The organism is Streptomyces sp. DSM 116793, from assembly GCF_057320905.1.
Genome location: NZ_CM170494.1, coordinates 4,724,051 through 4,839,393, shown reverse-complemented (window position 1 = coordinate 4,839,393; position 115,343 = coordinate 4,724,051). Strand labels below are relative to the sequence as shown.

The window sequence follows — 115,343 nt, the reverse complement described above, 5'->3', positions numbered from 1 at the left end:
TGGGCGGGTCAGCGCGCGTGGGCGGGTCAGCGCGCCTCCGCGGGTCAGCGCGCCTCCGCGGGTCAGCGCGCCTCCGCGGGTCAGCGCGCCTCGGCGAGACAGCGCGCCTCGGCGGGGTTCCGCGCAGGAGCAGGGCGACGCGCAGGGACGGGGTGTCAGGGCGAGGGCGGGCAGCAGGGCTGGGGACGGGGCAGCAGAGTAGGGCGACGCCCCGCGCGGGCCGCGGGTGCGGCCCTGCTGGCGCGGTGTGTGGCCCGGAACACGCGACGCCCGGGAGCGGGCGACGCGTCGGGGCTACCTGACGACCGGTGGCCAGGTGAGGCGGCTCTCGGCCAGGGGCGGGGGCGGTTCGGCTCCGACCGCGGCGGCCAGTTCTGCCAGGACGCCGTCGGGGTCGAGCGACTCGCCCGCCGCACGCTCGGTCTCGAACCGGTCAGGGCCGAGCGCGGCCACCGCCTCCGCCTCGGCCTTCTCCGCAGCCGCACGCTCGGGCATCGGCCGGGCGTGGCCGTGACGCCAGGCGAGCGCGGCGGCGAACAGCCGGACGGCGCGCGGGTGGTCGCCCAGCTCCGACACGAGCAGGGCGCCGGCGTCGGTCAGGCCGGCGGTCACCATGTCGGCGCAGTGGCCCTTCAGCGCCTCGCGGAGGCCCTCGGCCAGCAGCGTCAGCCCGGCCACCGGGCCGTGCTCGGCGGCGACGACACGGGCGTCGATGTCGTTCAGCATGGCGAGGAACTGCGGTGGCGGGCTGCCCTGTGCGGCCTCGGCGCGGGCGGCTTCGCAGAGGGCGCGGGCCTCCGGCAGGTCGCCGCGGTCCAGGGCGATGACGGCGCGCAGGAGGCGTACGAAGGCGCGTGAGTCCTGTACGCCGTAGTGGTCGCTGGCCTCGGTCGCCTCGTCGACCAGTTCAGCCATCAGGGCACGGTCACCGGCGCAGTAGGCGATCTGGGCGAGCCGGGCCAGCAGGAACGCCGTCTCCGCATAGGCGCCCACCTCGTAGGCGAGGCGCAGCGCCTCCTCGTACTCCTGCTTGGCCGCCGCGAACTCACTGCGGGCCATGGCCAGCTCACCGGACGCGCTGCACACCTGGGCCCGCATCCAGCGGTCACCGACCCGCCTGCTGATCTCCCTCAGCTCCACCAGGTCCGCGTCGACGCCCGCCATGTCGCCCGGTCTGTCGATGCTCAGGTGGGCGCGGAACATCAGCATGGAGCCGATCTCCCAGTCGCCGCCGTGCACGCGGCAGTTCTCTATCGCGGCGTCCAGGGCGGCCGAGATCGAGGCCGGGCCGTCCAGGAAGAAGACCGTGAACGGCCAGATGACTCCGGGGAAGCTGGCCGCGGCGGGGACGGGGCGCTCGAACGCACGGCGCACGTGGGCCACGAAAGCGCGGGCGCGCTCGTCGTGCAGTGCTTCCGCCGGCCCCATGTCGGCCACCAGGAACAAATACATCAGCCGGAGCCTCATCCGCGGCCAGTACAGGGGGTGGTCCTCCTGTTCGGCGGGGTCGGAGGGGTCGGCTGCCGGAGCGTCCCGGAGGTCGAGGGCGGCGACGTGCCCGCGCTCGCCCGTGGGATGGATGGTGTGGCAGGTGGCGGCGGGCGCCAAGGTGTCCGGTGCGGACGGGCGGTCTGTCGCGGCGGGCGGTCCGGCGGGCGTGGTGCGGGCCTGCCCGGGGACGTAGGCCTCAGCGACGAGCGGGGCGACGGGCTGCCCGGGTGCGGGAGGGGCGAGACGGAGGATGCGCTGGATCCATTCGACGCCCTCCGTACGGTAGTTGCGCAGCCACCAGAACCAGCCGACGGCGAGGGCCACCGCGGCGGCCAGCTCCTCGTCGCCCGCGGCCAGGGCGCGGTGGAGGACCGCGCGGATGTTGTCGAGCTCGGTCTCCAGGCGGCGGATCCAGGGCAGTTGCTCGGCGGAGCGGAGGAGCGGCTCCGCCTCCTCGACCAGGGCGCGCACGTACGCACTGTGCCGGCGCTCGGCTGCGGCACGCTCACCGGGGCGCTCGGTGGCACGCTCGGACGCGTACTCGTGGATGGTCTCCAGGAGGCGGTAGCGCATGCCGCCTCCGGCGTCCGGCGGGTCCTCGACCGGGGTGGCGACGACCAGGGACTTGTCGACGAGTGCGCCGATGACGTCGGCGGCGGGGCCGGTGCAGACCGCCTCGGCGGCGGAGAGGTCCCAGCCGCCGGCGAAGACGGAGACCTCGCAGAGGACCCTGTGCTCCTGCTCGGTGAGCAGGTCCCAGGACCAGTCGACGACGGCGCGCAGGGTCTGCTGGCGGGGCAGGACCGTACGGCTGCCGTTGGTGAGCAGGCGGAAGCGGTCGTCCAGGCGGTCGGCTATCTGGCGGGGTGTGAGCAGCCGCAGCCGGGCGGCGGCCAGCTCGATGGCGAGCGGGAGGCCGTCGAGGCGGCGGCAGATCTCGTCGACGGCGGCGGGGTCCCGGGCGGGGTCGAAATCGGGGCGGACGGCGGCGGCGCGCTCGGTGAACAGGCGGTGGGCCGGGTCGGGCGGCAGCGGCTCCACGGGGCGCACGCACTCGCCGGGCACGCCCAGGGGCTCGCGGCTGGTGGCGAGGACGGTGAGACCGGGGCAGCGGGTCAGCAGGGTCTCCGCCAACTGGGCCGCGGCGTCGATGACATGCTCGCAGTTGTCAAGGATCAGGAGCAGGCTGCGGGCCGCGCAGTGCTCTACGAGCAGGGCGACGGGGTCGACCTGCGGGGTCGTCCTGTCGGCGGTCAGCAGCACCATCTCGCGGAGGCCGAGGGCGCTGACGACCGCACCGGGGACCGCCTCCGGACTGTCGAGCGGGGCCAGCTCGGCCAGCCATGCCCCTGGATGCCCGGCGGCGGCTTCCTCGGCGAGGCGGGTCTTTCCCGAGCCGCCCGGCCCCGTGAGGGTGACCAGGCGTGCTCTTCGTAGGTCGGAACGGATGGCGTCGAGTTCTGGTTCCCGTCCGACGAACGACGTCAAGCGGGGCCGGAGGTTCCCCTTCCGGTCGGCCGTTGCGCGGGGCGGTGGGGGCGGAGAGGTCCGTGTTACTGCTTCGTTCCCCTGCGGGGGCCGGTCGGACCGGTCGGACCGATCAGCCCGGTCGGAACGGTCAGCCCCGTCGGAACGGTCAGCCCCGTCGGAACGGTCGGAACGGTCGATCGGGTCGGCTCGCTCAAGCCGGTCTGGTCGCTCAAGCGACGCTGGTCGGCCGAGCGCGACGGTCCGGCTGAGCGGGGCGGGCCGGGCGGGCCGGGCGGGCCGCACGGGCGGGTCGTGGGCTGTCAGCAGCTCGGCGTGCAGGGCGCGGAGTTCCGGGCCGGGGTCGGCGCCCAGGCCGTCCGCGAGGGTGCGGCAGGTCCGGTCGTAGGCGGCGAGTGCGTCGGCGCCGCGGCCGGCGGCGCGAAGAGCGCGGATGAGCAGGGCCTGCAGCGGCTCGTCGTAGGGGTGGGCCGCGGTGAGCTCCGTCAGCTCCGGTATCAGCTCGAAGGCGCGGCCCAGCCGCAGATCGGCCTGTACGCGGGCGCGTGCCGCCTCCAGGCGCTGGGCCTCCGGGCGGGTGGCCGCAGCGCGGTCCGGCAGGTCGGCCAGGGCCGGGCCGTCCCAGAGGGCCAGCGCCTCGCGGAGGGTGCGCGCGGCGGTGGCGGCGTCGTCGCGGCCGAGCGCCGTGAGACCCTCGCGCACCAGCCGTTCGAAACGGAAGAGGTCGACATCGTCGGGGTCGGCCGCAAGGCGGTAGCCGCCCGCCTCGGAGGCGACGGCGGCCCTGCCCAGCGCGCGGCGCAGCCGGCCGACGAGGGCCTGCAGGGCGGCGGGCGCGTCAGAGGGAGTGCGGTCGGACCACACCTCGTCTATGAGCACGCTCGCCGTGACCGTGCGACCGGCGTGCAGGGCCAGGGCGGTCAGCAGCGCGCGCAGCCGCCGACCGCCCAGGGGTATCGGGACGCCCTGGTCGGTCTGCGCCCTGGTGGCGCCGAGAATCTGGTACCGCACGGATCCATTCTCACCGGGGCCGGGTGCCAGGGCGGCGGGTTTTTCCGGGGCCCGCGTGGCGGCGGGGCGCAGTATGCGCGTGGCGACGACACAAGAGCCCGCGGAGACGGCCGCGGCAACCATGTGGAGACGGCTGCGGCGCGTACGCGGAGACGGTCACAGCACGCGCGTGAAGACGGCTGCGGCGCGTACACGGAGACGGTCACAGCACGCGCGTGAAGACGGTCACAGCACGACGCCTGAAGGCACTGCCGCAGCGCCCCGCGTGAAGACGGCAGCGCGCACGTGGAGACCGCCACAGCGCGCACGAGGAGGCCGCCGCAGCGCCTCGTGCGCGGCTGCCGCAGCGCCTCGTGCGCGGCTGCCGGCGGTGGGGGGCCGCAGTACGCGCGTGGCGACGGCCCGGCGCTGGACGGGAGAGGCCTGAGGCGACGGGGACCGGCCGCCGCGCCGGCATGGCGGCGGCCGGGCGTAGGCCGTGCGGCAGCCGGGCGTAGGCCGTCCGGCGGCCGGGGATGCGCCCTCAGTGGAGGGTGCCGTCGGCGGATCACGCCCTCGGTGGGTGGTGACGCCACCGGAGGCCTGATGTCAACGGACGTCACCCCGGCGTCCCGCCCCGGGCCTCGCCCGCGCCCTCGTCCCGCGCACTCACCCCGCACACGCGCCCTCCGGGTACGGTCCCGCCGCAGCCGCTCACTGCGGGCGGGCCGCACCCAGGGCGTCTCTCCGGGGGACGACGGTGCCGGAGGGGACCGCGCGCTGCCGGGACGGGGTGCCCGTCCAGCAGGTGCCGCGGCGGGCCAGCAGGCGGCGCAGCCAGACCTCCAGGGAGACCAGGTCGGCGAGGCCGTCCAGGGGGAGGGGTTCGCCCTCCGAGGCGGCACGCAGGGCCTTGCGGACCACCCGGGCCTCGACCAGTCCGGCCTCGGCGAGGAGCGGGGTGTCGAAGAGGCTCACCAGGTCCCCTATGGCGGTACGCATGCCGATGCGGAGGGTGGCCGTGGCGCCGGCGGGCGAGGGCGCGCCCCAGCCCGGGGGCAGGTCCGCGACGCCGGAGCCCTCCAGGACCTTGCGCAGGATGGCGGCGCGGGCACCGGGCTGGACGCGCAGCGCGACGGGCAGGGCGCGGCAGGCGCGCACGACCTGGTTGTCCAGGAACGGGGTGTGCAGACGCTGGAAGCGGACCTCCGCGGCCTGTTCGAGGATCCGGAGGTCGGCGGCGTGCCGGGCGAGGGCGGCACGCGCGCGGAAGTCGCCGGGACGCAGCCCGGAACCGGGGCCGGGGCGGGCCATGGCGGCGCTCAGGCGAACCGATACTTCAGCCAGGGCCTCTCCTGTCAGCCACCGTGCGGCGGGCCCCGGTCTGCCCCAGGCGAGCGCCGCCAGCGAGGCGCCCACGGGCCCTGCCGGATCGCCCGGTTCGTCGAAGCGGCGGCGCAGCAGCCGGTCGGCGAGGGCGTCGATGCCGGCGCGGTACGGGGTGCGTGCGAGGCGGCGTGCCGCGCTGTACACGCGCGCGGGGACCATGACGGAGCCGTCCGCCTTGGCGAGCGCCGCCACGGGGCGCACCAGGTGCCGGCGCTTGCGGTCCATCAGCAGGTCGGCGAGGCGGGCGGGGTGGGCGTCCAGGACCTGGCGGGCGCCGTGCCCGGTGAAGTGGTCGGCGCTGCCCGCGGCGAGCCGGACGCGGTGGCGCGCGGCGACCACCAGGGAGGGGCCCGGCTCGTCGGTGAGCGGGGCGTCGAGGCTGGCGTACGGGAGGGCCTCCTCGCCGCCCGCTACGACGACGTGGTGGAGGCGGGGGTTGGCGGCGATGGCGCCCGCGCGTTCCACCTCGTCCTGCTGGCCGGCGACGGCGAGGTCGTTGAAGGTGACCGCGAGGAGCCGCTCTCCGGCGCCGGTGCCGTGTCCGAGGACGGTGCCGGGCATGCCGGGCAGGCCGGCCGCGAGCAGAGCGAGGGTGCCGGAGGCGGGGCCGCCGGAGAGGTCGGCGCCGATGCCGGGCACGGGCATACCGCGGGCCGCACGCCGCTCGGCGGGCCCCATGCCCGGTACGGGGCCCGGGTCGATGCCGGCGCCGGGGACGTGCCGCGGGGCCGCCAGACGGGCGCGTACGGCCTCCACGAGGGCGTCCCGGACGCCGTCCATGGCACTGGTGGCGTCGATGGGCGGGGCGGCGACGGCGAGGGAGGCCGTGGGCTCGTAGCCGGCGATCTCGCGGGCGCCCGTGCGCAGGATGAGGGCGTGGCCGGGCGGGATGCGCCGTACGCCGTCGTAGGGCGTGGAGTCCTGGAGGGCCTCGGGCACGTCGGGGGCGGCGAGCAGGGCGGCCAGGTGGCCGATGTCGAGGGGGGCCTCGATGAGGTCGGCCAGCGGGAGCGCGGCGGTGGCGTACGCGGTGCCGCCCGCCCAGGGGGTGTAGAAGACAGGCCGTGCGCCGGCGAGGTCGCCGAGGACGGCGACGCGTCTGCCGACCTGGACGACGGCGGTGTAGCTGCCCGCCCAGGCGGTGAGGTGCCGCAGGGCGCCGCCGCGGGCCGCGAAGAGGGCGACGCGGAGCTGCTCGTCGGTGGCCGCGCAGGTGCCCAGGACGGCGATGCGGGTCTCCGCGTCGGCCTTGACGACGCGCACCTCGTCGGGGCGCCAGTCGCCCACGGCCCACAGCGGATCGGGGTCGCCCCACAGGAGCTGGGAGCCCACCGGGTGGACGGTCTCGCCCTCGGTGTCGCTCCAGCCCCCCGCGGGGGCCGGGCGTACCCCCTTCGGCCGGGCGCTTCCTGCGGTGGCACTGCTCCACCCCACCAACCACCGCATTGCCGCCTCCACAGGCTGTGGACAACCACTACAAGCACTGCGACCAGTGCAACCGGGGCGCCGGGGGAACCACCGCACCGAACGATCGGGACCATGCTGCCACGAAGGAGGCGCACGGGAAGGCTTGCGGAACGGCTTCCGTGCTCCTGCATGCGCCCCTGGCATGCGACAAGTCATGCGTCCCAGGTACTTGCTCGTCGAGGCCCACACAACCACATCCCTGGGCGGATGCGCTGCCGTGCACCCCGGTGGGGCGCGGCCCGCCGGGCACTGGCACGTTCTGGAGGGGGCTTCGCACACGCCTGCCCGACTTCGCACATGCATACGGCACCGCGTGGCGTGCGGGAAGCCCTTGGTACCGAGCATCAAGACCTCCGGGCCGGTCCGAAGAGGGCGCGCAGGACCGCTGCCCGTGCGGTTGCGTGGGGGGCCGGCAGGAGCGCATCGGCCCGGCGGACGCGCCCGTTGCTCCGGTGCGCCCCCGGAGGCGCCCGCACAGGCTCGCCGCCCGTAGGACGGGAGCTTTTCCCTCGCCGGGGACAGGGCCCGCCCGGGCCGTAGTCGGCCTGGGCACCCGTCCAACGCGTGCGGGAGGCCACCCCAGCCGCATCCCGGCCGCATCCCGGCCGCATCCCGGCCGCATCCCGGCCGCATCCCGGCCGCATCCGAGCGGCATCCGAGCGGCATCCGAGCGGCACCGAGCCACAGCGGGGCGCAGGGGGCGAGCCCCCGCCCGGACCGTACCGGCCCCCAACAGACCACCGATCGGCCCCAACAGACCGCCTGTCGGGCCCCAGCAGACCGCCTGTCGGGCCGCAGCGGGGGCGTCCGCGGGCTGCCGCGGGCCCGTGCGCGCGACGCGCCGAGGGGCGCGCGGAGGGGCGCGTCGCGGTGAGCCACGCCGGCGGACACGAGATCGCGCAGGGGGAGCACATGCCCGCCCCACGGTCGCGCCCGGGTGCCGGGCGGAGGAGGATTCCGGGCCCGGAGGGGCCCGTTCCGTGGGGCGGGATTCAGCCATTTCGGCCGGGATGAAATCGCGCTGCGCACTCCATCCCAGCGGGCGGACCCAACTCACGGTCCGGGAGGCGGCGTTCGCCTCCCGGACCGGTCCGCCGCCCGCGGGGATGGAGGCGGCGGTGTCCCCCAGCCCACTGGACCCAGTACAGCGGGCCGACCCACGCGTGATCCATCGAAGCGCTCCCGCGGTGGCCGGAGAAGAGCGCACGGCCGGGCGCACGGCCACACGCGCGGAGCGCGCGCCGGCATGGTCGCACTTCGCGACGGGCAACAATCTCGCCATCCGGAACTATGCCTCTTAACGCTTGGGATGCACCGAACTACCCTGTGTGTGCCTGTGTTTTCGCGGTGGCATATACCCCGGGGCTCGGACACCCGCTCTTGCGGCCGGGGGGCCGGGGCGGCGGCCGTGCGGACACGGTACGAATGTCCGGCGGTGGTGCGACCGCCGCGGCAGCCTTCTGTGTCGAGGGGTGGCGCATGTCCAGGGAGCAACGCGGGCCGAACGAAAAGCTCGGCGCCGTCCTCGCCCTCGCGGGAATCAGCAATGCAGGACTCGCGCGGAGGGTCAATGACCTCGGAGCGCAACGCGGGTTGACGCTTCGCTACGACAAGACATCGGTCGCCAGGTGGGTGTCCAAGGGCATGGTGCCCCAGGGCGCCGCGCCGCACCTGATAGCGGCCGCCATCGGACAGAAGCTGGGCCGTCCCGTGCCGTTGCACGAGATCGGCCTGGCGGACGCGGACCCGGCGCCGGAGGTGGGCCTCGCCTTCCCCCGCGACGTCGGCGCCGCGGTCAAATCGGCGACAGAGCTGTACCGGCTCGACCTCGCGGGCCGGCGCGCCGGCAGCGGGGGCATCTGGCAGTCCCTCGCCGGCTCGTTCGCGGTCAGTGCGTATGCGACGCCCGCGTCGCGCTGGCTGATAACCCCGGCGGACAGTTCCGTGGAGCGCAACGCCGGCCCGTCCGGCGCCGGCGGCCCGCTGAGGGTCGGCCACAGCGACGTGCGCAAGCTGCGTGAGGCGGCCGAGGACGCGCGGCGCTGGGACTCCAAGTACGGCGGCGGCGACTGGCGCTCCTCCATGGTGCCCGAGTGCCTCAGGGTGGAGGCGGCGCCGCTGCTGCTGGCCTCGTACTCGGACGAGGTCGGCCGTGCGCTGTTCGGCGCCAGCGCCGAGCTGACCCGGCTGGCCGGCTGGATGGCCTTCGACACCGGACAGCAGGAGGCGGCGCAGCGGTACTACATCCAGGCACTGCGCCTGGCCCGTGCCGCCGCGGACGTCCCCCTGGGGGGCTACGTCCTGGCGTCCATGTCGCTCCAGGCCACCTACCGCGGCTTCGGCGACGAGGGCGTGGACCTCGCCCAGGCCGCCCTGGAGCGCAACCGCGGCCTGGCCACAGCCCGCACGATGAGCTTCTTCCGGCTCGTCGAGGCGCGTGCCCACGCGCGCGCGGGAGACGCCCAGGCGGCCGGGGCGGCGCTGCGGGCGGCCGAAGGGTGGCTGGAGCGGTCGCGGGACGGGGACAACGACCCGCCCTGGCTCGGTTTCTACTCGTACGACCGTTTCGCGGCCGATGCCGCGGAGTGCTACCGCGATCTGAAGGCCCCCCGCCAGGTGCGGCGCTTCAGCGAGCACGCGCTCTCCCGGCCCACCGAGGAGTTCGTGCGCTCGCACGGCCTGCGTCTGGTCGTCTCCGCGGTCGCCGAGCTGGAGTCCGGCAATCTGGACGCGGCCTGCGAGCAGGGCGTGCGGGCCGTGGAGGTCGCCGGGCGGACGTCGTCGGCGCGTACCACCGAGTACGTGAGGGATCTGCTGCACCGGCTGGAGCCGTATGGGGACGAGCCGCGGGTGGTGGAGCTGCGCGAGCGGGCACGGCCGCTGCTCATGGCACCGGCGTGAGCCGGTGCCGGTCGAGGTCCGGGGGCGCCTTGTCCGGTCCGTGCGGCGCGGTCGCGCGCGTGCAGTCGCTGCGCGTGCGGCGCGGTCGCGCGCGTGCCTGTCGGTGCGCGTGCGGCCCGTCACTGCGGGTGCGGCGGTCGGTGCGCCTGCGCCGGGGTCGCTGCGCGTGCGGCGCGGTCGCGCGCGTGCCTGTCGGTGCGCGTGCGGCGGTCGGTGCGCCTGCGCCGGGGTCGGTGCGCGTGCTGCGCGGTGCGCCCGCCGCGGGGGCCGTCCGGCGGTCCCCGGGCCCGTGCGCCCCGTGCGGGGCGGCTTCGACCGGCTCGGAGGGGTGGTTCCGGTCGTCTCCGGACCTTCCATGGTCAGTGGTTGCGCGCGCAGTTCCCCGCGCCCCTTTTCGGGTCGGCCGGTACGGCCCGGTGGCATGCGGTGCGTCCGTGCGGGGCGCGGCTCGGTGGTCACCGGCTCGGAGGGGTGGAGCAGGTCGTCTCCGGGACACCCGTCGTGGGTGGTTGCGCGCGCAGGTCCCCGCGCCCCTTTTCGGGGCGCGCCGGACCGGTGGCGTGCCGCCCTTCGGGGGCGCGGTGGGTCGGTACCGGCTCTGAGTGGTTGCTCACGGTTTCCGCGCGGTTCTCTCGGGGCGCTCAGTTCGGGTGTGCGGCGTGGCCGCGGTGGGTTTGAGCGCGTCGTCAGTGGTGCAGTGCACTATCGGACGTGGGAGGTGGGATGCGTGGCGGGGACGGACTGCGACGTGCTGGTGATCGGCGGCGGGATCGTCGGCCTGTCGACCGCGTACGCGCTCACGCGTGCCGCCCCCGGCACCCGGGTGACGGTCCTGGAGAAGGAGCAGGGCCCGGCCCGCCACCAGACGGGGCACAACAGCGGTGTGATCCACAGCGGCATCTACTACCGCCCCGGCTCGCTCAAGGCCCGGTACGCGGTGCGCGGCGCCGCGGAGATGCAGAAGTTCTGCGCCGAGTACGACATCCCGCACGCCCAGACGGGCAAGCTGATCGTCGCCACCGACCGCGGCGAGCTGCCCCGGCTGCACGCCCTCGTCCAGCGCGGCAGGGAGAACGGGATTCCGGTCCGCGAGCTGGGGCCCGCCCAGATCGCCGAGTACGAGCCGCATGTGCGCGGCATCGCCGCCATCCACGTCGGCACCACCGGCATCTGCGACTACGAGCAGGTCGCTCGGCACCTCGCGGAGGCCTCCGGGGCACGCATCCGCTACGGCGCGCGGGTGACGCACATCGACCGCCGCCCGGAGCGCGGTGTGGCGGTGCGCACGTCCGACGGTGCGGTGCTGCGTGGCCGGGTGCTGGTGAACTGCGCGGGGCTGCACTGCGACGTGGTGGCGCGCCTCGCGGGTGACGACCCCGGTATGCGGATCGTCCCGTTCCGCGGGGAGTACTACGAGCTGGCCCGGCCCGAGCTGGTGCGCGGTCTGGTGTATCCGGTGCCGGACCCGGCGTTCCCGTTCCTGGGGGTGCACCTCACCCGGGGCATCGACGGCGGCGTCCACGTCGGGCCCAACGCGGTGCCCGCGCTCGCCCGCGAGGGGTACGGGTGGGCGACGGTACGGGCCCGGGAGCTGGCCGCGACGCTCGCGTGGCCCGGTTCCTGGCGGATCGCCCGCCACCACTGGCGGTACGGAGCGGGGGAGCTGCGGCGCTCGGTGTCGGTGCGGGCGTTCACCGAGGCGGTGCGGCGGCTGTTGCCGGAGATCGCGGTGGAGGATCTTGTGCCCGCGGCGGCGGGGGTGCGGGCACAGGCGGTGCTGCGCGACGGGACGCTTGTGGATGACTTTCTGATACGGGAGGGGGTTCGGGCGGTTCATGTGCTGAACGCGCCTTCTCCCGCGGCTACGGCTTCCCTGCCTGTGGGGCGGGAGGTGGCTCGGCGAGCGCTGCGGGTTTTGTCCGGGGCGTGACCGCCCCGGGGCCCCGTTGCCAGGGTCGGGCCCGGGTGGGCCCCGGGTGACCGGCTGCTCGGGGGCTCGTCCGGCCCGTGGCCTCGTGCGGGCCGTGGCCTCGTGCGGGCCGTGGCCTCGTGCGGGCCGTGGCCTCGTGCGGGCCTCGTCGTGGCTTGTCGCGCAGTTCCCCGCGCCCCTTTCAGGTGCCCCTGCCGGCACGTGGACATGTGCGGGTCTCGTCGTGGCCTCTCGCGCAGTTCCCCGCGCCCCTTTCAGGTGCCCCTGCCGGCACGTGGACATGTGCGGGCCTCGTCGCGGCCTCTCGCGCAGTTCCCCGCGCCCCTTTCAGGTGCCCCTGCCGGCACGTGGACATGTGCGGGCCTCGTCGCGGCCTCTCGCGCAGTTCCCCGCGCCCCTTCGGGAGTGGTCCTCTCGGCAGGCAGAGGGGTAGGGGGCCTAGGATGGGTGGACTGTGGCACAAGATGAAGAGGGTGGGTCCGGGCGCGAGCGGCGGCGGAAGTTTCCGCCGGGGGTCGGGCCCGCGCCGGATCCCGCAGGGGCGCGGTTCGAACGGCGGATCCGGAGTTTCCAGCCGCGGCGGGGACGCGTCACGCAGGGGCAGGCGGAGGCGCTGCGGCGGATGTGGCCGCGGTTCGGGTTCGACGTCGACGGGGCCCGCGTGCTCGACCTGGACGCGCTCTTCGAGGGCCGCCCCGTCGTCATGGAGATCGGTTTCGGCATGGGCGACGCCACCGCGCGGATGGCGGCCGACGACCCCGGCACCGGCATCCTCGCCGTCGACGTGCACACCCCCGGCCAGGGAAACCTGCTCGCCCTCGCCGAGCGGGCGGGCCTGACCAACATCCGGGTCGCCAACGGCGACGCCGTCATCCTGCTGCGCACCATGATCCGGCCCGCGTCCCTCGACGGCATGCGCATCTACTTCCCCGATCCCTGGCCGAAGAAGCGGCACCACAAGCGCCGCCTGATCCAGCCCGCGTTCCTGGACCTCGCCGCAAGCCGCCTCAAACCGGGCGCGCTGCTGCACTGCGCCACCGACTGGGAGCCGTACGCGGAGCAGATGCTCCAGGTGCTGACGGCGCACCCGGGTTTCGAGAACACCAGCGAGGACGGTGGCTTCGCGCCGCGTCCCCCGATCCGGCCCCGCACCCGTTTCGAGGAGCAGGGCGTCGAGAAAGGGCATGTGGTGCGCGACCTGCTGTTCCGGCGCACCGAGGCGGAGGTGCCCGCGGACGGCGCCCGGAACGGCACCGAGTCACCCCGCGCCTGACGAGGCACCATCGCGGGCGGGCCGTCCGCCGTTTAGGGTCGTTACCGTGGACACCCGTCCGAACCCTTACGCCCCGGCGGACCCGCCCGCCGCACCGGGCGGCACCGTACCCGCGGCCCGGCACCCGCACTGGTGGCAGCGGCGCGCCGTCCGGGCCGGTGCGCTGAGCACGCTGCTCGCGCTGAGCGGCCTGGTCATCCTGGCCCTGGTGCGCGAACAGACCGGCACCCAGGGCTTCCTCGTCGGCCTCGGCCTCGCCGTGCTGCCGGTGCCGCTGCTCGTCGCGGCCTTCCGCTGGCTCGACAGGGTCGCCCCCGGCCCCTGGCGGAACATGGTCTTCTGCTTCGCCTGGGGGGCCTGCGCGGCGGCGCTGATCGCGATCGTCGCCAACAGCTTCGCGACCCACTGGATCGCGACCGCCACCGCCGACCCGTCCAGCGCCGACACGCTGGGCGCCACCGTGATCGCACCGGTCGTGGAGGAGTCCTCGAAGGCCGCCGCGGTCCTGCTGCTCTTCCTCTTCCGGCGCAAGGACCTGTCAGGCCTGGTGGACGGCGTGGTGATCGCCGGAGTCACCGCCACCGGCTTCGCGTTCACCGAGAACATCCTCTACCTGGGCACCGCGTTCGGCGACGACCAGCTCACCGGCGACAGCGGCTTCGGATCGCTGACGGTGGCCACGTTCTTCGTCCGGGTGGTCATGTCGCCCTTCGCACACCCGCTGTTCACGGTGCTGTCCGGGATCGGCTTCGGGCTCGCGGCGGGCTCCGCGGAACGGCACCGGGTGCGCCGGGTGCTGCTGCCGCTCGGCGGTCTGGTGCTCGCCATGGGGATGCACGCGATGTGGAACGCGTCGTCCGACTTCGGCGACTACGGTTTCCTGCTGGTCTACGTGGCGTTCATGGTGCCGGCGTTCGCGCTGCTCACCTGGCTGGTGATCTGGAGCAGGCAGCGCGAGCTGCACACCGTGCGCACCGAGCTGTCGGCGTATGTGGCGGCCGGCTGGCTGCCGCCGTACGAGCCGTTCGTGCTGGGCTCGATGCGGGCCCGCCGCACCGCTCGTGCGTACGCCGGCCACGCGCTGGGCGGCAAGGCGGCCGCGCGCACCGTCACCGACTACGAGGCGTACGCCACCAGCCTGGCCTTCCTCCGGTACCGGGGGCGGCGGGGGCGCGCGGGCGCGGACTTCACGGCGCGCGAGGAGGCGTTGCTTCGGGAGCTGTGGCGGCGCAGGGAAGTGGCCCGGCCCGCGCTGGCGTACGCCACCCGGGACCTGCCGCCGGCGCTCTGGTTCGCCCCGCAGTGGGGGCCGTACCCCTACGGGCCGCTGCCCAGCGCCCCCTATGCCTCCGGCCCCCGGCACCATGGGCCCTACGGTCACGGTGTCAGGCCCGACGGCCCGTACAGTCCTGGTCTCCGGCCCGACGGCCCGTGGGGCCCTGGCACCCGGCCCGACGGTCCGTCCGGCTATGGCTACGCCTACAACTACGGCCAGAGCTACGGCTATGGCTACGGCTACGGTCCCGCGCCCGGCGCCACCGGTCACCAGCCGCCCGCCGGCCCCGGGATGCCCCACGGCCCGGGGATCCCCAACGGCTCCGGACTCCCCCACGGGGTGCCGTACCCCCTCCCGGCCCTCCCGAACGGGGCGCCGCAGCACGGGTCGCGCCCGGGCACGGATTCCGGGAACTGAACCGCGTGCGCGGGGGCCGTCGCCCAAGGGCCCGACCCGAGGTCATGCGCCGATGGCGGCCCGCCGGCGGCACCGGGGGGCGCGGGTGGTTCCGCGCCCACCCCGCCCCCTTGCGGGCTGCACCAGCCGGCGGTGGGTGCCGGGGACGAATGGCGGGGACGAATGGCGGGGACGAGTGGCCGTGACGAGTGGCCGTGACGAGTGGCCGTGACGAGTGGCCGTGACGAGTGGCCGTGACGAGTGGCCGTGACGAGTGGCCGTGACGAGTGGCCGTGACGAGTGGCCGTGACGAGTGGCCGTGACGAGTGGCCGTGACGAGTGGCCGTGACGGATACCGGGAGATCAGGCCGAGGCGGTGGTGAGGAGGTCGATCTCCTCATCGGTGAGGGTGAGGTCGTCGACCGCGAGCAGGGCCGGGAGTTGTTCCAGCGTGCGGGCGGAGGCGATCGGGGAGACCACGGTGGGCCGGGTGAGCAGCCAGGCGAGCGCGACGGTGGCGGGCTCGGCATCGTGGCTCTTGGCGACGGTGTCCAGTGCCTGGAGCACCGCCAGGCCCCGCTGCGTCGACGCGTACTGGGCCGCGCGCCCGGCGCGTGCGCTCTCGACCGTGCTGCCAGGCCGGTACTTGCCGGTCAGGAAGCCCGAGGCGAGCGCGAAGTAGGGCGCAGCCGAGAGCCCCGCGGCCTCCGCGGTGTCCAGCAGGGCACCCTCGTAGGTGTCGCGGGAGACCAGGTTGTAGTGCGGCTGGATGGCCACGTACCGGGCGAGGTCCTCGCGTTCGGCGAAGTCCAGGGACGCCTTGAGGCGTTCCGCGGAGAGGTTCGACGCACCCAGCGCCCGCACCTTGCCGGCCCTCACCAGGTCGTCCAGGGCGGTGACTATCTCCTCGACGGGTACGGAGGTGTCGTCGTGGTGAGTGTAGTAGAGGTCGATGTGGTCGGTGCCGAGGCGGCGCAGCGACGCGTCGGCCCCCGCCTTGATGGTGGCCGCGGACAGGCCCTTGAAGTCGGGGTGCGAGCCGACCTTGGTGGCCACGACGATCTCGTCGCGGTTGCCGCGGGCGGCCAGCCACTTGCCGATGATCGTCTCCGACTCGCCGCCCTTGTTGCCGTCGACCCAGGCCGTGTAGACGTCCGCGGTGTCGACGAAGTTGCCGCCGGCCGCGGCATAGGCGTCGAGCACGGCGAAGGACTGGGCCTCGTCGGCGGTCCAGCCGAAGACGTTGCCACCGAGGGAGAGGGAGGAGACGGCGAGGTCGGACGTGCCGAGTGTGCGGAGTGACGTCATGGAACGTGTCAACGCCCCCTCCGGAGAACGTATTCCGGAGGGGGCGGGGTGTGAGCGGGCCGGATGGCCGTGGGCTCAGGGGGTGAGGCCGTCCTTCTGGAGCCAGGCGAACGGGTCGATGGCCGCGCCGCCGCCGGGGTGGACCTCCAGGTGGAGGTGGGGCCCGGTGACGTTCCCGGTGGCGCCGACCCGGCCGATGACCTGGCCGGTGGTGACCTTCTGGCCGACGCTGACGCTGATCGAGGACTGGTGGCAGTACCAGAGCTCGGTGCCGTCGTCGAGTTCGAGGACGGTGCGGTAGCCGTACGAGCCGGACCAGCCGGCCTCCTTGACGGTAGCCGAGTGGATGGCCTTGAGCGGGGTACCGGTGGGGGCGGCGAAGTCCAGTCCCGTGTGGTAGCCGGACGACCACATCGAACCGGCGTCGCCGAACCTGGAGGTGAGGGTGTACGAGGAGACGGGGAGCGTGTAGCTCTTGGCGAGCTTGGCCAGCCGCTCGGCCTCGGCCTTGCGCCGGGCGGCCTCCTCGGCCTTCTTCTTCTCCGCGGCCGCCTGCTTCTCGGCCGCCTCCTTCTGCCGGGCGGCCTCGTCGGCGGCCTTCTTGGCCGCGGCGTCCTCGGCCGCCTGCTCGACGGCGCTCTCCGCCTGGTCCTGCTGCTGCTCGGCCTGCTGCAGGATCCGCTCGCGCAGCGCCTCGCCCGCGTCGGTGGTGCCGCGCTTGGCGTCCTCGGCGGAGACGCCGGCGCCGCTGAGCGGGGCGGTGTCCGTGCCGGAGCCGGAGCCGCCGGGCAGCAGGTGGCCGACGCCGGGCAGCGACCTGGCCTCCTCGGGCAGCGAGTGGGCGACGGACGACAGGTCCGGCATGGCGATGTGCACCGGGGGCTTGCCGCCCTCCGCGGAGGCGATGCCGCCCGCGCCCACGGCGGCGATCACACCGACGCCGAGGACCGTGGAGCTGCGGGCGAGGCCGCCGCGCTGCTTCATCACCCGGTGTCTGCCGCGCACCGGACGCACGGAGTCGGCGGTCGGGTTCCACTCGGCGCCCGTGTCGTCGTCCGCGAAGAAGTCGTCGCCGGGCCGGGAGCCGCCGTACGGGCTCCGGGCGGCGTCGACGTCGAGCGGTGCCTCGCCGTCGGAGCGGGCCCCGAAGTAGGGGCGGGCCCCCGCGCCGGCGCCGATTCCCGCGCGGGCGTCGCCGAAGTCGTCGGCGTCGAGGTCGGGGAGGACGAACTCACGGGTGTCCGCGGCACCGCCGGGGGCCAGGCCGGCGGCGTAGTGGGCCGCCGCGGCCTCGTGGACGTGGTCGGCTGCCGCGATGTCGTGGACACCGAAGGTGCGGGTGCCGAAGTCGCCGGTGACCGCGTCATGGGCGGCGGGGCGCTCGGTGCCGGATCCGTCGGTGCCGAAGGCATGCGTCCCCCGGTGGTCCCGCGGGTCGCCGGGGGCCCGGGTGCCCCGCGGCGGGGTGGGCTGCCAGCCGCCCGGGAGGGGGAACTCACCGGTGGTGTGCGGCAGGGGGAACTCACCGGTGGTGTACGGCGGGGGGAACTCACCCGTCGTGTCGTGCGGGTGTGCTCGGCCGGTCGCGGCGGGTACGCCGGGCCGGGGCGCGGGCCGACCGGTGGCCCAGCCCGGCCCCGGGTGGTCGGCGGAGGCGGGCGCGGTGGGCGCGGGGCCGGGGCGAGAGTGTCCCGGACCGTCGTACGGGGAACCGCCGTGGGAGCCGTCGGCGGCGAAGGCGGGGAAAGACTGGGTGGTCTGGGGGTTGCCCGGGGCATAAGGGGCAGGCCGGTTGGACGCCACGGGGGCGCGCTCCTTTCCTTCCTTCTCGCCTACCGGGTTAGCTGACGGGTTCGGAGCAGGAAGGTCTCCTACGGGCGGCTCGCGCCGCGCGGATCACTCCGCACGGCCAAAGCGCGCCCGATTCACCCCACTTGGGTGGTTCCCCGGTTCCCTCACGGGATTCGGCGCGTGCGCGCGGAGCCGCCTTGTGGCGGCTGGGACGACCGCGCTGCGTTATCGAACGTTAATAGACGACCACACCCGATTCCAAGCTGTTCCCGCTGATCGTTCGTCACTTCGCGCCGGACTTAACGGGACACCGTGGGGCGGAATCGGGCGACTTCACCTCGACTTGTGGGGGCCTATTTTCCTGACGTTGTGTCAGTTGTTATGCGCAGGGGGGTCGCGTGGTCACCGATGGTGACGAGGGAGAGAGACGAGAGGGAGAGCCGGGGGCCCGCCCGGGGACGCGCGGACGCTGCCGTAAGAACGCCCGGCGGGCGGGCCCACGGGAGGGCCCCGCCGGAGCGTGGCAGGGGCACCCACCGGAGCGCGGCGATGGGCACCCGCACCCGCCATCACGCGGCAGGGACGTCCAGGGAAGCGCCGCCGGAGCGCGGCAGGGACGTCCCCGGGCACCCCGCCGGAGCGCGGCAGGGACCGTCCACCGGAGTCCCGCAGGGGCGCCCGCCGGGGCGCGCACGGGCGGCCGTGCGCCGCGATCTCAGGGCCGGCGGACGGCGAGGAGTGCGAGGTCGTCCGTCCCTGCGCCGCCGGTGTGCCGGCGCACCTCCTCCACGACCACACTCAGCAGCCGGCCCGGCGCCTTGAAGACCCGCCCCCGGAGGCTGGCCGCCGGGTCGAAGAAGACGCCGTGCGCATCGCGGGCCTCGCTGACCCCGTCGGTGTACAGCAGCAGGGCGGCCCCGCGGGGGAAGGCGAGCTTCTGGGCGTGCGGCGGCCAGGTGCCCAGGTCGGACATGCCGAGCGGCAGCGCGGAATCCTCGGTCACCACCTCCAGCACGCTCCCGTCCGCGTACACGACCAGCGGCGAGGGATGGCCGCGGTTCACGATCCGGAGGGCGCCGTGGCTGTGCGGGATCTCGGCGAAGGCGGCGGTGGCGAACTCCTCGAACGACTCGTCTCCCGGGCGCAGCGCCGCCTCTCTGCTCAGCGCGCGGTCGAGCCGCTGCGCCACCGCCTCCAGCGAGGCCTCGTGCTCGGCGGCCTCCCGGAAGGCACCGATCAGCACCGCTACGGCGGCCACCGCCCCCATCCCCTTGCCGCGCACGTCGCCGACGAGCACCCGTACGCCGTGCGGGGTGTCCTGTACGGCGTAGAAGTCGCCGCCGATGGACGCACCGGCCTCCGCCGCCTCGTAGCGCGCCGCCACCTCAAGGCCCGCGATGCGCTCGGCGGGCTCGGGCAGCACGGCGCGCTGGGCGGCCGAGGCGATCTCGTGGGCGGAGGTGAGCATGGTGTAGCCGCGCTGCACCACGCGATTGATCAGCACTGCGAGCAGGGACACGACAAAACAGGTGGAGAGCTGGGTGACGCCGTTGGGCTCGTCGATCGTCATGCGCTCGAGGTTCCGCACCAGGACGCCGATCAGCGCGATCGCGCTGACGGTCAGCACGGCCCAGAGCCGGTAGAACGGGGCGGCGATCAGCGGTGCCGCCACGAAGATCGGTACCGCGCTGTAGCGCACCGGCAGCAGCGCGTCGAAGAGCAGCCCGCCGACGAGGAGCAGCCAGGGCGCCAGCCGCACCAGGAGCCGGGTCAGCCGGATCCACCGCCCGCCGCCCGGCACGAGTTGCCCGGCCGGGCCGCCCGACGCATACGGGCGGGAGCCCTGGCGGACGGGGGCCAGGAGCACGGAGGACAGCGCGGACCACGCCGAGTCACCCCGGCCCGGGTGGTAGCGGCTGGCGCCGGCGCGCGGAGGAGGACGGCGGGCTGCGCGCATAGGGGGCGCGGGGTGCGCGGAGGACGCAGGGTGGTCGGGGTGCGCGGAGGACTCAGGGTGCGCGGGGCCACCGGGGAGCCCGGGAAGTCCGTCTCCCCCGCGGTGTCCGTCCGCGCCCGGCCCTGGCTGCGTCACCGCTCGTCTCCTGCCACTGCTGCGCCCGTCTCGGCAACAATGTCAAGCTTGACCGTTTTTGCCGCTTATAGCCAATCGATGGCGCCGACCAGGACGCCGGCGGGTGATCATGCGCGGGGCACCGACCGCGGGAAAGGAGGTCGGCCTCGGGGCGCGAGAACGCAGGGGCCGCGAGGGCGCGAGGCCGTTGGGGCCGCATGGGGGCTTGGGAGCGCAGGGGGTCGGGAGCGCAGGGAAGGTCGGGAGCGTAGGGAGGGTCGGGAGCGCGTGGGGCTCGGGAGGGTCAGGGAGCGCGGACCCGCAGGGTGCCGCCCGCGCAGGTTGCGGACGCACCGAGGGGCCGGGACCTCGATCGGTCCCGGCCCCTCGGCCTTCAGTAGCGGGGACAGGATTTGAACCTGCGACCTCTGGGTTATGAGCCCAGCGAGCTACCGAGCTGCTCCACCCCGCGTCGGTGAACACCAGTGTACGGCATGTCCGCGGCAGCCTCGCCACTCCCCCGTACGGTGCGCGCCACACCGCCGTATGGTGCGCGCCACACCGCCGTATGGTGCGCGCCACACCGCCGTACCGTACGCGCCACACCGCCGTACCGCGCACGTCACTCGCCCGGGTTGCGGGCGTTCGTCAGGGTCTCCCAGGCGACGAAGAGGCCGTCGGTGCCTGCCGGACGCATCCTGCGGGCCAGCTCGGCGGTGCGCGGCATCGGGAGGTGGAGCCGGTTCGCGAGGTGGTTCAGCGGGACCTCCACGTCCGGGCCGAGGGTCAGCTCGGGGTGGCCGCCGCACAGCCAGTGCGGTGCCCGTGCGCCGAGCTGGTAGCGGGCGTGGAACTCCAGCGCCGCCCGCAGCCGGTCCCTGACACCCGCGTAGAGGTCGACGCCCTGGTGCCACGCCGTCTCCGCGATGTGTCCGGTGGCGGCCAGCGCGTACCCGACGTGCATGAAGTTGCGGCAGCTCTCCTGCGCGAGCCCGGCACGGAACGTGTGCTGTCCGAACCAGTACGTGTCGATGCCGGCCGCGCCGCGGGCGCTGCTGCCGGGCACGGTCGCCGGCAGCGGGCCGTCGGAGCGGAGGTAGAAGTACGCGGGCACCCGGGCGCGGAAGCGGTCCAGGGCGGCCTTGAAGGCCCGGTGGTCGTCGAGGAAGACGGCGATGCCGGTGGCGGCGTCCGTCATCACCAGGTCCCAGTTGCCGTTGTAGTCCGGTATGCGGTGGGTGACCTCCGGGAGGTACACGGTGCGCAGCATCGCCGCGAAGCGGTGCGCGCGCCGGCGGGGCCAGCCCGTGCCGGTGTGCCGGACGATCTCCCCGGCGCGCGCCCAGGTCGATCCGGCCCAGGCGGCCTGGAGGCCGGCGTTGCCCAGGGTGTGCCGGTGGACGGTGGCCGACCACGCGTCCATGATCCGCTCGGCGGCGACGGCGTGCGCACGCAGGCCGGTGAGGTACCAGAGCAGGGCGTGCGTGTAGGCGGCGAGGGCGTCCTGGCGTTCCTCGACGCAGCCGCGGCCCGGCGCGTCGCCGGGCGGGCAGGCCACGGTCGGATACGGCCGCGCCCGGTACGCCAGCGAGCCGTACCGGCCGTCCCGCATGGCGAGGTACACGGAGAGCCAGGGCTCCTTGCCTGCGGCCACGCGGTCCCGGGCCGTGTCCAGCTGGGCCCTGCTGACCAGTACGCCCGGGTGCCGGAACTGCCGGCCGGGCGGCCTCGGCCGGGCGTCCGTGCGGGTGCCGGGCAGGACACCGCAGCCCGGCACCAGCGCCACGACGAGCGAGGCGAGCAGCGCCGCGACCACCTGCTGGACCAGCGGCACGCGCCGCACACGCGGGACGGGGTTCATGCGGCCGCCTCTCCGGTCGGGTTCGGTTGCGTCTGACGACTCCGTTGACGACGCCGTACGCCTCGGGCCACACCGCCGCGGCGTACGGCCTCGATCCGTACGACCCGTACGACTCCGTACCGCGCGGCCACACCCGCGCCGCACCACAGGGGGTGGAAGACGGCCGTACGGGGGGTGGAAGACGGCCGTACGGGGGTGGGGACGTGGGCCGGATGGTGGTGCGGGCGGGGCGAGCCCCGGGCGGTGACCTCCGGGGCCCGGACGCGGGGGTCCAGACGCGGGGGCCCGGACGCCGGGGCCCGCGCGGAGAGGTCTAGACCTCTTGCGCACCCCGTGTGAATCGCGCACCCGTACTCATGGCGCGCGCACGCTGCCCGTGCCCGCGGCCGGCGAGGTCCACTGGGGCACGGTCGTGCGGGCCCCGGGGTCCGCACGGGAGGGGGCCGCCTACTTCCCTGCCCACGCCGGCGGCTCTCACCGACTTCGGCCGGTGGGTCGGTCCATCCACTGGCCGAGGCCAGGTGCCCCGGCACCGGTCCATCCGAGGGCGCGGTCTCACCACCGCGCTCGCCGGTGCCGGGCACCTTGGCAGGGACCCGGCCCCGCACTCGCAGCGGCACCCGGAAGTGGACGGGCAGCCGTGAGCAAGCCCCGACCCGGCACCCGAATCCGGACAAGCCACGAGCTGGACGAGCCCCTCGGACCTGGACGAGCCCAGACCGGACGAGCCCCTGACCCGGACGAGCCCGGACTCGGACAGACCGGACCCGGACAGACCGGACCCGGACGGGCCCCGCACCCGGGCCAGCCCCCGGCCCGCTCAGATCAGGTGCTTCGAGGACAGCCAGGCCCTGGCGACGTCCATGGGGTCCTTGTGGTCGTTCTGGATCTCGGTGGCGAGCTTGAGGAGCGTCGCGGTGTCCAGCTGGGCCGAGACGGCGTTGAGGGCGGCCGCGCCGGCCTTGGGCAGGTCGGGCCGGTAGACCAGCGGGACGACGTTCTCGAAACCGAACAGGTTCTTCGGGTCCTGCAGGACCAGGAACTTGTTCTTCTGGATGGACGGATCGGTGGTGAAGACGTCCCCGACCTGGATGTTGTCGCCCTTGAGCGCCGCGACGGTGAGCGGGCCGCCCGCGTCCAGCGCCTTGAACGACTTGAAGTGCAGCCCGTACACCGACTTCAGGCCCTCCAGACCCTGGTGCCGGGTCTGGAACTCGGGCGAGCCGCCGATCACCAGGTGCGGCGCCGCGCCGGCGAGGTCGGCGATCGTCGAATCGGCCGTGAGGTGGTACTTCTTGGCGGTGGCGGCGTTGACCGTGACCGCGTCCTTGTCCTGTGCCTTGGACGGTTCGAGCAGCCCGAGCTTGGGGCTGAGCTTGTCCGTGACGGCCTTGTCGGTCTCCTCGACGGTCTTGGGCGTGGCCTTCTTGTCGAGGTAGGCGAGCAGCGCGCCGTTGTACTCGGGCAGCACCGTCAGGGTGCCGTTCTTGATCAGCCCGTAGGTGGTCTCGCGGCTGCCGATGTTGTTCTTGTACTCGACCTTGACGCCCTTTGCCTTGAGCGCCTCGCCGTACAGGTCGGCCAGCAGGGTGCTCTCCGCGAAGTTGTTCGAGCCGACGACGACCGTGCCGCTCTTGCCCGCGTCGCCCTTCAGCGGGTCGCCGCCCGAGCCGTCGGACGAGGAACAGCCGGTCAGGGCGGCCGTCAGGGCGCTGGTCAGAACGACCGCCGAGGCCGCGAGGGTGCGCTTTCTGCTGCTCATGGTTCCGGTCACGTTCCTTATCCAGGCAGAGGCTGAGGCCGGCCGACCGCACGGTTGTGCGGGAGGCACGTGCGGTCGATCCAACGAGAGCCCGAACGCAGAGTCAAGCGCGTTCGTATTCCGATCGGAGCGCGTCGGGCCGGGCCAGGGCCCCCGGCCACGGGTCCAGCCCGCCGGACGGAGGCGGAACGGAGGCGGACAGACGACGGCGTAGCGAGGCGGAACGGACGTGGAAGGGAGGTGGAAGAGAGGTGGGAGAGGAGGCAGGAGAAGAGGCGGGAGAAGAGGCAGGAGAAGAGGCAGGAGAAGAGCGGAACGGCGACCCGGGGGGAGCGGGCGGACATGTGATCGACTTCGCTCGGAATTGTGGCCGATTGTTGATTGATTGGTGGGCGAAGAGGTTTGGCGGGTCGCTAGTCTCGCCATCCGTACGGTCGTCTCCGGACCCTGTCCCGTCCGGGCCCCGTCCCAGCACGCAGTTCGACGCATCCCGCAAGGCATCCCGTGGCGCGCAGGTGCGCACGCGCGGGCAGAGTCCGTAGTTCGCAGGAGTGCTGCAAGGAGGCCCGGTGCCCGCGCACAGGAAGGACCCGCCGAGGACCGGCGCGCCAGCGGTACCGGGGGCCGCACCCGGGGTACCGGGGGCGCCCCCGTCGCGCGGCGCGCTCCTCGACCGCCTGCCTTTCCGGCGCAAGCTGGACGTCATGGTGTTCGTGCCGGTGCTCGTCATCGCGGCGATGCTGGCCTTCCTCGCGTACCAGCAGATCGCCCAGGCCCGGTCGGCCGGCGACACGGCCCGGCTGGTGCGCAGCAGCGAGCAGGTGGCGAAGCTGATAGACGACCTCCAGACGGAGCACCGCCAGGCGCTGCTGGTCGCGCTGCGCTACGAGGCGATGGGCCCGAACGTCACCCAGGCTCCCGACACCGCCCCCTACCTCACCGCCCAGCAGGCCGTGAACGCCCAGGTGGAGACCGTCCGCAAGGCCTTCGGCGGCCGGCTGCCCGAACCCGAGGCGCAGGCCCTGAAGGAGATCGAGGGCCTGGACAGCCTGCGCAGCACCGTCGAGCAGGGCCCCATCCCCGCCGACAACATCGACCCCGCCTACGGTGGCGCCGTCGCCGACCTCATCAACGGCCTCGGCATCAACGGCTCCGACCCCGACGACACCACCGGAACCGACGGCTCCGGCGCGTCCCCCGGCGACCCGGACACCGCCGACGGCGCCGACTCCGCGCTCGTCACGGACGTGCCCGCGCCGCTCGCCGGCACCTCGGCCACCCTGCTGGACGCGCTGCTGCGCGCGGACGCCGCGCACGCCACGTTCGAGACCAGCGTGTTCGCGGCGCGCACCGGCGACCCGAACGCCCTGATCGAGTTCACGGCCGCGGTCGGCGCCTACGACCAGTACACCTACCAGGCCGACCGGTTCCGCCGGCACGCCGGCACCGCCCAGCGCGAGGAGCTGGCCGCCATCGAGCGGACGGCGTACCAGAGCGTCATCTCCCAGCACTACGCCGCCCTCCAGGTCGACCCCAGCGGCCTGGTGGCGGAGAAGCCGGAGCAGGTGCACGCCGCGCTCGACGAGTCGCTGCGGGACGTCACCACCTATGAGCACCAGGCGCAGCACCGCCTGGCGATCACCCGGTCGCTGATCGGCCAGATCGCCGACCGGACCCAGCAGGCCTCGGGCGCCGCCTGGTGGCGGGCCGGGGCACTGCTGCTCGCGACGGTGCTGGCGTTCACGGCGTGGCTGATGTTCTCCGTCCTGGCCCGCCGCTCGGTGCTGCGCGCGGTCCGCACGCTGACCCGCGCGGCGCACCGGGTGGCCGAGGCGACCGGCGAGGAGCTGGCCCGGGTCGCCGACGACGACGCCACCGACACCGGCCCGCCGCGTCTCACCGCCGTTCCGGTGCCGGTGCGCGACGAGATCGGCGAGCTGGCCGAGGCGTTCAACCAGGTGCAGATCACCGCGACCGCGCTGCTGGAGCGGCAGGTGCTCAGCCGCCGCAACTTCGCGGAGATGTTCGGCAACATCGGGCGCAGGGTGAGCAACCTCACCGCGCGCCAGCTCGCCCTGATCGACGCGGTCGAGCACGGCGAGACCGACCCGGAGGTGCTGGAGCGGCTCTACCGCATCGACCACATCGCGGTACGGCTGCAGCGCAACGCCGACAGCCTGATGCTGCTCGCCGGGCTGCGCGAGACCGGCACGGAGTCCGGTCCGGTCCGGCTGAGCAATGTGGTGCGGGCCGCGCTCGGGCAGATCGAGGCCTACCAGCGGGTGGTGCCGCGCGCCGACGGCGACGTCACCATCTCACCCGATGTGGTCGGGGACCTGACGCTGATGCTGGCGGAGCTGCTGGAGAACGCCGTCACGTTCTCACCGGCCAGCAGCCGGGTCGAGGTGCTGCTGCGCGCGGCCGACGGCAGCCGGGCCGCGGGTGGTGGCGGGCCCCGGGCCGGGGCCGCTGCCGAGGACGACGACGTGGCGGAGCCATGGACAGGTGCCGCCCGGCGGCTTGTGACCGACGGGGCCGTGGTGGAGGTCGTCGACCACGGGCTGGGAATGAGCTCCGAGCGGCTGGCCGAGGAGAACGCCCGGCTGGTCCACCGCGAACGGCTCGACCTGGTACCGACCAAGGTGCTCGGGCTCTTCGTGGTCGGCAGCCTGTCCCGGCGCTGGGGCATCCAGGTCACGCTGTCGCGCACGCCCGGCGGGGGCGTCACCGCGACGGTCATCATCCCGCCGGTGCACCTGCTGCCGGCGCACGCCGTCGCACCGGTGCCGCCCCGCCCCACGCCCGCGCGGCAGACGGCGGGCCCGGCCCGCCGCCCCGCCCCGCCCGGACCGCGCCCCGGCACCGGTCCGGGGCTGCCCCGACGGGTGCCTGCGCCACGGTCGGCTCCGGGGCCGGACGGCGGTCCGGTGGGCGGTGGGCCGGGCGGTGCCGGCTCGGTGACGGAGCAGCAGGTCGGGCGTGGCCCGGCGGTGTCGGGAGCGCAGGCCGGACGTGGTCCGATGGTCACGGAGCCGCAGACCGGACATGGTCCAACGGTCACAGAGCCACAGACCGGACATGGCCCAACGGTCACAGAGCCACAGACCGGACATGGCCCAACGGTCACAGAGCCCCAGGCCGGACATGTTCCGGCGGGGCGCACCCCCGTGCCGGGGGCGCAGAGTGGACGCAGCCGTGTGGCCGGCACGGGGGCCGGGCGCACGCCCGTGCCGGGGGCGCAGTCGCCGCGGCCGCTGCGGCGCCGGGTGCGCGGGGCGACGCTGTCGGCCACCACGGCGTCGAGCGTGCTGCCGCCGCGGCCGAGCACCCAGGCGCCGCCGGGGTGGCGGCCGGTGGACGCCGAGGCCGCGCGGCTGGAACTCGAGGAGTTCGAGGCGGCCGTGGAACGGGCCCAGCGCGACAGCGCACGGCATCTGGGCGCACACTATCTCCGCGGTCGGCTGACGGGCCATCAGGAAGCGCAACCTCCACAGGGGTCACAGGCGTCTAGCCCGCCGAGCGCACCTCAGCAGGCGCCGCCCCCGTACCCCGGGGGCCGCCGCACGACCGGGACCGAGCAACCCTCATCCTCAGAAGGGGTGGGCCAATGACCACCTGGACCGACGGGTCCGCCTCCGGCGCGGCAGAGCCGGGCCAAGGCCCGCACATACCGCAGGTGCCCGCGCGCCCAGCCGACCCCGAGCTGCGCAGCGCCGCGGAGGACTTCAACTGGCTGCTGAGCCGGTTCGCCACCGAGACAGCGGGCGTCGTGGACGCCATCGGCGTCTCCTCGGACGGTCTGCTGATCGCCGTCTCCCGGCTGCGCGACCACGCCGACTCGGAGCGGCTCGCCGCCATCGTCTCCGGCCTGACCAGCCTCGCCATGGGCGCCTCCGGCAACTACGGCCTCGGCGGCCTCAACAAGGTCATCGTCGACCTGGAGGGCGGGCACCTGCTCGTCTCCGCGATCGGCGCGGGCGCGGTGCTCGGCGTGGTCACCTCGAAGGAGGCGAAGCTGGGCAACATCGCTTACGAAATGGCCCTGTTCGCCAACCGCGCGGGCGCCGCCCTCAGCCCACAGCTCATCATGGAGCTGAAGAACTCGGTGGGCGACGCCCCCGCCGGCTGAGCCGGACCCGGCGACCAGACGCACAGGCCCGGGCAGACCAACGGACGAGGGCGAGGGAGGTGGACATCATGCCGGCGGGTGACACACCGTCCGGGCGCACCGCGGACGACGCGTACCTCGGGGACCCCGCCGCGGGCCGGTACCTTGAACAGCAGTACCCGGCGCCGGACCCCGCCGGGCCGCAGTACCCCGAACCCGACTACGCGGAAGGCGACTACGCCGAGCCCGCGTACCCCGAACCGGAGTACCCCGCTCCGGCCGTCCGTCCGTTCCTGCTCACCGCGGGCCGGGTGGCGGGCGGCGACGGGCTGGTCCCGCCGCTCCCCGTGGAGACGCAGGTGGTGGCGACGAGCAGCGGGGTCGCCGCCCTCGACACCTTCGCGTTCGAGCACCGGGACATCGTCGCCGTCTGCCAGGAGCCGCAGTCGCTCGCCGAGATCGCCGCAAAGCTCCGTATGCACCTCAACGTCATCCGCGTACTCGCCGACGACCTGCGCGCCGACGGGCAGCTGACCTTGTACCTCCCGCAGGGCAACCCCGCCCGCGATGCCTCCGTCCTGAGAAGGGTTATCGATGGACTCCGCGCCGTTCCCGACTCCAGGGGCGCCCGCCATGAATTCTGACGCCCCGGAGCCCGGCATGGCCGCTCGGCCCGACGACGTGCCCGCGCGCCCGCCCCTGCCGGTCAAGATGGTGATCGCCGGCGGTTTCGGGGTGGGCAAGACGACCACGGTGGCGTCCATCTCCGAGATCGAGCCACTGACCACCGAGGCGTCGATCACCTCCGTCGCCGCGGGCGTGGACGACCTCTCCCACACCCCGCAGAAGACCACCACCACCGTGGCGCTGGACTTCGGCTGCGTCACCCTCGACCCGACGCTCAAGCTGTACCTGTTCGGCACGCCCGGCCAGGAGCGGTTCGGCTTCATGTGGGACGACCTGGTGGAGGGCGCGCTGGGCGGTCTGGTGATCGTGGACACCCGGCGGCTCGACGACTGCTACGCAGCCGTCGACTACTTCGAGCACCGCGACATCCCGTTCGCCGTGGCCGTGAACGCGTTCGACGGGCAGGTCGAGCACGACCTCACCGATGTGCGCTGGGCGCTGGACGTCCGCGACAACGTCCCGCTCACCGTCTTCGACGCCCGCGAACGGGGTTCTGTGCGGGACGCGCTCCTGGTCGTACTGGAACACGCGCTGGCACGGGCGACGAGCTGAGACCGGCCTGCGGCCGGGCCTCGGGTGGGGCTGCGGCCCCTGGGGCCGCAGCCTCGTAGGGGCGCGGGGAACTGCGCGACCGGCCACGCCGAAACCGTCAGATCGCCACCCCCGCAAAGGGGCTGTGCCTGTCGTGCCGGAGCCACCGGCCGGTGGGGGGTTGCGCACGCAGTCCCCGCGCCCAGACGGGTCTGCGCCTCCGCGGGGGCGCAGCTCAGCGCCTGCGCACCCCTGGTGACACCAGGGTGCGCCCCGCGGCCCAGAACAGGGCGAGGACCAGCAGGGCCAGGACCGCGACCAGTGCGGCACCGCCCACCACCTTCTCGTAGTCGCGCTGGTAGAGGCCGTCGACGATGTAACGGCCGACCCCGCCGAGGCTCACATACGCGGCGATGGTGGCGGTGGAGACGATCTGGATCGCCGCGGACCTGAGCCCGCTGAGTATCAGCGGCAGCGCCTCCGGCAGCTCCACCTGGAAGAGGATCTTCGCGGGGTGCATGCCCATGCCGCGGGCCGCGTCCACGGGCGAGGCGTCCACGCTGCGCACCGCTTCGTACGTGGTCACCAGGATGGGCGGCACGGCGAGCACCACCAGCGGGATCATCACCGGCAGCGTGCTCAGGCCGATCAGCACGAACATCAGCACCAGCAGGCCGAAGCTGGGCAGCGCCCGCGCCGCGGTCGCCACGAACGCCAGGGCGTTCCCGCCACGGCCGGTGTGCCCGGTGATCATGCCGATCGGCAGCCCGATGGCGGCGGCGATGCCCAGGGCCGCGGCCGAGTACTGGATGTGCTCGAACACCCGCTGCGGAATGCCGTCGTAGCCATGCCAGTGGGCGCTGTCGGAGAAGAAGGCCTGCATGAAGTGGAAGACGTTCACGGCACACGCTCCAGGGCCGGTGCGGCGCCCTTTCCGGCGCCCCGGGACGACGGGCTTCCGCCGGACGATCCGCCGCCACGGCGGGCGGCACGCGCCGCGGCCCGCGCGCCACGGGGCTGCCAGGGTGTGAGCAGCCGCCTGAGCAGGACCAGCAGCGCGTCGGCGAGGATCGCCAGCACGGCGGTGGTGACCACGGAGCTGACCGCGAGGATCGGCCGGTGGTAGAACATCGCGTCGGCGAGCAGATTGCCCAGCGCGCCCTGGTTGCCGATCAGGGCGCCGACGCTCACCAGGCTGATGCTGGAGACCGTCGCCACCCGCAGCCCCGCGATGATCGCCGGGACCGCGATCGGCAACTGCACCTGCAGATAACGGCGCACCGGACCGATGCCCATGGCGACCGCCGCGGCATTGGTCTCCTCGGGCACCGACCGCACGCCGTCCACGATCGCCGGCACCAGCACCACCAGGCTGTACAGGGCCAGCGGGATCATGACCGTGATCTGGCTCTGACCGGTGTAGTCGATCAGTACCACGAAGAAGGCCAGCGACGGCACCGCGTACAGCACCGTGGTGACCCACAGCACCGGCGGATAGAGCCATGTGAAGCGCACGCACAGCTGCCCGACCGGCAGGGCGATCAGCAGCCCGACGACCACCGGGATCAGCGCCTCCTCCAGGTGCCAGCCGACCAGGCCCAGGTAGCTGTGCTGGAGGTCGCTGGGCATGTCGAAGAAGCCGTTCACTGCGCGGCCTCCTGCGCGCCGGCGTCCGCCGCGGTGCCGGGCTCCCCACCGGGCTCGTCCGCCGCCCGGACGCCCGCGGAGCCCGCCGCCCCCGCCCCGTCGCTCCCGGCCGCACCCGCCGCGTACGTCGCTTCGTCCCGGGCCCGGATGGCGCGCTCGGCGTGGGCGGCGCGGATCGCGGTGGCGACCGACTCCTGGGAGGCGACGCCCACCACGCTGCCGGTGCGGTCCACGCCGACCGCCCAGCCGGTGGGCGACAGCACCGCGCAGTCCAGCGCGACCCGCAGCGAGTCCCGGCCGAACTCGAAGGTCTGCCCGTACGGCGTGAGCGTCTTCTCGCCCTCCGTCCACTCGGCCGGCTCCGCCCAGCCGAGCGGCTTGCCGTCCACATCGGTGACCAGCACATACGGCACGTCGGGGGTGACCCGCCTGGCCACCTGCTTGACGGTGGCGTCGACCGCGACGACCGGGCCCGGGTCCAGGTTCAGCCCGGCGGAGGAGAAGAATGACAGCCCGCGGATGCCCCGGTCGGCGCCGAGGAAGTCCGCCACGAACGGGTCGACGGGCCCCGACAGCAGCTCGTCCGGCGGTGCGAACTGCGCCAGCTTCCCGCCGCTGCGCAGCACGGCCACCTGGTCGCCGATCCGGATGGCCTCGTCGATGTCGTGTGTGACGAAGACGATGGCCTTGCCCAGCTCCTCCTGGATCCGCAGCAACTCCTCCTGCAGGCCGCGCCGCACCACCGGGTCGACCGCCGAGAACGGCTCGTCCATCAGCAGCACCGGCGGGTCCGCCGCCAGCGCCCTGGCCACCCCGACGCGCTGCTGCTGGCCGCCGGAGAGCTGGTACGGGTAGCGGCCCGCCATCGAGGCGTCGAGACCGACCCGTTCCATCAGCTCGGCCGCCCGCGTGCGGGCCCGCTGTTTGGACCAGCCCAGCAGCCGCGGCACGGTGCCGATGTTGTCGAGGACCGTGCGGTGCTGGAAGAGACCGGCGTTCTGGATGACATAGCCCATGGAGCGGCGCAGGGCGTTGACCGGTTGCTGCTGGATGTCCGCTCCGTCCAGGAGGATCCTCCCGGAGGTCGGCTCGATCATGCGGTTGATCATCCGCAGGGTGGTGGTCTTGCCGCACCCGGAGGGGCCCACCAGCACGGTGATCGAGCGGTCCGGAATCTCCAGCGACAGCCGGTCGACGGCCACTGTGCCGTCGGGATACCGCTTGCTGACATCTTCGATGACTATCAAGGCGCCAAACACCCCTCGGTCCTGGCATGACTGGTTCGAAAGTGGATTCGGATTCGTGGCTGGCTGTGGCTGCGTGGGCTCCTGGCGGGCTCCTCGGGCCCACCGGCTCGTGAGGCTCGTCCTGCCCGTGACCTGCTCCCCCGCCGCGAAGGCCTCCGGAACGGCAAGGGGTAACCGTGAGTGCGCAAGTGTAGGGCGCCTCCGGTCGGCGGGAAGCCCCAGGGGTGGGCGGACACGCCGTGGTCACGCCGGGAGCATGCCTCGCATACGCCGGGTGGCCGCCCTCCCCGGACCCGCCCTCCGCCGGACCCGCCTTGCGCCGGCGGGGCGCGGTGCGGGGGGCTTGCCGGGGCCGGTGCGGGTGGGGCGCCCGGCCTGCGGTGCGGACGGCGCGGCACGCCTCGGCGTGCAGACGGCCCACCGGAGCCCCGATACAGACCAACCAGCGGAGCCCCGATGCAGAGGGCTCCACGGAGCACCGGCGGAGGCGGCCCCACGGAGCACCGGCGGAGGCGGCCCCACGGAGCACCGGCGCGAGCGGCTCGGTCCCCAGGGACCGGGACGGCACCGCGTAGGCCTGCCGAAGCGCGCCTGTCGAAGCGCCCGCTTGGCCGGTCCTAGTCCTGCCTCAGCCCACCGGCCACGACGTCATGCCCGCGCGGGGGCCGCACTCGTCCGTGTTCCCCGTGCCCTTGCATATGAAGAGGGCTCCCGAGGTGGTGAAGCCGTATCGCATGCGGTAGTCGATCGTGACGCCGCCCGGGCCGCACTGGCTGGCGTACTTCTGCGGGGGCATGGGGAACGAGTCGTCGGTCCACTGGAACCACACGGAGTAGCACTCGTCCCCGGTGTTCTCGAAGTCGCCCTGGATCACGAGGTCGTCGTAGTAGACGCCGTCCACCTCGGTCTCCTCGACCCAGCGCGCACCCGATGCGGTGGCCGCTCCATACGCCGTCTCCCAGGAGACCGGATCCCCTATGCCCTGCACGACGGCGCCTCCGCGCACGACGGCGCCTCCCCGGACGGTCGGGGCCGCGGCCGAGCCGGAGGTGGCCGCCGGGCCGGAGGCGACCGCTGGGCCGGAGGCGACCGCCGAGCCGGAGGCGACCGCCGAGCCGGCAGCCTCCAGCGAACCCGCAGCGGCCAGCGAACCGGACGCGGCCATCGAACCGTCGGTCGCCGCCGAGGCGGACGGGACGAAGGCGAGGAGCGCCGTGGCGGCCGACAGGGCCGCGGCCAGGCCGGCGACAAGCGGACGGCGCACGCCTGGGCGTGACTGTGTATGCATGATTCCCCCGTGTTCCCCGTGTTTCCCGTAGTTCCCCGTAGTTCCCCTGTCCCCGTGCTCGTGACCGGGGTACGCGGCCTGCCGAACCGACCGCGTGTTCGCATCCTAGGCCGCCGCAAGCCCGCCCGTCCGAGCCTGTGGATAACTTCTCCACACCGTTCGCAACGCCGTTCGCAACGTCGGCCGCCGCGTCGTCCCGCCCTCCGCCGTTCCGACGGGTCCGGCCGGCCGCCGGCCACGCGGAAAGGCCCGCCACCTGCGATGACGGGACCTTGTTGGGCGGCCGGCCGACAGCCGTCGGTCGAACGGCGATGCGCGCCCGCGCTGGCGACCCTCACGCTCGGCGCGGGCGCGGGCACGGGCGCTTGTCCACAGCCTCAGCACACCACCGTCTTGTGGTACTTCCCCGGCCACGCGAACTCCGCCCGGAAGCTCGCCTCGTTCTGCAGCGTCACGCACCCGGTGTCCGCCTGGTAGTCGAAGACGACGTTCACGCGCATGGTCTTGCCGCAGTTGTTGACGACCAGCACGTAGTCCCCGCTGCTCGGGTAGTGGACGGAGCGTGCGATGCACGCGGGGGCGGTGCCGCCGGAGGCCGCGCTCGCGGCCGGCGCCATGGCCGTCGCGCCGCCACCGGCCAGGGCGGCCGTGGCCGCCACTGCGGCGAGTTGCCTGAACATGCTCATGATCAAATCCCCTCCATGACGGGTGGGCGGCTACCGACCGTGTGTGCCGCCCGGCTTGGGACTCACCATGCGTGACCGGCGGACGGGGCGTCGAGCAGCGGCGAGCGGTGGCGGAGAACATGCGATGTCCCGCCTTCTGACCTGCGGGAACGGCAGCGGAGATGAGGGCGCGCCGGGACGGCTGCTCCGGCCCCCGGGTATACCTCAACCCGTCCCGAGCGCCGGGGCGTTGGTTTCCACCCGCTCGCGAAGAGCTGGGCCGACCGCGGGGCATCGGTGCCGCCCGCGCGCCGGCTGAGCGGGAAGGGTCTCCCCCGCCCCCGCCCCCGTCCTCGCCCGCGTCAGGCGTTCCGTGGTTGGTGCCGGCACCGGAGCTGATCGGGAGTCCTGGCCGTCTTCGATTCGGTGGAGCGATGGTGGAGCCGATGCTCCCGATCGCCCCGAATATACCGATGCCCCAGGCCGGGGGCTGCCCTGACCTGGGGCGCAACGGTAGGCCGTGTGGGACTCGAACCCACAACCAATGGATTAAAAGTCCACTGCTCTGCCAATTGAGCTAACGGCCCGCAACCCGCAGCATAGCGGGCCCCCGGGCCGCGGGCTGTGCCCGTCCCTCAAGGGGAACCGGGCGGACACCCGGGAGGACGAGGGTTCTGATGACGGTGTTCGGATCGGAGGGCTGGACGCGGGCCGCGGAACACTGCGGGGAGGCGCGCGGGGGGCGCCTCGGCTTCCCCCGCCTCGGAGCACTACGTGGGACGCGCCGGGGACGCCCCGGCGTCCCCTCCCCGCCGTCCTGGCATCCGCAGGCACCCGGACGCCTCCGAGTTTCCGGTGCCACCCGCCTCCCGAAGAGGTCTCCCAGGGGCCGTCCTCCCGGGCAGGCCCCCTGGAGAACCGTCTTCCGACGCACCACTGGGAAGCAGCCCTCGGGCAACCCCACCTTTAGGAGGCCGTTTCCCGAATGAGCCAGAGTGATCCGTCCCCGAACGGCCACCCCCCTGGGAAGCGGCCTTCCGAACAACCACCCCTAGGAAGGGGCCTCCGAACCACCACCTTTAGGAAGCCACCCCCCGAGCGGCCTCCCGAGCGGCCTCCCGCGCCGCCTCCCGCGCCGCCTCCCGAGCGATCGTCCGCTCGTGCTCCGGGTTCAGGAACCAGTGCCGGGCCGACACCAGCCACCACGTCGATGCGAAACCGAGCACGACCAGGACGGCGACGGGGGCGTAGTTGAAGGTCTCCCAGGTCACCGGGGAGACCTGCGGCAGCATGAAGAGCACCGTGATCAGCACCACCCACACGACCGCGACCACCCCGACCGGCCGCGACCACCGGCCCAGGTGCCACGGCCCCCGTTCGAACGCGTCTCCCTTGAGCAGTCGCAGCAGCGTCGGGATGACGTAGGCGATGTAGAGCCCGATCACGGCGATCGACGTCACCGCCGCATACGCCGTCACATTGATCAGATACGGCAGGCCCAGCACCAGGGCCCCCAGGGACGCCAGCCAGACCGCGGCGACGGGCGTCCGGCTGCGCGGGCTGACGGTGTGCCACACCCGTGAGAGGGGCAGCGCCCCGTCACGCGAGAACGCGTAGATCATCCGGCTGTTGGCGGTGACGGACGCCATCCCGCAGAAGAGCTGCGCCCCGATCACCACGAGCAGCAGCAGCTTCCCCGCGGTCGCGCCCAGCGCGTCCAGCAGGATCTGCGCCGGCGGCGCCCCCGTCGGCGAGCCCAGCTCGGCGTCGTACGACTGGATCGCGAAGGTGAAGCCGAGCAGCAGGACGAAACCGGCCACCCACGAGGTCCAGATGGACCGCACGATCCCCTTGGGCCCGGCGGTCGACGCGTCATGGGTCTCCTCCGTCATATGCGCGGAGGCGTCGTAGCCGGTGAACGTGTACTGCGCCATCAGCAGCCCGATGAGGACGACGTACAGGCCGCTGCCCCAGCCGGTGTTGTTGACGAAGTGGGTGAATACGAACGACGCGGACTGGTGGCTGTCCGGCGCGAACGCCAGGGCCGCCACGATCACCGCGACCCCCAGTACGTGCCACCACACGCTGACGCTGTTCAGCAGGCCGACGATGCGCACGCCGAAGGTGTTCAGCAGGCCGTGCAGCACGAGGATCGCGGCGAACAGCAGGATCGTGCGGCCCGGGGTGACCGTGAAACCGAACTGGAGGTTCAGGTACGCGCCCAGGAACGACGCCGCGCCGAAGTCGATGCCGGCGGTCACCGCGACCTGCCCCAGCACGTTGAACCAGCCCGTGAACCACGCCCAGGCCGCCGCCGACCGGGCCGGCGCCAGCCGGTGCGCCCAGAAGTACAGGCCGGCGGAGGTCGGGTACGCCGAGCAGATCTCGGCCATCGCAAGCCCGACGAACAGCGTCATCAGGCCGACCGCGACCCAGCCCCAGGTGATCAGGGCGGGCCCGCCGGTGTTCATGCCGAAGAGGTAGAGGGTGAGGCAGCCGGAGAGGACGGAGATGATCGTGAACGAGACGGCGTAGTTCGAGAAGGCCGACATCCGGCGGGCCAGGACCTGGGTGTAGCCGAGCTGCGCCAGACGTTCCTCGTCGGAGAGCGGACGGTCGGACGACGGTCCGTCGGCGGGCGGGAGGTCGGGCGACGGGCTGTCGCGGGCCGGTCCCTCGGTGAGGGGGCCCTCGCTGAGCACGCCCTCGGTGGGCGGGCCCCCGGTGGGCTGGGCTGTGCCGGCCGTTGGTGAGGGGGCTTCGGGGGCGGGGGTGGGCGTGGGGGCGGGTGTGGCGGGGACGGGAGCCTGGGGGTCCTCTGTCATGCACCCAGCGATTCCCCCGCAGGGTGCGCGGCATGCGCCCCATGCGGCCGGTGTATTGCACGCCGGCGTATGCGGAGGCGGAGAACGGCAGGGCGAACGGTTTGGCCGAGCCGTGCCGGATTACAGCCGAACGGTGCGGACCACAGCCGAACCGTGCCGGAGCACCGGCCGAACCCTGCCGAAGCACCGGCCGAACCCTGCCGGAACCCGGCCGAGCCGTGCGGGAACGCAGCGGAGCCGCACCGGAGCGCACGAGAGGCCCAACCCGGTGCGGGTGGGCCTCTCGTCGCAGGTCAGCTGTGGTCAGGCAAGGTCAGGCGGCCGTGACGGGGCCGCGGGACCACCGCGCCTCGCCGTACCGCCCGCCGTGCCATGGGCCGTACCGTGGGCCGTACCGCCCGCCGTACCGTCGGCCGTGCCATCGTCCGTGCCGTCGGCCGTACCGCTGAGTTCCGCCCCAGCGGCCGGACTCAGCCGTTGCGCTTCCAGCGCGGTTTGTCCTCACGGCGGCGGTGGGTACCGGCGCCTCCGCCCGAAGCGGAGCCGGAGCCGCCGCCCCGGTGGTCGTCCCGCCGGGTGCCCGGCCGGTCGTGGCCGCCCGGACGGTGGCCGCCTGTGCGGTGGGGGCCGGCGGGCCGGTCGTCGCGGCGGTAGGGCCGGTCGCTGCCGCGGTGGCCGCCACGGTCGTCGTGGCGGAAGCCGGGGCGGTCGGTGCCGCGATCGGTGCCCCGGCCCCCGGTCCGGTCCCGATCCCGGTCCCAGTCACGGCCGGCGGCCGGACGGCTCCGGTCCCGGTCGCGATCACCGTAACGACCCCGGTCCCGGTCACGGTCGCCGTAACGGTCCTTGGGGCGGTCACGGTCACGGTCGCCGTAACGGTCCTGGTTCCGGTCGCGGTCGCCGTACCGGTTCCGGTCGGAGCCGGGGCGGTCACCGTCACGGCGGAACCCCGTACGGTCGCCGTCGCGGTCCCGGCGGAAGTCGGTCCGCTCACCGTCACGCCGGAAGCCCGGGCGGTCGCCGTCCCGGCGGAACCCCGCACGGTCGCCGTCCCGCCGCTCGTACCCGCGGCCGGAACGCTCACCGTTCCTGCCCCGGTCGAAACCACGGTCACGGTCACGGTCCCGATCACGATCGCGGTCCCAGTCCCGGCCACGGCCGAAACCACCGCGGTCACCGGACCGGTCACGGTCGTAGCCGCCGCGGTCATCGCGCCCGCTGGCGCCCCGGTCGAAGCCGCGGCCCGCACGGTCACGGTCGCCGTCACGCCGGAAGCCCGGACGGTCGCCGTCCCGGCGGAACCCCGCACGGTCGCCGTCCCGCCGCTCGTACCCGCGGCCGGAACGCTCACGGTCCCTGCCCCGGTCGAAACCACGGTCACGGTCACGGTCCCGATCACGGTCGCGGTCGAAGCCGCCACGGCCACCCGCACGGTCCCACCCCCGGTCGGGGCGCTCGGACGAGGTCCGGGCGGCCGCCACACGGTCGGTGCCGTCGCGCCGGTCGCCGCCGTCGGCGGGGGCTCCGGTGTCCTGGGGGCCGGCCTGCCGGGGTACGGAGACGACGGCCGGTGCGTCGGTCGCCGCCGCGGCCCGCGAGGCCGTCTCCGACGCCGCACCGTGGACCGAGTCGTCCACCGTTTCGGCAGGGGAGACAGCGGCCTCCGTCACACCGGCGGGCTCCGTCCCGGCGCGCTCCGCAGCAGCCACTCCAGCGGCGGGACCGGCGTCGCCCGGGGCCGGAGCCTCGGCCTGGGCGACGGGGGCAGCCGGGCCGGCGGAACCCGCCGCGCCCGCCTCCGCCTCCGCCGCCGCACCGTGCGCCGGCACCTGCGCATCCGAGTGCGCCGCACCGACATTCCCGGCACCGGAGGCCTCGCCACCGGCAGCCTCCCGGGCGGACCCGCGCGGATCCTCGCCCCGCTCCCGGGCCGCCCGCAGCGTGAGGAACTCGGCCTCCTCACGGAGCTCGCCGGCCCGGCGCCGGGCCCGTTCCAGCCGCTCGGTGAGGTCCTTGACCTCGCGCTCCGCCTGCTCGGCCGCGCGGCCCGCGGACTCGGCCTGCACCTCGGTCATCGACCGGGCGCCGGTGATCTCCGCGACCTCGGGGTCGAACACACCGCCACCGCCCACGATGTGGCGCGCGGCCTGCACACCCGCGTCCTCCATAAGGCGGAACGTCTGCCTCCGCTGGTGCGGCAGGGCGAGCGAGACAACCGTGCCGGACCGGCCCGCACGCGCGGTACGACCGGAACGGTGCAGGTAGTCCTTGTGGTCGCCGGCCGGGTCGACGTTCAGAACGAGGTCGATGCCGTCGACGTGGATACCGCGGGCCGCGACGTCCGTGGCGACGAGGACGTTGACGTAACCGTCCTTGAAGTCGGCCAGGGTGCGGGTGCGCGCGCCCTGCGTCATGCCGCCGTGCAGTGCGTCGGCGCGCACGCCGGCGTCGCGCAACTGCTCCGCGATGCGGTCGGCGCCCATCTGGGTGCGGACGAACACGATCGTGCGCCCCTTGCGCGCGGCGATCGCGGCGGTCACCGGCGCCTTGTCGCGCGGCTTCACGATCAGGATGTGGTGGCTCATGGTGGTGACCGCGCCGGCCGAGGGGTCCACCTCGTGGGTGACCGGGGCGTTGAGGTACCGCTTGATGAGCGTGTCGATGTCGTGGTCGAGGGTGGCCGAGAACAGCATGCGCTGGCCGCCCTCCGGGACCTGGTCGAGCAGTTCGGTGACCTCGGGCAGGAAGCCCAGGTCCGCCATCTGGTCGGCCTCGTCGAGGACGGCGACCTGGACGCTGCCGAGCGAGCAGGCGCCGCGGCCGATGATGTCCCGCAGCCGGCCGGGGGTGGCGACGAGGATGTCGACGCCGCGCTCCAGGGCGTGGATCTGGTTGGCCATCGAGGTGCCGCCGCAGACCACCTTCATCCGCAGCCCCAGCACATCGCCGTAGGGCTGGAGGGCGTCCGCGACCTGCATCGCCAGCTCGCGGGTGGGCGTGAGGACGATCCCGCGGGGGTGCTTCTTCTCGGTGTAGCCGCCGGCGAGGGTGGTGAGCAGCGGCAGGCCGAACGAGAGGGTCTTGCCGGAGCCGGTGCGGCCGCGGCCCAGGATGTCCCGGCCGGCCAGCGCGTCCGGGATGGTGGCGGCCTGGATGGGGAACGGGGTCGTCACACCGTTCTGCGCGAGCTTGCGGACGACGGCGTCGGGGAGGCCGAGGTCGGCGAAGGTGAGTCCGGGGGCCTCGTCGGGATCGTTGGGCCCGTTGGGCTCGATGGACTCGTTGGACTTGTCGGGCTCGTTGGACTTGCCGTCAGCCACGGAGGTCTCAGTGGTGGCGGGCGTCTCGGAGACCTCGGTCACCTCAGGGGTCTCGGGAGCCTCGGGGGCTGAGGGGACCTCGGGAGCTTCAGGGGTCTCACGTGCGTCTGTCGCCCCGGGCGCGCCGGTGTCGGCGGGGGTGGGCTCGGCGGGCGTACCGGCCGCGTCGGCCTCGGGTACGGCGACGTGGTCAGGACTGAATACGGACATGCGAAATGCAAACCTTCCGGAGTTCACGGCACGCGCCCTGGACTCCGTGAGGTCATAAACGACCGCCTCGATGCGGTCCTGCCACGGCAAGGGAGTACGCGCCACACGCGGCGCGCTTCAGTCCCCCGCTCTGTGGGGAGTGCGCCGGGCAAATGGGATCAAACGATCTACCACCATACGTGGGCCGAGACCCGGATGGCAAACCAGCGCGGGACGGGGCGGGCCGGTGACGCGACTACGGCTGGTCAGCGACGTTCCGCAGCCGGTTACCGGAACGGCGCGGGTGACCCGGGCAGCCGCCCGGGCGCCGGAGCGCACCGCTCACGCACCGGTCCGGGCAGCCGGTGCGCACCGGTCCGGGCAGCCCCAGGGCGCACCGCCCACGCACCGGCCCGTATGCCCGGCCCGCACCACCCACCCACCGGCGCGGGCCGCGCCGCGCACCGCCGGGGCTCCGGCCCGGCGCCGGAGCCCCGGCGCCGGCTAGGCACCGCGGTGGGTGGCCCTGCCCGACGACGGGTCCGCCCACGGCCGCGGTACATCGCTCGGGGAGTCCTCCTGCGCCGCGGGCACGCTCCCCTCGGCCTCCTTGCTCGCGCGCCCGGACGCCGGGGGCGCCGTGGGCGCGGGGGTCGGGTCCTGCGCCTGCCCGGACGGGCCCGTGCCGCCGTCCGCGGGAGGCTGCGTGCCGGTTCCGCCGGATCCCGAGCCGGAATCGCCGGGCTTCGACGGATGACCGGACGGCGTCCCGGCGCCGGACCCGCCCGACCCGGCCCCCGGCCGGCCACTCGGGCGGGACGCCGCGCCGGACCCCCGATGATGCCCCTTGCCCTTGCCCTTGTCCGCCTTGTGCTTTCCCCGCTTCTTCTTCTCCTTCGCGTGCCCCTGCCCCTTCTTCCGCCCCTCCCCGGCCTCGGCCTTGTCGTTGCCCTTGTCGCTGCCCTTGTCCGTGGCCTTCTCCTCGGCCTTCTCCTCGGCCTTCTCCTCGGATTTGCCCTTAGCCGTGTCCCCGGCCCCGGCACCGCCGGCCCCGTCGCCCCACTGCGAACCGCTCTGCGCCGCGGCGCCGCCGGCGGCCGCGGCGACGTCGGGGTGCACGGCCGACCGCGAGGGCGCGGACGAGTGCGCCGGGCTCCGTTCGCCGTCGGCGGCGAAGCTCATGCAGCCCGCGGATGCGGCGACGGCCACGACCGCGGCGGTCAGGCGGACGGGAACGCGCAGGGGTCTGGCGGACTCGCACAACGAACGGTCGGACACGTACGAAGGGCGCACGGAAGTCACCTCCGGGGCACGGGGCACGGGGCACGGATCCACCTGCCCAACTCCGGCTGGGTGCGCGAGGACACGCGTTGCCTGCGGCTTGCGGCCGCCGGGGCCGGGGGGACCGCTCATTTCCAGCCGTGCGGGGGCCGGGGCTTCTGCCGAGCCCCTTCCGGTCTCGTTCCAGGTCACCTGCCGGTGGGGGCTCCTCGCGCGGTTCCCCGCGCCCCTGGCCGGAACCCGCCGAGCCCCATCCCGTCTCATCCCCGGCTGCCGGCCGGGTGGGGCCTGGGTCGCGCAGTTCCCCGCGCCCCTTGGGCGGAACCCGCCGAGCCCCTTCCCGTCTCGTCCCCGACCACCCGCCGGTGGGGCCTGGTCGCGCGGTTCCCCGCGCCCCTCAGCCGGGCGTGGCGTCGGCAGTGGTGTGGCCGAGTGTGCGCGGCCCGGTCAGCCGTAGCCCAGGTTGTGGAGGCGGGTGTCGTCGATGCCGAAGTGGTGGGCGATTTCGTGTACCACGGTCACCTCGGTCTCCTCGACGACCTCCTCCCGGGTGGTGCACATGCGCAGCGTCGGTCCGCGGTAGATCGTGATGCGGTCGGGCAGCACACCGGCGTACCACTCGCCCCGCTCGGTCAGCGGCGTGCCCTCGTACAGGCCGAGCAGGTCGGGGGCGGACGGGTCGGGCTCGTCCTCCACGAACACCGCGACGTTGTCGAGCAGCCGCATCAGCTCGGGCGGAATGCGGTCCAGCGCCTCGGCGACCAGTTCCTCGAACTCCTCGCGCGTCATCTCCAGCACACCGCCATTGTCGGCCACCCGCACGCCCCTCGGCCGCGGCGGCCGTACCGCCGGCACCCCACCCGCACATCGGCGACCGCATATCCGCAACGGCACCTGGGCATACGGGATGAATGGCCGGCCCACCCACCCCGTACCCACGTCCGCCACCGCCCGCCACCGCACGCCACCGCACGCCCCCGTACGCACCGCTCCTCGCTCACACCGCCCCCAGCCGCCGTAGTGACCGTCACCGCCGACGCAGGGACACCGCCATGGCCGCCATGTCCGCAGCGATCGCCAAAGCAGCCGCCGCAGCCCACCGCCACGTACGCGGCGCGGCCCGCCCCTTCCGGGAAGCGGCCCGCCGCCTCCGCCGGCCGGCCCCGCACACCCCCCGTCCCGCAACCGGCCGGCCCGGCCATACCCACGGCACCACCCCGCACACCCGCCACCCCGACACGCCCCACGGGCACCACGCGCCCCACGAACACCGCGCACCCCACGCGCCCCACCCGCCCCGCACCCCTCGCCCGGCCCGCACGCCCCGGAAACCGCGTCCCGCGACGCCGGGCCGGTCGTCGCTCGGCACACCGCTGCCCGAGCTGGGCCTCCCCGACCCCGCCGTCGGCCCCCGGCATCCGGGCGTCCGGGCGCTGGCGCTCGTCTGCGTGGTGCTGCTGGGCGCCTGGCTCGGCCTGCTGACCGTCGGCGGGGTGCGGGCGCGGGTCGGCCCGATGGACACGCGGATGACGCTGCAACCGTCGCTGACCGGCGGTACGAAGATCAACGTGTCGCCGCTCGGCGCGCTGGAACTGGACTCGCACACCGCTCCCCTCCGCCTGGACGTGGACGTGGACCGGCTCGACCCGGTGCGCTCGGAGGCGCTGGTCAAGCACCCGGAACGGATCTCCGGCCTCCAGGACGAGGTCGTCCACGACGTGGTGCACGGCACGGCGGACCTGGCCGTGTGCTCCTGCGCCGCCGTGGTCGCCGGCGCGACGGCGCTCGGCCTCGTCGTCTACCGCCGCCCGCGCCGCGCCCTGGGGGCCGGCGGCCTCGCGCTCGCCCTGCTCGCCGCGTCCGGCGGCACCGCGTACGCCACCTGGAACCCGAATTCCGTCCTGGAGCCCAGGTTCTCCGGGCTGCTCAGCAGCGCGCCGTCAGTCGTCGGCAACGCGCGCAGCATCGTCAGCGAATTCGACGTCTACCAGCAGGAACTGGCGCGGCTGGTGACCAATGTGACCAAGCTCTACGAGGTGACGTCCACCCTGCCGGCCTACCGGCCCGACCCGAGCACGATCCGCGTCCTGCACATCTCCGACGTGCACCTCAACCCTGCCAGCTGGCACATCGTCGGCTCGCTCGTCGACCAGTACGACATAGACGTGATCGTCGACTCCGGCGACACCATGGACCACGGCACCGCCGCCGAGAACGGCTTCCTCGACCCGATCAAGGACCTCGGCGCGCCCTACGTCTGGGTGCGCGGCAACCACGACTCGGGCACCACGCAGACGTACCTGGAGCACATGAGGAACGTGCACGTGCTCGACGACGGCCGGGCGGTCTCGGTCGCGGGCCTGCGGTTCGCCGGAACCGGTGACCCCCAGTACACGCCGGACCGCTCGATCAGGCCCGCCGGCGACCCCGCAGAGGTGATCACCGGCGCCCGGCTCGCCTCCGCGATACGCGACCAGAAGGCGGCGGGCACACCCGTGGACGTCGCGATCGCCCACAACCCGGTGGCGGCCCAGCAGACGGACGGCACCGTTCCGCTGGCCCTCGCCGGCCATATCCACCACGAGGAGACGCAGATGCTGAAGCTGGGCACCCGGCTGCGCGTCGAGGGCTCGACCGGCGGCAGCGGGCTGCGCGCGGTGGAGGGGAAGTATCCGGACCCGATCGAGGCGTCCGTGCTCTACTTCGACCGGAAGACCAGGCACCTCCAGGCCTGGGACGAGATCCGGCTGGGCGGCCTCGGCCTGTCCACCGCGGAGGTCAGCCGCCACCTCCCCGCGGAGAACCAGCCCGGCGCCGGCCCCACCGCCCAGAGCCCCGCCCCGCCCCCGGGCACCCCCTCCGCCCGGTCCTCCCAGCCCTCCGGGTCCTCCCGGGGCCCGTCCACCGGCGCCCCCACCGCCACCACCCGCAGCCCCGCCCGGAGCCACTGGCCCGTCGCCGCCCGGCCCCCCGGTACCGTCGGCACCACGGAAGCCGCCCCCGCCCGCCGCCAGAGCCAGGACCGGGGGCGCATACCACCGCGTAATCCGTTTTGGCGATCCCAACCGCCATCCCATATGCTTCTCACGTCCCCGACGCGCTGAGAAGCGCCCAGGCGGGCCGATAGCCCTCATCGTCTAGCGGCCTAGGACGCCGCCCTTTCAAGGCGGTAGCACGGGTTCGAATCCCGTTGGGGGCACGCGCCACGATGTGCGAGACTTAGTCCCGCAATCCACGAAGCTTGGTCCTGTGGAGCAGTTTGGAGTGCTCGCCACCCTGTCAAGGTGGAGGCCGCGGGTTCAAATCCCGTCAGGACCGCTGCGGTTCCCCGTGAACCGCGTGGCTGGGTAGCTCAGTTGGTACGAGCGTCCGCCTGAAAAGCGGAAGGTCGCCGGTTCGACCCCGGCCCCAGCCACAGCTGCTGAACAGCAGAAACGCCCCCTCCGAGGACCATCGGAGGGGGCGTTTCAGTCCCACCCGCTGTCAGCGGAGACCGGATCTTCCCCCTGCCGAGCCCCGTTCGCGCGCCGGAGGCCGTGGTGGCGTACGCCAGGTGACGTAGGCCATGGTCTTGAAGCCGCCGTCGCTACGCTGCGTGATGGATTCTGCGCCGTTCGGGTTGTCTCTGCCCGCGTGGGGCCGGGGGGAGGAACTGGGCCAGCCACCGCGGCGGTGGCGCCGGGGCCCGCTCCACTGATCTCGGGCCGGGCGGCCCCGGCGTCCTACGTCGTGTCCCCCTCGACGTCCCGGATGTCCCCCTGGACGTCCCGGATCTCCCCCTGGACGTCCCGGATGTCTCCCCGGGCCTGGGCCTCCCCCTTGGTCAGTGAAGGCCGCGCGCCGCCGTCGATCCGGGTGTCCCCGTGCAGGCCCCGCATCTTGTCCAGCAGCTCCTCCAGCCGCGCGATCGGCTGCGTCTCGAGGTAGGCGGAGAGGTCGCCGCCTCCGATGAACTGCGGAACCGGCGCCTTGGTGACCTCCGTGAGCATTTCCAGCACCATCACGTTGTCCAGGCCCAGCACGTCGATGCGGGCCTTGAGCTCCAGGGCCATGCGCCTGCTCTCGGCCCGTACCCGCACCATGTCGATGGCGTCCTCGCGTTCCGCGTTGGCCAGCTCCAGGTCGAGCAGTTCGCTGCGCATCTGCTCATGGGCCGGCCTCTTCAGGACCTCGTTGAGTATCGGGTCCTCGGCCCTGAATTCGCCGAGGGTGGTGTTCCGGGCCTCCACGCCCCAGGCCTGCAACGCGTTGCGCACCTGCGCGGCCAGATCGGTCCGGGTCTCGGCGTACGCTTCCAGGAACTCCTTGACGGTGGCCGCGGCGGCGATCTCGTTGAAGTACGAGGCGACGATGGCGCCCAGCACCCGTTCCACGAATCGCTGGACGGGGAGCGGGTTCCAGTCGAGGCCGCCGATGCCCGTCAGCTGGCTGCCACCGTTCTTGCTGACCAGTATGGGAGCGGATGCCGGCGGAATCTGCAGGGTCTGGCTCATGTCCACGAACAGCCGGTGGCCCTGGACGGTGACCGCGATACGGCCCAGATGCGCGTCGTAGTTCCAGACCTCCGCCGGCGACTTGTCGTTCCATTCCAGGATGAGGAGACGTGTCGGGATCAGCACGACACGGACGAAGTACGGATTGAGGGCGCAGACCGTGCCCTCGCGCAGGGTTTCCTCCTGCACCCCCCGGTGCCCACCGTTCTGCAGGAACACCCACGGCAACCGGAATCCCTGATGGCCCGGCACCCGCGGCCCCAGTTGATCAGGCGACTCCGGCTCCGCACCGTCGAGTGTGATCACCACTCCGGTGAAGCCGATGGGAATCGAGATCTCCTGCAGATGCTGGGCGGTCAGCTCGCCCTTTCCCTCCCCGACATTATCGACGGTGACGACGTCGAACAGGGCCGGGTTGATGTTGTAATAGGCACCTCCCTGCAGAATGGCCAGCTGTCTGCCCTGCTCGCCGCCACCGGCGAGGAACTGGCCGCCGTTCTGGAAGTTCTCGCACTCCACGTGCGGACCGAAGAGGCGGCCGGGCGGCCGAATCGCACCCGCCTCCGCGTTCACCAGGCCGATCGTGCCCGGGGGGACGTACACGCGGTCGACCTGCTCGACCTCGAAGAGTTCCGTGTTGACGTAGTAGGACTGGCCATGGGCCAGCGTGTCGACCTGCCTGCCCTGCTCTCCCCCGTTCAGCAGGAAAGCCCGGCCGTCCTGGAAGTTGTCGCACGCCACCGGCAGGGCCAGGGAGCGGCTCGCCGGCCGCACCCTCCCTTCCTTGGCCGTGACCAGACCGATCTTGTCATCGGCCACCCGTGTCCGGGGCGCGAACGTCACCTGGTACAGAACGGGGGACAGCCAATGGGCGCCGGGCCGCAGCGTCTGCGCCTGGATTCCCCGGGTGTTGTACGGCGTGATGTGCTGGAATTCCGGATGGCTACGGCCGTGGATCCGGTGCACGATACCGACGTGCTCGGCAGGAACGGTGCGGTAACCGCGCCAGGCGGCGAGCGCGGCGACCGCCAGAACGATGACGAGGAAAATGACCAATGCATTCATCTGCGATATCTCCCTGCCGGCCCACGGAAGCAGGATCACGAGGAGCACGATCTCTACCGCCGGATTGTTTCTCCAGTGCTTTCCCTGCTCTTGGCGTTGCCGGTCCTTTCGTACCCCACGGCGAGCGACCGCGGCGATAGCGAATATGAGCACAGGCGCGAAGGCATACGGTGAACGGATGAGCACCGCGACAGTGATTCCGACCAGGAAAATGATCAGGTTCACCTGCTGATCCCCCCGTCCTGGGCACGCAGTTGGACGGCCAGGACCGTGGCGGTCCACTGGTCGTACCAGTCGAGGAAGAGCTCGTTCTGCGGATTGCGCAGAGTGGGATAGAACCCGCTGCGGGGGCCGGGCCCCGCCAGGTCGGTGAACTCGCGGTAACCCCGCGGCACGGCGGCATCCGCGGAACTCCGCCATCCGCAGGCCACCGACAGCGCGAGGAAATCCGCATGCCGGGCACGGCGCACCCGGGCCCGCGCCGCCTGTGCGCGCAGGCCCTGCCTGCCGTGCGAATGGTCCGCCCACACCGCGTCCACGCCGGCCAGCACCGGGAGGGGGATCCTGCGCGCGTGCCGCGCGCCCACCCAGCCCTCGTCGAGCCGGTCCGCCGCGTCCAGGATGACGGCGGTGGTCTGCAGGTCCGCGTGGGCGAACTCGCCCTCGGTCAGGTAGGTGTCGAGGGCTTCGAGGGAAGCGGCCGGCGGCACCCGTACCGCCCCCACCGTGGGGCGGGTGGGCGGGGCCGGGAACACCGGTGCCGGCTCAGCCGGCCGGCCGGCGCACCCGGCCGCGTCCAGCTCCCGCAGCAGGTCGAGTTCGGACGGGCGCAGCAGCCGGCCGTCGCGCGCGTCGACGTACCACGTGTGCGCCAGATGGTAATTGCGTTGCCCCTCCAGCAGAACGGGGAAGAAGGGACGCTGGTGCAGCATCCCCTCCAGAATCATCCGGGTGACGTCTTCGGAATCCTGGGAGTGCGGCGACATCAGCACGATGACGGCCGTGGCGAAGGTCAGTTGCTGCCGGATCGTCCAGAAGTGGGAATCCCCGGGCCTGAGGTCGGCGGCCGACCAGACGGGCAGTCCGGCCGTTCTCAACTGGTCGGCGAGCGCCAGGCCGTACGCCGCGTCGGCCGGGGCATGACAGATCACGAAAGCACGCTGGTCCGGCTCGGAGACGGGACGGGGCGGCGACGGCAGCGCCGCCGCGATGTTCTCCTCCCGCACCCGCACCCGCACCCGCCCACCGGAGCCACCCGGTGTCCCCCGTGCGGACTCCTGTGCGGTCTCCCGTGCGGTCTCGCCCAGGATGACCGTGAAAAGCTCCTCGACCTTGTCCTCGTACTCCCGCTCGGTCACGTTCCTGAAGTCGCGCCAGACCCGGTTGGCGGCAAAGGGCGGAAGGGCCGCCTCGCCGATCAGCACGGGAATGAACCGCAGATTCCGCGTCGCCCCGGCCGTGGCCAGGGCCGCGTATTCGTCGAGGGCCCGCGGTGATGTCGCCGAGGCCGGGCTGACGACCACAAGGGCGCACGCCGCGTCGCTGATCGCCGCGTCGGTGCGGTGCACGATCACATCTCCTGGGAGCACGTCCCATTCGTCGAAGAAGACCCTCAGGCCGCGCCGGGAGAGGCCGCTCGCCAGCCGTCTCACCCAGGTGCCGTCCTCGTGGGCGTAGGAGACGAAGACATCGATCAGGTGGCATCCCTCCTGGGCCGCACGGCTCGCACCAGCGTGGCGAGGCTCTGCTCGAATGGGGCGCTGCCCGGGTCCCGCAGATCCACCGGCCTGCGGATACGGGCGAAGGGCGGCAGGTCGACGTCCTCCACCAGCACCGGGATGAACCGCCGCCCGCCCGAGTGCACCCGGTCGAGCAGGGCCGCGTACTCGTCGCGGATCGCGGCGTCGTTCATGGTGGCGCCGCTGAAGACCAGGAGTCCGTTGGCCGAGGCGCGCAGGGCCTCTTCCTTCTCCAGGCTCTCCACGAGACCGGGGCCGATCCACCTGGCCAGAAAGACGCGCAGTCCTTCGGCGCGCAGCCGGGACGCCAGCGTCTCCGCCGATCCGCCGTCCGCTGCGGCGTAGGAGATGAACACGTCATAACTCCCGCCCGGGTCCACAGCAGGCGGGCCGGGTGCGGGGGCGGGACGCCGTCTGCGGGGCAGCCGGTCACGGACCTCGATGCCGGTCGAGACGAGCGCAGCGACCACACCGACGACGCCTGTCACCAACCCCCACTCATCGAGACCCATGCCGGGAGATTACCCGCGGGCCCGGATGTTCCAGAGGCCTTCGCGCCGTCACTCCCCAGTCCCAGAGCTTTACTTGAGGTTGGCACGAAAGCCGGGGTGGCAGGGCCGTCTTCCGTGCGGGGCGTGCCCCGTGGCCGGGCCTTCGACCACCTCCGGGCGCACTCCCGCGCACTCCCCGCGCTCAGCGGGGGCGCGCTCAGCGGGGGCGCGCTCAGGGGGGCGCGCTCAGCGGGGCTCAGCAGGGCGGACCCCCGCTGAGCCCCGCGTGCCGTGGCTACGCCATGACGTTGAGCGCGTAGTACAAGGCGTAGAGGATGGCCGGCAGGGCTCCCAGCAGGCCGGTGATGGCCGTGATCACGACGGCGAGGCGCCGTGTGGTCCTGAGGACGCTGGCGAGATAGCCCACTAATACGAAATAGGCCAGAGTGACGATCACTCCGGCCGTGAGCCACGTTGATTGGCTACTTGCGTGCATGGCAGCGCACTTCTCCTTGTGCCCTTGTGATATGCCCGGTCCGAAAAGCGCGGCATGCACCCACAAGGGAGATCCGCACAACAGCCCTTGGCGGGGGCCCGGATCACTCTCGGCACAGAGACCGCGCGGCATGACGGTAGCTCACAGCGGCGGCGCCTGGCTAGAGTTGAAAAGGGCACAGCGAAGCTGGGGCCCTCGAGGTGCCACCCCCGAGGTTCCCCAGCCACTCGTCAGGTCCGGACCGGGCAGGTCACGAGACGCTGCTCGTACCATCCTCGCAGGCGGGAATAATCAATCGATAAACGTGTGCTAAACGTGCGAGCGGCGCGGCTCGGGAGGAGACCAGGATGAGAGGCAGCGAGGCGGCGCACGGCGTCACGCCCCAGGCCCCGGATCCCTTGGCCCCGGCTTCCCCGACTCCGACTCCGGATCCGGATCCGGCTCAAGCTCCGTCGACTCCCGCGGCTCCGGACCCCGACCGGTCCCCGGCTCCCCGTCCGCCCGCTCGGCAGGGGCCCTCGGACGGCGCCGAGTTGCGGTTCTCCGTCCTCGGTCCCGTGCGAGTCTGGCGCAGCGGCGAAGCGTTGTCCACCGGCTCCCCGCAACAGCGGGCCCTGCTCGCCGCGTTGCTGCTGCGGGCGGGCCGCACGGCTGCCGCGGCCGAGTTGATCGACGCGCTGTGGGGCACCGAGCCGCCGTCCCGGGCGCTGGCCGCGGTGCGCACCTACGCCTCCCGGCTGCGGAAGATCCTGGGTCCGGGTGTGCTGGTCAGCGAGGCCGGTGGCTACGTCCTCCGGCTGCCGCGCCCCGAAAGCGCGCTGGACCTCTCCGCCGCCGAGCGGCTGACGACGGAGGCGGAGCGGAGCCGGAACGGCGGGCACCTCGCCCGGGCGCGCTCCCTGATCGACCAGGCGCTGGCGCTGTGGACCGGGGAGCCCCTCGCCAACGTCCCCGGCCCCTACGCCGAATCACAGCGGGCCCGCCTGGAGGAGTGGCGCCTCCAGCTCCGTGAGACCGGACTGAGCCTGGATCTGGACCTGGGCTCCCACGACGAGGCCATCGCCGAACTGAGCGCCCTGACGGCCGCGTATCCGCTGCGCGAGCGGCTGCGGGAGCTGCTGATGCTGGCGCTGTACCGCAGCGGGCGGCAGGCCGAGGCGCTGGCGGTGTACGCCGACACCCGGCGGCTGCTCGCCGAGGAGCTGGGCGTCGACCCGCGGGCCGGCCTGAAGGAGCTGCATCAGCGCATCCTGCGGGCCGATCCGGTCCTCGCGGAGTCGTCGGCGCAGACCACGAAGGCCGTGGGGGCGCCGGTGCGGCCCGCCCAGCTGCCCGCGACCGTACCGGACTTCACCGGCCGCGCCGCGTTCGTGGACGAGTTGTCCCGGATGCTGGCCACGGCCGAGGGCCATGGCGAGGGCCATGGCGAGGGCCGGGTCATGGCGGTCTCCGCGCTGACCGGCATGCCCGGCGTCGGCAAGACGACGCTCGCCGTGCACATCGCGCACGCCGCGCGCGGCGCCTTCCCGGACGGCCAGCTCTACGTCAACCTCGGGGGGAGCGGCAGTCGGCCCGCCGACCCCCGCGATGTGCTGGGCGACCTCCTGCACGCGCTCCGTGCGCCGGGCGGGACCGTGCCGGACGGGCTCGACGCCCGCGCCGCGCTGTACCGGTCGGTGCTGGACGGCCGCAGGGTGCTCGTCCTGCTCGACAACGCCCATGACGCCGCGCAGGTACGACCCCTGCTCCCCGGCACCGAGGGCTGCGCCGCCCTGGTCACCTCACGCGTACGCATGGTCGACCTCGCCGGCGCCCACCTCGTCGACCTCGACGTCATGTCCCCCGAAGAAGCCCTCCAACTCTTCACCAAAATCGTCGGCGCCGAACGCGTCGCCTCCGAACGCAAAGCCGCCCTCGATGTCGTCGCCGCCTGCGGCTTCCTCCCCCTCGCCATCCGCATCGCCGCCTCCCGCCTCGCCGCCCGCCGCACCTGGACCGTCACCATCCTCGCCACCAAACTCGCCGACGAACGCCGCCGACTCGACGAACTCCAAGCCGGCGACCTCGCCGTCAAAGCCACCTTCGAACTCGGCTACGGCCAACTCGAACCCGACCAAGCACGCGCCTTCCGCCTCCTCGGCCTCGCCGACGGACCCGACATCTCCCTCCCCGCCGCCGCAGCCACCCTCAACCTCCCCACCCCCCAAACCGAAGACATCCTCGAAACCCTCGTCGACACCTCCCTCCTGGAATCCGCCGCACCCGGCCGCTACCGCTTCCACGACCTCGTACGCCTCTACGCCCGCTCCTGCGCCGAACGCGACGAACCCCCGGCCGAGCGGAACGCGGCCCTCTCCCGGCTACTCGACTTCTACCTGTCCACAGCCGCCGACGTGTACAGGGCGGAGCATCCCGGCGACCGGCTGGTGGACCACATGGCGCGCACCGAGTACCCGGGGCTCACCTTCCCCAGCCGGGACGCGGCGCTGGACTGGCTCTTCACCGAGTCGGACTGCCTGCTGGCCTGCGCACAGCAGTGCGCGGCGGGACCCACGCTGCGCCGCGCCGCCGACCTGCTGACGGCGTCCGTCGACCTGGCGGAGTCCGGGGCGAACCCCGGCCAGTGGGAGACGGCCGCGGCCGCGGTCACCGAGGCGGCCCGCGCAGCGGGCGACGTACGGGCGGAGGCCCGGGCCCGCGCCTTCCTGGCGCGCGTCCACAGCGTCACAGGGCGCTTCCGGCACGCGGAGGAGGAGGCACGGCTCGCGCTGGAGGCCGGCACCGCCGCCGGGGACGCCCTCGTGCTGGCCCGGGTGCCGAACCAACGCGGCGTCATCGCCCTCTACGAGCACCGTCACGACGACGCACAGGCACACCTGGCGAGGGCCGCCGAGGCCTTCCGTGCGGACGCCGACCGGGCGGGCGAGGCCATGGCCCTGTCCAACCTCTCCCGCGTGCGCCTCGCGCTCGACGACACCGAGACCGCCGTCGAGCTCGGCCGGCAGAGCGTGCGCCTCCTGGCCGGCCTGGGTGCCGCTCTCCGGCTGGCCCACGCCACGTACGCCCTTGGGATCGCGCTCACCCAGGCCGGGCGGCCCGACGAGGCGCTGGACCAGCTCACCGACGCGCTCGCCACGTTCCGCGCGGACCGGCAGCGGCTGTGGGAGGGCATGGCCCACTGCCGGATCGCGGAGGCGCACCTCGCAGCGCACCGCCCGGCCCGCGCCGCGGAGCACGCGGAACAGGCCCTGGCCCTGCGCGGACTCGGCGGCGAGTGGCGCCGCGGCATGATGCTCACAGTGCTGGGCCGGGCCCTCATGGGCATCGGCCAGAACGAGCGGGCGGAGGTCTGCTGGCGCGAGGCCCTGACGATCTTCGAGAGCTACGGCAGGCATGACTCTCCGGAGGCCGCGGAGGCCCACTCCCTGCTGGTCGGGGCCACTGCCTCGTAGGCGCTTCCCGTCGACCGGGGCCACCGCTCGTGGGAGGGGACTCCTGGGGCCGCCCGCGTCCACCGGCGCCTCGGTGGGGCGTTCTGCCGTCGGCGGGCGGCGGCGGGCGGGGGCGGGGTCGGCGCCTGGTGCGGCGGACGGGTGGGAGCGTCGGCGGGGCGGGCGGCGGCCGCCGGGGAGGGCGGCGGCCGGCGGGGAGGACGCGTGCGGCACCGTCACCCGGGCGGATGCCTGGCCGGACGGCGCTCGGGCGGATGCCTGGCCGGACGGCGCTCGGGCCGATTGTCAGTGGCCGCCGTTAGGGTCACATGCCATGAGCGATCAGTTACGGAACGTGGTGATGTGCGGCGCGTCGGCTCGGTCCGCGCGCGGGACGCGACCGGGCCGGGATCCCGAGGGCGGCTGCGTGCCGACAGCGCCGGTAGAACCCTGTGCTGCGTTTGTGGCCGACCGTCGCGCAGTGCACCGTGGATACGTGGAATTCCGGCGGTGGTGGACCGGGGTACGGCAGTCCTGGCCGTCGGGCACGGTGCTGCTGGTGATCCCCATTGTGCTCATCGTGGTGATCACGATCGCGGACATCCTCACCCCCACCAACATCCACCTGGGACCCGCGCTGGTGATCGCACCGGCGATCACGCCCTCGTTCGCCGGGCCCCGCAGGACGGCGTTCATCGGGGTGCTGGCCACCATCGCCCAGGTGATCATCGCCCAGTGGCACGGCGGCCTGACGACCACCAACCACCTGGTGCAGATCCCCACCATCGCGGTGCTGTCCGTCCTCGTCTGGTCCTTCTCCGTGGTGCGTGAGCGGCGCACCAGACAGCTCGCCCAGGTACGGTCCGTCGCCGAAGCGGCGCAGCATGTGCTGCTGTGGCCGCTGCCCGAGCGGATCGGGCCGCTGAAGATCTCCTGTCTGTACCTCGCCGCGGAGGACGAGGCGCTGACCGGCGGCGACCTGTACGCCGCCGCCCGCACCGAGCACGGCACCCGCGTGCTGATCGGCGACGTGCGCGGCAAGGGGCTGCCCGCACTCGGCGAGGCGGCCCTCGTCCTGGGCGCCTTCCGGGAGGCCGCCCACCAGCACGCCACCCTGCCCCGGCTGGCGGGCGCCCTGGAGCGCAGCGTCACCCGCTACCTCGGCGACTTCGAGCCCATCGAGGAGGTCGGGGAGCGGTTCGCCACCGCGCTCCTGCTGGAGATCCCCGACGAGGAACCACTCAGCCGGGTCACCAGTTGCGGCCACCTGGCGCCGCTGCTGCTCAGCAAGGGGCACGCCGTCACCGAGCCCAGCCTCCGCCCCGCGCCGCCGCTGGGGGTCGGCCTGCCCGGAGAGGCGGACTACGACCTCGATGTGTTCCCGTTCGAGGCCGGCGACACGCTGCTGCTCTACACGGACGGGGTCGTCGAGGCGCGCGACGAGAGCGGCACGTTCTATCCGTTCGCCGAGCGCGCCGCGCAGTGGACCGACGACCCGCCCGAGACACTGCTGCACCACCTGCGGCGCGACCTGCTCCTGCACGCCGGGGGGCGGCTCTCCGACGACGCAGCCGTCGTGGCGATCCACCGCCCCCGCACGCCGCGCGCCCCGCCTCGGGGGCCGGGGCCGGACCGCCCCCGGTGACCCCGCGATCCAGCACACCCGGTGACCCCGCGGTCCGCCACGACCAGTGGCCCCGCGGGCAGCAGGCCCGGCAACCCGGCGGTCGGCAGGCCACGCCGATCCGCCCACGCGCCCGGCCCGCCGCAGCCGATCCCCTCACGGCCCGCCCACTGACGGCCCGCCCACGCACGACCCGTCGCCATGATCAGTCCCCCCGTGAGCCGGACCCGCAGGACACGTCACCGCCGGTGCCACCGGTACTCCTGCCGCGCCGGGCGGGCCGCCCCCGCCTCCGCGACGCAGATCACCGCCCCACTGGCTACAGTGCCACCCGACAACTGGGTACTCTCGAACGGACTACATAAGTTACCGCTTAGTAAGGGCGGCTTGGTAATCCGCTCGCGCAGGTTCGAGGAGCCTTCATGCAACTCGCCGCGATCATCGTGTCGTTGGTCCTCGCCGTGGTCGGCGTGGCCCTCTTCGCCAGGGCCGTCGCGCAGATCTACGGTTTCGTGCGGCTCGGCCAGCCCGTGCCCGCCGGGACCAGGACGGACCGGCCCGGAGCGCGCACCGCCACCGTGGCCAGAGAGTTCCTCGGGCACACCCGGATGAACCGGTGGGGCGTGGTCGGCGTCGCGCACTGGTTCGTCGCGGTCGGCTTCTTCACCCTCGTCCTGACGCTGGTGAACGCCTTCGGGCAGCTCTTCCAGGCCGACTGGGCGCTGCCCGTGATCGGCGACTGGGCGCCGTACGAGGTGTTCGTCGAGCTGATCGGCATCCTCACGACGCTCGGCATCCTCACGCTCATCGTGATCCGCCAGCTGTCGCTGCCGGGCCGCGCCGGCCGGAAGTCCCGGTTCGCGGGGTCCAACTTCGGCCAGGCCTACTTCGTCGAGGCCGTCATCCTGATCATCGGCCTCTGCATCCTCACCCTGCGCGGGCTCGAAGGCGGCCTGCACCACGTCACCGGCTACGAGGCGTCCTACCTGATCTCGTACCCGCTGGTCGCGGCCTTCCGGGGCCTGGACCTCGGCACCCTCCAGAACCTCGTCTACCTCGTCGCCCTCATCAAGATCGGGACGTCCTTCATCTGGATGATCACGGTGGCGCTGAAGACGGACATGGGCGTGGCCTGGCACCGCTTCCTGGCCTTCCCGAACATCTGGTTCAAGCGCGAGGCCGACGGCGGCACGGCCCTCGGCGCGCTCCAGCCCATGACGTCCGCGGGCGAGCCGATCGACTTCACCGACCCCGGCGAGGACGACGTCTTCGGCGTCAGCCAGGTCGAGCACTTCTCCTGGAAGGGCCTGCTGGACTTCTCCACCTGCACCGAGTGCGGCCGCTGCCAGTCGCAGTGCCCGGCCTGGAACACGGGCAAGCCGCTCTCGCCGAAGCTGCTGGTCATGTCGCTGCGCGACCACGCCCACGCCAAGGCGCCCTACCTGCTGGCGGGCGGCGGCAAGACCGTCGAGGGCGAGGAGAAGGCGAGCGAGGAGCAGCTCCGCGACGTGCCGGCCGCCGCGCTCGCCGAGGCCGAGCGGCCGCTGATCGGCACCCTGGAGGAGAACGGCGTCATCGACCCGGACGTCCTCTGGTCCTGCACCACCTGCGGCGCGTGCGTCGAGCAGTGCCCCGTCGACATCGAGCACGTCGACCACATCGTGGACATGCGCCGCTACCAGGTCATGATCGAGTCCAGCTTCCCCTCCGAGGCGGGCACGATGCTCAAGAACCTGGAGAAGAAGGGCAACCCCTGGGGCCTGGCGAAGAAGCAGCGCCTTGAGTGGACCAAGGAGCTCGAGCGGGAGACGGGCTTCGAGGTGCCGGTGGTCGGCAAGGACATCGAGGACCTCAGCGAGGTCGACTACCTCTACTGGGTCGGCTGCGCCGGGGCCCTGGAGGACCGGGCCAAGAAGACCACGAAGGCGTTCGCCGAGCTGCTGCACATCGCCGGCGTCAAGTTCGCGATCATGGGCGGCGACGAGAAGTGCACCGGCGACTCCGCGCGCCGCCTCGGCAACGAGCCGCTCTTCCAGGAACTCGGTATGGAGAACGTCGCGTCGCTGAACATGGCGTTCGGCGAGGACGACGAGGACGAGAGCACCAGGAAGCCCAGGTCGGCGAAGAAGATCGTCGCCACCTGCCCGCACTGCTTCAACACGCTCGCCAACGAGTATCCGCAGCTCGGCGGCGAGTACGAGGTGATCCACCACACCCAGCTGCTCCAGCACCTGGTCGACGAGGGCAAGCTGATCCCCGTCACGCCGGTGGAGGGCCTGATCACCTACCACGACCCGTGCTACCTCGGCCGCCACAACAAGGTCTACACACCCCCGCGCGAGATCATCGCCAAGGTGCCCGGCCTGCGGAACGAGGAGATGCACCGCCACAAGGAGCGCGGCTTCTGCTGCGGCGCCGGCGGGGCCCGGATGTGGATGGAGGAGCGGATCGGCAAGCGCATCAACAACGAGCGCGTGGACGAGGCGCTGTCCCTGAACCCGGACATCATCTCGACGGCCTGCCCGTTCTGCCTGGTGATGCTGACGGACTCGGTCAACGGCAAGAAGTCCGCGGCTGAGGCCGCGGCATCCGGTTCCGGTTCCGGTGCGGGCGCGGGCTCCGGCGGCACGGCGGGCGGTGGCACCGCGACGGCCGTCAAGGAGTCGCTGAAGGTCGTGGACGTCGCCCAGCTCCTCCTGGACTCCGTGCGGCGGACGCCCGAGGAGGACGGGGACGGCGCCGAAGCGGACCGGGACGGGAACGGGAACGGGCCGGACGGCGGCGCGGCGGACGGCGGCGAGGTGCCGCCGGCCGCGGCGGGGACGAAGCCGGAGGCGGTGGAGTAGCGGCACACCGGCCGCGCGCCGGGCAGGCCGGCGGCTCCGGGGCACACGGGCGGCTCCGGCCGCTCCCGGAACACCTGGCCGCTCCGGCAACCCCGGCCGCTCCGGCCGGCACCGGCTCCCTGGCTCCCTGGCCCCGGCACAACGGGGCGCCTGACCGCACCAGCCGCACCAGCCCTACCGGCCGCACCAACCGCACCAACTCAGCCCAGTGAAGCGATGCCCGGGGCGCCCTCCACCGAGGGCGCCCCGACGCATACACAGGCACCCCGCACCACCCGGGGCGCCCCTCCTTGCCTCACATCCCCCGCGCACGCCCCGTGACGCCGGCACACCACCCTGTACAACCCTTGTCCCACACCCGGTGTCGAACAGACACCGGCCGGGCCCGGGCCCTGCCCAAAGGGCCCGGGCACCACCGCCCGGCCAACCGACGGAGACCCTGGGAGCCACGTGCGTACCTACCGCTCGGCCGCGACAGCCGCGGCCTCGTTTCTACTGCTGACGGGTGCCGCCCTCGCCGCCGCCCCGGCCGCCTCCGCCGGCACCCCCGGCGGCACGCGAGCCAACGACCGCAACTGCGACTTCAACGGCGACGGCTACGAGGACGTCCTCGTCGGCGCGCCCGGCGCGGTCGTCGGCGGAGCGGCCGGCGCGGGGCTCGTCACCGTGCAGTACGGCTCGCCGAAGGGCATCGGCACCACGCACGCCGGGGCCGTCAGCAGGTCCACCCCCGACGTCCCGGGACCCGCCGTGCGCGGGGACGGCTTCGGCGCCTCCGTGGCCAGCGGGGACCTCGACTCCGACGGGTACGACGACGCCGTCGTCGGTATCCCGGGCGACGACCGCTCCGGGGTGGGCGACGCGGGCGGCGTGGTCGTCCTGTGGGGTTCGCCGGACGGCCTCACCGGCGCCGACAGCACCTGGCTCGCACCGCCGGCCGCCACGGAGCACGGTCACTTCGGCGCCTCGGTCGCCGCGGCCCGGCTCAGCGGCGCCACCCCCGGCGACGTCCTCGCCGTGCTGGACCGCACGGACGTCCGGTTCTTCCTGTTCGAGGCGGAGCCCGGCAGCAGTGGCGGCGGGGACGGGGCGCTCGTGCGGGAGCGCGGCCGGGAGCGCGGGGCCTTCCGGCAGCTGGAACCGGGCGGCGGGGGCGCGGACGGGACCGGGGGCACGGACGGGACCGGGGGCACAGACGGGACCGGGGGCACAGACGGGACCGGGGGCACAGACGGGACCGGGGGCACAGACGGAGCCGGGGGCACAGACGGGACCGGGGGCACAGACGGGACCGGAGGCACAGACGGAACCGGGCACGCCGGGGCGGCGGGGGCCCGTTCGGCGGGGGCCGCGGGTACCGGGGCGGGCGAGCCCCGCCGCGCCCTCGCGCCGCGCTCCCTCACCACCGGCGATTACGACAGCGACGGCTACTCCGACCTCGTCGTCTCGGGCGTCACGACCGGCGAGGACCCCGGCCGCGGCTGGTCCGCGTACCTGGCCGGCGGCCCGGAGGGACCGGTCTGGACGCACGACCTGCGCGGGGGCCCCACCGCGGCCTCCGGCGACATCGACGGCGACGGCTACGACGACCTGGTCACCGGCGAGCCGGCCGCCGCCGGCGGGACGGGCGGCCCGGGTGCGGCGAGGCGCGATGAGCCGGCCGACGGGGCGGCGACCGGCGGCGAGCCCGCGGACGGGCAGGCGACCGGCGGCGCGGTCACCGTGTACTACGGCGGCTCGCAGGGCCCCGGCACCGACGGCCGCGTCGAGTACTGGACCCAGGACTCGGACCACGTCCCGGGCGTCGCCGAGCCCGGCGACGCGTGGGGCGCGGACCTCTCCGTGGGCGACACCGACGGCGACGGCTACGCGGACGTGGCCATCGGCGCGCCCGGCGAGGACCTGACGCTGGGCACCGGCACCCCCACGGGCACCCGCACCGGCTCCGGCACCGCCGTGGACGCCGGTGCGGTGACCGTCCTGCCCGGCACCGCGGCGGGCCTCACAGGCACCGGGTCGCGCGCCTGGTCCGAGGAGACCCCGAACGTCCCGGGCAGGGCCGAGGACGGCGACCGCTGGGGCACACAGGTCCGGCTCGTCGACCCCGACGCCGACGGCCACTTCGACCTGGTGGCCGCCGCGCCGGGCGAGAACTCCGGCGACGGCGCCGTCCGGCTGCTCCCCGCCGGCTCCGGCGGGATCACGGCCACGGGCGCGTGGACGTACGGGGCGGGGTCGTTCGGGGTGGCGTACCGCGGGGCGGCCTACGGCGCGGCGATCGACGAGTAGAGGAGATCTTCGTCACACCAGACCGCACACCTGGACCGCACACCTGGACCGCACACCAGGTCCGCCGGGGCGTCCTGCACCGGGCCGTGCACCCGGCGGACCACCGCGCCGGCACCCTGGCACCCCGGCCGCCCCGCCCACCCGTCGGGGATCCCCCGCCCACCCGTCGGGGGTCCCCCGCCCACCCGTCGGGGGTCCCCCGCCCACCCGTCGGGGGTCCCCCGCCCACCCGTCGGGGGTCCCCCGCCCACCCGTCGGGGGTCCCCCGCCCACCCGTCGGGGGTCCCCCGCCCACCCGTCGGGGGTCCCCCGCCCACCCGTCGGGGGTCCCCCGCCCACCCGTCGGGGGTCCCCCGCCCACCCGTCGGGGATACCCCGCCCACCCGTCGGGGATACCCCGCCCACCCGTCGGGGATACCCCCGGCGACCCGTCGGGGGTCCCCCCGGCGACCCCCTAGGGGATGTCACAGCTCGGCCGCAATGAGAGGTCCGGAGCCCGGGCCCCGTACGGCAGTTCGCCGGAACGGGTACGTTCGTTGACGTGGCTGGATTCAGGATCGGACGCGGCCGGGCGGGCCGCGTCCCGCAAGCGCAACCGCAACAGCACCCGCGGCAGCAGCCGTACGGCCAGGCCCCCCAGGGCCAGGCGCCGTACGGCGCCCCCACCGCGCCTCCGTACACCCAGCAGCCGGGGCACTACGGGTACCCCCACACCCAGCAGCAGCCGGGCACCCCCACGGGCGCCCCGCAGTACGGCCGGTTCCAGCAGCAGTGGACGCAGGGCCAGGCGGCGACGGGTGGGGAGGAACCGGAGTACTTCGGCGACGGGGACGGTTACGGCCGGGGCCCGGGCCCCGGCTCGTACGCCGCGAACAACCCGGGGCACACACAGGCCTTCAGCATCGACGAAGAGCTGTACAACGACGGCGGGACCTACCGCGCCGGGCAGGCCGCCGCCCCGCCCGCCGGCCCCCGGCTGGCCTGGCAGGACCTGGTCACCGGCGTCGTCCTGCGCCCCAAGCAGACGTTCCTGCAGATGCGCGACTACGCGATGTGGGGCCCGGCCCTGATCGTGACGTTCCTGTACGGCCTGCTCGCGGTGTTCGGCTTCGACGGCGCACGCGAGGACGCGATCAACGCCACGATCTCGTCGGCCGTGCCCATCGTCCTCGTCACCGCGGTCATGATGCTGCTCAGCGCCTTCATCCTCGGCGTGGTCACCCACACGCTGGCCCGCCAGCTCGGCGGTGACGGGGCGTGGCAGCCGACGGTCGGCCTCTCCATGCTGATCATGTCGCTGACGGACGCGCCCCGGCTGCTCTTCGCCATCTTCCTGGGCGGCGACGCGTCGTTCGTCCAGGTCCTCGGCGGCGCGACGTGGATCGGCGCGGGGTGTCTGCTGACGCTGATGGTCTCCCGTTCGCACGACCTGCCGTGGCCGAAGGCGCTGGGGGCGTCGGCGATCCAGCTGGTCGCGCTGCTGTCGCTGCTGAAGCTGGGAACGTTCTGAGGGGTGGCACGTGCCGGGCGGCACGTGGCACCCCGCGGCCCTCAGCGGACCCGCGGCCCTCAGCGGCCCGTAGCCCTCGGGGCCCCATAGCCCTGGGACCCCGTAGCCCTGGGGCCCCGTAGCCCTGGGGCCCCGTAGCCGTCGGTGCCATGCGGCCCGCATTGCCGCCCCGGCCCCCACCCTGCGTATCCTCGGGGCGTGCTTCTCTCTGACAAGGACATCCGGGCCGAGATCAACGCGGGGCGGGTGCGGATCGACCCGTACGACGCGTCGATGATGCAGCCGTCGAGCATCGACGTCCGGCTCGACCGGTACTTCAGGGTGTTCGAGAACCACCGGTACCCGCACATCGACCCCTCCGTCGAGCAGAAGGACCTGACGCGGCTGGTGGAGCCGAAGGGGGAGGAGCCGTTCATCCTGCATCCCGGGGAGTTCGTGCTGGCCTCGACGTACGAGACGATCACGCTCCCCGACGACCTCGCCTCCCGCCTGGAGGGCAAGTCGAGCCTCGGCCGGCTGGGGCTCGTGACCCACTCCACGGCCGGTTTCATCGACCCGGGCTTCTCCGGCCACGTCACGCTGGAACTGTCGAATCTCGCCACGCTTCCGATCAAGCTCTGGCCGGGCATGAAGATCGGCCAGCTCTGTCTCTTCCGGCTCACCTCCCCCGCGGAGTTCCCGTACGGCTCCGACCGCTACGGCTCCCGCTACCAGGGCCAGCGCGGCCCCACCGCGTCCCGCTCGTTCCTGAACTTCCACCGGACGAACGTGTGAGGCCCTGGTGAACGGACGGACGTACGAGGCGGCTGTGAACGACGGAGACGAGTCCCGGGACGGCGGTGAGCTCAGGGACGGCGGTGAGCTCAGGGACGGCGGTGAGCTCAGAGACCGCGGTGAGCTCAGAGACCGCGGTGAGCCTCGGGAGGGTGGTGAGCCCGGGGGCGGCGGCGGGCCACGCGAGATCCTGACGTACGAGGAGTTCGGCACCGCCGTCCGGGAGCTGGCGCAGACCATCGCGGACGACGGCTTCGAGCCGGACCTCGTCCTCTCCATCGCCCGCGGAGGTGTCTTCGTCGCGGGCGGCCTGGCGTACGCGCTCGACTGCAAGAACATCCACCTGGTCAACGTGGAGTTCTACACCGGCGTCGGCACGACACTGGACATGCCGGTCATGCTCGCGCCCGTGCCGAACGTGATCGACTTCACGGACAAGAAGGTCCTGATCGCCGACGACGTCGCCGACACCGGCAAGACCCTGAAGCTCGTCCGCGACTTCTGTGTCGCCGCGGTGGCCGAGGTCCGCAGCGCCGTGATCTACGAGAAGCCGCAGTCGCTGGTGAAGTGCGAGTACGTGTGGCGCCGCACGGACCGCTGGATCGACTTCCCGTGGTCCGCCCTGCCACCGGTGGGCAGGTCGGGCGCGACGACGGCACCGTCGAGAGAAGCGCCCTGACCTGCGGGTCTGCGGGTCTGCGGGTCTGGGCGTCTGGGCGTCTGCGCAGGCAGAGGCACGGATCTCGGTCAGCCGGCGCCGCTCAGCCGGTGCCCTTCGCGTGCGGACCGCCGCCCGCCGTCAGCGGACCGCCGCCCACCGTCAGCGGGCTGCCGCCCACCGTCAGCGGGTTGCCGCCCACCGCCGCCCACCGTGAACGGGTAGCCGCCCTCCGCGGCCGGAGTTCCGCCCTCCGTCCGGGTGCAGTTGCCGCAGGGCCCGGGCGGAGGGCGTGCCCGGGTCGGCGGTGATGAAGACGACCTGCTGATCGTCGTCAGGGACGACGAGGACGTCGCAGTTCAGACGCAGCGGACCCGCCTGCGGGTGGACGAGGACCTTGGTGCGGTGGCCGGGCGCGTGCACCGGGTTGGCGTCCCAGATCTGCGTGAACTCGTCGCTGCCGGCGCGCAGTTCCGCCAGCAGGCGGGTGAGGGCCGGATCGTGGGGGTAGCGGTCGGCGGCGCGGCGCAGCCGGGAGACCGCGATATGGCCGAACTCCTCGGCACTGGAACTCTCCAGGGGACGCCCCAGGAACCGCCGGCGGGCCAGGTTCGGCTCCGTGCCGAGGTCGCTGCCGAGCAGGGCCTCGGCGAGCGGGTTGAAGGCGATGACGTCATAGGTGGCGTCGGTGACGATGGCCGCCGTGTCGGGGATCCGGCGCAGCAGGTCGGTGACGTGCGGGCGGACCCGGCGCACGGGGGCGGCGGGCGCCGTCGCGGGCGTACCGGCCAGCCGGAAGAGGTGCCCGCGCTCGGCCCGGGTCAGCCGGAGCGCCCCGGAGAGCGCGTCCAGGACCCGCGGCGACGGGCGCGGGCCGCGCGACTGTTCCAGACGCGCGTAGTAGTCGACGGACATGTGCGCCAGCTCGGCGACCTCCTCCCGGCGCAGGCCGGGGGTCCGGCGGAGCCCGTCGGCGGGCAGACCGAGGTCGGCGGGGTTCAGCCGCGCCCGCCTCTCGCGCAGGAAGCGCGCGAGTTCCTGTCTCGGCATGGGGCCTCCTTCCGGTGGTTCCGGTTGCCGCGCTGCGCACTGCCGCACTGCCGCACTGCCGCACTGCCGCACTGCAAGCCTGCCAGGGACCGGCGGTGCCGGGCGAGGCCGGACGGCGTGCCGGTTGGCCGGCGACTCGACGGCGTGCCGGGGCACGGCGACGTCGCGAGGAGCCCCTGCCAGGGCCTCCGCCGGAGGCGTTGCCGGGAACAGGCGAGGAGCGTTCGCCAGGGACGATCACCGAAACCGCCGCCGGGGACGCCACCGCAAGCCGCAGCCAGGGACATCTCCGGGAACCGTTGCCGGAGACGTCACCGAAACCGCCGCCGGAGACGCCACCGCAAGCCACTGCCAGGGACCGGTTATCCCTGGCAGAGCGGACACACGCAGGGGATCGTCGGAACCATGAACGATTCCACAGCACTGGTCACCGGCGCCAACAAGGGCATCGGCAAGGAGATCGCACGGCAGCTCGCCGCCGCCGGCCTGACCGTCTACGTCGGCTCCCGCGACGCGGAGCGCGGGGCGCGGGCGGCCGAGGAGATCGGCGGCGACACGCGGCCGCTCGTCCTGGACGTCACGGACGGCGACAGCGTCGCTGCGGCGGCGGGGCAGGTCGAGCGCCTGGACATCCTGGTCAACAACGCCGGCATCATGGTCGACGGCAGCCCGGCACCGGAAGCCGACGTCGACGGCTTCCGCCGCACCTACGAGACGAACGTCTTCGGCGTCCTGGCGGTCACCAACGCGTTCCTGCCGGCGTTGCGCCGCTCGGCCGCGCCCCGCATCGTGAACGTCTCCAGCGGCACGTCCTCGTTGACGTGGAGCTCGGACCCCGAGCACCAGTTCGCCGTCTCGGCCGGCTCGGGTGCCGCGTACCGCTCGTCCAAGGCGGCCCTCAACGCCCTGACGCTGTTCTACGCACAGACGCTCGCGGGAGAGGGCTTCAAGGTCAACGCCCTGGCCCCCGGCCTCCGCCGAACCGACCTCAACGAACGCGCCGCCACCAGCGAGGGCGACCCCGCCGAGGCCGCGGCGGGCGCGGTACGGCTCGCCCTGCTGCCGGACGACGGGCCCACGGGGCGGTTCATCTCGTGGGACGGCAGCGGGGTGCCGTGGTAGTCGGGCACCACAGCGTCGGGGATGCCCGGGCAGTGTTCCTCACCTCCGCCCGCGGCGATGAGCCCCACGGCGAACGGCCCGGCTCTCACACGCTGAGCCACCGGGCCGTCACCTTACGACACGGATCCGTACGCGGCGAAACGGCACGGAAGCCGTCCGCTCACTCCACGGGAACGGACCTCACGACCCCGAGTGCCCCCCGGTCACCAGCGACCCCCACCGTCCCGACCAGTCCGACCGGAACGGCGTTCCGAAGCCGCTGACACCGTGGGCACCGGATGAGCCGGCCCGGACCAAGCCGCTCGGCCTGCTGCATCGGGAACGACGCGGTGCTGAACACATGCCCCTCGGCACAACGGACGACGGTGGGCTCCACGGTGGGCTCCATCAAATCCTCAAGTCCCTTCCCCACGAACCGATATGGCACCAACAACCGCCACATTACGGGACGAAAGGGATCCCCATCCAGAGGGCACCACCCATCCAACCCAACCCTCTCACGCTCCCCACCCACCGCCCCTGCACAGCACAAAGGCCCTCGGCGCGAGCACCGAGGGCCGGGCATGAGGTAAAGTATGCGACGTTGGGAGGACCGATCGATTCGGCTCCGCCCCAGGCGGGTGTAGTTTAATGGTAGAACATCAGCTTCCCAAGCTGAGAGCGCGAGTTCGATTCTCGTCACCCGCTCCACCACGAACCCCCAGGCCAGAGGCCCGGGGGTTGTTTGTTGTCTGGACCGGTCTGCGGGTGGCGCACCACAACCGCACCATTAGCCCTCTGGTGACTCCTGCTTGTGGTGCTTGGCACGCTCGGCCTGGACCAGGTCGTCGAGCCCGGCGGCGACCTCGCGTTGCCGGTCCTCGTCGGAGTGCTGATAGATCAGCGCCGCCTTCTCCGAAGACTGCCCGGCGCGAACCATCGTGTCCTTGAGCGTCGCGCCCGAACGCGTCGACAGCGTGTGCCCCGTGTGGCGGAGGTCATAGAACCGGAAACCCTCCGGGAGACCCGCGGCCGCACGAGCCCGGCGCCACTTGCGTCCGAAGGAGGTGCGCCGGAACGCCGCACCCTTCTCGCCCACGAAGACGAGCCCGTCAGGTTCCTTCTCGGCGAACCAGTCGAGATGCCGCCTCACCTCCTTCAGGAGGAAGGCCGGGAGCACGACGACACGGGCGCCGGCATCGGACTTGGTCGGTCCCGGAGCCCGCTTGCCGTTGGTCCGCTCAGGCTCGGCGACCCGTACGCGAATCACGCGGTTGTCGAGGTCCACGTCACGGCGGCGGAGACCGGCCAGCTCCTCCGGCCGCATCGGCCCGTACGCGCCGAGGTAGACCATGAGCCGCCAGCGGATGCCGATCGCATCGGCGAGGGCGTCGACCTGGGCAACGGTGGCGATGCGCCGTTCCGTCGCCGACTCCTTGCCCGCGCCCTTGATCCGGCACGGATTTCGGCTGATCAGGTCGTCATCGACCGCCGTCTCAAGAACGCCCTTGAGGAGGCGGTACGCCTTGGCGACGGTGGTCTTGGCCTTGGTGGTCCGCAGGCGCTCGGCACGCCACTCACGGACACGGGGAGCAGTGATCTCGTCGAGGTCCAGCTCGCCGAAGGCCGGGAGGATATGGAGCCGGAGGAGGTGCCTGTACAGGTCCTTGGTCCGAACGGCCAGTTCCCGTTCCTCGACCCACTTCTCCGCGTAGACACGGTCCAGTTGGCGGCCGAAGGCAAAGGCGTGCGCGTGGCCGTCGATGACCGGGCCGGGTGCGGTCGCCTTGTGGGCGGCGGCTCGGATGGCGTCGGTGAGCAGGTCGGGTGTCGCCCAGGCCGGGGGTGGGGTGTGGCCGCCGTCGGGTCCGTCGAGGCGGATGACGGCGTGGAAGTGGACGGCGCCGCGTTTCTGCTATTCGGCGACTTTGGCGAAGGACAAACGTGCGTGGTGGCTCAGGGCGCGTTGGGTGAGGCCGGCGCGGCGGGCGATCTCGCGGCGCAGGTGGATGGTGAAGCGTCGCCAGAGCGCTCCGGCGTGGGCGTTCCACAGCACGGCCGCTTCGTAGTCGTACCGATCGGCATCGAGCGGCGTGCCCAAGGCGGGATCTTCCTCGTGGTGGTGGCGCCCGCAGCGGCAGGCACGGCCGCCGGACGGACGGTTGTGGACCGGGCCGAAGCTCGGTGCGGTGAAAGTGGCGAAGACACGCGGGTGCGCGGTGACGGTCTCCGGGATGCCCTTGCCGCCGCGGAGTCCGGCGGTGATCAGGTGGAAGGTGTCGCGGCGGTAGGTCTCAGCGCAGGCCGGGCAGCGGGTGGCGCGTCGGTTGCCGCAGCGGACCAGGAGGTCACCGGCGGGCATCTCGGCGGAGTCGAGGCGGCGCAGGGCCGGGCCGATCTCGCCCGTAACTGTGTTGACGTGGTGCTCGGTGCGGTGTCCGGCCAGGCGGATGGGATGAGTGCAGCCGCCGAGGGGGGCGAGCTGGCGGAGGATAGCGGGCAGGGCACCTGTTGCTGCGATGTTGGCGATTTCCGGCACGGGGGCCGGGGCGGTGCGGGTGATGATGGTGCTCTCCTTCATCGGCTCACGGGTCGGAAGGGGGGCGCTGCCGGGGCGGTGGATGCTTGGCGGTATCGAGGCCGCCCCGGCAGGCGGATTCAGTGCGTGTTTCGGATCCCCGATTCTGAGTAGCCTTGGGCTCTACGCTGGCACGGTGTCCAAGGGCACCGGGCGGGCTGGGGAGCGGACCTGTCGGGCTTGTGGTGAACGGCTGAGGGCTGATTCACGGCCTGACGCCTTGTTCTGCTCCGCGGCGTGTCGTGCCAGGCAGTGGCGTATGGACCGGCGGTTGCGCAAGCTCACAGCTGCCGTGCTGGGCGGTGCGGACGAGATCGAGTGCCCTGAGTGTGGGGCCCGATGGGTGGCTGGCGTCGACCGAAGGTCGAACGCTGTCTTCTGCTCGCGCCGGTGTGTGGTGAGGGCCTGGCGGCGCCGGAAGGAAACGTTCGGCGAACGGGCACAGTGACCGCATCGCGAACGCATTCTGAGCCCAACTTCATTCAGAAACCGGTCATTTGTGGTCATTCATTGTGATCATTGCATTATCGGTCTGACTCTCGGTGATGAGCGGGTCATGTCCACGTCACGGACTTCAGCTCCGTGCCCTGACCCGCATGGGTGGTGAAACACCATGCCGGAGGAGATCGACAAGGTCGGAAATGTCAGCCAGCAGCGCTACGAGCAGATCGTGGCTGAGCTGCGGCAAGTGGTCGAGCAGCACAGCCAGGGGCAGTTCACGATCGGTGACCGCGCCCTGGAAATCGAACCGATGCGTGGGTCGGATGACGGACGGGAGGCCTTGCCGGGCCGGGATCTGTTCACCGTCCGCCAGGCTTTGACCCGGCTAGCGGAGGACATTGGACTGCGTCGCAGCACCGTGGAGAACGCCCGCTGGACAGCGTCCCGCTGGCCGAAGGACCATCGTCAGGCGGGGGTCTCGTTCACGGTCCACCGGGTCCTGGGCAGCATTCCTGACGAGGAAGAGCGGTTCGCTGCGATCAAGCAGCCGCCCGAGGGCAGGGGCCGGTGGACGGTCGACGAGGCCAACCGGCGGGTCGGTCGTCAGGTCGAGCACCCCATATCTCCCCAGGAGAAGATCACCGCGATCCACACCCTGGCCCGTGATGAGGACGTTGCCGCTGTGGTGACCAGCGATCTGTTGCGGCGGCCGGCGGTCGCCGCCCAAGTCAGGCCGGAGGACAAGGTCCGGGTGGTCGAGGAGTTCACCCGGGACGACAACGTGGCCGTCACGGCGGTCACCGGTCTGCTGCGGCGTCCCGACGTCGCCTTCAAGGCGATGAGCGACGACACAGCCCGCCACCAGGTCAACCACGCTCAGGCAGAGCGGGGCCAGCAGGCCCGCGAGCACTTCGAGGGCAGCAGCCCCATCGCCCCGGCGGTCCGCCACATCGACCGGACGGTGGAGTTCCTGGACCTGGTCACCGCCTGCCACTCGTTCGTCGCTGCGGCCGGCCGGGCGGTCCCCGGCCTGCGGGGTCGCACCCTCGGCGAGGACGAGCGCACAATCGTGCACGAGAACGTAGCGAAGGTGCGGGGTGTGTTGACTGAACTAAGACCGGAGTTTCCGCAGGTCAGTGACCTATTGAGGAAGTTCGCGTTAGCTGATGCGTGAGTGATGCTGACGGGCTGATCCGTAACCCGGCCTCCTTGGTCGTGCCGCAGATCGGTCGGCTGCTGCAGACCGGAGAGGTCGCCGAGCCGTACCGGCTGCTCGATCCTGAAGGGTGCCTCGTCGTACCAGCGGCAGCCTTCTTTGCCGACCTGCAAGCGGCATCGAAGCCGGCGACGACGATCCGCTCGTACGGCATGGACCTGCTGCGGTGGTACCGGTTCCTCTGGGCCGTGGAGGTGCCGTGGAATCAGGCGGCCAGGACTGAGGCCCGGGACTTCTCCCGTTGGCTCCAGCTCGCCGACAAGCCGGTACGTGTGCACTGGCGACAGCAACGGAGGAATGTCGAAGCGCATGTCGTGCCCGCCCAGCGCAGATCCCGGAAGGCGGAGCCCGGGACACCGAACCCGGTGACCGGCAGGCCCGCACCGAGCCTGAAGTATGCGGCCACCACCCGGGCCCACTGCGAGACGGTGCTGAGGTCTTTCTACGCCTTCCATCTCGAAGAGGGCACCGGGCCGATCGTCAATCCTTTCCCGCTCGACCGGTCACGCCGCGCCGGCCGGGCCCACGCCCATCACAACCCGATGGACGCCTTCCGCCCCGAGCGGCAGGGCCGCTATCGGCCCAAGGTTCCCAAGCGCATCCCGCGGCGCATCCCGGACGAGTTGTTCAACGCCCTGTTCGCCGCGCTGAAGTACAACCGCGACCGGGCATTGCTCGCCTTTTGGGTCTCCACCGGCGCACGCGCCGAGGAACTCCTCACCAGCCGCGAGAAGGATGCCCTGCCCGGCCAGCAGTTGATCGGCGTGACCCGCAAGGGCACCCGCGCCTACCAGCAGATCCCCGCATCGACCGACGCCTTCGTCTGGCTGCGTCTCGCCCAGGAGGATGCCTGGCGCAAGGGGGCTCCCCGCGGTCGCGGCCACACCCTGTGGTGGACCCTGCGGCGTCCGTGGCGGCCGCTGAACTACCACGCCGCCCGGGCCATGCTGAACCGCGCCAACGACCTGCTCGGGTCGAACTGGACCCTGCACGACCTGCGGCACACCGCGGCCTACCGGATGGCCCGCGATCCGAAGATGTCGCTGACCGACGTCCAGTGGGTCCTCGGACACGCCCATCTGTCCACCACCGAGATCTACCTGGCCGCGAGCCAGGACGAGGTCATCGAGCAGGTCCTCGCCCACCACGCTCGCCGAGAACGTGAGCAGAAGCGCCCGCCATCACCGGCACCCGGCTACAACTCCGCCAGCCTCAACGTGCTCTTCGGGCAGGCGGGATGACGACCACGGCCACGACGTCGACCACGGCGACGTCGCAGGACAAGGTCGTCGCGTTTCACGGGGCGGCACACAAGGCACTTCAGGAGACCTTCCCGCCGCGGCTGACGCCGGACACTTGGACAGTCACCGCCGAGTCCCGCGACCAGGCGGTCGCCCGGCTCCGCGAACTCTCGGCCGGGTCATCGAAGCACACTCGCTACATCCGGGTTCGCGGCGCCGACTTACTCATGCAGTGGCTGGAGACCTTCCCCGGGGAGACCTGGCAGCAGCGGTGGCGCTGCAGCACGGCGGATGACCACCCGCGGAGCTGGAGCGACCTTCCCGCGTCCTGGCACGCGGAGCGCGGGGTCGGCACCTCGTCCTTCCTCTCCTCGGGCACCCTGCATCTGATCTGCGGGGACGTGATCCGTCCCAGCGTGTCCTGGCTGTTGCACCTGCACTCACCGAACTTCCGCAGCCGGATGGAGCTGACCCGGGACCCGGAGGGGTACGCGGACCTGGCCGCGGCCGCCGGCCCCACGTGGTCGTCTCAGCTGGGGCGGCTGGCCCGCCTTCAGATCGCGGTGCTGCTGGCCGCCAAGGGAGGATGCATCCGCGACATCACGGTCGGCGATTGCCTTGAGCTGCGGGCGACCGAGGCCCGTGTCTACCGGTTCGGAGGCACCGGCCGATCGTTGTTCTACCGCTGGCTCAAGGACCTCGGGCAGTTCCCGCCGGACGCCCCGCACACCCTTCGAGACGTGACCAGGCACTCGGGACAGGTCAGCGTCGCCGACCTCGTGGACCGCTACCAGCTTCAGTGCGCCCCCGTCCGTGACCTGCTAGTCGACTACCTCGCCGAGCGCCAACCCGCCCTGGACTTCTCGTCACTGGAGGACCTGTCCCGGATCCTGGCCCGGCACTTCTGGAAGAACCTCGAAGACCTCCGGCCTGGCATCGACTCGCTCCGTCTCTCCGCCGAGACCGCGGCGGCCTGGAAGGAGCGTGTCCGCACCAAAGTAGACCGCAAGCATCAGCCGGACGGCAGCTACACCACCAGCCTGCGGATGAACTACATCGACCTGCTGACCGCGGTCCGTGCCTTCTACCTGGACATCGCCCAGTGGGCCGTGGAAGAGCCGTCCCGCTGGGGGCCTTGGGCCGCCCCTTGCCCGATCAAGGCCAACGAGGTCTCCCACAGGAAGCGCGAATCACGACGGAAAGCGCGGATGGACCAGCGGACCCGCGAACGACTCCCCGTTCTGCCCGCCCTGGTGAGGACGGCCGCCGCCGAGCTGAAGAAGGCCCAGGCGAGGCTGGAAGCGGTCCGAGCGGCTGATCCGGGAGCCACGTTCGCTGTCCTGGGCGAGACGTTCACCAAGGCCCGGGGCAACCGCTGGAGCGACCCGGGTCAGATGACGATCGCCTTCGACACGGACGGCAAGCGGCGGCGCCTGGGCGACGCAGAGCTCCGGGCCTTCTGGGCCTGGGCGTCGGTGGAGTTCCTCCGCCTCACCGGCGTCCGCATCGAGGAGATGCTGGAGGTCAGTCACCACAGCATCGTCCAATACACGCTGCCGACCACCGGCGAGATTGTCCCCCTGCTGCAGATCGCCCCGTCGAAGACCGACGAGGAGCGGTTGCTGCTGGTCAGCCCAGAGCTGGCCGATGTCTTGAGCACCATCGTCTGCCGAGCCCGTGACGAATCCGGCAAGATCCCACTCGTCGCCTCTTACGATCACGGCGAACGGGTCTGGAACCCGCCGATGCCGCTGCTCTTCCAGTGGCGAACCGGTGAGCAGAACCGCGTGGTGTCGATGAGTACGATCCGCAAGGCGCTGGACGAGACCCTGGACGCAGCCGGGCTGACGGACAACACCGGGCAGCCCCTGCGCTATCAGCCCCACGACTTCCGCAGAATCTTCGTCACCGACGCGATCATGAGCGGCCTGCCCCCGCACATCGCCCAGATCATCGTCGGGCACAAGAACATCTCCACCACGATGGGCTACAAGGCGGTCTATCCCACCGAGGCCATCGAAGCCCACCACGCGTTCATCGCCCGCCGCCGGGCCCTGCGGCCCAGCGAGGAATACCGGGTCCCGACCTCGGAGGAGTGGGACTCCTTCCTTGGCCACTTCGAGCGCCGCAAGCTCTCGGTGGGTACCTGCGGCAGGGCGTTCGGCACAGACTGCATCCACGAACACGCCTGCATCCGCTGCCCCATGCTCAGGCCCGAGCCGACCCAGCATTCCCGCCTCACCGAGATCCGCGACAACCTCATCGCCCGGATTGCCGAAGCCGAACAGGAGGGGTGGCTCGGCGAAGTCGAGGGACTCCGCGTCAGCCTTGCCGGCGCAGAAGAGAAGCTCGGTCAACTGGTGGCGGAGGCGAGACGGAAGTCGACCGCCGTAGATCTCGGCATGCCCACCTTCGGGCAGATCGCCATACGGACGAGTGATGTCGCAGCCCCGGGAGAAGGCGGCTGAGCTGGCATTTTTAGTTCAGAGAAGCGACGCTCGACTGGATCGAGACCGCGGTCGACACGGGCAAGGTCGACATGGACGGCGAGCTGGCCCGCCTGCTGCGGGGCGAGTAGCCGTGCCCCGCGCCTCGCGGCGCCGGGGCCAGGCCGCACGGCGGCACGCCGACACCCTCCGGTTCGTACTGTTCGAGGCCAGACCCGCAGGGCTGCTGTTCCACCAACTGGTACGCGCCAGCGACCTATCTCCGAGCCAGGTGCGGGCGGGCCTGGCCTGCCTGCGCGACATCATCGCCGAGAACGGCTGGCCACCGCTGATATGGACCAGGGCCGACGGCTACCAGCTCGGCGCCGAACCGGCCGCACTTCAGGCATACGAGCGGTCCGTGCTCACCGAGAAACTCACCGAGTTCCGCCGTTTCCTCACCGGCACCGTCGCCCCGCACGCCGCCGCCCATCCAGGCGACAAGTGGGTCAAACACATCACCGCCCAGCTCAACTCCATCGAATCCACCCTCGACCTCGTCGTCTCTTCCTGACCACCACGACAGGGGCGCCCGGCCAGAGGCCGGGCGCCCCCACAACTGCCCGGAGGGAGCCGCCATGCGCCGCCGCCGCTATCCCTCCGACACCACCGATGCCGAATGGGCCCTGATCGAACCGCTTCTGCCGACCCCAGCCTGCGAGACCCACCGCGGCGGCCGGCCGGAGAAACACCCCCGGCGCGAGATCGTCGACGCCATCCGCTACGTCGTCGACACCGGCTGCAAATGGAGGGCCCTTCCTGCGGATTTCCCGCCATGGCGAACCGTCTGGGGATTCATGGCCCGCTGGGCCGCCGCCGGGATCATCGGACAGATCCGCGACCACCTGGCCGGCCGGATCCGCCGGGAGATGGGCAAAGGCCCCCGTGCCGTCGCCACGGTCATCGACTCCCAGAGCGTCAAGGCCGCGGAAACCGTCAGAAAAGACAGCCGTGGCTACGACGCGGGCAAAAAGATCAACGGCCGGAAGCGACACCTGGTCGTTGACACACGCGGGCTGCCCCTGCTGGTCATGGTCACCCCGGCCGACCTGCACGATTCCGCCGCGGCGAAGGAAGTTCTCTTCCGCCTCCGCCTGATGCACCCCGAGATCACCATCGTCTGGGCCGACCGCGCCTACGCCGGAAAACTCGTCGACTGGGCCAAACAGCACCTCAACCTCACGATCAAGCCGGTCAGCCGTCCCAAGGACGCCTCCGGCTTCATTGTGCTGCCCCGCCGCTGGGTCGTCGAGAGATCGCTGGCCTGGATGATGCACGCACGCCGCCACGCGAGGGACTACGAACGGCTCGTCCAGCACTCCGAGACGCTGATCACCTGGGCTGCCATCACCCTCATGACCAGACGTCTCGCCCGGAAGGGCGCCACCCCCAGCTGGCCGAGGAAACCGGCCCCGGCCGCCGACTGAACGTCACTCGCGCTCAGAAGCTGCATCAGGACCACTGATCTGTGACGTCCCGGGGCTGGTGGACGGCGATCTTGTCGGCCCAACCGTTCGTCGCCGATTACTCGGCCGATGGCGGGACAAACAAGCAGAACTCATTATCTTCCGGGTCAGCGAGTACAACCCAACGGAAACCGTGTTCAGCCTGTTCCCCGGAGAGCTGTCGGGCCCCGAGCCGTTCGAGTCGGTCGACCTCCGCGGCCAAATCGGCAGTGCCGAAATCAAGGTCGAGATGCATCCGGTTCTTGCCGCCCTTCCGCTCCGGAACCTTCTGCAAGAGCAGGGTCGGCGCCGAAGCGGGCCCAGTCATGCTGAGGTAGGGAGGTTCGTCGAAGGCACGCCGATACTCCAGCGGCGCGAGCGCAGCGAGCCAAAACTCCGATTGCGCTTCGGTGTCGACACAGTCCAGCGTCACGACAATCTGCATGACCAGACGGTAGGGGACCCGAGCCCGCCGACACGACCGACTTTCAGCAACGGCGCATGCAGGCACAGCCCCGATTCACGTGACACGCCCGCGGCGGACAGTACCTCACACCGCGCTCGGGATCAGGCTTCTCACGCGACCCCAGACTGTGACCGCACCGTCCGCAGGTTTCTCCAGCTCCACCCGCACTCGCTTCCTCATACCGGGCCCAGCGATCCCTTCACCAGGCCCGTTACGAACCATGAGATCAGAAACACGCACTGAGCTTGTCCTACCTTCCAAGCGTGGGTCTGAGCTGGTCCTTCGTAAGATCGGCGGGCCCAGGGGTTCTGGGTATGGCTGTGAGCTTGTCGCCGTTGGATGGCTCAAAGAACTTGGCCGCCCGGAGCCCCGCGACGACTCGACCGCTAATTGGGATACGCGACTCGATCGCTGTGTAGGACAACGTCGGCGAGGTCGTCTGCGGGACAGTCTGTGACGACGAGCTGGCGGAGGTGACCCGTGCCTCAGATCTGGGCCGGAGTGGACATCGGCAAGGAACACCATCACTGCGTGGTGGTCGACGAGCGAGGCGAGCGCCTCCTTTCACGCCGAGTGTTCAATGACGAACCGGCCCTGCTGGAGCTCATCGCAGACGTGCTCACGCTCTCTGAGGACGCCCTGTGGGCGGTGGACATCAACCACGGCGGCGCCGCCCTGCTCATCGGCCTCCTGCTCAGCCACCAGCAGCCGATGGTCTACATCACCGGCCTCGCCGTGCACCAGGCCTCGACGGCCTACCGCGGCCAGGGCAAGACGGACGAGAAGGACGCGTTCGTCATCGCCGACCAGGCACGCATGCGACAGGACCTTGGCCCCCTGCGGCCCGGCGACGAGATAGCCGTCGACCTGCGCACCCTGACCGCCCGCCGCCTGGACCTAGTCAACGACCGGACCCGTCAGACCAACCGGTTGAGGGCACAACTGCTGGAGTTCTTCCCCGCGTTGGAGCGCGTGTTGGCCTTGAGTAAGAAGGGTCCGGTCGTGCTGCTGACCGGCTACCAAGCGCCGGCAGCGATCCGCCGCAGCGGGGCCAGGCGGATCGGAACCTGGCTGAAGAACCGCAAGGTGAAGAACGCGGCGGCGCTCGCCGAGACGGCCGTCGAGGCGGCCAGGGCCCAGCACACCGCACTGCCGGGCGAGACCCTCGCGGCCGCCATGGTGGCCCGGATCGCCAAGGGCGTGCTGGCCCTGGACGAGGAGATCGCCGAACTCGACGCGCTCATCGAAGCCCGGTTCAACGAGCACCGACACGCGTTGGTGATCCGGAGCATGCCCGGCATGGGCACCCTCCTCGGCGCCGAGTTCATCGCCGCCACCGGTGGCGACCTGGAGGCGTTCGGCACGGCCGATCGCCTGGCGTCCTTCGCCGGCCTCTCACCAGTGCCGCGGGACTCCGGCCGCGTCAGCGGCAACATGCGCCGCCCGCGCCGCTACCACCGAGGTCTGCTCCGGGCCTTCTACCTCTCCGCCATGTCCAGCCTGAGAACCTGCTCCGCCTCCAAGGCTTACTACGGGCGCAAGCGGAACGAGGGGAAGGGGCACAAGCAGGCCCTGCTCGCTCTGGCCCGTCGACGAGCCAACGTCTTGTGGGCAATGCTTCGAGACGGAAAGTGCTACGAGGTTCTACCGACCGTAACGCCAGCGGCTTGACATCGTCATTGGGAAGTTCTTTTTCTTCCGGTCTCGAATGACGACTCGAACTACGTCGCTCACCTGGGCATTCGCCGGACGTGGGGGCGGCCTTCGCTTGATCCTGTGCTCCGTCACAGAGGTACGGGATCAACCGAAGGCCGTTGTCATGAGTGTGGTGTGCCGCGATGTCCGGCGCGAAGCGTTCGCGGAAGCGTCACGCTTCCGGGGCCAGTTCTACGAGTGTCTGACCGCCCGGCGTGACGAACTGTTCGAGCTGACCGACGCGCTGTTGTGCGCCGACGGGCCTGTGGTCTCGCCGGTGGACCTGACGCTGGTGCCCGAGCACCGTCGCGGTCACGGCGCGTTGTACGGAGCCCTCAATCGCGGCCGGATCGACGTCGGCAGGTTGCGGGCCCTGCTGGCCGACATGCCTCTGCCGCACTTCGAGGGCGGGCGCCTGGTGCTGGCGATCGATGTGTCGCCGTGGCTGCGGTCGGATGCGCCGTGCTCGGCGGACCGGCTGTTCTGCCATGTCTACGGGCGGGCGAAGTCCGCTTCGCAGTTCATCCCGGGCTGGCCGTACTCCTTCGTCGCGGTCCTGGAGCCCGGGGCCACGTCGTGGACCGGCATCTTGGACGTGGTCCGCCTCGGGCCCGAGGATGATGCGACCGCGGTCACCGCCGCCCAGCTGAGGGCCGTGGTCGGGCGGCTCGTCGCGGCCAGCCAGTGGCAGTCCGGGGACCCGGACATCACGATCGTCATGGACGCCGGCTATGACGTCACCCGCCTGGCCTGGGTCCTGCGGGATCTTCCCGTTGAACTGGTCGGGCGGGTCCGCTCAGACCGGGTGATGCGCTGTCCGGCACCCTCGCGTGAGGAATTCCATCGCGCTCATCCCCGCGGCGGCCACCCGCCCAAGCACGGGCCGGAGTTCCGCTTCGCCAAACCGGAGACCTGGCCCGAACCGGCGATCACCACGGCCACCGACACCGTGAACTACGGCAAGGCCGAAGCCCAGGCGTGGGACCGGGTCCACCCGCGGCTGACCCACCGCTCGGCCTGGCTGGACCATGACGGTGACCTTCCCATCGTCGAAGGCACCTTGGTCCGCCTCAAGGTCGAGCACCTCTCGAAAGACCGGGAGGCTCCACCGGTCTGGCTGTGGTCTTCGAAGACCGGAGCCGCCCCGGCGGACGTGGACCGCTGGTGGCAGGGCTTCTTGCGGCGTTTCGACCTGGAGCACACCTTCAGGTTCAGCAAGCAGACGCTCGGCTGGACCACTCCGAAGATCCGCACTCCCCAGGCGGCGGACCGCTGGACCTGGCTCCTGGTCGTCGCCCACACTCAGCTACGTCTCGCCCGACCGCTGGCCACCGATCTCCGTCGGCCCTGGGAGAAGCCGGCCAGGCCCGAACGCCTCACCCCGGCGCGGGTCCGCCGGGGGTTCAGGAACATCCGAGCCTACCTGCTCTGCCCGGCCCGTGTTCCCCAACCTCGTGGCCTCGGTCCCGGACGGCCGCCCGGGAGCAAGAACCGCAGTCCCGCACTGCGCTACGACGTGGGCAAGACCGTCAAACGCCCCGAGACCCTCAAGGCCATCGGCAGACCCGGAAGATCTTGGTAGATAAAGAACTTCCCAATGACGATGTCAAGCCGCTGGCGTTACGGTCGGTAGAACCTCGTAGCACTTTCCGTCTCGAAGCATTGCCCACAAGACGTTGGCTCGTCGACGGGCCAGAGCGAGCAGGGCCTGCTTGTGCCCCTTCCCCTCGTTCCGCTTGCGCCCGTAGTAAGCCTTGGAGGCGGAGCAGGTTCTCAGGCTGGACATGGCGGAGAGGTAGAAGGCCCGGAGCAGACCTCGGTGGTAGCGGCGCGGGCGGCGCATGTTGCCGCTGACGCGGCCGGAGTCCCGCGGCACTGGTGAGAGGCCGGCGAAGGACGCCAGGCGATCGGCCGTGCCGAACGCCTCCAGGTCGCCACCGGTGGCGGCGATGAACTCGGCGCCGAGGAGGGTGCCCATGCCGGGCATGCTCCGGATCACCAACGCGTGTCGGTGCTCGTTGAACCGGGCTTCGATGAGCGCGTCGAGTTCGGCGATCTCCTCGTCCAGGGCCAGCACGCCCTTGGCGATCCGGGCCACCATGGCGGCCGCGAGGGTCTCGCCCGGCAGTGCGGTGTGCTGGGCCCTGGCCGCCTCGACGGCCGTCTCGGCGAGCGCCGCCGCGTTCTTCACCTTGCGGTTCTTCAGCCAGGTTCCGATCCGCCTGGCCCCGCTGCGGCGGATCGCTGCCGGCGCTTGGTAGCCGGTCAGCAGCACGACCGGACCCTTCTTACTCAAGGCCAACACGCGCTCCAACGCGGGGAAGAACTCCAGCAGTTGTGCCCTCAACCGGTTGGTCTGACGGGTCCGGTCGTTGACTAGGTCCAGGCGGCGGGCGGTCAGGGTGCGCAGGTCGACGGCTATCTCGTCGCCGGGCCGCAGGGGGCCAAGGTCCTGTCGCATGCGTGCCTGGTCGGCGATGACGAACGCGTCCTTCTCGTCCGTCTTGCCCTGGCCGCGGTAGGCCGTCGAGGCCTGGTGCACGGCGAGGCCGGTGATGTAGACCATCGGCTGCTGGTGGCTGAGCAGGAGGCCGATGAGCAGGGCGGCGCCGCCGTGGTTGATGTCCACCGCCCACAGGGCGTCCTCAGAGAGCGTGAGCACGTCTGCGATGAGCTCCAGCAGGGCCGGTTCGTCATTGAACACTCGGCGTGAAAGGAGGCGCTCGCCTCGCTCGTCGACCACCACGCAGTGATGGTGTTCCTTGCCGATGTCCACTCCGGCCCAGATCTGAGGCACGGGTCACCTCCGCCAGCTCGTCGTCACAGACTGTCCCGCAGACGACCTCGCCGACGTTGTCCTACACAGCGATCGAGTCGCGTATCCCAATTAGCGGTCGAGTCGTCGCGGGGCTCCGGGCGGCCAAGTTCTTTGAGCCATCCAACGGCGACAAGCTCACAGCCATACCCAGAACCCCTGGGCCCGCCGATCTTACGAAGGACCAGCTCAGACCCACGCTTGGAAGGTAGGACAAGCTGAGGCGGAGGTCAGTGAGCTGGCTGATCAGGCGGCGCAGCTCGGGGGCGACCGCGTCGGCGGCGAGGGAGTCCAGGCCGAGCCGGGAGCGGGCTGCGAGCAGCCACTCGTACGCGCCTCGCTCGTCGTAGGCGGCCTCGACCAGCTCCTCGGCGAGGCGGGCGAGCGGAGCGGCGGAGGCGTCCAGGGAACGCAGTTCCCGGAGGACGAAATCGTCCTCCACATCGATCCGCTCAGCGCGGCGCAGCAGAGCGGGCCACAGAGCGTCGTCCACTTCTGCGCTGCCCTGTGGTCCGATCGTGGCGTCGGTCAGCGGCCTGGCGTCGAGCCGGCGCAGGCACAGCAGGCTTCCCAGCACCTCGACCAGCTGCCACGGCGTGAACCGCTCCCGCAGCGCCATGATGCCGAACAGAGCCAGCTCGGACCGGAGCTCAGTCGCGGTGGCGTTGCCCAAGCCAGATGCGATCAACCACTCGGCCACCTCGGCGCCGTCGAACAGCGGCCGTCCTGAGTTCTCGGACACGACGGCGGGGAAATCTGGGTGCCGGCGACGCCAGGTGGAGACCACGGGACGCTTCACGCGGGCGAAAGCGGCAATATCGGACAGGGACACCAGCAAGGCTTCGTGAGTGCCCAGGGTCACGTCCAGCGAACCAGCGGCCATCATGAGCACTCTCCCTTCCCTTTCCGCTTCTGTAAGTTCCGGTGCCCCAGTCGTCAGATCAGGCCCTTTGATACACCGGAACTCCTCGCGCCTCGCCCGATGCCACAGAACGATACGACGATTGCCGGTCTGTATGTGCCGAGTGCTTGATAAGCCAGGTTATCGATGATGCGTAGCTCACGGGCCCACCCATTGGAAGAGAATCATGCGTCAGAGCCCAGGAACGCCTGGCCACATGGCCAAATGACGAGGGCATGACCGCCTTCGTCCCTAGGGTGCCTCCAGGGGAACGTGTGACTGCCGGGACAGGGAGACGGAATGGGTGAGCTGGCCAAGGCGGTGGCGCAGCTTGAAGAGCAGGTCGAAGACGCCCGCGAGCTGCGAAAGGTCATCGAGCGTATCGACATGGAGATCGAGGCACGCACGGATGAGATCGAGACGATCGGCGGCGCCATCCTCGATCTCCACGGCGATCTCGACAACGAGATCGCTGAGTACGACTACATGGCCGTCGAGCAGTCCGCCGCATCCCTGCGAGGACTGGTGGACCCGGCGGAGGTCCTTCCTGCCATCGACGCAATCCTCCTGCTCACCGCACTGCGCGACGCTGAATCCGTTCCTGATCTGACTCTGCCGCTGTCGGCCTTCGAGAACAGTGACGCAGGTGAGCATCCCCGCCTCACGCAGGATGACCTGGACCGTGAGTTCAAGGCCGACCTGGCACGAGCGGATCAGCGCTGGGAGGAGATCTGGGGCGACCATGCCTGGGAAGACCCGGACGAACGAGACTCCCATCGGGCCGAGCATCGTGCCGAAGCCGAGCAGGAAGCGATCAAAGATCGTGCCCGCCGGGCGGCTGCCCATATCGAGGAGCTCGTCGACTACATCGGTGACACGCTGTGGCCCGACCTCGTAGAGGCAGTGGAAGCCGGCAACCGGGAGCGCGCTGTGCGAGCCCTGGCGGATGCGTGCGCTGCGGCACGGGAGACCGAACCCGCCAACAAACTGTACGAGGTCAACCTCTCGGCACAGTACGAGTCGTCGCCAATGTCTCTCGTGGCCACGGGCGAGCACCTGAGCGACTTTGAGACATGATTGATGTCGCCCAGAGCTGATTGATCAATCAGAGAGTGATCGGCCCAAAGATTCGCCTGGCTCCCCATCCACTGCCGAGCGGATTCCGGCCAGCCTCAGCACCGAGTACCTGGCCATGGCCTGTCGTCGGCGGAAGCGGCCAAAGCCGCTTCGCCAGCGGAGACCGAGCCGTGGCGGGCGTCCGTGGGACTTTCGGCCACACATCGGCAGCAGCCGGATGCGCCGCGTAACCTCGCAGGCATGGAGTCACCCGCACTCGGTGCAGCGCAGGACGCTGCAGGGCAGAACGCCGTCGCGCGGGAACCTGCAGTGCAGGACGCCCACAGCGAAGCACGCCGCCGGCTGGACGCGTACACCTATCTCAGCGCGCCCGAGCGGCTGGAGCACGTCGCGATCATGCGGGTCTTCTGCGGAACCCTGCTGGCGGACCTGGCCGTGCCGGACGTCCTGGCGAAGCTGCGCGAGGCCAACGGCCCTGCCGCCGGGCTCGACGCCGACACCCTCACGGTCCGGCTGGAACAGCTGGTGCGGTGGGGCAACCTGCTGCGCAGCAGCCACACCGTGAAGGCGTCCAGCATCAGCGAGTACCAGCGGTCCCGCGCTCGCTACCAGCTGACCAAGCTGGGCGAGCGCATCCAGCGGGACGCCGACGGCGTCCTGGCCGAGGCCGACGCCGCCCGCGAGGTGAGCAACGAGCTGCTCGCACTGGTCGAGCGGGGACTCAGGGAGCTGGCCGAGCTCGCGACCGCGCCCGGCAGCATCGAACCGCAGGACGGGCTGGAGCGGGTCAGCACGCTGTTCGTACAGTTCACCGAGTTCGCGGACTCCATCCGGGACTTCTACGCCTACCTCGGCCAAGTGCTGGCTCGGTACGACCTGGACAGCGCCGAGTACCAGGGCTTCAAGGAGCTGCTCCTCGACTACGTCGAGGCGATCAGGGAGGACGTGGCGTTCCGCGCACCCCGGATCTCGGCGGCGTTGGACACGCTGTGGCCGCACGTCCCGGGTCTGCTGACCCGGCTGGACGCCCACGCACAGGGCCTCACGGGGCTGTCACCGCAGGGCGACGGCCGGCTGGAGACGCGGGTCCAGCGCAGCCGTGGGCGCGAGCTCGCGGACTGGGAGGGTCTGCGCGGCTGGTTCAGCGACACCGACGGGCAGGGCAGCCAGGTCGATCAGCTGCGGGACGCCACCCTGCGTGCGTTGCAGTCGCTGCTTGCCAACGCCAAGCGGATGCTGCGGTCGGCAACCGGGGAGATGTCCCGGCGCAAGGACCTGCTGCGGCTGGCCCGGTGGTTCGAGGAAGCGGCGCCGCAGGACGCGCATGACATCGCCGTCGCCGCCTTCGGGCTCTACGGCGCCCGCCATCTGGGCATACCCCCGGCCACCGACGAGGTGGTGCCCGCCTACACGAGCTGGTGGAGCGGCCCGGTGGTCGAGGTGCCGGTGGCCCTGCGGGAAAGGGGCAGCCGCGCCCAGCGGGGCCGGACGTCCGCGGTGGAGGACCACTCCGCGCAGAAGCGGCGGCTGCGGGAGGCCGCCCGTGAGCGGGCCGCGGCCAGGGCAGCGGCAGCGGACGAACTGCGCAGCGCCTCGGGCCGGTTCGCCGAGGTGCGCCTCACCTCGGCAGCGCTGGGACTGCTCCTGGAGCTGCTGGCCACCGCACTCGGGAACGCGCAGCTCCGGCGTCGCGCCGGCACGGTCGGGGAGGGCGCGACGGAATTCGACCTCGACCAGGCGCACAGTGAGGACGCCGAGCTGGGCATCCGGCTCACCGTTCGACGCACCGCAGGCGCGCGCTGCGTCCTGCACTCGGCCGACGGCGACCTGCTGCTGGAGGATCTGGAGCTGGACGTCGGGCGTACCTCCTCCGACGCGGCCGACAGCGATGCGGAGGTGAGCGTCTCATGACCCTCCCTTCAACGCACGACGTGGCCCTAGCCGCCGAGCGCCGCAGCGCCGCCCGGCTGCTGCTCGCCCATCCGCTGGTCACCTCGGACGGACCGCACGCCGATCTTTTCCCGCTGATACGCAGGCATGCCGACTGGCTGAGCAAGCGGTTCCAGCAGGTGCTCGGCTACCGCCTCCTAGTCGACAGCTCCTACGCCCGGCTGTTCAAGGCGGGGCTGGGGACAGGCGCGGGCCACCGGCTGGAGCGCTCCACCGGCACCCCCTTCACTCCGCACACGTACGCTTGCCTCGCGCTGGCCCTGTCCGTACTGGTGACCGCCCCCGAACAACTGCTGCTGTCACAGCTGGTGGCCGACATCAGGGCCGCCGCGGCCGACGCGGAGATCGAGCTGGAGGAGACGGGCAGGGCGGCCGGGAAACGGACCTTGGTAGCAGCTCTGCGCCTGTTGGTCGAGTGGGGCGTCCTCATCGAGACCGAGGGCCATGTGGCCGCGCTCGCGCAGGATGCGGGCGGAGAGGCCCTGATCACGGTGGATCGCGAGCTGGCCCGCGTCGTCGCCGCCGGCCCGCTCGCCCAGGCCCGTGACGGAGCCGACCTGGTCCGGCGGGCAGCGGACCCGGGATTCGGCGGACCCCGCACCTACGTGCGCCGGATGCTCGTAGAGACACCCGTCGTCCACCTCGACGAGCTGACCGACGCCGAACGCGACTGGTTGCGCACCCGGCAGCGTCGGGAAGCGCAGGCCTTCTCCGAACTTCTGGGCCTCGAGATGGAGATCCGCGCCGAGGGCGTGGCGCTGGTGGACCCCGAGGACGAGCTGACGGATCTGCACCTGCCGGGCACCGGAACGGTCGCGCAGGCCGCGCTGCTGCTGGTGGAACGGCTCGTCGAGCGGCTTCGGCCTCAGGAGCCCGGACACCCGGCGACCGGAGGGACACTCGTCATCGGCGTGGCTGTCCCCGACGGCCTCGTGGACGAGCTGCTGGCCGAACTCGTCGCCGAGTACGGACAGCGCAGCAACTGGCAGCGTAGCTACCTGGAGGACATCCCCGCCCTGCGGGAAGCCGTGCTGGACCTGCTGAGCCGCATGCGGCTGATGGCCCGGACCGGCCGGCTGCGTGCTGAGGGAGATGGGCTGCCGGACGGGTACGCCGATGAGGCACCGGAGGGGCGCACCGTGACGGATGTCCGTGAGGCACGTCCCCGCGGCGACGGCTGGGTGCTGCTGGCCGCGGCAGCGCGCTACGCCACCCAGGTGACCATGCGCCCGGCCACCGCAGCCAGCAAGGGCGCCGATGTCCAGGAGGAGTTGCCGCTGTGACCACCGATGCGCGTGGCCTCATCCCGCTGCCGCGTTCCGGACCCGCGACGACCGCCGGCACCCGCTTCCGGCTGCACCGCGCGGGCATCCAGAACGTGTGGCAGTACGACGAGCAGGAGTTCGCCTTCGGCGACGGACGGCTGCTGCTGCGCGGCAAGAACGGCGCGGGCAAGTCCAAGGCACTGGAAATGCTGCTCCCGTATCTGCTGGATGGCGACTCACGGGCACTGGACGCGACGAGCACCGGCCGGACCACCCTCGCCTGGCTGATGCTGGACGGGTTCGAGCAGACCAACCGTCTCGGCTACCTGTGGGTGGAATTCCGGGGCACGACAGACGGCGGCGACCACCGCCACCTCACACTCGGCGCCGCCATCCGCGCCTCGAAGTCGACGCAGAAGGCGCTGCCGACGTTCTTCGTCACCCCGCTGCGCGTCGGTGAAGACCTGCGCCTGGTCGAAGGCGGAAAGCCCCTGGCGGTCGACCGGCTCAAGGAGATCGTCGGCTCCGACAACATCACCGACCGCGCGGTCCTCCACCGCTCGCGAGTAGCCCGGGAACTGTTCGGCATCACCGACGCGACCCGCTACCGCAACCTCACCCAGCTCCTCCACCGACTGCGGCGGCCCACGGTCGGGGACCGGATCGAGCACGGTGGACTCGCCTCCCTGCTGAGCGAGACCCTGCCGGGACTCGACGAGGACGTGGTCGAGAAGGTCGCGCGCAACCTCCACGATCTCGACGCCGTACGCGACGAACTCGGCCGCCTGGAACGCACCGATACCGCGTTGCGCACCTTCCTCACCAGTTACCGCGGCTACCTGTCCGGAGTCCTGCGCGCCAGCGCGCAGGCGGTGAGCCGGGAGCTGGAGGTCCTCGCGCAGCGACGCCGGGCGGCCGGAGACGCCGCACAGCGGACGAACGAGCTGAGGACGCAGGAGGAGGAGTCGGAAGCCCGGCTGGAAACCCTACGCGGAGAGGAAGAAGCCGCCCGGACCGATCTCGCCGCCCTGCACGACAGCCACGCCTACCGCAGTCTGCGCGAACTGTCGGAACGCCGCACCACGGTCGAGGCGCTCCACACCGCCGCCGTGGCCGCCTTCACCGCCCTCAGCAACGCACACGGCGCAGAGGAAGGCGCGGCCGAGCGGCTGGCCGACGGTGTCGACCACCTCGGGAGCCGGCTCGCCGAACTGGGCACCGAACACCGGGAGCTGCTGACGCAGGCAGAGAGGGCCGGGCTTCCCACCGGCCATCTCGGCGAGGCAGTCGCCCTGCCCCGTACGGTCCGCTCCCAGGCCGACGAGACGGAGCTGACCGCTCCGGACGGGGAGACGCACACCGTGCAGCACCGGTCGACCGTCCGTGTGGACACGGCCGCGGTGGAGGACGGACTGCGGGCCTGGCCGGGGCAGCTAGACGACGCCGCGACGGTCGTGAAGAACCGGACCAGGATGGTCCAGGAGGTCATGGGTCTCACCGCGCAGGCCGAGAAGGCCCGAAGCCGCGCAGCGCAGGCCGACACCGAGCGGGAACGGCTGGAGGGCGAGGCGGAGGAGGCCACCGGCCGTCTCGACGCCGACTGCGAGAAGGTCGCCGAGGAGAGCGGTGCCTATGTCCGCCGGGTCGCCGAGTGGGTCACCCGCACGCGGGCCGCCGCCGGTTCCGACTGCCCGCCGCTGGACGCCGTCCACGCAGTGGTCGCCTGCGAAAGCTCCGCCGACGCCCCGTTCGTGGACCGCACGCTCCCGCCCGACACCGACAGCCAGGCGTGGCAGGTCGCCCATTCCGCACTGGAGCCGTACGGCGAGGAGCTCACCGCGCGCCGCGACGCCCTCGCACTCGCCGTCGGCAAGCTCGACGAGGAACTCGACGGCCTGGCGAGTCAGAAGCGGGACTGGGAGCGACGTACCGATCCCGAGCCGCCAGTCCCCTGCCACCGCGTCGCCGAAAGGTCGCCGAGGACCGGAGCGCCGTTCTACCGGCTGGTGGACTTCACGGATGATCTGAGCCCCGCGCATCGGGCCGGTCTGGAAGCAGCACTGGAAGCCAGCGGAATCCTGGACGCGTGGGTCGGAGCGGACGGCGCCCTTGTCGATCCCGGCACCCGTGACACTCTGCTGCGTCCCAGCCCCGCGTTGCCGGACAGACCGACCCTCGCCTCGGCCCTGCGCCCCGCACCGCAACCGGAGTGCGGGGTCACGTCCCATCAGGTGGAACACCTGCTGACCGCCATCGCGCTCGCACCGGCCGAGGAAACGACCGCTCATGACGCGGTGTACTACGACGGAAGCTGGCGTCTGGGCGTCCTCAGCGGCCGGCACCACAAGAGTGACGCCGAGTACGTGGGAGCCGCCGTACGCGCCGAGACCCGACGGCGCATCCTGGCGGAGCTGGAACAGCGGCTCACGCAGACGGAGCAGCGGCTGGCCGACGCCCGTCACGAACTCACCGAGGCCGACGCCCGGCGTCGGGCCCTCAGGCTCGCGGAGCAGGACTTCCCCCGGGCACGAGGTCTCGCCGACGCCTGGAGCAGAGCCGAGTCGGACGAGAGGACACTGCGTGACCTGACCGCCAAGGCGACCCGCGCGGCACGGCTGGCCGAGGAGGCCCGCGCCCTCGCCGTAGCCGCCCGCGCCGAGGCGGACGCCACCGCCACCGCCCATGACCTTCCAAGCGACCCCGCCGAACTGGGACGCGTACGCACCGCGCTGGCTGCCCTTCTCACCGGCATCGGACATCTACGCAGGGCGGTCGGCAGCACGGGCGAGCGGCTCGGCACCCATCGCGCCGATGCCGAGCGATATGAACGCGCCCGTAGAGAACGCCTGGCCGCGGAGGAGAACTACCGGCTTCGCCTCACCGGGCTGCGTACCGCGCAACAGGACCTGCGCATCCGCGAGGAGGCCATCGGGGCGACCGAAGAAGAGATCCTCACCCGCGAGCAGGAAGCCAGACAGCGCATCGCGCACGCCGCTCAGGCCGTCCCGGCAGCACAACGTATCCGGAACGATCTGCACGACCGGCGCGTGCGCGCGGAAGAGGAGGAGAAGCGCCTGCGCGAGGACCTGGCCGCCCAGGAGACGGCGGTCATCGCGACCGGCGGCGCCCTTCGCGGCGCACTCGGCCGGCCGGAGGTGGTGCGCGGCGCCGGGCTGGACCGGTCCTCACTGCCCGAGGACGTGGTGGACGATCCCGGCTTGGATGTCCGCAGCCGTCTGCGCGCGCTACAGGCACTGGCCGACGCGGTACAGCAGGCCCTCGGCCGCCCGAAAGGTGAGGTGTCGGACAGCACCCTGCTCAATCGGCACACCGACCTTCGCGACCAGCTGGCCGGCGGTTACGACGCGCAACTGGAGGAACGCGACGGGATCAAGGTGTGCCGCCTGATCGACGACCACGGTTCCCACGACGTCGCGGCCGTGGGCGAGCGGATCGCTGCCCAGGCGGCAGAGGCCCGAGGACGGCTCACCGAGCGCGAACGTGAGGTGTTCCAGCGCTTCCTGACCGGCGAGCTCGGCGACCACCTCTCGGCCCAGGTCATCACCGCGGCGAACCTGGTCGCGGCTCTCAATGACACCCTGCGGACCGTACGCACCTCCCACGGTCTCGGCGTGGAGCTGCTGTGGAAGCTGGACGAGGACGTCGATGCGGACGTGCGGGCGGCCGTCGAGCTGCTGCGCAGTCCTTCGAGCCTGCGCACACGTGAGCAGACCGAGCAACTCCGCGAGGTGCTGCAACGCCGGATCGAGGAAGCCCGACGGGCCGATCCCTCAGCCGGTTACGCCGCCCACCTGCGGACCGCGCTGGACTACCGCGACTGGTTCCGCTTCCACACTTTCGTGGTCGAGGACGCCGCTCCGGGACGGAGGCGGAAACTGACCGGCCGCACCGGACTCAGCCAGGGCGAGCAGCGGGTGCTCTCCTACCTCGTTCTCTTCGCCGCGGCCGCCGCCCACTTCACCAGCCTCGCCGAGTCGGCACCCCACGCCCCGCGGCTGATCCTTCTGGACGACGCCTTCGCCAAGGTCGACGAACCTACCCACGGGCGGCTGGGACGGATCCTCGTCGATCTCGACCTCGACTTCGTCCTCACCAGCGAACGGCTCATGGGCAACTGGCCGGAGGTTCCGTCCCTGCACATCTACGAGTGCCTCCGCGATCCCCATGTGCGCGGGGTGGCCACCCTGCACTACACCTGGAACGGTCGGCACCGCCGTCTGGTGTCCGTATGAGCAAGCTGCCCGCGGCGACACAGGACTGGCTGGCCGGTCCCGGGCTCACCAGGCTGTGGGAAGCGGTACGCAAGCGCCTGGAAAGCAACGGCGTGCAAGCCACCGGTTCCCTCCGGCTGACCTCGGTGAGCACCCAGGAACGCAACGACCTGTCGCTTCTGCTGGGCAAACCCGTCACGGGCGCTGCCGTAACTGTGCGCCTCGACGCGCTCGACACGCGGCTGCGCGCCTCGGCGGCCGGACTCGGGCTCAGAGAGGTCTTGGAGGAACTCGGCCCTCCGGTCACCGACCGCCGGGCCGTCCGCGCGGGTATCGCGGCACGGCGCGAGCATGTCTGGTCGTCGCTCGCCTCGGCGCTGGACGCCTCTCCGCTCGCCGGGCAGAACTGGACCAACCAGTGGTGCGACCTGCTCCGCCGTACCGGCGTCCCGAGAGGAGTGACACCTGAAACGGCGGTACGAACTCTTCAGCAGGCTGTCCAGGTCCTCACCGTACTGCTCGGCCCGGAGCGGGGCGGCACCCGAGGCCGAGGAGAACTCGCCGCCCTGGCGACCGGGTCCGCGCACGGTTTGGATGACGGCACCTGGCTTGCGCGCCTCGTCCAACGCGGCATCGCTCTCGCCCACGGCACCGAGTTCCCCGGCGACGCGGCCCGCCGGCGCGCACTGTGGCGTCTGGTGGCCGTCACACCGGACGAGGTCTCCAGCACAGTGCTGACCTACGGGCTGCGGCCCGTCGGCGGGGGCTGGCGGGAGCAGGCCCTGCGAGAGCGGGCAGACCATCACGCCGAAGCTCACCTCACGCAGCGCGATCTGCACAATCTGCAGCTGCGACTATCTGCCGGAGCAATGGTCCACATTTGTGAGAATCCGCGCGTGGTGGAAGCTGCGGCGGACGCGGCCTGTGTCCGGCCCTTGGTATGCACGTCCGGCAGTGCGGCCACAGTGGTCCTCACGCTCCTCGACGCCCTCGCCGCCACCGGTTGCCGTTTCGCGTACCACGGGGACTTCGACTGGCCGGGCATCGCTCTGGCCAACCGGATCATCCGCCGTTACGAAGCTCAGCCATGGCGCATGGGCGCCGAGGATTACGAGCACCTGGCCGCTCGCAGCCAGACCGAGGGAATCCCTCAGCTGCCGCTCGACGGCCAGCCCGTCAGCGCGGCCTGGGACCCGGGCCTCGCCCCTGCGATGACCGCTCTCGGGGTCGCACTCCATGAGGAGATCACCCTCGACCTTCTGGTGGACGACCTCTCCGTTCGGACATAGGAAGGCTTCGGGACACGCGGCAGCTGCTCACGTCACGACACCTGTCCCTGGGGGCCACTTGGGAGCCGGCATACCTCGAGAATCATCCGGGCCACATAAGACCAACCGGGACCCCGTCCAATCCCGAGAAACCGACTGCCCAAGGGGCCTACCTGCCCATAGGCTCTGGGCGCCCGATCTGACATTGCTGGGCTCATGAGGGGGAGCTTATGGATCATCTCTTCGCTGTTGCGGGCCCGTCGGCAACACCGATCTCACCAACCGGTCTAGCCACAGAGGGGCTCCTCGAACGGCAACACCTACAGGAGTGGGTGATCGACAACCCTCAGGTCCTGGGCGATTCGGTGCTTGTGATCACCGCGGAGTTCGACCGGTGGGCCGACACGGACGGTGTGCCGGCACGAGACCGACTGGACGTCCTCGGGCTCGACGCCACCGGCCGCCTCGTGGTGGTCGAGCTGAAGCGGGGAACGGCCGACCGGGACGTACATCTCCAGGCGATCACCTACGCCGCCCTCGTGTCCCGGTTCGACCTCGACACCTTGGCACAAGCACACCGCGACTTCCTGACCGGTAGAGGCCAGGCAGTCGAACTCGACGCGTGCAGACAGCGCCTCCTCGACCATGTGGACGGGGACTGGAGTCCGGAACTGCTCCAGCGCCCCCGGCAGGTGATCATCGCTGCTGACTTCCCCAAGCAGGTGACGCACACCGTGGTGTGGCTGTCGGAGATGAACCTCGACATCGACCTCGTCCAGGTGGGTCTGTGGAAGGTGGAAGGCCACCTCGTCGTCGGCTTCACCAAGGTTTATCCGACACCCGAAGTGGAGGAGTTCACCCTCGCTCCTGCCCGGGTCGAGGCCAAGGCCGCCGCCAAGAAACTGGAAGAACGTTCCCGGGCCCGCAACGCCGCTCATGTTCTCGTCGCCGCTGGCCTGTTGCCGGACGGGACAAGACTGCGGTTGACGCCGAGGCACGGCGCTCCCCAATCCATCCGCGAGGCCATCGTTGCCTGGGCGGGTGAGGATGCCGAGCGCGCTACGGCTATCTGGAACAACAACACGGCCAAACCTCTTACCTGGGGTTCCGACGGCATGCCGTACACGCCGACCGGACTGGCCAACCACATCTTCAAGAGGGTGACCGGCCGGACACCTGACGGGATACAGGGGACGACCTGGTGGGACGTCGACACCAATGACGTCCCGAACACAGTCGATCCCGATGAATGGGCGGCGTTGGCAGGGTCCAGCCTCGCGGACCTGGCAAAGCAACTCAGTGGCGCCCGCAAGGACTGGACGAGCCTCCACACCCTGCTGGGGGCCATCCCGTCCGGGCGGTGGACCACCTACGGCGACGTGGCGTCCGTCATCGGCAGCCACGCCGTCCCCGTCGGCACCCACCTGGCCACCTGCGGCCAGTGCCCCAACGCCTGGCGGGTGCTCACTGCGTCCGGTCGCGTCAGCGCAGGCTTCCAGTGGACCGATCCGTCCCGCACGGACGCACCCGCGGATGTTTTGGTGGGCGAGGGTGTCCGATTCGACGGTGGAGCGGCCGTCGCGGAAGCCCGCCTGTCGGTTGAGGCGCTTCGGAGTCTGCTCGACAGCTGACCACGGTTCCTTCGAACACAGCTCGGGGAAGAACCGTGAACCGACTGGCTACGTCAGACGAAGGCTACTGATACGAGGGAATATGAACCAGTTCGAACTGCGCCGTATGGAACAGCAGCTCCGCGAAGCGTTGCAAGACACGTCCCTGAGTTGGGTGCTCGACGATGTCGACGCCGCAATCGCCGCAGGAGTGCCTGAGGAGAAGATACTCCGCCGACGCCAGCAGCGCCGCGGCGATGACTTCCCTGCCACGAGTCCGGCGGCGGCAGCAGCTCGATACGAGGTCGTGGACCGCGGCATGCTCGGTCTCGGAGAGTACGAGTCATCACGCAAGGGAGGGACGCTGGTCATCGCCACGCGAGCCATGACAGACGAAGAACGTGTACAGCTCCTCCTCGATGCGGTAAAGCGCGTGCTCGTCGACCTGCCTGAAATGGAACTGGAGGTGCTGAAGACGCTCCGGTCCGAGCCCGAGAGCGACGCCGGCAGTCGGAGCATGGTTGAGGGGGTCGTATTCGAACCGGACGAAAGCGCTCGATCGCGCCGCAGTCGAACTGAGTACCGGGGAGATCGGGTGCCGACTGACCAACGTACACGCGTCAGTCAGCTACTGGCCGAAGTGACGAGGGAGGTAGTCAGTTGAGCACGGTGGATCACCTGGTCAACGAGATCAAAAGCCTACTGGCTGCGGGGACGGTGTCGTACGACTCTGCTTCGAAGCCGTCCGACGTCTACGAGGACTTCATCTTCTCTCTGATCGTCGCGACCGCGAGTCGGCATGGCGCCACCGTCACCTACGAAGACGTCTACGGGGCGAAGGCCAGCAACCTCGTCTTCCGGACGGGGCCCGGTCACCTGTACGGCAACAGCCAGCCTTTCACCCACGCCGTGATCGAGTTCGATGGCGCTCCCGCCCTTGAAGTCCACCTCGGCGTCTACGTGACCGGCTCGTCGGGCGTCCGGCACGAGTGCGACGTGCTGGTGCTACCAGCCGAGGAAGCCGCTCTGAGCCGGGCGCAGGGCATCGCACCACGAGGCAGTCAAAGCGTCCTCATCGTCGAGTGCAAGTACTACGTCTCCAACCTCGACATCAGCCTCGCGCGGAACTTCGAGGGACTGCGCGCCGACATCCGCACCCAGAACGAACTCTTCGTCGCCAACATCAGATCGTCGAGCATCGTGCGGTACCTCGATGCCCGGAAAAGGGGCTTCGAGCCTGACGTAGTGCCCAACTCACCGCAGGCAGGCTATCTCCAGGCGGAGATCAGGAAGACCTTCAAAAGCTACCTGAGCAAACACGCTCCCTCGACGGTGATCTGAGCCCTCCGGACGAGCGTCACGCACCGCGGATCCGGCACGAGCCAACACGGCGGACAGGCAGCTTCAGCGGCCGTCGGCTGGGAGCCACCTGTGAGCCAACCAACTCCCCAAGCTCTCCCGGGACTGCTGCATGATCGGGTGACAGCGGGGGTCTATGCAGCCAGTGCTGCAGGTGGGGTCATGATGATCTCGTACTCGACGGGGGTCAAACGGGCCAGGCGTCTCTGGCGTCGGCGCCGGTGGTAGGTGCGCTCTATCCACGTCACGATCGCGGTCCGCAACTCCTGACGGGTGGCCCAGGTACGGCGGTCGAGGACGTTCTTCTGCAGCAGCGCGAAGAAGCTTTCCATCGCAGCGTTGTCGCCCGCTGCGCCGACCCGACCCATCGAGCCGGCCAGTCCGTGGCGGACGAGAGCGGCGACGAATTTCCGTGACCGAAACTGCGAGCCGCGGTCCGAATGCACCACGCACCCGGCCACCTGGCCGCGGCGGGCGACGGCGGACTCCAACGCGGCCACGGCGAGGCGGGACTGCATGCGGGCGTCGATGGAATAGCCCACGATGCGCCCCGAGAAGGCGTCCTTGACGGCGCACAGATAGAGCTTGCCCTCGCCGGTGGTGTGCTCGGTGATGTCCGTGAGCCACAACCGGTTCGGCCCGTCGGCGGTGAAGTCGCGCCGCACCAGGTCATCGTGGACCGGCGGCCCAGCCTTGGCGTTCTTGCCGCGGCCTTTGCGCTTGCCGAAGGCGCTCCACCAGCCGTTGTCCCGGCAGATCCGCCAGGCGGTCCGCTCGGCCATCGGCTCACCGGCAGTACGGGCCTCGTCGAGCAGGAACCGGTGACCGAACTCGGGATCGTCGCGGTGTGCGTCGAAGAGGGTATTGGCCCGATACGCCTCGGCCAGCTCGGCGTCGGTGACCGGGCAGGCCAGCCACCGGTAGTAGGGCTGGCGTGCCAGCCTCAGCACCCGGCACGTCACCGCCACCGGCACCCGGTGAGGGGCATCGGCGGCGGCCAGCTCGCGGACGAGCGGGTACATCATTTTGCCGGCAGGTTCGCCTGTGACAGATACGCCGCTGCCCGCCGGAGCACCTCGTTCTCCTGCTCCAGCAACCGGATCCGCTTACGGGCCTCGCGTAGCTCGGCCGCCTCGCCCGACGTCGTTGCGAGCCTGGCGCCCTCGTCGGTGTCGGCGCGGCGCAGCCACTTCGAGAGCGTGATCGGGTGGACGCCGAAGTCGGCGGCGATCTGTTCCAGCGTGACGCCGGGCTCGCGGTTGCGCGCGACCCGCACGACGTCCTCGCGGAACTCCTTCGGATACGGCTTGGGCACTGCAACATCCTTCCAGGCCGCCTCTCAGCAAGCCAGGTCAGGTGTCACCCAACCCTGCAGCAGTCCCCCCAGACATCCCGACCCCACCGCACCCCAATCCCCTGACCAGGCGCGATGATGGTGTCCGCTCTGATCACCCCGGAACTTGTGCCTATCTTCGAAACCCCTGAGATAGAGGCAGCAAGACGACGGCTGAGGGACGCTAACAACGGCTAACACAATGAGGTGAATCGATCTTGGTTGCCGTGTCCGGGACAGGAGTTGAGCGTTCGGCTCGGTGTGGGGACATCGCCGTGGATCGTGTCGGATGAGTTGTGGGACCGCCTGGAGCCGTTGCTGCCGCAGCGCGAGAGGCGCTTTCGGTATCCGGGTCGCAAGCCGTTGCCGGACCGCGAGGTGCCGTGCGGGATCCTGTACGTACTGCATACGGGGATCCAGTGGGAGTACCTGCCCAAGGAGCTGGGCTTCGGCTCGGGCATGACCTGCTGGCGGCGGCTGCGGGACTGGAACGAAGCCGGCGTCTGGCAGCGTCTGCACGAGGTCCTACTTGCCGAGCTGAACCCGGCCTCACGCCTGGACTGGTCCCGCTGCGTGGTCGACTCCTCCCACGTCAGAGCCCTAAAAGGGGGAGCCATACGGGCCCGTCGCCAGTCGACCGGGGCCAGGCCGGCTCGAAGCATCACCTGATCACCGACGGACACGGCACCCCACTCGCGGTCCTGCTGACCGGCGGCAACCACAACGATGTCACCCAGCTACTGCCCCTGCTCGATGCGATCCCTCCCATCCGCGGTCGCATCGGTCGGCCCCGTCGCAAACCCGACGCCCTGTTCGCCGACCGCGGCTACGACCACGACCTCTACCGCGACCAGGTCCGCGACCGCGGCATCGTTCCCGCGATCGCCCGCCGCGGAACCCGACACGGCACCGGACTGGGCACCTACCGCTGGGGGACCGAGCGCTCCTTCGCCTGGCTGCACGGCTTCCGACGCTTACGCATCCGGTGGGAACGACGAGCCGACATCCACGAAGCCTTCCTGAAACTCGCCTGCTGCCTGATCACCCAGCGACAACTCAGCTCATTATGTTAGCCATTGTTAGCGACGGTGAGGAAGTCCTTCTCGCCCAGCTCCACCGTCTGCGGCGCCTGCGGGTCCTGGGCCAAATGCTGCACCAGGCCCAGGCTGTAGGCAGCGGCGAGCTCAGCAAGGGAGATCTCCTCTCGCCCGGTCTGCCCGAACTCCAGCAGGGCCTGCCCCAGAGCGAACTTGTAGGTGCGCGAATTGGCCCCCATCAGCACTGCCAACCGCCACGACGCGCGCGCCGAGGAATCCTGGGCGTAGAACTCGCGCCCGCTCACACGCCCCCCTTGCACAGGACAACCGTCTGCCACCACACCCCGGCACGGCCGAACCGGTCCGCGCCCTCCTCTACCAGTCGCACCAATCGCAGCGCCGCTCGCTCCCCGTCCCGCACGACCTCCTCCGCGGTCACATCGAACATCACCCGGTCTGTCGGCGGGACTCCGCGCCGAAGCGAGACGACCAGCAGCCCCGCCGGGGCCAGCAGCGTGGCCAGCCGCTCCATCGCCTGCCCACGCTCGGCCAGCGCCAGGTGCATCCACACAGCCGACAGCAGCACCAGCTTAAAAGGCCCTTGTAGGTGGGCCAGCGCGGGCAGCGAGTCCTCGACCCAACGGACGTCCTCGCACGGGTTGAGGCTCTGCGCGACCTCCCGAAGCTCACGGACCGGCTCCGCCGCCACCACCTGATAACCGCGCCGTGCGAGTGCCACGGCGTCCCGCCCAGTGCCAGCACCTACGTCCAGCACCTTCGCCGGTGCCGGCGGAAGCAGATCCAATACCCCGTCATGCACTTCCTCGAAGGTGACGCTCCCGTACCTCGGCCCCAGCAATTCGGCGCGTTGCGCGTAGTAAGGCTGGACGCCCGCAGCGGGCTGGCCCACCGCCGACGACTCGCCGAGGTGAGGGAAGTTCTCGCCTGTACCAACCATGGCCTCAAGCTACGGGACCGCACCGACAACGGCCGACGCATGAAGACGAAGGGTGGGTACGGAGTCATTCGGCACCCCGGCAGACGTGCCAGAACCGTGCCAGGTCGTGCGGGAAGCCACGGGGGACACCGAGGAACGCAAACCGCGGACGTCAGGCGTCGACACCGTTACGCCGCAGGTCAGGGAGCTTGCCGCCCCCGCAGCATCCAAGCTGCCCAAGCTGAGAGCGCGAGTTCGGTTCTCGTCACCCGCTCCGTGATTGAGGCGCAGATCAAGGACCTGGGCCTCAATGTTGCGCGGCGAGCTCCCCGGACCGGAGCCGACCCTGCACGGGCCCGACGGCGGGAGGGCCCCGGGTGGCTGCGGCGGTATCGGCCGGCCAGGCCGAGGGGGCCGGTTCGGTGCGGGTCAGCCGGACCAGTGGCCCGAGGTGAAAGTCACCGCGAGCACCACCATCAGCGGAGCCACTACGCCTGCGTACGCCTCCTTCACCCACGTGCGCCGCAGGCTCCAGTGGGCCAGGCCGGTCCACAGCGGCCACCAGAGCAGGGTTGCGCGGGGGATGGACAGGTACCAGTACGACGTCCCCAGCGCCCAGAGGTTGAGCCCGATGTACACGGCTTCCGGCCAGCGGCGCCGGAGCACGAGGAAGGCGAGCAGGAGGACACCGACCGCCATCGCGGCCAGTTCCAGCTGGAACTCCCAGGCGTAGCCGGTGGTCTGGAGGTGGTCGAAGGCGTTCCGCCAGGTGTTCCGGAACGCTTCGGCGGGCGTGTGGAAGTCGCGATGCCAGCCGCGTTCCTGCACGTGCTTCCAGGCGAACCAGTCACCGGTGTTCCCGTACAGGTAGGCGGTGTAGGCCGCGGCGGGCACGGTGGGCAGGGCGCACCAGGACAGGGAGCGCCAACGGCCGCGCCAACGGCCGTGCCCTCGGCGCTCGTCCCGGGCCAGGACGCCTTCGACCGTGATCGCGGCGGCCAGGAACAGGCCGCTGACCCGGGTGGTGGTGGCCAAGGCGGCGAGTACCCCCGCGACTGGCCAGTTGCGGTTCTTCGCCGCGAGCCAGGACGGCAGCGCGAACGCGAGGAAGAGGGATTCCGTGTAGCCGGCCGCCAGGAACACCGCGGCGGGCGACAGCAGCAGGAAGCTCGTGGCCCGTCGGCCGGCCAGAGCGCTGTCCGGCCGGCCCAGTCCGGCGATCCTGGCCAGGGCCACGACGGCCACCGCACCGCTGACCAGGGAGATCAGCAGGCCCGCCGCGGCCCAGTCGGAGACAAGGGCGTGCACGGCGCGCAGCAGGAGGGGGAAACCGGGGAAGAAGGCCACCCGGTTGTCGGAGGCGGGGTCGGCTCCGGGGAAGGGGTCGAAGTAGCCGTACTGGGCTATGTGCTGGTAGTGCACCCAGTCCCAGTGCTCCCAGCGGGACAGCCACGGGGCAGGTGTTCTGGCGTCGGATCCGGCGGGGGCCAGCCAGGCGGTGCAGTAGGCGACGAGGCACAGCCCGAGGCGCGTGAACAGGTAGAGCCGGAGCACCCGGAGGTCCGTGGGGCTCAGTCGGTCGAGCAGTCGCCGCTGCCCGGGGTCGCCGGTGGGGTTCCGTACGGGATGTGGATGCCGTGCGAGAGCGTGGTGTGCCGGCCGCGAGACCGGCTGCTCGGCGGTGGGCAGGGTCGTGGTCATCGGGCTTCCATTCCTGGGTCCGTCGGTCACGGGACGCCGAGTTCGAAGAGGACGTAGCCCGCGTACGAGCCGGAGGCCAGGGCGGCGGTGCCCAGCAGCAGGGTCTGGTGGGTCGGGCCGAGGCGGCGCAGGGCGAGGGCGAGCGGGAGGAAGAGCGGAAAGAGGGGAAGCAGATAGCGGGAGACGTTGGCGAATATCTGCTGGCTGCCCAGGACGAGGACGAGGGTGCTCACGGTGTACACCGTCAGCACGGCCGGGGGACGCAGCCGGATCAGCAGCGGGAGCAGGGCGAGCGCGAGCAGGACGGCTCCGACGCCGATCAGGTCCGCGAAGGGCCAGGCGAAGAGGTAGTCGGAGTGGCCCACCGGGACGGAGGAGAGAACGTCGAGGGTGTGCCGGCCGAAGTCCCACTGGTGGGCCCAGGCACCGGACTGGAGCCTGAAGTAGCCGTCGAGGTGACCCGTTCGGTGGCCCACCCAGCCGAGATAGGCGAGGAGGCCGAGCGGGGCGACGGCCGTCGCGGCCACCGGACGCAGGATGCCGTCCCGGCGGCGGCGGAGCGCGAGCAGGGCCGCGGCGGCAACGGCGGCGATCAGCGACACGGCGGTGGGCCGGTTGAGCCCGGCCACGCAGGTGAGGAGGCCGGCGGTGAGCCACCGGCGGCTCAGGACGGCATGGCAGGCCCAGACGGCCAGGGCCACGTAGAGGGAGTCCGAGTAGGCCGCCCACTCCACGCCGGAACCGGGCCAGACGGCCCAGAGGCCGACCGCGGCCAGCCCGGCCCGTCTGTCCCCGAGGCGTTCGGTGAGGGCGTGGACGCCCAGGGCGGCGGCGAAGGAGGCGACGACGGAGACCAGCAGACCGGCGCCGTACAGGCCGAGGCCGGTGAACTCGGAGACCAGCCGCATCAGCGCCGGGTAGAGCGGGAAGAACGCCGCCGAGTTCCCTTCGAGCGTGATCGGGCCGGTGGCGCCGGGGACCGGGATCAGCCGAGGGTCATACCCGTGCGCGGCGATCTGCTGGTACCACCAGCCGTCCCAGCTGGCCAGGACGTCCCACGGGTGAGCGCCGCCGCCGAAGCGCGGGTCCTTCGCGCGGTAGTCACCGGCGGAGTGCAGCAGCCACATGAAGGCGGCGAAGCCGGTGAGCTTGAGCGTTCCGTAGACGGCCAGCACGGGGCCGTAGCGCTCGGCCGTGCGGCGCAGCCGGCGCCGGCGGCCGGGGTTCGTGGTGGCGGACTGCCGCGACAGCCTCGCGTTCCAGCTCGGGCCGTGGGTCGCGGTCGTACGGGCGGCGGTCCTGTTCATGGGCGGAACACCCACGCTCGGAAGAGCAGGAACCGCAGCAGCGTGGCGGCGAGGTTGGCGGCGAGGAGTACGGCGAGTTCGGTGGCGTGCCCGGCCGAGGGCACCGTGTGGTGCAGGGCGGCGAGCGATCCTCCGGTGAGCGCCAGGCCGATCAGGAGGACGACCAGGCCCCTGCCCTGGTGGCGCAGCACACCGCCGCGACCGCGGATGCCGAAGGCGAGCCGCCTGTTCACGGCGGTGCCGGCGACGGCGCAGACCAGCAGCGCGAGTGCGTTGGCGGCCTGGGACCCCGCCGCTGGGCGCAGCGCCGCGTAGAGGAGCACGTAGGCGAGGGTGCTGACGGCTCCTACGGCGGCGAAGCACACGAGTGGGGTGGCGAGCCCGCCTGCCGCGTCGGCGCCGCCGTCGCGGAGCGACCCGCGCGGCAGCAGCGTGCCCCGCGCCAGCGCCCCGCCGATCCTGGCGATGCCCCGCAGGTCGGCCAGTGCCGTTTCGAGGATGTCGACCCGGCTGTCGGGATCGTCCACCCAGTCGACCGGCACCTCGTGGATGCGCAGGCCGGCCCGCTCGGCGAGCACCAGCAGTTCGGTGTCGAAGAACCACTCGGAGTCCTGCACGAGCGGCAGCAGCCGCTCGGCCACCTCACGCCGCACCGCCTTGAATCCGCACTGCGCGTCGGAGAACCCCACGGCGAGGACGGAGCGCAGGAGGGCGTTGTAGCAACGCGAGATGATCTCTCGGTGGGCGCCGCGCACCACCCGGGAACCGGGGGCCAGGCGGGTGCCGATGGCGATGTCGGAGTGACCGGAGAGCACCGGGGCCACGAGCGGCAGCAGTGCGGTCAGTTCCGTGGACAGGTCCACGTCCATGTACGCGAGGACGGGGGCCGGAGAGAGCGACCAGGCGGTGCGCAGCGCCCGGCCGCGGCCCTTCTCGGCCAGCCGGAGCCACTGTGCTTCGGTCAGTTCGTCCGCCAGCCGGGCGGCGATCCGCGGGGTGCCGTCCGTGCTGGCGTTGTCGGCGATGGTGATACGGAACGGATAGGGGAAGGTCTCGCTCAGGTGTGCGTGCAGCCGCCGCACGCTCGGCTCCAGGTCCCTCTCCTCGTTGAACACGGGGACGACCACGTCCAGAACGGGCTCGGGATGGTGCGTCGGCACCGGTGCGCGGTGCGGCAGTCGGCTCAGGGCCGTCACCTCAAGCGGTCCTTGGTTTCTCACGTTTCGTCCTTGTTCGTGCCTGGCCCGCGCCGGAGCCCGTGTCGACCTGGCGCACGGCAGGCCGAAGACACTCGGGGGGAGGGGTGGTCGGGCGTTACGGAGGTGGTGCGTGCGGACGAGGCGGTCTACGGCTCGTTCCGCGGGGTCGCCGCGCCCGAAGGCGGGGGCGAGGACGAGGGTGGGGACGCGCCGTCCGTGCTCCGCGGCGGGCTCGCGCCGCCCGTGGGCGGACTCCCGGTCGTGACCGGCGGCGTGGTGACCGAGGGGGCAGTGGAGGCGCCGGGGGATGGTGGGGCGCTCGGGGACACGTCGGGTGTCGCGGGCGGGACCGAGGGCGACGGGCTCGTCGCGGGCTCGGGGCGGGGATGGGCGGGCTCGACCGGGGTCGCACGGCCGGGCAGCAGGAACAGCCCGACGCCGAGGCCGGCGACGGCCAGGACGGAGCCGACGGCCCGCTGCGCGGCCCGTCTGCGACGGCGGGCGCGCACTCCTGCCCAGAGACGTTCCCGGTGCCTCGGCTCGAACGGTGCGGGCGCCTCGGAATCGCGCATCATCCGCGCCAGCTGCCGCTCGAAGTGATCCATGGGGTTCTCCTTCACCGCACCGGCTCGTTCATATCGGCCAGCAGTTCCCTCAGCCGCGCCACTCCGCGTGCGGCATGGGACCGGGCCGTGCCCACCGGGCACCCGAGCGCCTCCGCCACCTGCCCCTCGGGCAGATCCTGGTAGTAGCGCAGCACCACGGCCACCCTCTGCTTCGGCGACAGCCGGGCCAGCGCGGCCTCCAGCCGGGACCGCTCCACCACGTCCGCGGACACATCGACGGCCATCGCCGCCTCGGGCAGTTGCTCGACGGGGCGTTCACCCCACCAGCGCCGCTTTCTGGAGCGCGCCGCCGCGCGCACCATCACCTTGCGGACGTACGGCTCCGGTGCGCCGTCCGCGATCCTGGGCCAGCTGAACCAGAGCTTGACCAGGGACTCCTGCAGCAGGTCCTCGGCCTGATGCCGATCGCCTCCGACGAGCAGACGGGCCAGGTGTACCAGCACCGACCAGCGGGCAGCCACGAATTCGTCGAACTCCCGGGCTCGGGCTCGGCCCTGCTCCATCCGCACTGTCCCTGTCTCGCCGGTCGCCTACACCCTGTAGAAGGCACTGGCACACGGCCCACGCTGCACCTGCGGCCAGTGATCTGGATCACATAGCGGCGGCAAGCGCGCCGCTCCTCCGTCCCGTCGGCGCGGTGAGCACGGTGGGGCCGGCGAGGACGACGACCGGTCCGGCGGCCGAGCGCGCGCCCGCCCGGCAGGGCGGAAGGGCGCGCCAGGCCACGGTGATGGCCCGGCGCTCATGCTTCTGTTCCGCGTGCGGCGGTCCGGGGCGGTCCTCGGCGGGTGGTCGGCCCGTCGCCGCCGGTGGCCCGCCCGTGTCCGGGAGTCTCGTCGGTGACTCGACGGCGGCGCGGCGGTTACGAGAAGGGCGAGGACCCCGGGTCACCAGGTGAGGGCGTCGGCCATGTTCTGCTGCCAGTACGTGACCGTCAGCTTGTCGTCGATGTGGACGCCCTTCGCGGGGAGCGAGGGGGTGGCGCTCTTGGCGCGGCCGCCGCCGCCCGCGAAGAAGACCTCCAGGGTCTTGGCCGTGTAGCCGTTCGAGCCGCTGCCGTCGGCGCCCGAGAGACGTACGCCCGCGTAGCCGGACTCCCCCGGGAAGAGTGTGACCACCGCCTGGGGTTTGGACTCCTCGGACGCCGGCGGGACCGACTGGGCGCCGGTGAAGCGGAGCATCGGGTAGCCGGTGAGGTCGCAGTTCTTCGAGCCGGTGTTGGTGACGGTGATGAGGAGGTGGTTCAAGGGGCGGGAGACCACAGTGGCGGTGGTCTTGGTGTTCGAGCCGGTGCACGGGGCGTTCGGGTGGGGCCGGTGCCGGTGCGGGAGTCCTTTGAGCCGGTGGGGCCCGCCTTGCCGGCCGAACCGGCCGAGCCGGTGCGGCTCCGGCGTCCGTGGCTTCGGAGGCCGTGCGTTCCAAGGCCGTCGCTCCGGAGGCCCTTGCTTCGGAGGCCGTAGGGGTGGCCGAGGGCGCCGACGGGGCCCGGAGCCGGGCAGCGGGACCGTTCCGGAACCGACGGTCGCGCCGCCGGCGGGGCGACGTGGCCGCAGGGTCGCCCTGGCGGGGGCAGGCGTGGCCGCGGTCGTCCTGTCGGGCGCGCTGGTCCTGAGTCCGGTACCCGGCGACGGCGGCGGTCACGACAAGCAGCGGGCCGTGGGAGCCGCCTCCGAGAGCCCGGACACGCCCGGACACCGGCACCGGTTCCGGCGCCTCCCCGAGTCGTCCCCGTACGCCGGCGTCCCCCTCCTCGTCCTCCTCGTCCTCCTCGTCCGCCTCGTCCGCCTCCCGCGGTCCCGGTGCGGAGGTTTCGGCCTCAGGGAGTGGGACCGGCGGCACGGTGGCCGGCTGTGCCACCGCGCCCACCGTGGTCACCAGTGCGTACTACTGGTACAGCCCGTGGGAGCAGCACTACCTGGTGGACCGGGAACCCGCCCAGGTGCCCCCGCCACCGAGCGAGGACGACGCGCGCGGGTGGGTCACCGCGCTCGGCGGGGTCGCCGCCGGTGAGCACTGGGTGCGGCTGACCGTGCAGGGGACCGGGAAGAACACCGTCATACTGGAGGGGCTGCACGTGCGCGTGGTGGAGAAGGACGCGCCACTCGCCTGGAACGACTACCTCATGGGCGTCGACGCCTGCGGCGGCGGCGTGCAGACGAGGCACTTCGGTGTGGACCTCGACGACGGGCGGCCCGAGGTCACGCCCGAGGCCGGGCAGCGGGACTTCCCGTACAAGGTGAGCGAGACCGACCCCGAGGTCTACTACGTGACCGCACGGGCGCAGACGCACGACGTGAGCTGGTATCTGGAGCTGACTGGTCCAGCGGTGACCGGCGTGGCACCGTGCGGATCGACGACAACGGGCAGCCGTTCCGGACGAGCGGGAACTCGGGGCGGCCGGCCTACGACTATCCCCTGGGCGCCAACGACCGCTGGGAGGTCGCCGACGGCAAGCCGGGCGCTCCCACGGGCCAGGCCCACGACTGACGGGCACGACTGACGGACGGCCATCACTGACGGACGGGCATCACATGGCAGATGAGAACGGGCAGGCTGTGCATGCAGCCGTTGCCGGGGAGTTGCGGCTTCTCGATCCCGAGGTGCGTGCGTCTCCGGCCCGCGTCCTGGAGCTTCTGGATCCGGAGTTCACCGAGATCGGAGCCTCTGGACGCCGGTGGGACGTGGATTCCATTCTCACGGTGACGAGTGCTGGCACGGTGTCCCCGGAGTCTCCGGCCAAGGTCACCGAAATGTCCGGAGTCGTCCTTGCTCCAGGCGTCGTTCACCTCACGTACTTCTGCGACAACCAGGGCCGCCGGGTGTGGCGGAGCTCCCTGTGGCGCCTGACGGACGCGGGCTGGCGGTTGTACTTCCACCAGGGCACCCCGGCCAACTGAGCGTCTGGAACCGTCCGTCGGCGCCGCGGTGGCGGAGCCGTGAGGCCGGTCACCTGCCGTATGCCTGGTTCCACCGGGCCCGGTGGCGGGAGTCGCCCTGGCCGTGGCCGTTCACCTCGCTCAGGGACAGCAGCGGCGTGCCGTTGTTCCACAGGCCGAGGTGGTCGCGGTGCACGGTCAGGATTCCGTGCTGCACCGCGAACTTCTCCGAGGGCCCGCTGAACCGTGTGGTCGTCACGAACACCGCCACGTCGGCCCCGAAGTGCACCCTGGCCCCCAGCAGGTCGCGCAGCTCGCGGCTGGCGATGGCGCTGGCCGGCGCATAGCGCTTGCACTGGATCACCATCGTCCTGCCGTCCGGGAGGCGGCCGAGGACATCGGCGCCGTTGTCGTGCGCCCCGCCCACGCGCCGCACCTTGGTGCACCCGTCCCGCCGGCAGAGGGCCGCCACCAGTTCCTCGAACTCGGTGCCGGTCATCGCGTCCACCTCGGCGAGTGTCCGCCGGCCGGCCTTCACCGCCTCCTCCTGCCGCCACAGCCGGTCCCGGCCCCGCGCGAGCCGGTCCGTGCGGACCAGCCACCAGCCCGCCGCGCCCACTCCGCCGACGGCCAGGGCCCCTGCGACGTACGGCCACACGCGCGACCAGAAGGCCACCAGCAGGACCAGCGCCGGACCAGCGCCGGCCGACACCCGCTTCAGGCGCGCCACCCGACGCCGTCGGGCGGCCGCCTTCCGCCGTTTCCCGGCCGCCGCCCGGCGCCGTCGAGCCGCCGCGCCCCGCCGGCGCCCGGCCGTCACGAAGCCCTCGCCCATTGCCGCATGGACGGCATTCTGGGCGGTCCGCGACGGTAGGGGTAAGGAGGCACGGTCGGCCAGTGACCGGATCGCGTCGTCCGGCTCGGGGCGGACGTCCGATTGCCCGGCAGTCCTCCGGCTCCGGGCAGTCCTCCGGCTCCGGCCAGTCGTCCGGCTGCCGGGCAGTCGCCCCCGGCTCCGGGCAGTCGTCCGAGTCCCGGGCAGCAGCCCGACTCCGGGCAGTCAGCGGGCCTATGGAGTCGTGCGGCGTGGTGGGTTCGTGCGCGGTCCGCGTAGTCGCGCGGGCTTCGCGCAGCTCGCGTAAGGGTGCCACTCCCGGCGTACATCCGGCCGGAAGCCTCCGGGAGAAGAGGCGAAGAGGCGAAGAGGCGACGAGGCGACGAGGCCGAAGGCCCAACGCCTCCCGAACCGGGACTGGCTGACGTTACGTCAGCCCCTCCCAACATGCTCACGCCCTGTTCACGATCCGGCGCCGCACGCCGACGTGGTGCCGGCCCTGGACAACCCCTATGCTCTGCTGCGTCCATTTGGTCGTTGCGCGATAAACCACCGTGGCCGGCCGCAGCCTGCCTCATCTCACGGGTCCGCGCGCACCTTTGAGGAGTCAGCGCACCATGAGCCATCCGGGGACGTCGATCAAGCAGGTGCGGACCGTCGTGGGGGTCCTGAGCCTGGTGCTCTTCGCGCAGACGGCGTTCTGGCTCTGCTACGACGTGGTCGAGCGCGGCCCGTCCGGGGCGTGGACGGTGTGGACCACCGGCACCCCGTCCGGACTCTCCGCCACCACCTCCCTCGACCTGGGGCTCGCGGCACTGCAACTCTGCGCGGCCTGGGCGGCGCTGCGGCAGGGCCGGGGTGCCGGCGGCCTGCTGGTGACGGCGTGCGCGGCGACGCTGCTGTTCCGGCTGCCCGTGCTGTGGTACCTGCTGCTGAACTCCCCGTCGGACCCGTGGTTCGGCATGCTCAAGGGCGCGTCGCTGAACGTGGTCGGCGTCACCTGCGTCCTCGCGGTGCTGGTCGCCGTCGTGCTGGGTGTCCTGCTGCTGAGGGCGTGGCAGCTGGAGAACGAGATCGCCGAGGCCGAGGCCGCCGCGGAGGCGGAGGCGGAGTCCCTGCACGGCGGGATCCGCCCGGTGAAGGTCACGGCCACCGCCTCCGGCGCGGTGCTCGCCGTGCTGAACGTGGTCTACATCTTCCGCAACTCCATCACCGCCTACCGGATCGGCCCGCACGGTCTGGCCCATCTGCTCGCCGGGCGGGGCACCGGCCGTGCGGTGCTCGCCGTGTCATCGCCCTGGCAGTGGACGTGCCTGACCGTGCTGTGCGGCGTGGGCATGGTGCTCGCGGCCCGGCGCCGCCCGCTGGCCACCGGATTCGGGCTCGGCCTCGCGCTGTTCATGGTGCCGTCGTCCTTCACGGACCTGTGGGGCGCCGCCGAGGCCGACACGCTCCTCAAGGTGCCCGCCGCCGCCGGGCAGAACTTCCTGGAGGTGGTCGGCGGGCTGGCCATGGCCGCGCTGATCCTGGGGGACGCGCGCAGGGACCGCCGCCCGGACGCCGTCGAGTTCCCCTCGGCGTCCCTTCCGCTGCCGCACGCCCGGGTGACCGGTGGCCCGGCCACGACTGGGGTGGCTCCTTCGGACCAGTGACGCGCCGCGGCCATCGCCGTAACCCGGCGCATAACCCACCGTCGGCCCGGCGGCCCGGCGGCCCGGCCACGGCAGAGGCAGCCCCATGGGGACCGGTGCCGACCCGACGTGCCCTCGTGGCCCGAGCGACCCGAGCGACCCGAGCGGCCCGAGCGTGCGGTTCCCGCCCCACCGGGGTGTCTCAGCGGAGGGGTAACGAGGTCCGCGCCGGCCGGAAGGCCGGGGACGTGCCGGCTGTCCACCACCGCCAGCTCGTAGGCGTGCCGGCGGCCCTCCCGCCACTGCCCGCCCGCCAGCGGCACGGTGGCGACGTTCGGCACCGGCCCGGCCGTCCAGTCGAGGGTGCCCGCGACGGTCTCCAGCCGGGTGCGGCGCAGCGCCTCGGCGACGGCCGCGGGGTCCGTGGGGTCGGCGGCCGTCCGCAGCGCGTGTGCGGCCACCTCGAACAGCGCGTACGCCAGGCCCAGCGGCTGGAGCCACTGCCGGCCGGTGGTCTCCTCGTACGCCTCTGCGAGCTCGGCGGCGGTCGTTCCGTCGAGTGACGAGCGGTACGGATGTCCCGGGCTCCAGTAGACGAGGGTCGCCACGCCGGCCTGCGGCGGGCGCGCGCCGCCGCTGGTGACCGACGGCGGGTAGGCGAGCCAGCGCGAGCAGGTGAGCAGCCGGGGCGTGTGGCCGCGCTCGGCGGCCGCGGCGCGGAACAGCGCCAGGTCGCGTCCGGTGGCCGCGCTCGTCACGATGTCGGCGCCCGCCTCGGCGAGGGCCGCGACGTGCGCGGAGAGGTCGCCGGCCGGCTCGGTGTAGGGGGCCGGGTCCACCAGCCGGTGGCCGCGGTCCAGGGCCGCCGGCGCGAAGCCGTGTTCCGGGTGCCGGGACCAGGTGCCCTGCGGGCCGTCGTTCCACAGGCACCCCACGGCCCTGCCGGGCCCGCCGGCCCGCTCCCACAGGTCGGCGAAGGTCTCGGCGATGTCGTCGAGGCCCCAGCAGAAGTGGTACGTCCAGCGGAACGCGTTCGTGTCGTCCGCGCCGCGCCCGTAGTGGTAGACCTGCCACGGGAAGGTGCTCGACACGCACGGCACGCCCGCGGCCTCGCAGGCGTCGGCGGCGGCCGGCAGCACGCTCGTGCCGGCCAGCGTGACGACGATCCGCGCATGCTCGTCCGCCACCAGCTCGCGCACCGCCCGGCGGGCTCCTTCGGCGGTGGAGCGGCTGTCCCGGGCGACCAGCCGCACGGTGGGGCGGCGGCCGCCGCCCCGGACCTCGGTGAGCTGCTTCTCCAGCAGGGCCTGGGTGAACGCCAGCGGGTCGCCGAGGCTCGCCAGTCGCCCGGTCCGCGCCGCCACGACCCCCACGGTCAGCTCCGCCCGGCCGCCGCCTGTCTCTCGCATCGCCGCCTCCTGGGGTGCTCTCCGGGTGTCTCCCCGGGGCCCGGCCCCCGGCCCCGGCCCCGGACCCGGCCCGGCCCCGGCCAACGGCAGCCGCACGGCGGCCGGGGCACGGCCGCCTTCCCGAGGCGGAGGGGCCGAGTCCGGCAGGGGGTGCTCCCGCCCGGCCGGTTGCCGTCCCGGCGGTCTCGTCGTGGCTGCTCACGCCCACGCGGACACCCCGTCACTCGCGTGTTACCAGCAACCTCACGCTGCGGGGAGTCCTCACCGCACCAGTGGCAGAAGCCCGCGCAGCCGCCGGCGCACCGGGCGTACCACGCGGCCCGCCCGCCCACGCCAGCGGGCTCCGCGGCGCTGACGGGCGCGGGCCGTGCGGGTGGCGGCCAGTTCGTCGAAGAGGTCGGCGTAGGCGGTGGCGATCTGCGCCGGGTCGTAGCGGCGGGCCGAGGTGAGGGCGGCGCCGCCCATCCGGCGGCGGCCCGGCTCGTCCGCGATCAGGTCGAGCAGGGCGGCGGCCAGCGCCTGCCGGTCGCCCCGGGGGACGAGCCGGCCGTCGACGCCGTCGTGCACGATCTCGGCGGGCCCGAGCGGGCAGTCGGTGGCGACCACCGGCACGCCGCACCGCATGGCCTCGACCAGCGTCATGCCGAACGACTCGGCGTCCGACGCGGACGCCACGATCGACGCCTTGGCGAACTCGGCCTCGATCGGCGAGACCGCGCCCATCAGCACGGCGCACCCGGCCAGGCCGCGCTCGTCGATCAGCCGTTCGAGACGCTCGCGGTCGGCGCCGGAGCCGTAGATGCGCAGCGTCCAGTCCGGGTACTTCTCGGCAACCTCCGTGAACGCCTCGACGAGCAGGTCGAACCGCTTCGACCGGACGAGCCGCCCCGCGGCGGCGATCACCTTCGCGGTGCCGTCGGCGGGCGGCACCCCGGGGTCGGGGACGCTGTTCGGGACGGCGAGCACGGGCACGCCCGGCAGCCGCATCCGCGCCCGGTACACGGCGGCGTCCGCCTCGGTGACGGTGACGAGGGCGTCCAGGTCCCGGTAGTGGCGGGCGAGCTGGGCGCGCAGCCGCTTGCCGTGGCTGTCGTGGGTGAGGTGCTCCTGGGCGATGCGCAGGGCGCGGGACGGGCCGAAGCGGGCAAGGTAGACGTTGACGCCGGGCCGGGTGCCGATGATCACGTCCGCGTGACAGGACCGCAGGTACCGCTCGGCCCTGAGGTCGGTGAGCAGGTTGTACTGCCGGTAGCGGGTCTCGGCGGCCGGGAAGACCTCCGCGGGGGACCGGAACAGCGGGTCATGGGGGTCCGCGGCGTCCTCGCGCAGGTCGACCAGCGCCTCCAGCCGCACCCGGGGGTCGACGGCGAACCGGGGTCGGGCGCGGTGCCGCATCATGGACACGATGGTGACCTCGTGGTGGTCCGCCAGGGCGGCGGCGAGGTTGAGCGTGGTGCGGTTGGTGCCGCCGATCCCGTAGATGTTGTGGATCAAGAAGGTGATCTTCACGCGGCGCGCTCCCGGCCGGGATGGCGGGCGGGCGTGCCGAGTGCCGCGGTCGCCTGGAGGTCCATGCGGCCGCGGAGCCTCCTGTGGGGGCGGAGGTCCTTGAGGCTCTTGAGGGCGGTGCCCGTGAGAGTGGGGCTCTTGAGGTCCCTGAGTTCCTTTAGGTCACTGAGTCCCTTGCGGTCACCGAGTCCCTTGCGGTCACCGAGTCCCTTGCGGTCACCGAGTCCCTTGCGGTCACCGAGTCCCTTGAGGTCACCGAGTCCCTTGAGGTCACTGAGTCCCTTGAGGTCACTGAGTCCCTTGTGGTCCATGGACACCTGCACCTGGAGGTCCTTTCTGCCCGGCGCCACCCGGGCCCGGACGGCCGCGGGGCTGTCCGCGGGCACGGGCGCATGGCACACTCGGAGCACGGCAGCTTTTACACCGCCGTAGAAGTTCTACACGACTGTAGAAGACGATGGGGAGAACGACAACCGATGCCAGCCGATGCGCAGGGGCGCGGGCCCAAGCGGGCCAATGGCGCGCGGGAGGCCGAGATCCTCGCTCTCCTCCAGGAGGCCGGGGCGGCACTGACGCCCGGGGAGGTGACCGAGCGGCTGGGCGGCGAGCTGACGTACAGCAGCGTCGTGACGATCCTCACGCGTATGCACACCAAGCAGCTCCTCACCCGGGCGCCGCGGGGCCGCGCCTATGCGTACGCGCCGGTCACGGACGGCGCGGGCTTCGCGGCGCGCCGGATGCGGACGGTGCTGGAGGGGCGGCCGGACCGCGAGGCCGTCCTCGCCCGGTTCGCCGACGGCCTCTCGGCGACGGACGCGGATCTGCTGCGGCAGTTGCTGGGCCCCGAGCAGGACGCCGCCGGGGAGCGGCCCACCGGCGGTGCGCCGGGCCGCGGCGCCGGGCTGAGCGGCGGGACGGCGGTCGACGGCGGCACGGGGAGCGGGGCCGGTACGGCGGCGGCCTCCGGTGCGGGCGCGGGCTCCGGTGCGGGTGCGGGCTCCGGTGCGGGTGCGGGCCCCGGTGCGGGTGCGGGCCCCGGTGCGGGTGCCGGTACCGGTGCGGGTGCCGAACAGGTCGTCGACCGGTAGAGGGCCGTCGCCATGCGCATCGCCGTCTACGTGCCGCTGTTGCTCAGCCTGTTCGCACCGCTGGGTGCGCGCCTGCTGCCCGGCCGCTGCGAACCCCGCCTCGCCACCTGGCTGCTCACCGTCTCGGCGGTGGTGCTGGGCGCCGCGAGCACCATCTCGCTGGGGCTGCTGGCCATCGCGGGGCTGATCCGCGTACCGCTGCTGGCCGCGCTCGGCCACTGGTCACTGCACGCCGCGCAGCTCGACGACCCCACCGAGCTGTCCGTGTCCGTGATCGCCGGCCTGCTGCTGGGCGGGGCCGCGGCCGCCGCGGGGCGGATGCTGTGGCGGCGTGCGCGGTCACTGGCCAGTGCCGCGCTGGAGGCGGCGTGCCTGCCCACCCGGGACGGCCTCGTGATCGTCGAGGACGAGACCCCGGACGCGTACGCGCTGCCCGGGCTGCCGGGCCGGATCGTCGTCTCGACCGGCATGCTGCAGACGCTGGACGCCGCCGAGCACGACGTCCTGCTCGCGCACGAGCGCGCGCACCTGACCTCGCACCACTATCTCTTCATCACGTTCGCGCAGCTCGGGGCGGCCGCGAACCCGTTGCTGCGGCCACTGGCCAGTGCGGTGGCGTACACCGTGGAGCGGTGGGCCGACGAGCGGGCGGCGGCCGTCGTCGGTGACCGGGCGCGGGTCGCGCGGGCGGTCGGCAAGGCGGCGCTGGCCGCGCACCGGCGGCCCGCGGGGCGCCTGCCGGGGGCGGCGCTGGGGATCCTCGGCGGGCTCGGTGCGGGGCTCCGGGCGAGGGTCGGTGCGGGGCTCCGGGCCGGTGGGGGGTTCCGCGCCGGGCCGGGCCGTGGGCGGGGGCCGCTCAGGACGGCGGGTCCCGTGCCGCGCCGGGTGGCCGCGCTCCTCGCGCCGCCGCTGCGCCATCACCGGGTCCTGGCGCTCGCCACGGCGGCGGTGGTCGCGGGGGCCGCGCTGACCACGGCGGACGCCACGGTCGACCTCCACCGCCTGCTGGAACTCGTCGGCGCGTAGGCCGTCCCGCCCCGCAGGCCCCTCCGGTCCCGGCCCGCCCTGGACAGCTCCGGCGGCTCCCGGCCGCCGGAGAGGCCACGTGGAACGACACCGTGGGCATCGTCCACGCGGCCCCCGTGCCATGGCCGCGGGTGTCACCACCTCGGGGGCCGCTCACCACGCCACCCGGCCGCACGGGCCCGTCGACCGGGTGACGTGGCCTGACGGGCCCCCGGCCGCACGGGCCGTCGACCAGGTGACGAAGCCTGACGGGCCCCCGCCCGCACGGGCCGTCGACCAGGTGACGTGGCCTCACGGTCCGGACTCGGACGTGGCCTCACGGTCCGGACCCGGCCGTGGCCGCACGGTCCGGACTCAGTGGAACCGGGGGACGATCAGGTAGATCCCGTACGCCACCACCGCCGCGCACACCAGGAAGCACAGGGCGGCCTGGATCAGGGGAGTCCGGGGCGGGGAGCCGCTGGGGAGGCGGGAGGCGTCGGCGCGGGAGAGGCCGAGGACGCCGAGGGCGAAGACGGTGACGACCGCGACGGTCACCCCGGCGCTCACGGCGGCGACCTCGCCGAGCGCGGTCCAGTCCAGATGCATGACGGTGGTCCCTTCCCGTGCTCAGGCGGCGGTGTGGAGGTCGGCGGGCACGGCGGCGCGCAGGGTGACCTGGGCCGCGTCGTTGACGTTCCGCGCGTGCACCGGGTTGCGGCGCGAGGCGAGCACGATCGCGGTGGCGACGGCCGCGGCGGCGAGCGCGGTCAGCGCCGTGCCGACGTTCCCGCCGTGCGTGACGGCGCTCGCGGAGACCCCGCCGACCAGCGCCGCCGCGGGCAGTGTGATCAGCCAGGCGACCAGCATCCGGCCCGCGGTGCCCCAGCGCACCTCGGCGAGCCTGCGCCCCAGGCCCGCGCCGAGGATGCCGCCCGAGCAGACCTGTGTGGTGGAGAGCGCGAAGCCCAGGTGGGCCGAGGTGAGGATCACGGTGGTGGCCGCGGCCTCGGCGGCGAAGCCCTGCGGCGAGCGGATGTCGGTCAGGCCCTTGCCCATGGTGCGGATGATCCGCCAGCCGCCCAGGTAGGTGCCGAGGCCGATGGCGAGCCCGGCCGCCGCGACCACCCACACCGGCGGCCCCGCGTCGTGGCCGAGCGCCCCGGCCGAGATCAGCGTCAGCGTGATGACGCCCATCGTCTTCTGTGCGTCGTTCGTGCCGTGCGCGAGCGACACCAGCGAGGCCGACGCGACCTGGCCGAACCTGAAGCCCCGTGTCACCGACTCCTGACGGGCCCGTGCGGTGATCCGGTAGGCGAGGTAGGTGGCCAGCAGGGCGGCGACGCCCGCCACGACCGGCGAGGCGACGGCCGGTACCAGCACCTTCTCGACCACCTTGTCGACGTGCACCCCGTGCCGGCCCGCGCCGACCCACACGGCGCCGATCAGGCCGCCGAACAGCGCGTGCGACGAACTCGACGGCAGTCCCAGCAGCCAGGTCAGGAGGTTCCACAGGATCGCGCCGACCAGGCCCGCGAACACCATCCCCGGGGTGACCAGGGTGTCGTCCACGATCCCGCCCGAGATGGTCCTGGCGACCTCGGTGGACAGGAACGCCCCGACGATGTTCAGCACGCCGCTGATCAGCACCGCCGTCCTCGGTTTGAGCGCCCCCGTCGCGATGGACGTGGCCATCGCGTTCGCCGTGTCGTGGAACCCGTTCGTGAAGTCGAAGGCCAGCGCCGTGACGATGACGACCGCCACGAGGAACGTGATGTGGTCCATGCCTCACAGGCAAGCGGGGTGAGGCGTACGCCGGGGGAATGGGGGGTGGCGCGGGGGTGGGAGCGGCGCGAACGCGCGCCTGGGGCCTGACACTTGTCCGTCGTGGTGGGTCGCGCGGTTCCCCGCGCCCCTTTCGGGGTGCGCCCTCACAGGGGGTGACCCGTCAGGGGCGCGGGGAACCGCGCACGACGCCACCCGGTGCTCAGAGGCCCACGTCGCGGAGTTGGATGTCGCCCAGGGACTCCCGGCGGACCAGGAGCCGGGCGTGGCCGGAGTGGACCGCGACCACCGGGGGGCGGCCGACCATGTTGTAGCCGGAGGCCATGGAGAGGTGGTAGGCACCGGCGGCCGGCACGGCGAGCAGGTCGCCGGGGTGGACGTCGCCGGGCAGCGCGACGCCGGGTGCGAGGACGTCGCCGGCCTCACAGTGCCTGCCGACCACCGTCACCACGGCGGGCGCCGCGGTGCCCGGGCGGCCCACGAGCCGGGGCGCGTACCGGGCGCCGTACAGCGCGGGCCTGGGGTTGTCGCTCATCCCGCCGTCCACCGCGACGAAGGTGGTCCCCCCGGTGCGCTTGACCGCGAGCACCCGGTAGAGCGCCACCCCCGCGGGGCCCGCGATGGCCCGCCCCGGCTCGATGATCAGCCGGGGCACGGGCAACCCGGCCGCCGCGCAGCTCTCGGCCAGCTCCGCGCGGACCCTGCGGCCCAGGGCGGCGATGTCGAGCGCCGGCTCGCCCGGCCGGTGGGCGATGCCGTGCCCGCCGCCCAGGTCGAGTTCGGGCAGGACGAGACCGTGCTGGTCGCGGACCCGCGCCAGCAGCCCCACCAGCCGGCGCACCGCGACGAGGTACGGCTTCACGGTGGTGATCTGGGAGCCCAGGTGGCAGTGCAGCCCGGTGAGGGCGAGCGCGGGCTGGTCCAGGATGCGGGTGATGGCGTGCTGGGCGTGGCCGTCGGCGAGGGAGAGGCCGAACTTCTGGTCGTCCGTGCCGGTACGGATCTTGTCGTGGCCGCCGGCCGCCACGCCCGGCGCCACCCGGACCATGACCTGCTGCCGACCGCCGTCCCGGCGCGCGCCCGCCTGCCGGACGCCCTCCTCCCGCCCGTCGGGACCCGAGGGGCCGCCCGAGTCACCCGAGCCCCGGGGACGTCTGGCACTGCCGGAGCCGACGGGGCCCCCGGAGCAGGCCGGGCCGGCCGGGCCGACGGCCGCGGCGAGCCGGGCGATCTCCGACGGGCTGTCGATCACGATGCGCCCCACCCCGAGCCGCAGCGCGGTGTCCAGGTCGGCGGGGGACTTGGCGTTGCCGTGCAGCACGATCCGCTCGGGCGGCACCCCGGCGTCGACCGCGGTCTGGAGCTCGCCCGCCGAGCAGACGTCCATGCCGAGGCCCTCCTCGGCCACCCAGTGGGCCATGGCCCGGCACAGGAACGCCTTGGCCGCGTACCGGACGTCGGCGTCCGGGAAGGCCCGCCGGTAGGCGCGGCAGCGCGCGCGGACCTCGTGCTCGTCGAGCACGTAGACGGGGGTGCCGAAGCGGTCGGCGACCTCGGTGAGCGGGACGCCGGCCACGGCGAGTTCGCCGGCGCCCGGCTCGGTGGTGGAGGCGGGCCACACGGACAGGTCGCCGGCGGCGGCGACCGCGGGTTCGGGAACGGTGATCACGTGTACGCCCCTTTCAGCCGGCCCGCAGGGCCGGCGCTCGATCGCCGGCGGGGCGCCGCGCCGCGGCCCGCGGCCGGGGCACCGCCGCCGTCGCCCGCGCCGTGAGGGGCGGGTCCAGCGTGACGGTGGTGACGCCGAGCGGTTCGGCGAGGGCGCGCAGGGCGGGCTCGGCGAGCCGGATCCACGCCTGCCCCGCGCCGAGGGTGGCGGTCAGCCGCCGCTCGGAGGTGAAGGCGACGGCGGTACGGCCGCCGAGCGGGGTGCGGAACAGCCGGATCGTGCACCCTGACGGTCCCGGCCGGACGGGCACGTGGAGCGGTCCGGCCGGGAGACGATCAGAGGGTTCCGGGTCGTCGTCGCAGAGGGGTTCTGTCATGGGATGCCTCCTGGAGGATCCTTGGGCGGTACGTGCCACGGCCCGGCCGGCGGTCCGGTGCCCCGGCGGTGGCCGGACCGGCCGCACCGGCCGGATCCGGGCACATCACGACGGTATGCCCGCGCTCCCGCATGCTCCGATGGCTCATGACGCGATGCTGACGGCGATTCCCCGGATCTGACGCGATGCTGACGCGACGTTGACGTCATGACGCTGCCGGAACGCC

The 115,343-nt window shown here is 72.4% G+C and carries 78 protein-coding genes, 6 tRNA genes, 4 pseudogenes and 1 riboswitch; of the genes and pseudogenes, 43 read left to right on the top strand and 45 right to left on the bottom strand.

Annotated elements, in window-relative coordinates; translation table 11 throughout:
• Positions 1-294 precede the first annotated feature (294 nt).
• On the bottom strand, positions 295-3,990 hold the full coding sequence (locus ACSMXW_RS18730; RefSeq protein WP_485797862.1) for an AfsR/SARP family transcriptional regulator: 3,696 nt from the start codon (positions 3,988-3,990) through the stop codon (positions 295-297).
• Between the two features lie 693 nt (positions 3,991-4,683).
• On the bottom strand, positions 4,684-6,804 hold the full coding sequence (locus ACSMXW_RS18725; protein WP_485797861.1) for an asparagine synthase-related protein: 2,121 nt from the start codon (positions 6,802-6,804) through the stop codon (positions 4,684-4,686).
• A gap of 1,500 nt (positions 6,805-8,304) precedes the next feature.
• Here ACSMXW_RS18725 and ACSMXW_RS18720 point away from each other — a divergent pair.
• The 4 genes from ACSMXW_RS18720 to ACSMXW_RS18705 all read left to right on the top strand — a co-directional run bounded on the left by ACSMXW_RS18720 (position 8,305) and on the right by ACSMXW_RS18705 (position 14,622).
• Positions 8,305-9,726 (top strand): NsdA family TPR-like regulatory protein, encoded by a 1,422-nt coding sequence (locus tag ACSMXW_RS18720; protein WP_485797860.1) that lies wholly within the window; start codon positions 8,305-8,307, stop codon positions 9,724-9,726.
• 727 nt (positions 9,727-10,453) lie between these two features.
• Positions 10,454-11,656 carry an L-2-hydroxyglutarate oxidase gene (gene lhgO, locus ACSMXW_RS18715; protein ID WP_485797859.1) on the top strand — a complete coding sequence of 401 codons (1,203 nt, stop codon included), beginning with the start codon at positions 10,454-10,456 and terminating at the stop codon, positions 11,654-11,656.
• A 454-nt stretch (positions 11,657-12,110) separates the two neighbouring features.
• Entirely contained in the window at positions 12,111-12,929 is an 819-nt protein-coding gene (gene trmB, locus ACSMXW_RS18710; RefSeq protein ID WP_485797858.1) for a tRNA (guanosine(46)-N7)-methyltransferase TrmB, read from the top strand.
• 46 nt (positions 12,930-12,975) lie between these two features.
• The gene (locus tag ACSMXW_RS18705) at positions 12,976-14,622 is read left to right on the top strand and encodes a PrsW family glutamic-type intramembrane protease (protein ID WP_485797857.1); all 1,647 of its coding nucleotides are present in this window, start codon (positions 12,976-12,978) and stop codon (positions 14,620-14,622) included.
• A gap of 342 nt (positions 14,623-14,964) precedes the next feature.
• Here the strand turns inward: ACSMXW_RS18705 and ACSMXW_RS18700 are convergent, their stop codons facing one another.
• The 6 genes from ACSMXW_RS18700 to ACSMXW_RS18675 all read right to left on the bottom strand — a co-directional run bounded on the left by ACSMXW_RS18700 (position 14,965) and on the right by ACSMXW_RS18675 (position 23,394).
• Positions 14,965-15,909, bottom strand: coding sequence for an aldo/keto reductase (locus tag ACSMXW_RS18700; RefSeq protein ID WP_485797856.1), 945 nt, complete (start codon positions 15,907-15,909; stop codon positions 14,965-14,967).
• Between the two features lie 75 nt (positions 15,910-15,984).
• A complete protein-coding gene (locus ACSMXW_RS18695) occupies positions 15,985-17,088 on the bottom strand; it encodes a M23 family metallopeptidase (protein WP_485808138.1) in 1,104 nt (367 codons plus the stop codon).
• Between the two features lie 636 nt (positions 17,089-17,724).
• Positions 17,725-17,889, bottom strand: a riboswitch (cyclic di-AMP (ydaO/yuaA leader).
• Positions 17,890-18,415: 526 nt separating this feature from the next.
• Positions 18,416-19,567, bottom strand: a complete 1,152-nt coding sequence (locus ACSMXW_RS18690; protein ID WP_485797855.1) for a PP2C family protein-serine/threonine phosphatase — start codon at positions 19,565-19,567, stop codon at positions 18,416-18,418.
• Between the two features lie 602 nt (positions 19,568-20,169).
• A tRNA-Met gene (locus ACSMXW_RS18685) sits at positions 20,170-20,243 on the bottom strand.
• A 150-nt stretch (positions 20,244-20,393) separates the two neighbouring features.
• Positions 20,394-21,632 carry an alginate lyase family protein gene (locus ACSMXW_RS18680; RefSeq protein WP_485797854.1) on the bottom strand — a complete coding sequence of 413 codons (1,239 nt, stop codon included), beginning with the start codon at positions 21,630-21,632 and terminating at the stop codon, positions 20,394-20,396.
• Positions 21,633-22,452: 820 nt separating this feature from the next.
• Positions 22,453-23,394: an ABC transporter substrate-binding protein gene (locus ACSMXW_RS18675; RefSeq protein ID WP_485797853.1), complete on the bottom strand. Its 942-nt coding sequence runs from the start codon at positions 23,392-23,394 to the stop codon at positions 22,453-22,455.
• Between the two features lie 569 nt (positions 23,395-23,963).
• On the opposite strand from ACSMXW_RS18675, the gene ACSMXW_RS18670 reads away from it, so the two are divergent.
• From ACSMXW_RS18670 to ACSMXW_RS18655, 4 genes are all read left to right on the top strand, one after another.
• Positions 23,964-27,005, top strand: coding sequence for a HAMP domain-containing protein (locus tag ACSMXW_RS18670; RefSeq protein WP_485797852.1), 3,042 nt, complete (start codon positions 23,964-23,966; stop codon positions 27,003-27,005).
• A complete protein-coding gene (locus ACSMXW_RS18665; protein ID WP_485797851.1) occupies positions 27,002-27,523 on the top strand; it encodes a roadblock/LC7 domain-containing protein in 522 nt (173 codons plus the stop codon). The genes ACSMXW_RS18670 and ACSMXW_RS18665 overlap by 4 nt, the downstream gene beginning before the upstream one ends.
• 68 nt (positions 27,524-27,591) lie before the next feature.
• Entirely contained in the window at positions 27,592-28,146 is a 555-nt protein-coding gene (locus ACSMXW_RS18660) for a DUF742 domain-containing protein (protein WP_485797850.1), read from the top strand.
• Positions 28,136-28,741 carry a GTP-binding protein gene (locus ACSMXW_RS18655; protein ID WP_485797849.1) on the top strand — a complete coding sequence of 202 codons (606 nt, stop codon included), beginning with the start codon at positions 28,136-28,138 and terminating at the stop codon, positions 28,739-28,741. The genes ACSMXW_RS18660 and ACSMXW_RS18655 overlap by 11 nt, the downstream gene beginning before the upstream one ends.
• Before the next feature lie 214 nt (positions 28,742-28,955).
• On the opposite strand, the gene ACSMXW_RS18650 is transcribed toward ACSMXW_RS18655, so the two are convergent.
• The 10 genes from ACSMXW_RS18650 to ACSMXW_RS18605 all read right to left on the bottom strand — a co-directional run bounded on the left by ACSMXW_RS18650 (position 28,956) and on the right by ACSMXW_RS18605 (position 41,980).
• A complete protein-coding gene (locus ACSMXW_RS18650; protein ID WP_485797848.1) occupies positions 28,956-29,621 on the bottom strand; it encodes an ABC transporter permease in 666 nt (221 codons plus the stop codon).
• The gene (locus ACSMXW_RS18645; protein WP_485797847.1) at positions 29,618-30,367 is read right to left on the bottom strand and encodes an ABC transporter permease; all 750 of its coding nucleotides are present in this window, start codon (positions 30,365-30,367) and stop codon (positions 29,618-29,620) included. The genes ACSMXW_RS18650 and ACSMXW_RS18645 overlap by 4 nt, the downstream gene beginning before the upstream one ends.
• The gene (locus ACSMXW_RS18640) at positions 30,364-31,614 is read right to left on the bottom strand and encodes an ABC transporter ATP-binding protein (RefSeq protein ID WP_485797846.1); all 1,251 of its coding nucleotides are present in this window, start codon (positions 31,612-31,614) and stop codon (positions 30,364-30,366) included. The genes ACSMXW_RS18645 and ACSMXW_RS18640 overlap by 4 nt, the downstream gene beginning before the upstream one ends.
• Before the next feature lie 628 nt (positions 31,615-32,242).
• Positions 32,243-32,878: a hypothetical protein gene (locus ACSMXW_RS18635; protein ID WP_485797845.1), complete on the bottom strand. Its 636-nt coding sequence runs from the start codon at positions 32,876-32,878 to the stop codon at positions 32,243-32,245.
• A 401-nt stretch (positions 32,879-33,279) separates the two neighbouring features.
• Positions 33,280-33,588 carry a hypothetical protein gene (locus ACSMXW_RS18630; RefSeq protein ID WP_485797844.1) on the bottom strand — a complete coding sequence of 103 codons (309 nt, stop codon included), beginning with the start codon at positions 33,586-33,588 and terminating at the stop codon, positions 33,280-33,282.
• A gap of 493 nt (positions 33,589-34,081) precedes the next feature.
• Positions 34,082-34,154 (bottom strand) — tRNA-Lys (locus tag ACSMXW_RS18625).
• Between the two features lie 492 nt (positions 34,155-34,646).
• On the bottom strand, positions 34,647-36,392 hold the full coding sequence (locus tag ACSMXW_RS18620; protein ID WP_485797843.1) for an amino acid permease: 1,746 nt from the start codon (positions 36,390-36,392) through the stop codon (positions 34,647-34,649).
• Between the two features lie 470 nt (positions 36,393-36,862).
• A complete protein-coding gene (locus ACSMXW_RS18615; RefSeq protein WP_485797842.1) occupies positions 36,863-39,922 on the bottom strand; it encodes a DEAD/DEAH box helicase in 3,060 nt (1,019 codons plus the stop codon).
• A 483-nt stretch (positions 39,923-40,405) separates the two neighbouring features.
• The gene (locus tag ACSMXW_RS18610) at positions 40,406-41,194 is read right to left on the bottom strand and encodes a hypothetical protein (protein ID WP_485797841.1); all 789 of its coding nucleotides are present in this window, start codon (positions 41,192-41,194) and stop codon (positions 40,406-40,408) included.
• Between the two features lie 435 nt (positions 41,195-41,629).
• Positions 41,630-41,980 carry a metallopeptidase family protein gene (locus ACSMXW_RS18605; protein ID WP_485797840.1) on the bottom strand — a complete coding sequence of 117 codons (351 nt, stop codon included), beginning with the start codon at positions 41,978-41,980 and terminating at the stop codon, positions 41,630-41,632.
• Between the two features lie 254 nt (positions 41,981-42,234).
• Between ACSMXW_RS18605 and ACSMXW_RS18600 the strand changes: the two genes are divergently transcribed.
• The 4 genes from ACSMXW_RS18600 (at position 42,235) to ACSMXW_RS18585 (ending at position 44,597) form a co-directional block, all read left to right on the top strand.
• A complete protein-coding gene (locus tag ACSMXW_RS18600; protein WP_485797839.1) occupies positions 42,235-44,286 on the top strand; it encodes a metallophosphoesterase in 2,052 nt (683 codons plus the stop codon).
• A gap of 22 nt (positions 44,287-44,308) precedes the next feature.
• Positions 44,309-44,381: transfer RNA gene (locus ACSMXW_RS18595), tRNA-Glu, on the top strand.
• Positions 44,382-44,425: 44 nt separating this feature from the next.
• Positions 44,426-44,500 (top strand) — tRNA-Asp (locus ACSMXW_RS18590).
• A gap of 23 nt (positions 44,501-44,523) precedes the next feature.
• A tRNA-Phe gene (locus tag ACSMXW_RS18585) sits at positions 44,524-44,597 on the top strand.
• Positions 44,598-44,904: 307 nt separating this feature from the next.
• Here ACSMXW_RS18585 and ACSMXW_RS18580 read toward each other — a convergent pair.
• The 4 genes from ACSMXW_RS18580 to ACSMXW_RS18565 form a co-directional block, all read right to left on the bottom strand.
• On the bottom strand, positions 44,905-46,965 hold the full coding sequence (locus ACSMXW_RS18580) for an SPFH domain-containing protein (RefSeq protein WP_485797838.1): 2,061 nt from the start codon (positions 46,963-46,965) through the stop codon (positions 44,905-44,907).
• Entirely contained in the window at positions 46,962-48,434 is a 1,473-nt protein-coding gene (locus tag ACSMXW_RS18575) for a TIR domain-containing protein (protein WP_485808137.1), read from the bottom strand. The genes ACSMXW_RS18580 and ACSMXW_RS18575 overlap by 4 nt, the downstream gene beginning before the upstream one ends.
• A complete protein-coding gene (locus tag ACSMXW_RS18570; RefSeq protein ID WP_485797837.1) occupies positions 48,434-48,991 on the bottom strand; it encodes a toll/interleukin-1 receptor domain-containing protein in 558 nt (185 codons plus the stop codon). The genes ACSMXW_RS18575 and ACSMXW_RS18570 overlap by 1 nt, the downstream gene beginning before the upstream one ends.
• A gap of 274 nt (positions 48,992-49,265) precedes the next feature.
• Positions 49,266-49,397 (bottom strand): hypothetical protein, encoded by a 132-nt coding sequence (locus tag ACSMXW_RS18565; RefSeq protein WP_485797836.1) that lies wholly within the window; start codon positions 49,395-49,397, stop codon positions 49,266-49,268.
• Between the two features lie 416 nt (positions 49,398-49,813).
• Here ACSMXW_RS18565 and afsR point away from each other — a divergent pair, with 416 nt between their 5' ends.
• The 7 genes from afsR (at position 49,814) to ACSMXW_RS18530 (ending at position 62,619) form a co-directional block, all read left to right on the top strand.
• Positions 49,814-52,918: an SARP-family global regulator AfsR gene (gene afsR, locus ACSMXW_RS18560; protein ID WP_485797835.1), complete on the top strand. Its 3,105-nt coding sequence runs from the start codon at positions 49,814-49,816 to the stop codon at positions 52,916-52,918.
• Positions 52,919-53,393: 475 nt separating this feature from the next.
• The gene (locus tag ACSMXW_RS18555) at positions 53,394-54,542 is read left to right on the top strand and encodes a PP2C family protein-serine/threonine phosphatase (RefSeq protein ID WP_485797834.1); all 1,149 of its coding nucleotides are present in this window, start codon (positions 53,394-53,396) and stop codon (positions 54,540-54,542) included.
• 401 nt (positions 54,543-54,943) lie between these two features.
• Complete coding sequence (locus tag ACSMXW_RS18550; protein ID WP_485797833.1) at positions 54,944-57,367, top strand: (Fe-S)-binding protein; 2,424 nt, start codon at positions 54,944-54,946, stop codon at positions 57,365-57,367.
• 450 nt (positions 57,368-57,817) lie between these two features.
• Positions 57,818-59,656 (top strand): FG-GAP repeat protein, encoded by a 1,839-nt coding sequence (locus ACSMXW_RS18545; RefSeq protein ID WP_485797832.1) that lies wholly within the window; start codon positions 57,818-57,820, stop codon positions 59,654-59,656.
• A 541-nt stretch (positions 59,657-60,197) separates the two neighbouring features.
• The gene (locus tag ACSMXW_RS18540; protein ID WP_485797831.1) at positions 60,198-61,166 is read left to right on the top strand and encodes a Yip1 family protein; all 969 of its coding nucleotides are present in this window, start codon (positions 60,198-60,200) and stop codon (positions 61,164-61,166) included.
• 198 nt (positions 61,167-61,364) lie between these two features.
• Positions 61,365-61,940, top strand: coding sequence for a dCTP deaminase (dcd, locus tag ACSMXW_RS18535; RefSeq protein ID WP_485797830.1), 576 nt, complete (start codon positions 61,365-61,367; stop codon positions 61,938-61,940).
• A gap of 187 nt (positions 61,941-62,127) precedes the next feature.
• Complete coding sequence (locus tag ACSMXW_RS18530; RefSeq protein ID WP_485808135.1) at positions 62,128-62,619, top strand: phosphoribosyltransferase; 492 nt, start codon at positions 62,128-62,130, stop codon at positions 62,617-62,619.
• Between the two features lie 162 nt (positions 62,620-62,781).
• Here ACSMXW_RS18530 and ACSMXW_RS18525 read toward each other — a convergent pair whose 3' ends face one another.
• Positions 62,782-63,648 (bottom strand): helix-turn-helix transcriptional regulator, encoded by an 867-nt coding sequence (locus ACSMXW_RS18525; protein ID WP_485797829.1) that lies wholly within the window; start codon positions 63,646-63,648, stop codon positions 62,782-62,784.
• 405 nt (positions 63,649-64,053) lie between these two features.
• Here ACSMXW_RS18525 and ACSMXW_RS18520 point away from each other — a divergent pair, with 405 nt between their 5' ends.
• Together ACSMXW_RS18520 and ACSMXW_RS18515 are read left to right on the top strand one after the other, a co-directional pair.
• Positions 64,054-64,770: an SDR family oxidoreductase gene (locus tag ACSMXW_RS18520; protein ID WP_485797828.1), complete on the top strand. Its 717-nt coding sequence runs from the start codon at positions 64,054-64,056 to the stop codon at positions 64,768-64,770.
• 616 nt (positions 64,771-65,386) lie between these two features.
• Positions 65,387-65,460, top strand: a tRNA-Gly gene (locus ACSMXW_RS18515).
• Between the two features lie 79 nt (positions 65,461-65,539).
• Here ACSMXW_RS18515 and ACSMXW_RS18510 read toward each other — a convergent pair.
• Both ACSMXW_RS18510 and ACSMXW_RS18505 read right to left on the bottom strand, forming a co-directional pair.
• Positions 65,540-66,463, bottom strand: a pseudogene (locus tag ACSMXW_RS18510) (tyrosine-type recombinase/integrase); the annotation flags it as partial.
• 66 nt (positions 66,464-66,529) lie between these two features.
• Positions 66,530-67,330 (bottom strand): annotated as a pseudogene (locus ACSMXW_RS18505) (replication initiator); the annotation flags it as partial.
• A gap of 610 nt (positions 67,331-67,940) precedes the next feature.
• Between ACSMXW_RS18505 and ACSMXW_RS18500 the strand changes: the two are divergent.
• From ACSMXW_RS18500 to ACSMXW_RS18475, 6 genes and pseudogenes are all read left to right on the top strand, one after another.
• Positions 67,941-68,942 carry a DUF6192 family protein gene (locus ACSMXW_RS18500; protein ID WP_485797827.1) on the top strand — a complete coding sequence of 334 codons (1,002 nt, stop codon included), beginning with the start codon at positions 67,941-67,943 and terminating at the stop codon, positions 68,940-68,942.
• On the top strand, positions 68,939-70,225 hold the full coding sequence (locus ACSMXW_RS18495; RefSeq protein ID WP_485797826.1) for a tyrosine-type recombinase/integrase: 1,287 nt from the start codon (positions 68,939-68,941) through the stop codon (positions 70,223-70,225). Before ACSMXW_RS18500 ends, ACSMXW_RS18495 begins: the two co-directional genes overlap by 4 nt.
• Entirely contained in the window at positions 70,222-72,693 is a 2,472-nt protein-coding gene (locus tag ACSMXW_RS18490) for a tyrosine-type recombinase/integrase (RefSeq protein ID WP_485797825.1), read from the top strand. The genes ACSMXW_RS18495 and ACSMXW_RS18490 overlap by 4 nt, the downstream gene beginning before the upstream one ends.
• 23 nt (positions 72,694-72,716) lie before the next feature.
• A pseudogene (locus tag ACSMXW_RS18485) lies at positions 72,717-72,803 on the top strand (DUF6192 family protein); the annotation flags it as partial.
• A gap of 2 nt (positions 72,804-72,805) precedes the next feature.
• Positions 72,806-73,225, top strand: a complete 420-nt coding sequence (locus tag ACSMXW_RS18480) for a RacP protein (RefSeq protein WP_485797824.1) — start codon at positions 72,806-72,808, stop codon at positions 73,223-73,225.
• 64 nt (positions 73,226-73,289) lie between these two features.
• Complete coding sequence (locus tag ACSMXW_RS18475; protein ID WP_485797823.1) at positions 73,290-74,138, top strand: IS5 family transposase; 849 nt, start codon at positions 73,290-73,292, stop codon at positions 74,136-74,138.
• 97 nt (positions 74,139-74,235) lie between these two features.
• On the opposite strand, the gene ACSMXW_RS18470 is transcribed toward ACSMXW_RS18475, so the two are convergent.
• Entirely contained in the window at positions 74,236-74,601 is a 366-nt protein-coding gene (locus ACSMXW_RS18470) for a VOC family protein (RefSeq protein ID WP_485797822.1), read from the bottom strand.
• Between the two features lie 501 nt (positions 74,602-75,102).
• On the opposite strand from ACSMXW_RS18470, the gene ACSMXW_RS18465 reads away from it, so the two are divergent.
• Positions 75,103-76,293, top strand: coding sequence for an IS110 family RNA-guided transposase (locus ACSMXW_RS18465; protein ID WP_485797820.1), 1,191 nt, complete (start codon positions 75,103-75,105; stop codon positions 76,291-76,293).
• A gap of 148 nt (positions 76,294-76,441) precedes the next feature.
• Positions 76,442-77,899 (top strand): NF041680 family putative transposase, encoded by a 1,458-nt coding sequence (locus ACSMXW_RS18460; RefSeq protein WP_485797821.1) that lies wholly within the window; start codon positions 76,442-76,444, stop codon positions 77,897-77,899.
• 24 nt (positions 77,900-77,923) lie between these two features.
• On the opposite strand, the gene ACSMXW_RS18455 is transcribed toward ACSMXW_RS18460, so the two are convergent.
• Both ACSMXW_RS18455 and ACSMXW_RS18450 read right to left on the bottom strand, forming a co-directional pair.
• Positions 77,924-79,114, bottom strand: a complete 1,191-nt coding sequence (locus ACSMXW_RS18455) for an IS110 family RNA-guided transposase (RefSeq protein ID WP_485797820.1) — start codon at positions 79,112-79,114, stop codon at positions 77,924-77,926.
• 61 nt (positions 79,115-79,175) lie between these two features.
• Complete coding sequence (locus tag ACSMXW_RS18450; RefSeq protein ID WP_485797819.1) at positions 79,176-79,874, bottom strand: hypothetical protein; 699 nt, start codon at positions 79,872-79,874, stop codon at positions 79,176-79,178.
• A 459-nt stretch (positions 79,875-80,333) separates the two neighbouring features.
• Here ACSMXW_RS18450 and ACSMXW_RS18445 point away from each other — a divergent pair, with 459 nt between their 5' ends.
• The 8 genes from ACSMXW_RS18445 to ACSMXW_RS18410 all read left to right on the top strand — a co-directional run bounded on the left by ACSMXW_RS18445 (position 80,334) and on the right by ACSMXW_RS18410 (position 92,776).
• On the top strand, positions 80,334-81,110 hold the full coding sequence (locus tag ACSMXW_RS18445; RefSeq protein WP_485797818.1) for a hypothetical protein: 777 nt from the start codon (positions 80,334-80,336) through the stop codon (positions 81,108-81,110).
• Between the two features lie 240 nt (positions 81,111-81,350).
• Positions 81,351-83,021: a TIGR02677 family protein gene (locus ACSMXW_RS18440; protein ID WP_485797817.1), complete on the top strand. Its 1,671-nt coding sequence runs from the start codon at positions 81,351-81,353 to the stop codon at positions 83,019-83,021.
• Positions 83,018-84,343 (top strand): TIGR02678 family protein, encoded by a 1,326-nt coding sequence (locus tag ACSMXW_RS18435; RefSeq protein ID WP_485797816.1) that lies wholly within the window; start codon positions 83,018-83,020, stop codon positions 84,341-84,343. Before ACSMXW_RS18440 ends, ACSMXW_RS18435 begins: the two co-directional genes overlap by 4 nt.
• On the top strand, positions 84,340-88,578 hold the full coding sequence (locus tag ACSMXW_RS18430; protein WP_485797815.1) for a TIGR02680 family protein: 4,239 nt from the start codon (positions 84,340-84,342) through the stop codon (positions 88,576-88,578). Before ACSMXW_RS18435 ends, ACSMXW_RS18430 begins: the two co-directional genes overlap by 4 nt.
• Positions 88,575-89,846, top strand: a complete 1,272-nt coding sequence (locus tag ACSMXW_RS18425) for a TIGR02679 family protein (protein WP_485797814.1) — start codon at positions 88,575-88,577, stop codon at positions 89,844-89,846. The genes ACSMXW_RS18430 and ACSMXW_RS18425 overlap by 4 nt, the downstream gene beginning before the upstream one ends.
• Positions 89,847-90,157: 311 nt before the next feature.
• Entirely contained in the window at positions 90,158-91,456 is a 1,299-nt protein-coding gene (locus ACSMXW_RS18420; protein WP_485797813.1) for an MGMT family protein, read from the top strand.
• A gap of 82 nt (positions 91,457-91,538) precedes the next feature.
• Entirely contained in the window at positions 91,539-92,099 is a 561-nt protein-coding gene (locus tag ACSMXW_RS18415) for a hypothetical protein (RefSeq protein WP_485797812.1), read from the top strand.
• Positions 92,100-92,152: 53 nt separating this feature from the next.
• A complete protein-coding gene (locus ACSMXW_RS18410; protein ID WP_485797811.1) occupies positions 92,153-92,776 on the top strand; it encodes a hypothetical protein in 624 nt (207 codons plus the stop codon).
• Positions 92,777-92,928: 152 nt separating this feature from the next.
• On the opposite strand, the gene ACSMXW_RS18405 is transcribed toward ACSMXW_RS18410, so the two are convergent.
• A protein-coding gene (locus ACSMXW_RS18405; protein WP_485797810.1) for an IS3 family transposase occupies positions 92,929-94,109 on the bottom strand; the annotation gives its coding sequence in 2 pieces (ribosomal slippage) (positions 92,929-93,822 and positions 93,825-94,109; 1,179 coding nt in all).
• A gap of 240 nt (positions 94,110-94,349) precedes the next feature.
• Here ACSMXW_RS18405 and ACSMXW_RS18400 point away from each other — a divergent pair.
• Positions 94,350-95,200 (top strand): IS5 family transposase gene (locus ACSMXW_RS18400; RefSeq protein WP_485808134.1). Its coding sequence is split into 2 segments (ribosomal slippage): positions 94,350-94,712 and positions 94,715-95,200, totalling 849 coding nucleotides; the frame shifts between segments, so codons are not numbered across the junction.
• Here the strand turns inward: ACSMXW_RS18400 and ACSMXW_RS18395 are convergent.
• The 8 genes from ACSMXW_RS18395 to ACSMXW_RS18360 form a co-directional block, all read right to left on the bottom strand.
• Positions 95,197-95,469, bottom strand: coding sequence for a hypothetical protein (locus tag ACSMXW_RS18395; RefSeq protein WP_485797809.1), 273 nt, complete (start codon positions 95,467-95,469; stop codon positions 95,197-95,199). The genes ACSMXW_RS18400 and ACSMXW_RS18395 overlap by 4 nt on opposite strands.
• Entirely contained in the window at positions 95,466-96,122 is a 657-nt protein-coding gene (locus ACSMXW_RS18390; RefSeq protein ID WP_485797808.1) for a class I SAM-dependent methyltransferase, read from the bottom strand. Before ACSMXW_RS18390 ends, ACSMXW_RS18395 begins: the two co-directional genes overlap by 4 nt.
• Before the next feature lie 408 nt (positions 96,123-96,530).
• Positions 96,531-97,802 carry a mannosyltransferase family protein gene (locus ACSMXW_RS18385; RefSeq protein WP_485797807.1) on the bottom strand — a complete coding sequence of 424 codons (1,272 nt, stop codon included), beginning with the start codon at positions 97,800-97,802 and terminating at the stop codon, positions 96,531-96,533.
• 26 nt (positions 97,803-97,828) lie between these two features.
• On the bottom strand, positions 97,829-99,109 hold the full coding sequence (locus ACSMXW_RS18380; RefSeq protein ID WP_485797806.1) for a hypothetical protein: 1,281 nt from the start codon (positions 99,107-99,109) through the stop codon (positions 97,829-97,831).
• Complete coding sequence (locus tag ACSMXW_RS18375; protein WP_485808132.1) at positions 99,106-100,296, bottom strand: bifunctional glycosyltransferase family 2/GtrA family protein; 1,191 nt, start codon at positions 100,294-100,296, stop codon at positions 99,106-99,108. Before ACSMXW_RS18375 ends, ACSMXW_RS18380 begins: the two co-directional genes overlap by 4 nt.
• 158 nt (positions 100,297-100,454) lie before the next feature.
• Positions 100,455-100,913: a hypothetical protein gene (locus ACSMXW_RS18370; protein ID WP_485797805.1), complete on the bottom strand. Its 459-nt coding sequence runs from the start codon at positions 100,911-100,913 to the stop codon at positions 100,455-100,457.
• 11 nt (positions 100,914-100,924) lie between these two features.
• Positions 100,925-101,437 carry a SigE family RNA polymerase sigma factor gene (locus ACSMXW_RS18365; protein WP_485797804.1) on the bottom strand — a complete coding sequence of 171 codons (513 nt, stop codon included), beginning with the start codon at positions 101,435-101,437 and terminating at the stop codon, positions 100,925-100,927.
• 384 nt (positions 101,438-101,821) lie between these two features.
• Complete coding sequence (locus ACSMXW_RS18360; RefSeq protein WP_485797803.1) at positions 101,822-102,181, bottom strand: DUF4232 domain-containing protein; 360 nt, start codon at positions 102,179-102,181, stop codon at positions 101,822-101,824.
• 620 nt (positions 102,182-102,801) lie between these two features.
• Here ACSMXW_RS18360 and ACSMXW_RS18355 point away from each other — a divergent pair.
• Positions 102,802-103,434 carry a hypothetical protein gene (locus ACSMXW_RS18355; RefSeq protein ID WP_485797802.1) on the top strand — a complete coding sequence of 211 codons (633 nt, stop codon included), beginning with the start codon at positions 102,802-102,804 and terminating at the stop codon, positions 103,432-103,434.
• Positions 103,435-103,465: 31 nt separating this feature from the next.
• Positions 103,466-103,831, top strand: coding sequence for a nuclear transport factor 2 family protein (locus ACSMXW_RS18350; RefSeq protein WP_485797801.1), 366 nt, complete (start codon positions 103,466-103,468; stop codon positions 103,829-103,831).
• Between the two features lie 49 nt (positions 103,832-103,880).
• Here ACSMXW_RS18350 and ACSMXW_RS18345 read toward each other — a convergent pair whose 3' ends face one another.
• Complete coding sequence (locus ACSMXW_RS18345; protein ID WP_485797800.1) at positions 103,881-104,540, bottom strand: restriction endonuclease; 660 nt, start codon at positions 104,538-104,540, stop codon at positions 103,881-103,883.
• A 722-nt stretch (positions 104,541-105,262) separates the two neighbouring features.
• On the opposite strand from ACSMXW_RS18345, the gene ACSMXW_RS18340 reads away from it, so the two are divergent.
• Complete coding sequence (locus tag ACSMXW_RS18340) at positions 105,263-106,297, top strand: hypothetical protein (RefSeq protein ID WP_485797799.1); 1,035 nt, start codon at positions 105,263-105,265, stop codon at positions 106,295-106,297.
• A gap of 338 nt (positions 106,298-106,635) precedes the next feature.
• Here the strand turns inward: ACSMXW_RS18340 and ACSMXW_RS18335 are convergent.
• From ACSMXW_RS18335 to ACSMXW_RS18325, 3 genes and pseudogenes are all read right to left on the bottom strand, one after another.
• Positions 106,636-107,685 (bottom strand): annotated as a pseudogene (locus tag ACSMXW_RS18335) (ABC transporter substrate-binding protein); the annotation flags it as partial.
• Between the two features lie 261 nt (positions 107,686-107,946).
• Positions 107,947-109,194: a glycosyltransferase family 4 protein gene (locus ACSMXW_RS18330; RefSeq protein WP_485797798.1), complete on the bottom strand. Its 1,248-nt coding sequence runs from the start codon at positions 109,192-109,194 to the stop codon at positions 107,947-107,949.
• The gene (locus ACSMXW_RS18325) at positions 109,191-109,580 is read right to left on the bottom strand and encodes a hypothetical protein (protein WP_485797797.1); all 390 of its coding nucleotides are present in this window, start codon (positions 109,578-109,580) and stop codon (positions 109,191-109,193) included. Before ACSMXW_RS18325 ends, ACSMXW_RS18330 begins: the two co-directional genes overlap by 4 nt.
• Positions 109,581-109,670: 90 nt before the next feature.
• Between ACSMXW_RS18325 and ACSMXW_RS18320 the strand changes: the two genes are divergently transcribed.
• Entirely contained in the window at positions 109,671-110,282 is a 612-nt protein-coding gene (locus tag ACSMXW_RS18320) for a BlaI/MecI/CopY family transcriptional regulator (protein ID WP_485797796.1), read from the top strand.
• A 12-nt stretch (positions 110,283-110,294) separates the two neighbouring features.
• Positions 110,295-111,308 (top strand): M56 family metallopeptidase, encoded by a 1,014-nt coding sequence (locus ACSMXW_RS18315; RefSeq protein WP_485797795.1) that lies wholly within the window; start codon positions 110,295-110,297, stop codon positions 111,306-111,308.
• 354 nt (positions 111,309-111,662) lie between these two features.
• Here ACSMXW_RS18315 and ACSMXW_RS18310 read toward each other — a convergent pair whose 3' ends face one another.
• The 4 genes from ACSMXW_RS18310 to ACSMXW_RS18295 all read right to left on the bottom strand — a co-directional run bounded on the left by ACSMXW_RS18310 (position 111,663) and on the right by ACSMXW_RS18295 (position 115,117).
• Positions 111,663-111,896 carry a hypothetical protein gene (locus ACSMXW_RS18310; protein WP_485797794.1) on the bottom strand — a complete coding sequence of 78 codons (234 nt, stop codon included), beginning with the start codon at positions 111,894-111,896 and terminating at the stop codon, positions 111,663-111,665.
• A 21-nt stretch (positions 111,897-111,917) separates the two neighbouring features.
• Complete coding sequence (locus ACSMXW_RS18305; protein WP_485797793.1) at positions 111,918-113,072, bottom strand: anion permease; 1,155 nt, start codon at positions 113,070-113,072, stop codon at positions 111,918-111,920.
• Between the two features lie 202 nt (positions 113,073-113,274).
• Positions 113,275-114,741 (bottom strand): diaminopimelate decarboxylase family protein, encoded by a 1,467-nt coding sequence (locus ACSMXW_RS18300; RefSeq protein WP_485797792.1) that lies wholly within the window; start codon positions 114,739-114,741, stop codon positions 113,275-113,277.
• Positions 114,742-114,754: 13 nt separating this feature from the next.
• Entirely contained in the window at positions 114,755-115,117 is a 363-nt protein-coding gene (locus ACSMXW_RS18295) for an SAV_915 family protein (RefSeq protein WP_485797791.1), read from the bottom strand.
• Positions 115,118-115,343: the final 226 nt, after the last annotated feature.

What these genes read in the sequence shown, in the direction of transcription:
- ACSMXW_RS18460 (WP_485797821.1), top strand. Translation starts at nt 76,442, where the DNA reads ATGAGTGTGGTGTGCCGCGATGTCCGGCGCGAAGCGTTCGCGGAAGCG.
- ACSMXW_RS18305 (WP_485797793.1), bottom strand. Translation starts at nt 113,072, where the DNA reads ATGGACCACATCACGTTCCTCGTGGCGGTCGTCATCGTCACGGCGCTG.
- ACSMXW_RS18475 (WP_485797823.1), top strand. Translation starts at nt 73,290, where the DNA reads ATGCGCCGCCGCCGCTATCCCTCCGACACCACCGATGCCGAATGGGCC.
- ACSMXW_RS18620 (WP_485797843.1), bottom strand. Translation starts at nt 36,392, where the DNA reads ATGACAGAGGACCCCCAGGCTCCCGTCCCCGCCACACCCGCCCCCACG.
- ACSMXW_RS18350 (WP_485797801.1), top strand. Translation starts at nt 103,466, where the DNA reads ATGGCAGATGAGAACGGGCAGGCTGTGCATGCAGCCGTTGCCGGGGAG.
- ACSMXW_RS18660 (WP_485797850.1), top strand. Translation starts at nt 27,592, where the DNA reads ATGCCGGCGGGTGACACACCGTCCGGGCGCACCGCGGACGACGCGTAC.
- ACSMXW_RS18445 (WP_485797818.1), top strand. Translation starts at nt 80,334, where the DNA reads ATGGGTGAGCTGGCCAAGGCGGTGGCGCAGCTTGAAGAGCAGGTCGAA.
- ACSMXW_RS18675 (WP_485797853.1), bottom strand. Translation starts at nt 23,394, where the DNA reads ATGAGCAGCAGAAAGCGCACCCTCGCGGCCTCGGCGGTCGTTCTGACC.
- ACSMXW_RS18520 (WP_485797828.1), top strand. Translation starts at nt 64,054, where the DNA reads ATGAACGATTCCACAGCACTGGTCACCGGCGCCAACAAGGGCATCGGC.
- ACSMXW_RS18315 (WP_485797795.1), top strand. Translation starts at nt 110,295, where the DNA reads ATGCGCATCGCCGTCTACGTGCCGCTGTTGCTCAGCCTGTTCGCACCG.
- ACSMXW_RS18570 (WP_485797837.1), bottom strand. Translation starts at nt 48,991, where the DNA reads ATGGGTCTCGATGAGTGGGGGTTGGTGACAGGCGTCGTCGGTGTGGTC.
- ACSMXW_RS18425 (WP_485797814.1), top strand. Translation starts at nt 88,575, where the DNA reads ATGAGCAAGCTGCCCGCGGCGACACAGGACTGGCTGGCCGGTCCCGGG.
- ACSMXW_RS18600 (WP_485797839.1), top strand. Translation starts at nt 42,235, where the DNA reads ATGGCCGCCATGTCCGCAGCGATCGCCAAAGCAGCCGCCGCAGCCCAC.
- ACSMXW_RS18525 (WP_485797829.1), bottom strand. Translation starts at nt 63,648, where the DNA reads ATGCCGAGACAGGAACTCGCGCGCTTCCTGCGCGAGAGGCGGGCGCGG.
- ACSMXW_RS18725 (WP_485797861.1), bottom strand. Translation starts at nt 6,804, where the DNA reads ATGCGGTGGTTGGTGGGGTGGAGCAGTGCCACCGCAGGAAGCGCCCGG.
- ACSMXW_RS18320 (WP_485797796.1), top strand. Translation starts at nt 109,671, where the DNA reads ATGCCAGCCGATGCGCAGGGGCGCGGGCCCAAGCGGGCCAATGGCGCG.
- ACSMXW_RS18310 (WP_485797794.1), bottom strand. Translation starts at nt 111,896, where the DNA reads ATGCATCTGGACTGGACCGCGCTCGGCGAGGTCGCCGCCGTGAGCGCC.
- ACSMXW_RS18630 (WP_485797844.1), bottom strand. Translation starts at nt 33,588, where the DNA reads ATGAGCATGTTCAGGCAACTCGCCGCAGTGGCGGCCACGGCCGCCCTG.
- ACSMXW_RS18340 (WP_485797799.1), top strand. Translation starts at nt 105,263, where the DNA reads ATGAGCCATCCGGGGACGTCGATCAAGCAGGTGCGGACCGTCGTGGGG.
- ACSMXW_RS18370 (WP_485797805.1), bottom strand. Translation starts at nt 100,913, where the DNA reads ATGGATCACTTCGAGCGGCAGCTGGCGCGGATGATGCGCGATTCCGAG.
- ACSMXW_RS18295 (WP_485797791.1), bottom strand. Translation starts at nt 115,117, where the DNA reads ATGACAGAACCCCTCTGCGACGACGACCCGGAACCCTCTGATCGTCTC.
- ACSMXW_RS18440 (WP_485797817.1), top strand. Translation starts at nt 81,351, where the DNA reads ATGGAGTCACCCGCACTCGGTGCAGCGCAGGACGCTGCAGGGCAGAAC.
- ACSMXW_RS18490 (WP_485797825.1), top strand. Translation starts at nt 70,222, where the DNA reads ATGACGACCACGGCCACGACGTCGACCACGGCGACGTCGCAGGACAAG.
- ACSMXW_RS18435 (WP_485797816.1), top strand. Translation starts at nt 83,018, where the DNA reads ATGACCCTCCCTTCAACGCACGACGTGGCCCTAGCCGCCGAGCGCCGC.
- ACSMXW_RS18615 (WP_485797842.1), bottom strand. Translation starts at nt 39,922, where the DNA reads ATGTCCGTATTCAGTCCTGACCACGTCGCCGTACCCGAGGCCGACGCG.
- ACSMXW_RS18700 (WP_485797856.1), bottom strand. Translation starts at nt 15,909, where the DNA reads ATGACGTCACTCCGCACACTCGGCACGTCCGACCTCGCCGTCTCCTCC.
- ACSMXW_RS18550 (WP_485797833.1), top strand. Translation starts at nt 54,944, where the DNA reads ATGCAACTCGCCGCGATCATCGTGTCGTTGGTCCTCGCCGTGGTCGGC.
- afsR (WP_485797835.1), top strand. Translation starts at nt 49,814, where the DNA reads ATGAGAGGCAGCGAGGCGGCGCACGGCGTCACGCCCCAGGCCCCGGAT.
- ACSMXW_RS18500 (WP_485797827.1), top strand. Translation starts at nt 67,941, where the DNA reads ATGCCGGAGGAGATCGACAAGGTCGGAAATGTCAGCCAGCAGCGCTAC.
- ACSMXW_RS18390 (WP_485797808.1), bottom strand. Translation starts at nt 96,122, where the DNA reads ATGGTTGGTACAGGCGAGAACTTCCCTCACCTCGGCGAGTCGTCGGCG.
- ACSMXW_RS18655 (WP_485797849.1), top strand. Translation starts at nt 28,136, where the DNA reads ATGAATTCTGACGCCCCGGAGCCCGGCATGGCCGCTCGGCCCGACGAC.
- ACSMXW_RS18385 (WP_485797807.1), bottom strand. Translation starts at nt 97,802, where the DNA reads ATGACCACGACCCTGCCCACCGCCGAGCAGCCGGTCTCGCGGCCGGCA.
- ACSMXW_RS18365 (WP_485797804.1), bottom strand. Translation starts at nt 101,437, where the DNA reads ATGGAGCAGGGCCGAGCCCGAGCCCGGGAGTTCGACGAATTCGTGGCT.
- ACSMXW_RS18380 (WP_485797806.1), bottom strand. Translation starts at nt 99,109, where the DNA reads ATGAACAGGACCGCCGCCCGTACGACCGCGACCCACGGCCCGAGCTGG.
- ACSMXW_RS18720 (WP_485797860.1), top strand. Translation starts at nt 8,305, where the DNA reads ATGTCCAGGGAGCAACGCGGGCCGAACGAAAAGCTCGGCGCCGTCCTC.
- ACSMXW_RS18665 (WP_485797851.1), top strand. Translation starts at nt 27,002, where the DNA reads ATGACCACCTGGACCGACGGGTCCGCCTCCGGCGCGGCAGAGCCGGGC.
- ACSMXW_RS18470 (WP_485797822.1), bottom strand. Translation starts at nt 74,601, where the DNA reads ATGCAGATTGTCGTGACGCTGGACTGTGTCGACACCGAAGCGCAATCG.
- ACSMXW_RS18415 (WP_485797812.1), top strand. Translation starts at nt 91,539, where the DNA reads ATGAACCAGTTCGAACTGCGCCGTATGGAACAGCAGCTCCGCGAAGCG.
- ACSMXW_RS18680 (WP_485797854.1), bottom strand. Translation starts at nt 21,632, where the DNA reads ATGAACCCCGTCCCGCGTGTGCGGCGCGTGCCGCTGGTCCAGCAGGTG.